General features: G+C 69.8%; 97 protein-coding genes and 1 pseudogene (1 of these 98 cut by a window edge). 55 read left to right on the top strand and 43 right to left on the bottom strand.

Going from position 1 to position 98,424, the window contains the following annotated elements:
- The first annotated feature begins 433 nt into the window (after positions 1-433).
- The 11 genes from ITJ59_RS09480 to ITJ59_RS09435 all read left to right on the top strand — a co-directional run bounded on the left by ITJ59_RS09480 (position 434) and on the right by ITJ59_RS09435 (position 11,062).
- Positions 434-1,387, top strand: a complete 954-nt coding sequence (locus tag ITJ59_RS09480) for a hypothetical protein (protein ID WP_194650849.1) — start codon at positions 434-436, stop codon at positions 1,385-1,387.
- A complete protein-coding gene (locus ITJ59_RS19605) occupies positions 1,378-2,268 on the top strand; it encodes a hypothetical protein (protein WP_323749467.1) in 891 nt (296 codons plus the stop codon). Before ITJ59_RS09480 ends, ITJ59_RS19605 begins: the two co-directional genes overlap by 10 nt.
- Positions 2,269-2,299: 31 nt before the next feature.
- A complete protein-coding gene (locus ITJ59_RS09475) occupies positions 2,300-3,271 on the top strand; it encodes an HAD-IIA family hydrolase (protein ID WP_323749466.1) in 972 nt (323 codons plus the stop codon).
- Between the two features lie 10 nt (positions 3,272-3,281).
- Positions 3,282-3,449 carry a hypothetical protein gene (locus tag ITJ59_RS09470; RefSeq protein WP_194650892.1) on the top strand — a complete coding sequence of 56 codons (168 nt, stop codon included), beginning with the start codon at positions 3,282-3,284 and terminating at the stop codon, positions 3,447-3,449.
- A gap of 13 nt (positions 3,450-3,462) precedes the next feature.
- Entirely contained in the window at positions 3,463-4,275 is an 813-nt protein-coding gene (locus ITJ59_RS09465) for a TlyA family RNA methyltransferase (RefSeq protein ID WP_323749465.1), read from the top strand.
- On the top strand, positions 4,272-5,198 hold the full coding sequence (locus ITJ59_RS09460; protein WP_194650846.1) for an NAD kinase: 927 nt from the start codon (positions 4,272-4,274) through the stop codon (positions 5,196-5,198). Before ITJ59_RS09465 ends, ITJ59_RS09460 begins: the two co-directional genes overlap by 4 nt.
- Positions 5,195-6,889, top strand: coding sequence for a DNA repair protein RecN (gene recN / locus ITJ59_RS09455; protein WP_194650845.1), 1,695 nt, complete (start codon positions 5,195-5,197; stop codon positions 6,887-6,889). The genes ITJ59_RS09460 and recN overlap by 4 nt, the downstream gene beginning before the upstream one ends.
- A 122-nt stretch (positions 6,890-7,011) precedes the next feature.
- Positions 7,012-8,727, top strand: a complete 1,716-nt coding sequence (locus ITJ59_RS09450) for a CTP synthase (protein WP_194650844.1) — start codon at positions 7,012-7,014, stop codon at positions 8,725-8,727.
- A gap of 169 nt (positions 8,728-8,896) precedes the next feature.
- A complete protein-coding gene (locus tag ITJ59_RS09445) occupies positions 8,897-9,472 on the top strand; it encodes an NUDIX domain-containing protein (protein ID WP_194650843.1) in 576 nt (191 codons plus the stop codon).
- Complete coding sequence (locus ITJ59_RS09440; protein ID WP_194650842.1) at positions 9,469-10,050, top strand: DUF1349 domain-containing protein; 582 nt, start codon at positions 9,469-9,471, stop codon at positions 10,048-10,050. Before ITJ59_RS09445 ends, ITJ59_RS09440 begins: the two co-directional genes overlap by 4 nt.
- A 19-nt stretch (positions 10,051-10,069) precedes the next feature.
- Positions 10,070-11,062, top strand: a complete 993-nt coding sequence (locus ITJ59_RS09435) for a site-specific tyrosine recombinase XerD (protein ID WP_194650841.1) — start codon at positions 10,070-10,072, stop codon at positions 11,060-11,062.
- 87 nt (positions 11,063-11,149) lie between these two features.
- On the opposite strand, the gene ITJ59_RS09430 is transcribed toward ITJ59_RS09435, so the two are convergent.
- Positions 11,150-11,596 (bottom strand): DUF2510 domain-containing protein, encoded by a 447-nt coding sequence (locus tag ITJ59_RS09430; protein WP_194650840.1) that lies wholly within the window; start codon positions 11,594-11,596, stop codon positions 11,150-11,152.
- A gap of 123 nt (positions 11,597-11,719) precedes the next feature.
- On the opposite strand from ITJ59_RS09430, the gene ITJ59_RS09425 reads away from it, so the two are divergent.
- Positions 11,720-12,202, top strand: a complete 483-nt coding sequence (locus ITJ59_RS09425; protein WP_323749464.1) for an ASCH domain-containing protein — start codon at positions 11,720-11,722, stop codon at positions 12,200-12,202.
- Between the two features lie 9 nt (positions 12,203-12,211).
- Here the strand turns inward: ITJ59_RS09425 and ITJ59_RS09420 are convergent, their stop codons facing one another.
- The gene (locus ITJ59_RS09420) at positions 12,212-13,249 is read right to left on the bottom strand and encodes an LLM class flavin-dependent oxidoreductase (RefSeq protein WP_194650838.1); all 1,038 of its coding nucleotides are present in this window, start codon (positions 13,247-13,249) and stop codon (positions 12,212-12,214) included.
- Between the two features lie 50 nt (positions 13,250-13,299).
- Here ITJ59_RS09420 and ITJ59_RS09415 point away from each other — a divergent pair, with 50 nt between their 5' ends.
- The 3 genes from ITJ59_RS09415 to ITJ59_RS09405 all read left to right on the top strand — a co-directional run bounded on the left by ITJ59_RS09415 (position 13,300) and on the right by ITJ59_RS09405 (position 15,290).
- Positions 13,300-13,569, top strand: a complete 270-nt coding sequence (locus tag ITJ59_RS09415; RefSeq protein ID WP_194650837.1) for a TraR/DksA family transcriptional regulator — start codon at positions 13,300-13,302, stop codon at positions 13,567-13,569.
- Between the two features lie 99 nt (positions 13,570-13,668).
- The gene (locus tag ITJ59_RS09410) at positions 13,669-14,715 is read left to right on the top strand and encodes a hypothetical protein (protein WP_194650836.1); all 1,047 of its coding nucleotides are present in this window, start codon (positions 13,669-13,671) and stop codon (positions 14,713-14,715) included.
- Between the two features lie 119 nt (positions 14,716-14,834).
- Entirely contained in the window at positions 14,835-15,290 is a 456-nt protein-coding gene (locus ITJ59_RS09405; RefSeq protein ID WP_228511265.1) for a TIGR02611 family protein, read from the top strand.
- 57 nt (positions 15,291-15,347) lie between these two features.
- Here ITJ59_RS09405 and ITJ59_RS09400 read toward each other — a convergent pair whose 3' ends face one another.
- Positions 15,348-16,601 (bottom strand): MFS transporter, encoded by a 1,254-nt coding sequence (locus tag ITJ59_RS09400; RefSeq protein ID WP_194650835.1) that lies wholly within the window; start codon positions 16,599-16,601, stop codon positions 15,348-15,350.
- A gap of 99 nt (positions 16,602-16,700) precedes the next feature.
- Between ITJ59_RS09400 and ITJ59_RS09395 the strand changes: the two genes are divergently transcribed.
- On the top strand, positions 16,701-17,066 hold the full coding sequence (locus ITJ59_RS09395; RefSeq protein ID WP_194650834.1) for an ArsR/SmtB family transcription factor: 366 nt from the start codon (positions 16,701-16,703) through the stop codon (positions 17,064-17,066).
- Positions 17,063-18,640, top strand: coding sequence for a methyltransferase (locus ITJ59_RS09390; protein ID WP_194650833.1), 1,578 nt, complete (start codon positions 17,063-17,065; stop codon positions 18,638-18,640). Before ITJ59_RS09395 ends, ITJ59_RS09390 begins: the two co-directional genes overlap by 4 nt.
- 192 nt (positions 18,641-18,832) lie before the next feature.
- Here ITJ59_RS09390 and ITJ59_RS09385 read toward each other — a convergent pair whose 3' ends face one another.
- On the bottom strand, positions 18,833-19,696 hold the full coding sequence (locus ITJ59_RS09385; protein WP_194650832.1) for an NAD-dependent epimerase/dehydratase family protein: 864 nt from the start codon (positions 19,694-19,696) through the stop codon (positions 18,833-18,835).
- Positions 19,697-19,932: 236 nt separating this feature from the next.
- Complete coding sequence (locus tag ITJ59_RS09380) at positions 19,933-20,523, bottom strand: TetR/AcrR family transcriptional regulator (protein WP_194650831.1); 591 nt, start codon at positions 20,521-20,523, stop codon at positions 19,933-19,935.
- A 131-nt stretch (positions 20,524-20,654) separates the two neighbouring features.
- On the opposite strand from ITJ59_RS09380, the gene ITJ59_RS09375 reads away from it, so the two are divergent.
- Complete coding sequence (locus tag ITJ59_RS09375) at positions 20,655-21,923, top strand: MFS transporter (RefSeq protein ID WP_323749463.1); 1,269 nt, start codon at positions 20,655-20,657, stop codon at positions 21,921-21,923.
- Positions 21,924-21,971: 48 nt separating this feature from the next.
- On the top strand, positions 21,972-24,431 hold the full coding sequence (locus tag ITJ59_RS09370; RefSeq protein WP_323749462.1) for a beta-glucosidase H: 2,460 nt from the start codon (positions 21,972-21,974) through the stop codon (positions 24,429-24,431).
- 447 nt (positions 24,432-24,878) lie between these two features.
- Here ITJ59_RS09370 and ITJ59_RS09365 read toward each other — a convergent pair whose 3' ends face one another.
- Positions 24,879-25,895 carry an LLM class flavin-dependent oxidoreductase gene (locus ITJ59_RS09365; protein ID WP_194650829.1) on the bottom strand — a complete coding sequence of 339 codons (1,017 nt, stop codon included), beginning with the start codon at positions 25,893-25,895 and terminating at the stop codon, positions 24,879-24,881.
- 87 nt (positions 25,896-25,982) lie between these two features.
- Between ITJ59_RS09365 and ITJ59_RS09360 the strand changes: the two genes are divergently transcribed.
- Positions 25,983-28,589: a DEAD/DEAH box helicase gene (locus tag ITJ59_RS09360; protein WP_194650828.1), complete on the top strand. Its 2,607-nt coding sequence runs from the start codon at positions 25,983-25,985 to the stop codon at positions 28,587-28,589.
- 29 nt (positions 28,590-28,618) lie between these two features.
- On the opposite strand, the gene ITJ59_RS09355 is transcribed toward ITJ59_RS09360, so the two are convergent.
- The 3 genes from ITJ59_RS09355 to ITJ59_RS09345 all read right to left on the bottom strand — a co-directional run bounded on the left by ITJ59_RS09355 (position 28,619) and on the right by ITJ59_RS09345 (position 31,174).
- Complete coding sequence (locus ITJ59_RS09355; protein WP_194650827.1) at positions 28,619-29,656, bottom strand: NAD-dependent epimerase/dehydratase family protein; 1,038 nt, start codon at positions 29,654-29,656, stop codon at positions 28,619-28,621.
- A gap of 86 nt (positions 29,657-29,742) precedes the next feature.
- Positions 29,743-30,264, bottom strand: a complete 522-nt coding sequence (locus ITJ59_RS09350) for a ribonuclease H family protein (RefSeq protein ID WP_123294960.1) — start codon at positions 30,262-30,264, stop codon at positions 29,743-29,745.
- A gap of 70 nt (positions 30,265-30,334) precedes the next feature.
- The gene (locus tag ITJ59_RS09345; RefSeq protein WP_194650826.1) at positions 30,335-31,174 is read right to left on the bottom strand and encodes a LysM peptidoglycan-binding domain-containing protein; all 840 of its coding nucleotides are present in this window, start codon (positions 31,172-31,174) and stop codon (positions 30,335-30,337) included.
- Between the two features lie 96 nt (positions 31,175-31,270).
- Here ITJ59_RS09345 and ITJ59_RS09340 point away from each other — a divergent pair, with 96 nt between their 5' ends.
- A complete protein-coding gene (locus tag ITJ59_RS09340; protein ID WP_194650825.1) occupies positions 31,271-31,522 on the top strand; it encodes a hypothetical protein in 252 nt (83 codons plus the stop codon).
- On the opposite strand, the gene ITJ59_RS09335 is transcribed toward ITJ59_RS09340, so the two are convergent.
- From ITJ59_RS09335 to ITJ59_RS09325, 3 genes are all read right to left on the bottom strand, one after another.
- Positions 31,519-32,091 carry a hypothetical protein gene (locus ITJ59_RS09335; protein ID WP_194650824.1) on the bottom strand — a complete coding sequence of 191 codons (573 nt, stop codon included), beginning with the start codon at positions 32,089-32,091 and terminating at the stop codon, positions 31,519-31,521. The genes ITJ59_RS09340 and ITJ59_RS09335 overlap by 4 nt on opposite strands.
- A gap of 56 nt (positions 32,092-32,147) precedes the next feature.
- A complete protein-coding gene (locus ITJ59_RS09330; RefSeq protein WP_194650823.1) occupies positions 32,148-32,966 on the bottom strand; it encodes an aldo/keto reductase in 819 nt (272 codons plus the stop codon).
- 201 nt (positions 32,967-33,167) lie between these two features.
- Positions 33,168-34,373, bottom strand: coding sequence for an MFS transporter (locus tag ITJ59_RS09325; RefSeq protein ID WP_194650822.1), 1,206 nt, complete (start codon positions 34,371-34,373; stop codon positions 33,168-33,170).
- A 333-nt stretch (positions 34,374-34,706) separates the two neighbouring features.
- Between ITJ59_RS09325 and nrdH the strand changes: the two genes are divergently transcribed.
- From nrdH to ITJ59_RS09290, 7 genes are all read left to right on the top strand, one after another.
- Complete coding sequence (gene nrdH, locus ITJ59_RS09320; RefSeq protein WP_017886897.1) at positions 34,707-34,940, top strand: glutaredoxin-like protein NrdH; 234 nt, start codon at positions 34,707-34,709, stop codon at positions 34,938-34,940.
- 111 nt (positions 34,941-35,051) lie between these two features.
- On the top strand, positions 35,052-35,468 hold the full coding sequence (nrdI, locus tag ITJ59_RS09315; protein ID WP_194650821.1) for a class Ib ribonucleoside-diphosphate reductase assembly flavoprotein NrdI: 417 nt from the start codon (positions 35,052-35,054) through the stop codon (positions 35,466-35,468).
- A 17-nt stretch (positions 35,469-35,485) separates the two neighbouring features.
- A complete protein-coding gene (nrdE, locus tag ITJ59_RS09310; protein WP_194650820.1) occupies positions 35,486-37,591 on the top strand; it encodes a class 1b ribonucleoside-diphosphate reductase subunit alpha in 2,106 nt (701 codons plus the stop codon).
- A gap of 94 nt (positions 37,592-37,685) precedes the next feature.
- Positions 37,686-38,687, top strand: coding sequence for a class 1b ribonucleoside-diphosphate reductase subunit beta (nrdF, locus tag ITJ59_RS09305; protein ID WP_110892181.1), 1,002 nt, complete (start codon positions 37,686-37,688; stop codon positions 38,685-38,687).
- Positions 38,688-39,195: 508 nt separating this feature from the next.
- The gene (locus ITJ59_RS09300; RefSeq protein WP_194650819.1) at positions 39,196-39,378 is read left to right on the top strand and encodes a hypothetical protein; all 183 of its coding nucleotides are present in this window, start codon (positions 39,196-39,198) and stop codon (positions 39,376-39,378) included.
- On the top strand, positions 39,375-39,812 hold the full coding sequence (locus ITJ59_RS09295) for a hypothetical protein (RefSeq protein ID WP_194650818.1): 438 nt from the start codon (positions 39,375-39,377) through the stop codon (positions 39,810-39,812). The genes ITJ59_RS09300 and ITJ59_RS09295 overlap by 4 nt, the downstream gene beginning before the upstream one ends.
- A gap of 88 nt (positions 39,813-39,900) precedes the next feature.
- Positions 39,901-40,509: a hypothetical protein gene (locus ITJ59_RS09290; RefSeq protein WP_194650817.1), complete on the top strand. Its 609-nt coding sequence runs from the start codon at positions 39,901-39,903 to the stop codon at positions 40,507-40,509.
- A gap of 84 nt (positions 40,510-40,593) precedes the next feature.
- Here the strand turns inward: ITJ59_RS09290 and ITJ59_RS09285 are convergent, their stop codons facing one another.
- Positions 40,594-41,016 carry a PRC-barrel domain-containing protein gene (locus ITJ59_RS09285; RefSeq protein WP_194650816.1) on the bottom strand — a complete coding sequence of 141 codons (423 nt, stop codon included), beginning with the start codon at positions 41,014-41,016 and terminating at the stop codon, positions 40,594-40,596.
- 221 nt (positions 41,017-41,237) lie between these two features.
- Here ITJ59_RS09285 and ITJ59_RS09280 point away from each other — a divergent pair, with 221 nt between their 5' ends.
- Both ITJ59_RS09280 and ITJ59_RS09275 read left to right on the top strand, forming a co-directional pair.
- The gene (locus ITJ59_RS09280; protein WP_194650815.1) at positions 41,238-41,561 is read left to right on the top strand and encodes a hypothetical protein; all 324 of its coding nucleotides are present in this window, start codon (positions 41,238-41,240) and stop codon (positions 41,559-41,561) included.
- Between the two features lie 194 nt (positions 41,562-41,755).
- Positions 41,756-42,193, top strand: a complete 438-nt coding sequence (locus tag ITJ59_RS09275) for a hypothetical protein (protein WP_194650814.1) — start codon at positions 41,756-41,758, stop codon at positions 42,191-42,193.
- Between the two features lie 190 nt (positions 42,194-42,383).
- On the opposite strand, the gene ITJ59_RS09270 is transcribed toward ITJ59_RS09275, so the two are convergent.
- The 4 genes from ITJ59_RS09270 to ITJ59_RS09255 all read right to left on the bottom strand — a co-directional run bounded on the left by ITJ59_RS09270 (position 42,384) and on the right by ITJ59_RS09255 (position 46,603).
- On the bottom strand, positions 42,384-43,373 hold the full coding sequence (locus ITJ59_RS09270) for a carboxypeptidase-like regulatory domain-containing protein (protein ID WP_194650813.1): 990 nt from the start codon (positions 43,371-43,373) through the stop codon (positions 42,384-42,386).
- A 118-nt stretch (positions 43,374-43,491) separates the two neighbouring features.
- Positions 43,492-44,727: an acyl-CoA dehydrogenase family protein gene (locus ITJ59_RS09265; protein WP_194650812.1), complete on the bottom strand. Its 1,236-nt coding sequence runs from the start codon at positions 44,725-44,727 to the stop codon at positions 43,492-43,494.
- A gap of 414 nt (positions 44,728-45,141) precedes the next feature.
- On the bottom strand, positions 45,142-45,567 hold the full coding sequence (locus tag ITJ59_RS09260; protein ID WP_194650811.1) for a hypothetical protein: 426 nt from the start codon (positions 45,565-45,567) through the stop codon (positions 45,142-45,144).
- A 124-nt stretch (positions 45,568-45,691) separates the two neighbouring features.
- Positions 45,692-46,603 (bottom strand): CPBP family intramembrane glutamic endopeptidase, encoded by a 912-nt coding sequence (locus ITJ59_RS09255; RefSeq protein ID WP_194650810.1) that lies wholly within the window; start codon positions 46,601-46,603, stop codon positions 45,692-45,694.
- A gap of 542 nt (positions 46,604-47,145) precedes the next feature.
- On the opposite strand from ITJ59_RS09255, the gene ITJ59_RS09250 reads away from it, so the two are divergent.
- From ITJ59_RS09250 to ITJ59_RS09235, 4 genes are all read left to right on the top strand, one after another.
- Complete coding sequence (locus ITJ59_RS09250) at positions 47,146-49,032, top strand: alpha/beta hydrolase (RefSeq protein ID WP_194650809.1); 1,887 nt, start codon at positions 47,146-47,148, stop codon at positions 49,030-49,032.
- Positions 49,033-49,177: 145 nt separating this feature from the next.
- Complete coding sequence (locus tag ITJ59_RS09245) at positions 49,178-49,576, top strand: hypothetical protein (protein WP_194650808.1); 399 nt, start codon at positions 49,178-49,180, stop codon at positions 49,574-49,576.
- Positions 49,577-49,803: 227 nt separating this feature from the next.
- Complete coding sequence (locus ITJ59_RS09240) at positions 49,804-50,694, top strand: serine hydrolase domain-containing protein (protein ID WP_323749461.1); 891 nt, start codon at positions 49,804-49,806, stop codon at positions 50,692-50,694.
- Complete coding sequence (locus ITJ59_RS09235; RefSeq protein WP_194650806.1) at positions 50,694-51,158, top strand: DUF1648 domain-containing protein; 465 nt, start codon at positions 50,694-50,696, stop codon at positions 51,156-51,158. Before ITJ59_RS09240 ends, ITJ59_RS09235 begins: the two co-directional genes overlap by 1 nt.
- A gap of 165 nt (positions 51,159-51,323) precedes the next feature.
- On the opposite strand, the gene ITJ59_RS09230 is transcribed toward ITJ59_RS09235, so the two are convergent.
- On the bottom strand, positions 51,324-52,373 hold the full coding sequence (locus ITJ59_RS09230) for a methionine synthase (protein WP_194650805.1): 1,050 nt from the start codon (positions 52,371-52,373) through the stop codon (positions 51,324-51,326).
- A 20-nt stretch (positions 52,374-52,393) separates the two neighbouring features.
- Positions 52,394-53,356 (bottom strand): putative oxygenase MesX, encoded by a 963-nt coding sequence (locus ITJ59_RS09225; RefSeq protein ID WP_194650804.1) that lies wholly within the window; start codon positions 53,354-53,356, stop codon positions 52,394-52,396.
- Between the two features lie 119 nt (positions 53,357-53,475).
- On the opposite strand from ITJ59_RS09225, the gene ITJ59_RS09220 reads away from it, so the two are divergent.
- The gene (locus ITJ59_RS09220; protein ID WP_194650803.1) at positions 53,476-54,417 is read left to right on the top strand and encodes a LysR family transcriptional regulator; all 942 of its coding nucleotides are present in this window, start codon (positions 53,476-53,478) and stop codon (positions 54,415-54,417) included.
- Between the two features lie 47 nt (positions 54,418-54,464).
- On the opposite strand, the gene ITJ59_RS09215 is transcribed toward ITJ59_RS09220, so the two are convergent.
- From ITJ59_RS09215 to ITJ59_RS09170, 10 genes and pseudogenes are all read right to left on the bottom strand, one after another.
- Positions 54,465-55,907, bottom strand: a complete 1,443-nt coding sequence (locus ITJ59_RS09215; RefSeq protein WP_194650802.1) for a family 20 glycosylhydrolase — start codon at positions 55,905-55,907, stop codon at positions 54,465-54,467.
- A 171-nt stretch (positions 55,908-56,078) separates the two neighbouring features.
- The gene (locus ITJ59_RS09210) at positions 56,079-56,333 is read right to left on the bottom strand and encodes a hypothetical protein (protein ID WP_194650801.1); all 255 of its coding nucleotides are present in this window, start codon (positions 56,331-56,333) and stop codon (positions 56,079-56,081) included.
- A complete protein-coding gene (locus ITJ59_RS09205) occupies positions 56,330-56,665 on the bottom strand; it encodes a hypothetical protein (RefSeq protein ID WP_194650800.1) in 336 nt (111 codons plus the stop codon). Before ITJ59_RS09205 ends, ITJ59_RS09210 begins: the two co-directional genes overlap by 4 nt.
- A gap of 237 nt (positions 56,666-56,902) precedes the next feature.
- A pseudogene (locus ITJ59_RS09200) lies at positions 56,903-57,271 on the bottom strand (alpha/beta fold hydrolase); the annotation flags it as partial.
- Between the two features lie 59 nt (positions 57,272-57,330).
- On the bottom strand, positions 57,331-57,579 hold the full coding sequence (locus ITJ59_RS09195; protein WP_194650799.1) for a hypothetical protein: 249 nt from the start codon (positions 57,577-57,579) through the stop codon (positions 57,331-57,333).
- Positions 57,580-57,833: 254 nt separating this feature from the next.
- Complete coding sequence (locus tag ITJ59_RS09190) at positions 57,834-59,795, bottom strand: alpha/beta hydrolase (protein ID WP_194650798.1); 1,962 nt, start codon at positions 59,793-59,795, stop codon at positions 57,834-57,836.
- Positions 59,796-59,941: 146 nt separating this feature from the next.
- The gene (locus ITJ59_RS09185) at positions 59,942-61,408 is read right to left on the bottom strand and encodes an SDR family NAD(P)-dependent oxidoreductase (protein ID WP_194650797.1); all 1,467 of its coding nucleotides are present in this window, start codon (positions 61,406-61,408) and stop codon (positions 59,942-59,944) included.
- A gap of 18 nt (positions 61,409-61,426) precedes the next feature.
- On the bottom strand, positions 61,427-62,500 hold the full coding sequence (locus tag ITJ59_RS09180) for a threonine aldolase family protein (RefSeq protein WP_194650796.1): 1,074 nt from the start codon (positions 62,498-62,500) through the stop codon (positions 61,427-61,429).
- 4 nt (positions 62,501-62,504) lie between these two features.
- Positions 62,505-63,176 (bottom strand): SDR family oxidoreductase, encoded by a 672-nt coding sequence (locus ITJ59_RS09175; RefSeq protein ID WP_323749460.1) that lies wholly within the window; start codon positions 63,174-63,176, stop codon positions 62,505-62,507.
- The gene (locus tag ITJ59_RS09170) at positions 63,173-64,654 is read right to left on the bottom strand and encodes a DUF6421 family protein (protein ID WP_194650795.1); all 1,482 of its coding nucleotides are present in this window, start codon (positions 64,652-64,654) and stop codon (positions 63,173-63,175) included. Before ITJ59_RS09170 ends, ITJ59_RS09175 begins: the two co-directional genes overlap by 4 nt.
- 453 nt (positions 64,655-65,107) lie before the next feature.
- On the opposite strand from ITJ59_RS09170, the gene pstC reads away from it, so the two are divergent.
- The 10 genes from pstC to ITJ59_RS09120 all read left to right on the top strand — a co-directional run bounded on the left by pstC (position 65,108) and on the right by ITJ59_RS09120 (position 77,737).
- Positions 65,108-66,091: a phosphate ABC transporter permease subunit PstC gene (pstC, locus tag ITJ59_RS09165; RefSeq protein ID WP_194650794.1), complete on the top strand. Its 984-nt coding sequence runs from the start codon at positions 65,108-65,110 to the stop codon at positions 66,089-66,091.
- Positions 66,092-66,093: 2 nt separating this feature from the next.
- Positions 66,094-67,386 carry a phosphate ABC transporter permease PstA gene (gene pstA / locus ITJ59_RS09160; protein WP_194650793.1) on the top strand — a complete coding sequence of 431 codons (1,293 nt, stop codon included), beginning with the start codon at positions 66,094-66,096 and terminating at the stop codon, positions 67,384-67,386.
- On the top strand, positions 67,383-69,110 hold the full coding sequence (pstS, locus tag ITJ59_RS09155; protein ID WP_323749459.1) for a phosphate ABC transporter substrate-binding protein PstS: 1,728 nt from the start codon (positions 67,383-67,385) through the stop codon (positions 69,108-69,110). The genes pstA and pstS overlap by 4 nt, the downstream gene beginning before the upstream one ends.
- Positions 69,107-71,710, top strand: coding sequence for a hypothetical protein (locus tag ITJ59_RS09150; RefSeq protein ID WP_194650792.1), 2,604 nt, complete (start codon positions 69,107-69,109; stop codon positions 71,708-71,710). Before pstS ends, ITJ59_RS09150 begins: the two co-directional genes overlap by 4 nt.
- A 64-nt stretch (positions 71,711-71,774) precedes the next feature.
- Positions 71,775-73,841, top strand: a complete 2,067-nt coding sequence (locus ITJ59_RS09145; RefSeq protein ID WP_194650791.1) for an Ig-like domain repeat protein — start codon at positions 71,775-71,777, stop codon at positions 73,839-73,841.
- A 77-nt stretch (positions 73,842-73,918) separates the two neighbouring features.
- Entirely contained in the window at positions 73,919-74,965 is a 1,047-nt protein-coding gene (locus ITJ59_RS09140; protein ID WP_194650790.1) for a sortase, read from the top strand.
- A 98-nt stretch (positions 74,966-75,063) separates the two neighbouring features.
- Positions 75,064-75,840 carry a phosphate ABC transporter ATP-binding protein gene (locus ITJ59_RS09135; RefSeq protein ID WP_228511341.1) on the top strand — a complete coding sequence of 259 codons (777 nt, stop codon included), beginning with the start codon at positions 75,064-75,066 and terminating at the stop codon, positions 75,838-75,840.
- Between the two features lie 546 nt (positions 75,841-76,386).
- Entirely contained in the window at positions 76,387-76,845 is a 459-nt protein-coding gene (locus ITJ59_RS09130; RefSeq protein ID WP_228511263.1) for a hypothetical protein, read from the top strand.
- 62 nt (positions 76,846-76,907) lie between these two features.
- The gene (locus ITJ59_RS09125; protein WP_194650785.1) at positions 76,908-77,483 is read left to right on the top strand and encodes a TetR family transcriptional regulator; all 576 of its coding nucleotides are present in this window, start codon (positions 76,908-76,910) and stop codon (positions 77,481-77,483) included.
- Positions 77,484-77,515: 32 nt separating this feature from the next.
- Positions 77,516-77,737, top strand: a complete 222-nt coding sequence (locus ITJ59_RS09120) for a hypothetical protein (RefSeq protein WP_194650784.1) — start codon at positions 77,516-77,518, stop codon at positions 77,735-77,737.
- 46 nt (positions 77,738-77,783) lie between these two features.
- On the opposite strand, the gene ITJ59_RS09115 is transcribed toward ITJ59_RS09120, so the two are convergent.
- Positions 77,784-78,428, bottom strand: a complete 645-nt coding sequence (locus ITJ59_RS09115) for a GntR family transcriptional regulator (RefSeq protein WP_194650783.1) — start codon at positions 78,426-78,428, stop codon at positions 77,784-77,786.
- 120 nt (positions 78,429-78,548) lie between these two features.
- Here ITJ59_RS09115 and ITJ59_RS09110 point away from each other — a divergent pair, with 120 nt between their 5' ends.
- The 4 genes from ITJ59_RS09110 to ITJ59_RS09095 all read left to right on the top strand — a co-directional run bounded on the left by ITJ59_RS09110 (position 78,549) and on the right by ITJ59_RS09095 (position 82,274).
- Positions 78,549-79,256, top strand: coding sequence for a DUF969 domain-containing protein (locus ITJ59_RS09110; RefSeq protein WP_194650781.1), 708 nt, complete (start codon positions 78,549-78,551; stop codon positions 79,254-79,256).
- A complete protein-coding gene (locus tag ITJ59_RS09105; RefSeq protein WP_194650780.1) occupies positions 79,253-80,323 on the top strand; it encodes a DUF979 domain-containing protein in 1,071 nt (356 codons plus the stop codon). The genes ITJ59_RS09110 and ITJ59_RS09105 overlap by 4 nt, the downstream gene beginning before the upstream one ends.
- Positions 80,310-81,365 (top strand): DUF2891 family protein, encoded by a 1,056-nt coding sequence (locus ITJ59_RS09100; RefSeq protein WP_194650778.1) that lies wholly within the window; start codon positions 80,310-80,312, stop codon positions 81,363-81,365. Before ITJ59_RS09105 ends, ITJ59_RS09100 begins: the two co-directional genes overlap by 14 nt.
- A 150-nt stretch (positions 81,366-81,515) precedes the next feature.
- The gene (locus tag ITJ59_RS09095) at positions 81,516-82,274 is read left to right on the top strand and encodes a glycoside hydrolase family 16 protein (protein WP_194650777.1); all 759 of its coding nucleotides are present in this window, start codon (positions 81,516-81,518) and stop codon (positions 82,272-82,274) included.
- Between the two features lie 11 nt (positions 82,275-82,285).
- Here the strand turns inward: ITJ59_RS09095 and ITJ59_RS09090 are convergent, their stop codons facing one another.
- The 4 genes from ITJ59_RS09090 to ITJ59_RS09075 form a co-directional block, all read right to left on the bottom strand.
- Positions 82,286-82,588, bottom strand: coding sequence for a putative quinol monooxygenase (locus ITJ59_RS09090; RefSeq protein WP_194650776.1), 303 nt, complete (start codon positions 82,586-82,588; stop codon positions 82,286-82,288).
- 80 nt (positions 82,589-82,668) lie between these two features.
- Positions 82,669-83,553 (bottom strand): biotin-dependent carboxyltransferase family protein, encoded by an 885-nt coding sequence (locus tag ITJ59_RS09085; protein ID WP_194650774.1) that lies wholly within the window; start codon positions 83,551-83,553, stop codon positions 82,669-82,671.
- Positions 83,550-84,182 carry a 5-oxoprolinase subunit B family protein gene (locus ITJ59_RS09080; RefSeq protein ID WP_194650772.1) on the bottom strand — a complete coding sequence of 211 codons (633 nt, stop codon included), beginning with the start codon at positions 84,180-84,182 and terminating at the stop codon, positions 83,550-83,552. The genes ITJ59_RS09085 and ITJ59_RS09080 overlap by 4 nt, the downstream gene beginning before the upstream one ends.
- Positions 84,179-84,940 (bottom strand): LamB/YcsF family protein, encoded by a 762-nt coding sequence (locus ITJ59_RS09075; RefSeq protein WP_194650771.1) that lies wholly within the window; start codon positions 84,938-84,940, stop codon positions 84,179-84,181. The genes ITJ59_RS09080 and ITJ59_RS09075 overlap by 4 nt, the downstream gene beginning before the upstream one ends.
- A 171-nt stretch (positions 84,941-85,111) precedes the next feature.
- Here ITJ59_RS09075 and ITJ59_RS09070 point away from each other — a divergent pair, with 171 nt between their 5' ends.
- A complete protein-coding gene (locus ITJ59_RS09070; protein ID WP_194650770.1) occupies positions 85,112-85,291 on the top strand; it encodes a hypothetical protein in 180 nt (59 codons plus the stop codon).
- An 82-nt stretch (positions 85,292-85,373) separates the two neighbouring features.
- Here ITJ59_RS09070 and ITJ59_RS09065 read toward each other — a convergent pair whose 3' ends face one another.
- The gene (locus ITJ59_RS09065; protein ID WP_194650769.1) at positions 85,374-85,958 is read right to left on the bottom strand and encodes a TetR/AcrR family transcriptional regulator; all 585 of its coding nucleotides are present in this window, start codon (positions 85,956-85,958) and stop codon (positions 85,374-85,376) included.
- A 132-nt stretch (positions 85,959-86,090) separates the two neighbouring features.
- Here ITJ59_RS09065 and ITJ59_RS09060 point away from each other — a divergent pair, with 132 nt between their 5' ends.
- From ITJ59_RS09060 to ITJ59_RS09050, 3 genes are all read left to right on the top strand, one after another.
- Positions 86,091-87,455 (top strand): MFS transporter, encoded by a 1,365-nt coding sequence (locus ITJ59_RS09060; protein WP_194650767.1) that lies wholly within the window; start codon positions 86,091-86,093, stop codon positions 87,453-87,455.
- Between the two features lie 99 nt (positions 87,456-87,554).
- Positions 87,555-88,376 carry a sugar phosphate isomerase/epimerase family protein gene (locus ITJ59_RS09055; RefSeq protein ID WP_194650765.1) on the top strand — a complete coding sequence of 274 codons (822 nt, stop codon included), beginning with the start codon at positions 87,555-87,557 and terminating at the stop codon, positions 88,374-88,376.
- The gene (locus tag ITJ59_RS09050; protein WP_194650763.1) at positions 88,373-89,524 is read left to right on the top strand and encodes a Gfo/Idh/MocA family protein; all 1,152 of its coding nucleotides are present in this window, start codon (positions 88,373-88,375) and stop codon (positions 89,522-89,524) included. Before ITJ59_RS09055 ends, ITJ59_RS09050 begins: the two co-directional genes overlap by 4 nt.
- Before the next feature lie 94 nt (positions 89,525-89,618).
- Here ITJ59_RS09050 and ITJ59_RS09045 read toward each other — a convergent pair whose 3' ends face one another.
- From ITJ59_RS09045 to ITJ59_RS09035, 3 genes are all read right to left on the bottom strand, one after another.
- Positions 89,619-90,959, bottom strand: coding sequence for a flavin monoamine oxidase family protein (locus tag ITJ59_RS09045; RefSeq protein ID WP_194650761.1), 1,341 nt, complete (start codon positions 90,957-90,959; stop codon positions 89,619-89,621).
- 29 nt (positions 90,960-90,988) lie between these two features.
- Positions 90,989-91,333 carry a hypothetical protein gene (locus tag ITJ59_RS09040; protein WP_194650760.1) on the bottom strand — a complete coding sequence of 115 codons (345 nt, stop codon included), beginning with the start codon at positions 91,331-91,333 and terminating at the stop codon, positions 90,989-90,991.
- A 146-nt stretch (positions 91,334-91,479) separates the two neighbouring features.
- Positions 91,480-92,292 carry an alpha/beta hydrolase gene (locus tag ITJ59_RS09035; protein ID WP_194650759.1) on the bottom strand — a complete coding sequence of 271 codons (813 nt, stop codon included), beginning with the start codon at positions 92,290-92,292 and terminating at the stop codon, positions 91,480-91,482.
- A 99-nt stretch (positions 92,293-92,391) separates the two neighbouring features.
- On the opposite strand from ITJ59_RS09035, the gene ITJ59_RS09030 reads away from it, so the two are divergent.
- On the top strand, positions 92,392-93,000 hold the full coding sequence (locus ITJ59_RS09030) for an LppP/LprE family lipoprotein (protein ID WP_194650758.1): 609 nt from the start codon (positions 92,392-92,394) through the stop codon (positions 92,998-93,000).
- 129 nt (positions 93,001-93,129) lie between these two features.
- Positions 93,130-94,161 (top strand): YeiH family protein, encoded by a 1,032-nt coding sequence (locus ITJ59_RS09025; RefSeq protein ID WP_194650757.1) that lies wholly within the window; start codon positions 93,130-93,132, stop codon positions 94,159-94,161.
- A 20-nt stretch (positions 94,162-94,181) separates the two neighbouring features.
- Here the strand turns inward: ITJ59_RS09025 and ITJ59_RS09020 are convergent, their stop codons facing one another.
- The 5 genes in view from ITJ59_RS09020 to ITJ59_RS09000 are tightly spaced (at most 46 nt apart) and all read right to left on the bottom strand, a layout consistent with a single transcriptional unit that may run on beyond the window.
- Entirely contained in the window at positions 94,182-95,066 is an 885-nt protein-coding gene (locus ITJ59_RS09020) for a GntR family transcriptional regulator (protein WP_194650756.1), read from the bottom strand.
- Complete coding sequence (locus tag ITJ59_RS09015) at positions 95,027-95,647, bottom strand: TetR/AcrR family transcriptional regulator (RefSeq protein WP_194650755.1); 621 nt, start codon at positions 95,645-95,647, stop codon at positions 95,027-95,029. Before ITJ59_RS09015 ends, ITJ59_RS09020 begins: the two co-directional genes overlap by 40 nt.
- The gene (locus ITJ59_RS09010; protein ID WP_194650754.1) at positions 95,644-96,267 is read right to left on the bottom strand and encodes an isochorismatase family protein; all 624 of its coding nucleotides are present in this window, start codon (positions 96,265-96,267) and stop codon (positions 95,644-95,646) included. Before ITJ59_RS09010 ends, ITJ59_RS09015 begins: the two co-directional genes overlap by 4 nt.
- A gap of 46 nt (positions 96,268-96,313) precedes the next feature.
- Positions 96,314-97,771, bottom strand: a complete 1,458-nt coding sequence (locus tag ITJ59_RS09005) for an MFS transporter (RefSeq protein WP_194650753.1) — start codon at positions 97,769-97,771, stop codon at positions 96,314-96,316.
- Positions 97,772-97,814: 43 nt separating this feature from the next.
- Positions 97,815-98,424: the final stretch of an amidase gene (locus tag ITJ59_RS09000; RefSeq protein ID WP_194650752.1), read on the bottom strand. 1,088 nt of this gene lie beyond the right edge of the window; the window shows 610 of its 1,698 coding nt (coding positions 1,089-1,698); its start codon lies off the right edge, out of view; the stop codon is at positions 97,815-97,817.

Raw genomic sequence — 98,424 nt, 5'->3', positions numbered from 1 at the left:
GAAGCTAAGCCTCTCAGCGCCGATGGTACTGCAAGGGGGACCTTGTGGGAGAGTAGGACGCCGCCGGACTTAACGTAAGAAAAGATGTGGCCATTGGCCCTCCATCGCGAACTCGTAGGGGAGACCCTCGTTCGCGGTGGTGGCCGGTGGCCATTTCTGTTTTGCCGTACGTCGCTCGACGTCGGCTCCCGTTCGTGATGGACTGGAGTTCGGACGTCGGCCCGACCGACGCGGCACCCAACACAACGACACAGCGGACGAACGCCCGGCCTCGGCTCGGGCACGCGATGAGGAGCAACGGTGGCGAACGACGACGAGCGACGGAACGACGGCGACCGGGGAGATCGACCCCGAGGGGACGATCGAGGCAACCGTCGCGACGGAGCTCCCCGAGGGGACAGCTCCAGTGGCGGCCGTTGGTCGTCGGGTCCGCGTGACTTCGAGCGCCGTGAAGGCGAGCGTCGAGATCGCCCGCAGCGTTCGGATCGGCCGTTCCGTGACGGCGCTCCGCGTCGGGACGACGGCCCACGTCGCGACAGCGCTCCGCGCCGTGATGGCGATCGGCCGTTCCGTTCCTCCGATCGTGATGACCGTCCTTCGTGGCGCAGCGACACCGGCCGTCCGCCTCGCGGCGATGGCCCTCGGGGCGCCGATCGTCCGTTCCGCTCGGACCGTCCGTCCCGCGATGGGGACCGACCTGCCTACCGGGGTGGCTCCGACCGTCCGCGTCGTGATGGCGACCGTCCCGCGTACCGCGGGGGTTCCGATCGTCCCGCGCGCGATGGCGACCGTCCTGCGTACCGCGGTGGTTCGGACCGTCCGGCGCGTGACGGTGACCGTCCGCGTCGTGACGGCGACCGTCCTGCGTACCGTGGTGGTTCGGACCGTCCGGCGCGTGACGGTGACCGTCCGCGTCGTGACGGCGACCGTCCCGCGTACCGCGGTGGCTCCGACCGTCCGGCGCGCGACGGTGACCGTCCGCGTCGTGACGGCGATCGTCCTGCGTACCGTGGTGGTTCGGACCGTCCGGCGCGTGACGGTGACCGCTCGCGTCGTGACGGCGATCGTCCTGCGTACCGCGGCGGCTCCGACCGTCCGGTCCGCGATGGCGAGCGCCCGCGTCGCGATGGCGACCGTCCCGCGTTCCGAGGTGGCTCGGACCGCGGTGGTTCGTCAGACCGCCCGCACCGTGACGGTGGCGACGACCGACGACGCTTCGGGGACGGCACACGTCACGCCGGCGCACGCTTCGGCGAGGCGGCCCGTGACGACTGGGAAGACCGCGACCCGTACGGCACGAAGTCGATCCGACCGCGGCACGACGACCCGGACATCCCCGACGAGATCGACGCGCGCGACCTCGACCCTGCTGCCCGCATGGAGCTGAAGACCCTCAGCAAGGACAACGCCGACTGGGTGGCACGCCACTTGGTCGCCGCAGCGCTGTTCGTGGACGAGGACCCTGAGCTCGCGAACGAGCACGCACTCAGTGCAGCTCGTCGCGCGGGCCGGGTCAGTGTGGTCCGGGAGACCGCCGCGATCACCGCGTACCGCCTGGGTGACTTCGCGACCGCGCTCCGCGAGCTCCGCACGTACCGTCGGATCTCCGGGCGCAACGACCAGCTGCCGATGATGGTGGACTGCGAACGCGGGCTCGGCCGTCCGGAGCGTGCGCTCGAACTGGGGCGGTCGGTGGAACGCTCCGCGCTCGACACCCCGGTGCAGGTCGAGCTCGCCATCGCGATGTCCGGCGCCCGGATCGACCTCGGGAATCCCACAGCCGCGCTCGGTGAGCTGGAGATTGCACAGCTCGACCCGTCGACGGCGTACACGTGGTCCCCGGCGCTCTACAGTGCTTACGCGGCCACGCTCGAGGAGCTCGGCCGTCAGGACGAGGCCGACGAGTGGTGGGCCCGTGTCGACCGCGCGGCAGAAGCCCTGGCCGAAGCCGCCGACGAGAACGCTTGGGAGACAGTTGATGTGGTCGAGGAAACGCTCGAAGTCGAAGAGCCCGGAGACGACACCGAGCCCGCAGACGACGAGCCCGCAGACGACGAGTCCGCAGACGACGAGTCCGCAGACGACGAGCCCGCGGACGACGGCGAACTCGACGACACCGCCCAGCTTGACGACGACGACGCCGACTCCGACGACGACGAGCCAGCCCTCGCCGAACCCGACGTCGTCGGCGAACCCGGAGAAGCCGATCAGCCCGGCGAGATCGACGACGACAACCCCCGCGACGTCGACGGGTCCGCAGCCGACTGACGTCCCGAAGCCGCCGACCGACGGCGTCGACGTGGTCCTCACGGACCTCGACGGCGTCGTCTACCGGGGGCGGAACGCGATCCCGCACGCGGTCGAGGCACTGACGCGTGCGTCGCTGACCGCCCGGGTTGGGTACATCACGAACAACGCGTCCCGCCGGCCGATCGACGTCGCCGAGCACCTCGAGCGCTACGGGCTCGAGGTGTCCGAGGACGACGTCGTCACGTCGTCACAGGCAGGCGTCCAGCTGCTCTCGACCCTGGTGCCGGCCGGTTCGACGGTGCTGGTGACCGGTGGACTCGGCCTGTCGAGCATCGTCGAGGCCGCCGGCTTCACGGTCACGACGAGCGCCGAAGACGCACCGGATGCGGTCATCCAGGGGTTCTCGCCGGACCTCGGGTGGAAGGAACTGGCCGAGGCGTCGTTCGCCCTGGCCGACCCGGCGATCCCGTGGGTCGCGACGAACATGGACTGGTCGATCCCGGTCGAGCGCGGCATCGCGCCCGGCAACGGCACGCTCGTGTCCGCCGTGCACCAGGCCGTCGGACGCATGCCCGTCGTCGCCGGCAAGCCGGAGCGCCCGATCTTCGACGCCGCGGTCGAGCGGTTCGGTCGCGGTCGGACGCTGTTCATCGGTGACCGCCTCGACACCGACATCAAGGGCGCGAACGACGTCGGGATCCCCAGTGTGCTGGTGCTCACGGGCATCGACCAGGCGAAGCAGGTGCTCGCGGCCGACCAGCGCTCGCGTCCGGTGTTCGTGCTCGAGGACCTGCGGGGGCTGTCGCAGCCGTACCCGGTGACCGTCCGGCGGCAGGACGAGGACGGCACCCGCTACGTCACCGTCGGCAGCGCCACCGTGGCGATGCGCGGACACGTCGTGCGGGTGCTCGATGCCGGCACCGACATCGACCGGCTCCGTGCCGGTGCTGCGCTGATCTGGGAGTCCGGACTGGCCATCTACGGCCTCGACGTGGACCCGCAGCTCTACGGCGGCGAGTAGCGTGTCGGACGTGCCGAACCCCGAGCAGCCGTCCGCCGACCTGGAACCGCAGGACGAGTTCGCTGTGCGCACTGCGGCGGCCGAGGCCCTGCCGCTCGTCGAGCGTGCGGACGCCTTCTCGGCGCTCCACGACGAGCTGCGCACGCGGCTCGAGAGCGGCGGCTCCGCGAGTGCCTGAACCGGACGGAGCCGTGCCCGACGCGACCCCGGTCCGCCTCGACGCACTCCTCGCGACCCGCGGCCTCGCGCGGTCTCGTACCGCTGCCACCAAGCTCATCCAGGACGGCCGGGTCACGGTCGACGGCCGTCCCGTCGTGAAGCCCTCGACCCCGACCACGCCGGCAGCCGACATCGTGGTCGACGCGGCCGACGAATGGGTCTCCCGTGCCGCCCAGAAGCTCGTCGGGGCCCTCGATGCCTTCGACGTCGACCCGTCGGACCGCGTGGTGCTCGACGTCGGAGCGAGCACGGGCGGCTTCACCCAGGTGCTGCTCACGCGTGGTGCCCGTCGGGTCATCGCGCTCGACGTGGGGCACGGGCAGCTGCACCCGACGATCGCCGTCGACGAGCGGGTCGCCGTGGTCGAGGGGACCAACGCCCGGAGCCTGACTCGACTCGACTACCTCGCGCTCGACGGCTCCGCTGCCGAGACGACCCTGGTGGTGGGCGACCTGTCCTTCATCTCGCTCCGGCTCGTGCTGCCCGCACTCGCCGCAGCCGTCCCCGCTGACGAGTACGTCCTGCTGGTGAAGCCGCAGTTCGAGGTCGGTCGGGGCGGCGTCCGCGAGGGCATCGTCCACGACGCCGCGCTCCGTGACGACGCCCTCATGAACGTGCTCTGGGCGGCGTGGGACCTGGGCTTCGGGACCGTGGGGCTGGCAGCGTCGCCGATCATCGGGACGCACGGGAACCACGAGTACCTCGCGCACTTCCAGCGTGGTGTCGGTGGCAATCCGACAGAATGGAGAGTCCGGGCAACCGAACTCACAGAGGGGACCGCATGAGCGACGACCGGCACATCCTGCTCGTCTCCCACACGGGTCGCCGTGACTCGATCGACGCCGCTGTCGAGGTCTGCGACCTCCTGCACGCCGCCGGTCTGACCCCGGTGATGCCGTTCGACGAGTACGCCGACATCCGCCGGGCTGAGGCCTCGGTCGGGCAGGTCGACATCCTCGGCGTGGACGTCCAGGCGGACCAGCTCGAGATCGTCATCGTGCTCGGCGGTGACGGCACGATCCTGCGCGCGGCCGAGCTCGTGCGCGAGACCCGTGCGCCGATCGTCGGGGTGAACCTCGGACACGTGGGCTTCCTGGCGGAGAGCGAGCGGGACGCCCTCGCCGAGACCGTTGAGCGTGTCCTGTCCGGTGAGTACCACGTCGAGGAACGCGTGACCCTGCAGGTCGACGTCGTCGTCGGCAACCAGATCGTCTACTCGAGCTGGGCGCTGAACGAGGCGACGATCGAGAAGGCCTCGCGCGAACGCATGCTCGAGGTCGTGACCGAGGTCGACGGCCGTCCGCTCTCGTCGTTCGGCTGCGACGGAGTCGTCGTGTCGACACCCACCGGTTCGACGGCGTACTCGTTCTCCGGCGGGGGCCCGATCGTCTGGCCGGACGTCGATGCCCTGCTGATGGTGCCGCTCAGTGCGCACGCCCTGTTCTCACGCCCGATCGTCGTCGGTCCGGACTGCACGCTCGCGATCGAGGTCCTCCGTCGCACCAGCGGCGTCGGGGTGCTGTGGTGCGACGGTCGCCGGACGCACGACCTGCCGCCTGGTGCTCGTGTCGAAGTGCGACGATCGCCGGACCCCGTCCGTGTCGCCCGTCTCAAGGACGCCCCCTTCACCGATCGGCTCGTCGCGAAGTTCCGACTCCCCGTCACCGGCTGGCGTGGGCCGCAGACCGACGACGAGGAGGACCGTTGATCGAGGAGATCGCGATCCGTGACCTCGGGGTCATCGGCGAGACCACGCTCGAGCTCGGCCCGGGGTTCACCGTCGTCACGGGCGAGACCGGCGCGGGCAAGACCATGATCGTCACCGCGCTCGGGCTGCTGCTCGGTGCTCGCGCCGACGCCGGCTCGGTGCGCCGTGGTGCCTCCAGCGCCGTGGTCGAGGGCCGCTGGAACGTCCCCGAGCACGCGGCCGTCGCCGAACGCGTCGAGGACGCCGGCGGAACGGTCGAGGACGGCGAGCTCATCCTCACGCGCACCGTCTCGGCCGAGGGGCGCAGCCGGGCGACGGTCGGGGGCCGCAGTGCTCCCGTCGCGGTGCTCGGTGAGCTCGCCGACCAACTCGTGACGGTGCACGGCCAGTCCGACCAGATCCGGCTCACCTCGTCGACAGCGCAGCGCGCGGCACTCGACGGTTTCGGCGCGGCTGCGGTCGAGAAGGCGCTCGGCCGGTACGTCGCCGCGTACGACGCCTGGCAACAGCACACGGGCGAGCTCGAGACGTTGACGCGTGATAGAGACGACCGCGTGGCCGAGGCCGACCGGATCCGTGCTGCTTCCGACGAGATCGAGGCGGCCGACCCGCAACCCGGTGAGGACGTCGAGCTCGCTGAGCGCGCCGACCGCCTCGGTAACCTCGAGGAACTCCGCCTGTCCGCGGCGCTGGCGCACGAGGCGCTGTCCAGTGAATCCCTCGACGGCGTCTCCGACGTCGTCGGCCTGGTCGAGTCCGCCCGCCGCGCAGTCGAGCGGGTCGCTGACTCCGACGCGGCGCTGCAGCCCGTGCTCGAGCAGCTCACGGAGCTCGGCATCCAGGCGGCCGAGGCGTCGGCGAGCATCTCGAGTTACCTCGGCTCGCTCGAGCCCGAGGCCGGTCACGACCTCGAGATCATCAACGAGCGGCGCGCCCTGCTCGCGGGACTCACCCGCAAGTACGGCGAGACCGTGGACGAGGTCATCGCCTACGGGCAGCGCGCGAGCGACCGGCTGCTGGAACTCGACGGTGACGACGACCGGATCGCGGCGTTGCAGCATGCGGTCGAACAGGACGAGCAGGCCCTCGGAGACGCATCAGCCGCACTGACCGCGGCTCGTGCCAAGGCGGCGAAGGACCTCGCGAAGCGCGTCACGACCGAGTTGAAGACCCTCGCGATGGCCGGCGCCACCCTGGTGGTCGAGGTGTCCGACGCCGGCGAGTACCGGCGGCACGGCCGCGACCAGGTGTCGATCCTGCTCCAGCCGCACTCCGGCACCGATCCGCGCCCGATCGGCAAGGGCGCGTCGGGTGGCGAGCTCTCGCGCGTGATGCTCGCGATCGAGGTCGTCATGGCCGGCAGCACGACGGTGCCCACGTTCGTCTTCGACGAGGTCGACGCCGGCGTCGGCGGGGCGGCGGCGATCGAGATCGGGCGTCGTCTGGCGAAGCTCGCCGAGCGCACCCAGGTCATCGTCGTCACCCACCTGGCGCAGGTCGCGGCGTTCGCGAACAACCACCTCAACGTGGTGAAGGACGCAAGTGGCGCCGTGACGTCGTCGAGTGTGCGACGACTCGAGGGCGAGGACCGGCTGCAGGAGATGGCGCGGCTGCTCTCCGGGCTCGGGGACAGCGCCAGCGGCGTGGAACACGCCCGCGAACTCCTCGACGTCGCCGGCCAGACGGCCTGACCCGCAACCAAGCAAGCAAGCAAGCGCGAGCGCGGCCCGAACACCCGGCCGCCCACCCCGCGCAACGCCCACGGCGAACCCGGGTCGCGCCTCCCGGCAGTTCTGACGTACGATGGAATCCCGTGGCGGACACTCTCAGCAGCGGTACCCAGGCAAGCACCCCGACCCCGAAGGTGACGAAGCAGATCTTCGTGACCGGCGGGGTCGTCTCGTCTCTCGGCAAGGGCCTGACGGCGGCCAGTCTCGGCAATCTCCTGACGGCTCGCGGCCTCAAGGTCGTCATGCAGAAGCTCGACCCGTACCTCAACGTGGACCCGGGCACCATGAACCCGTTCCAGCACGGCGAGGTCTTCGTGACCGACGACGGTGCGGAGACGGACCTCGACATCGGGCACTACGAACGGTTCCTCGACATCAACCTGGCGCAGTCGGCGAACGTCACGACCGGCCAGGTGTACTCGACGGTGATCGCCAAGGAGCGTCGCGGCGAGTACCTCGGCGACACCGTGCAGGTCATCCCGCACATCACCGACGAGATCAAGCGTCGGATGCGCGAGCAGGCGGAGAACGACCCGCAGCCCGACGTGATCATCACCGAGGTCGGCGGCACGGTCGGCGACATCGAGTCGCAGCCGTTCATCGAGTCGGCACGCCAGGTGCGCCACGAACTCGGCCGCAAAAACGTGTTCTTCGTGCACGTCTCGCTCGTGCCGTTCATGAACGCGTCGGGTGAGCAGAAGACGAAGCCGACGCAGCACTCGGTCGCTGCGCTCCGCTCGATCGGGATCCAGCCCGACGCACTCGTGCTGCGGTCGGACCGTCCGGTGTCGGAGTCGAACAAGAAGAAGATCGCGCTGATGTGCGACGTCGACGAGGACGCCGTGGTCAACGCCGTGGACGTCCCGTCGATCTACGACCTGCCGACACTGCTGAACAACCAGGGCCTCGACCAGGTCATCGTCGACGCCCTCAAGCTCGAGGCCGGCCCGGTCGACTGGACCGCGTGGACCCCGGTGCTCCGGGCCGTGCACGAGCCGAAGAAGGACGTCACGATCGCCCTGGTCGGCAAGTACATCGACCTGCCGGACGCGTACCTGTCGGTCACCGAGGCACTCCGTGCCGGCGGCTTCGCGCACGACGCGAAGGTCACGCTGAAGTGGGTCGTCTCCGACGACTGCACCACGCCCGAGGGCGCTGCGAAACAGCTCGGCGACGTCGACGGCATCTGCATCCCCGGCGGGTTCGGCGTGCGCGGCATCGAGGGCAAGCTCGGTGCGCTGAAGTTCGCCCGCGAGCAGGGCATCCCCACGCTCGGCCTGTGCCTCGGCCTGCAGTGCATGGTCATCGAGTACGCCCGCCACGAGGCCGGTCTCACCGACGCGTCGAGCACCGAGTTCGACCCGGAGACCTCGACGCCGGTCATCGCGACGATGGCGGAGCAGGTCGACATCATCGCCGGCGGCGACCTGGGCGGCACCATGCGCCTCGGCCTGTACCCGGCGTCGTTCACGTCCGGGTCGTTGGCCGAGTCGCTGTACGGTGCGCCGGAAGCGTCGGAGCGGCACCGTCACCGCTACGAGGTCAACAACACGTACAGGCAGCAGATCGCGGACGCCGGCCTGGTGTTCTCGGGCACGTCGCCCGACGGCAGCCTGGTCGAGTACGTCGAGCTGCCGCGCGACGTGCACCCGTTCTACATCGCGACGCAGGCCCACCCGGAGCTGCGCTCGCGTCCGACGAACGCGCACCCGCTGTTCGCGGGGCTCGTCGCGGCCGCGATCGAGCGCCACGAGGCGTCCAGCCTGTTCGATCCGCAGAACGAGGAGCAGGTCGCGTAAGCGCAGCTCAGCCACGATCGGACGGGAGGCGCGGTGCCAGCTGGCACCGCGCGTCCCGTCCGTCGTCTGGTCGTGACCACCGAACCTGGTTCCGGACACGGAACCACGGAACGACGCGGTGTTGTGTCCGGAACCTGGTTCCGCGAGGGGCGCGTGCTTGGATGGTTCCGTGACTGACGCACCCATCGCTGACGAAGCCGCCTCGTTCGAGGTCACCGAGTCCACCGTCGTGTACGAGGGTGCCGTCTGGGACGTGCGCCGTGACGCCATCGCGTACCACGACGAGACGATGGTGCGGGAGTACATCGACCACACCGGTGCCGTCGCGGTCTACGCCGAGGACGACGAGGGCCGTGTGCTCGTGATCCAGCAGTACCGGCACCCCGTGCGGGTGCGCGACTGGGAGCTGCCGGCCGGGCTGCTCGACGTCGAGGGCGAGGACCTCCAGGTCGCTGCCGCACGCGAACTCGCAGAAGAGGCCGACCTCGAAGCGGACACCTGGGAGCCGCTCGTCCGGTACAACACGTCGTCGGGTGGGAGCAACGAGTTCCTGCAGGTCTACCGCGCGCGGGGTGTGCGGGCCACGGCGACCGCCTTCGAGCGTGAGGCCGAGGAAGCCGACATCGTGAAGCGCTGGGTGCCGCGGGCCGAGCTGGTGGAGGCGATCCTCGACGGCCGGCTGCACAACTCCGGACTCGTCGTGGCCGTGCTCGCGGTCGATGCACTCGAGCGAGGCCGCGCGTGAGCCTGCGAGAACTGGTCGACGCAGCCACGTGGACGCACGAGCCCGAGGCCGTGGTGCACGACGGCGGGGTGCTGCGGGTCACGGCAGTCGAGGGCAGCGACGCCTGGCGGACCACGTCGTACGGGTTCGTCCACGACTCCGAGCACGCGCTGGTCCAGCCGCTCGACGGATCGTTCTCGGTCGAGGCCTCGTTCGTCCTCGACTACACGGAGCAGTTCGACCAGGCCGGCGTCTTCCTGCGCGTGGATGAGCGGAACTGGATCAAGGCCGGTGTCGAGGTCTCCGACGGGACGCCGCAGCTCGGCGCCGTGGTCACCCGGGGCTTCTCGGACTGGTCCGTGGCGCCCGTGCCGGAGTGGGTGGGACGCGTGGTGACGGTCCGGGCCAGCCGCGACGGCGATGCCGTGACCATCCGAGCCTGGGCTGACGACGAGGAGCCGCGCCTGGTGCGGGTCGCGTACCTCGATCCTGATGCCGCCGTGTCGGCCGGACTCCTGTGTGCGGCGCCCACGCGTGCCGGCTTGGTCGTGACGTTCACCGGGTACCGGGTCGGGGCCCCCGACGAGGCGCTGCACTGAGCGTGGGCCTGCTGTGGTGATGCCCCTCGACCGTGCCACGGAGACGTACCTGCGGCACGTCGCGATCGAGCGGGGACTGTCGCAGCACACGCTGTCGGCGTACCGGCGTGACCTGGCGGTGTTCACCTCGTGGCTGGCGACGGCTCCGGTGGTCGAGTCCGACGGCGCGGACCGCGCCGGTGGGGCGTCTGCGATCGACGACGTCGGGCGGCTCGCTCGGGCAGACGTGTCGGAGTTCGTGACCCACCTGGCGACGAAGCCGGACGGTCCGTTGGCACCGAGGTCGATCGCCAGGATGCTCAGCTCGGTGCGCTCGTTCACGGCCTTCGCGGCGGGGGAGGGCTGGCTGCCGCTCGACCCCGGCACCGCCGTCCGGCCGCCGAAGGCCCCGATGCGGTTGCCGAAGGCGATCTCGGTCGAGGACATGGAGCGGCTGCTCGGCGCGGTGTCCGTCGATGCCGACGACCCCGTGCAGCTCCGGGACAAGGCGTTGCTCGAGCTGCTCTACGCCACCGGCGCTCGGATCTCCGAGGCGGTGGGGTTGTCGGTGGACGACGTGACCACGCTGTCCGATGACTCGGCCCCCGATGCCGACGGCCTCGCCGTCGTGAAGGTCACCGGCAAGGGGAACAAGCAGCGGGTCGTGCCGCTCGGCAGCTTCGCGCGGGCGGCGATCGAGGCCTACCTGGTGCGTGCGCGGCCGGTGTTCGCGGCACGCGGGCCCTCGACGCCGGCGCTGTTCCTCGGCGCCCGGGGCGCTCGGCTCTCACGGCAGAGCGCGTGGCTCGTGATCCAGTCGGCGGCAGAGGCGGCGGGCCTCGAGGCGCACGTGTCGCCGCACACCTTCCGGCACTCGTTCGCCACACACCTGCTCGAGGGCGGGGCCGATGTGCGCGTGGTGCAGGAGCTGCTCGGGCACGCCAGCGTCGCGACGACCCAGATCTACACGATGGTCACGGCGGACATGCTGCGGGACGTGTACCAAACGGCGCACCCGCGGGCGCGGCGGTAGCGAGCGCGGATCCCGGTTCGGGCATCGAATGAGCAGAAGACGTCGAGTGAGCCGAGGGGACTCGTCGTCTTCTGTTCACTCGACGCGTCAGAAGAGGTGGAGCTGCGCTGACGCGGCTACAGCGCCGGTCGCGACGGACACGACGATGGCGCTCGCCGAAGCGCTCCTCGCGAGCAATCGCCACCCGCCGGTCGCACCGGGCCGGACGACACCGGCGAGACCGCACGCGAGAGCGAGTGCGCTGCAGGCACCCAACGGGTTGCATGCGATCGACGTCAGCGCCAGCAACACCGCGAGCGCCGTGAACACGCACATCCGTCGGTCGCGAGCACCACCGGAGGCCCATGCTCGGGTCCGGATCGAGGCCGTGTGCACCGAGAACGAGGGCCCGGCGGGGGCGATGGCGACCGGCAGGAGCGGCTCCGGACTGCTCGCGAGGAGCCGGGTTGCAGCTCCCCAGGCGTGACCGTCCCACCAGCGGAGACGGCTGGTGTCCTGCGGGTCCGGGAACCAGCCTGCGGCCGGCAGCGTCACGGGGACTCCTCGAGGTGCGGGGGATGGTGCGACTCGAGGCTACGAGACCCCATGCCCGCGCCACAGTCCCAAGCCGGGTGTCGGCACAAGTGCGGACACCCCGCCGTGCGCTACGTTCGGCTTGTGACCTCGACGCTCGACGACTTCTGGGACGAGCGGCGCGGAGAATCGCCCGAGCTGCCGGTCGAGGTGCCGGAATCGTGGCCGTTCGGTGCCACTGCGGAGCAGGCTGACGAGCTCCTCGGCCTCGTGCTCCGTGGGGTGAAGGACGGCACGGCGTCCTCGTTCTGGGACTACGAGGCGACGGGTGACCCGCTACCCGAGGCCGGCGAACTCAGCATCGTGACCGACGGCGCCGGTGTGCCCCGTGCCGTCATCGAGACGACGGACGTCACCATCGTCTCGTTCGACGCCGTCGGGGCCGATCACGCACGAGCCGAGGGCGAAGGGGACCGGACCCTCGAGCACTGGCGGACGGTGCACGAGGCCTACTGGCGCGCGCACTCCGAGAACCCGCGTGGCTTCGAACCAGACATGCCCGTCGTCTGCGAGCGGTTCCGGTTGATCTGGCCGACGCCGACGCCGACGTCACCCGCCAGCGACTGACCAAGCGGGTCAGGCGGGGACGGGTGCCGCGTCGACCTCACGCATCACGCCGGCGACAGCGGCCAGCAGCCGGGCGTTGAAGTCCACCCCGAGCTGGTTCGGCACGGTGACGAGCACGGTGTCGGCAGCGCGGACGGCCTGGTCGGCCGCGAGCTCCGCGACGAGGTCCTCGGGCGAGCCGATGTAGGACCGGCCGAAGCGGGCGAGCCCACCGTCGAGGTGCCCGACCTGGTCCTGCCCCTCGACCTGTGCGCGCACGCCGAAGTAGTGCCGCGACTCGTCGTCGATGATCGGGATAATGCTGCGGGACACCGACACCCGAGGGGTCCGCTCCCAGCCCGATTCCGCCCACACACGCCGGAAGCGTTCGATCTGCTCGGCCTGCAGCTCGTCGAACGGCACACCGGTGTCCTCGGTGAGCAGGGTCGACGACATCAGGTTCATGCCCTGTTCGGCGGTCCACTCGGCGGTGGCGCGGGTGCCGGCACCCCACCAGATCCGGTCGCCGAGCGAGTCGGAGAGCGGGGAGATCGGCAGTGATCCGACCGAGCCGGTCATCTGCGGGTTGGCGTTCGCCATCGGTTCGCCGGCGATGGCACGACGGAACACCGAGGTGTGGGCCCGTGCCATGTCGCCGCCGTTCTCGTCGGTCGCGTCCGGCACGTAGCCGAACTGCTGGTAACCGGCGAGGGCGGTCTCGGGTGAGCCACGGGACACGCCGAGCTGCAGTCGACCGCCGGAGATCAGGTCGGTCGCTGCTGCCTCTTCGGCCATGTAGAGCGGGTTCTCGTAGCGCATGTCGATCACGCCGGTGCCGATCTCGATGCGGTTCGTCTTCGCGGCGATCGCGGACAGCAGGGGGAACGGTGCCGCCTGCTGCGGTGCGAAGTGGTGCACGCGGAAGTAGGCGCCGTCGACGCCGGCCTCTTCGGCCGCGACCGCGAGGTCGATCGCCTGCACCAGGGACTCACGCCCGCTGCGCACCTTCGACCCCGGCACGTCGCGCCAGTGTCCGAACGACAGGAACCCGATCTTCGTCATGTCCATGCAAACGCATTCCGGGAAGCGAGCATTCCGTCGCGACTACGGTGTCCGGCATGGAGGACCCCCGCCCGGCGCTCGGCACCGAACGCGCCCGCAACGAACGGCTGCTCGCCGACGTCGAGCGGAGCATGCGCGACGTCAGTGACGCTCGCCAGGACGCCAACTCGGACGACGAGCACGACCCCGAGGGCGCCACCCTCGCGTGGGAACGCGGGTCGCTCGGCGCCGGCACCTACGGAACCTGCGCGGTCGGTGGGGAACCGATCCCAGCGGCCCGATTGGCTGCCGTCCCGTGGGCCGCGACGTGCGTCGCCCACGCATGACGAACGACTATTTACTCACAGGTGAGATTTCTTTAGTATTTCGCCGCAGACCGCGCGTCGCGCCAGCACGAGTCATCAGCTCCCCGCGATCATGGCGCCATGACGCAGACCATCTACCGCACCGAGCCGATGGCGACCCGTGCCCTCGGCGCTGAGATCCGACATGACCACGAGCGGTTTGTCCAGCTCCTCGAGCGCGTGAGTGGCAAGCAATTCGGGGCATTCGAGAAGGTCGAGTGCGAGGTGCCACACAAGGACGTTGAGACTGAGCGGGGGACAGTTCGTCTCGACGTGCAGCTGACCTTCGACAGCGGACTGGTCGGGATCGAGGCAAAGCTGGACCACGAGCTGACCACGCGTCAGGTCGCCGCGCAGTTGGAGGCCCTCGGCAAGACCGGCACGCTGTTCGTGTTGGTGCCACGCAAGGAGTCGCTCGCGAGTTCGGTCGCAGACGACGATCGTGTCAGCGTGATCGACTGGGACGAGGTGCTCGCCTGCTTCGACGCCCCGCGGCTCGTCAAGGACGACATCGAGGGCGAAGGGCGTCTGCTCAAGACGACCGTCGAGGCTCGCCTCCACGCGCTCGGGCTCCATGAGCGGATGCCCGATTGGGGCATCCGCGTGCAGCGCGGCGACGGTGGTATGCCATCCATTGTCTTCGAGCGTCGCCTGCACGACGGCGAGGACGCGAAGTGGATCCGCGGACAGATGCAGGTTCCAGGACGCGGAATGCCCTCGCATCTCGAGGACACGCAGTTCGAGGGCTTCGTCGGTATCTCCGTGGATCACATGTCCGACGCCGACTTCCCGAATCCGAATCTCACCGAAGAGGCGCCGTCGTGGATCTGGGCGCTTGAGGTGCTGGACGAACAGGTCCTCTCGAAGAACCCGGGCCGGATCGCGGTGAGCCGTGGGTCGGCGGGCAATGGTCGGAAGGGCCTCGGCAAGCACAAGCTGCCGCTCGCGAAGCGCCACCTGTCCGGGCGCACCCACCTGGCAAGGGGCTACGCCGACTGGTCGATCGGCCCGAAGACCGAGCCCGTCGGTCTCGACGACCTGGGCGCTCTCGTCGAGACGATGCTCACGTGGAGCAACGGCTGGTTCGCCGCCCTGCAGGCGGTCTCGCTCACGCGAGCGGACCAGTAGCGGTGACCACCTGACGGCCGGGAGGCGCGGGGCAGGGCCGCCCCGCGCCTCCCGGCCCACGCACCGCGCGTCCACCGCGTGCGCCGCGGATTCCCAGCCGCACGCCCTACGTTTTCGGCATGGACGGCGACCCGAGCGACGGACCCGACGAGCGTCGGGTCGACGGTGCGCCGCGTCAGCGCTTCCAGTGGTTCCACGAGATGCGGACCTGGATCCACGCCAGGCCGCACGTGCACCTGTTCTACAAGGTGCTCGTCGGCATCGTCGGCGGGCTGGTCGTCATCATCGGTCTCATCCTGGTGCCGCTGCCCGGGCCGGGGTGGCTCGTGGTGTTCATCGGGCTGACGGTCCTGGCGAGTGAGTTCCACTTCTTCCACAAGATCATCGTGTGGCTCAAGGCGCAGCTGCACCGCTTCTGGGACTGGGCCAAGCGGCACGGGCCGAAGCGCCTGCGCGATGCTGCCGACCGGGGCAAGGCCGACGTCGACGCCGCCCACACGGGTGCGGCGCGGACGGTCGGGATCCGTGGTCGCGGGCGGGCGCGCGGGGCGAACTCGGCGCACCCGGGGCACTAGCCCGGGCCGTCGCGGTCGGCACCGTGCGAGCGGGCCGACCGGGCGTGCCGGGCGCGACTACTCCGCCGCGACGCGGATCGAACCGGTGGCAGTGCGCTCGATGACCTCGGCGGCCTGCTCCTCGACGGCAGCCGCGTCCTTCGACGTCAGCTGCAGCACGAGGGCGACCACGGCGGCCAGGACGATGAACCCGCCGTACCCGGCGATCACGGGGACCAGGCCGATCGAGGGCTCCAGCAGTCCGCCGATGACCGCGGGGACCCCGAACGCCAGGTAGCTGACGACGTAGATCGTGGAGAGCAGTCCGGCGCGGTGAGTGGGGGCCGCTGTGGCGAGGAGCATCCGCAGGGGTGCCTGGAACCCGGCGCCGAAGCCGACGCCGGCGATCGCGCTGCCGACGACGAGGCCGGGCAGCGAGTGCGCCATCACGAACGCCACGGTCACGATCGGGCCGAGCACCAGCGCGACGAGTCCGAGGAGCACGGCGCGGCGGGCGTCCATCCGCTGCGTCGCGAGCCCGGTCAGTGCGCCGACGCCGGTGACGACGGCGATGAGCGCTCCGGCCGCGAAGTGGTTCGTGATGCCGAACACGGCGCCGAGGGCCGACGGGACGAGCGACAGGAACATGCCGCCGAGGGCCCAGCTGGCGACGAGCGAACCGACGACCCCGCGGAACAGGCGGCGTGACGACCGCGGCACGCTGATCGTCGGGCGCAGGGAGCGGAGGGCTCCCGGGCGCCGCTGGACCTGCTCGGGGACCACGAACAGCGCCAGCACGAGCAGGACGAGGAGTGCGCCGAACACCAGGTAGACGAGCTGCTCCGGTGCCGGCCCCCACTGCACGAGCGCACCGCTCGACATCGCGCCGGTGGCCAGGGCGATCGGCGGGATGACGCCGTTCAGCACACCGGCCAGTGTCGGGTGCCGCTCGAGCGAGTTGTCGATGAGAGCTGCTCCGAGCGCGCCGATGAGCAGTCCGACGGAGACGCCCTGCACGATGCGGTCGACGATGAGCGCGCCGACGCCGTCCGCGATCGCGAACAGTCCGAGCGACAGGGCGACGCCGAGACCACCGGCGACGAGGACGGGCTTCCGGCCGACGTGGTCGGACAGGCGGCCGGCGATCAGCAGGCTGGCGAGCAGGCCGGCGACGTAGATGGCGAAGACACCGGTGAGCATCAGCGGCGTGAGGTGCCACTCGGCCGCGTACACCGGGTAGATCGGCGAGGGGACCGCGGAGGACGCGACCGACACCAGGAGCATCGCCGCGAGGATCCAGAACCCGGCGACCGAGCGAGCTGACTGCTGCATGAGCATCCTTCCGATGGTCGTTGTACGACTGCATTCGTACCGCAGTCTGCAGTACGACGCAAGTCGTACTGTGAGCCGAACGGTGGTAGCGTCCGCTCCATGCCCGCGCACGTCGATGCCCCCGAACGGCTGCCGCAGCCGACCGTGGCCGAGATGGACCTCCCCGTCGTCCTGGACGCACTGAGCGACCCGATCCGGTTGGCGATCCTGCACCGCTACCTCGTCGACGCCGCCGGCGGTGAGCGGAGCTGCGGCTGGGTCGGTGTCGACCGCCCGAAGTCCACGCTCACCCACCACTTCCGGGTCCTGCGCGTGGCCGGACTGCTCGAGCAGCACCTCGAGGGCCTGACCCGCATCAGCCGGGTCCGGGTCGACGACGTGCAGCAGCGGTTCCCGGGGCTGCTCGACCTGGTGTTCGACTGGCAGGTGCCCGCGGCCCTGCTCCGCGACGGACTCGAGTCGTGAGCACGGTGCCAGACGCAGGCGCCGCCGTGCACACGCTCCCCGACATCGGAGCTGACCCGGTCGTGACGACGGCGCTCGCCGCGGACCTCGACGCCGCAGGCTTCACCGTCGAGCGGGTCGACGCACTCTGGGGCACCGAGGCTGCGGCGTCGCTGCACCGGGGGTCGCGGGTGGCGGCGCTCCGTGCCCTGGCCGCCCGCGAGACGTCCCCGCTCGGCACCCTCGCCACCCTGTTCGTGCTCGGCCTGCCGTCGTCTCGAGCGGACGCCGTGGCCGCGTTCCCGTCCGCGGGGCTCGACGCCGTGATCACGGCGGGGCTGCTGCGGGTCTGCGACACCGACGCCGCGGTCGTGGAGCCGACGGTCGACCTGCGCCCCTACGCCTTCGTCGACGACCTCGGCGCCGGTAGCTGGTGGATCGTCTCGGACCTCGGTGAACTCGCCCTCGGCCACGCGATCAGCGAGGAGCACGTCCTCGGCATCGGCGGCGCGACCACCACCCTGAGCGGCCTGCAGGTACCCGTGCCGGTCCGCACGGTGCTGGACCTCGGCACCGGCTGCGGGATCCAGGCCATGCACGCCCGACGCTTCGCCGAGCACGTGGTCGCCACGGACATCTCGCGCCGCGCCCTCGACATCGCCCGCTTCAACGCGCAGCTCAACGGCATCGACGGCATCGACTTCCGGTACGGCTCGCTGTTCGAACCCGTCGCCGGTGAGCGGTTCGACCGGATCGTCTCGAACCCGCCGTTCGTCATCACACCCCGCCGGCCGGGCGTCCCCTCGTACGAGTACCGCGACGGGGGCATGGTCGGTGACGCGCTGGTCGAGACCGTGCTCCGTGGTCTGTCCGAGCACCTCGAGCCCGGCGGGACGGCGCAGCTGCTCGGCAACTGGGAGTACCACTGGGGCGTCGACGGGCTCGACCGCGTGCGCAGCTGGTTCGCGGACACCGACCTCGACGCCTGGGTCATCGAGCGTGAACGCCAGGACCCGACGTCCTACGCCGAGACCTGGATCCGCGACGGCGGCACGAAGCCCGGAACGCCGGTGTTCGACACCCTGATGGGCGCCTGGCTCGACGACTTCGCGGACCGCCGCGTCACCGGCGTCGGCTTCGGCTACGTCGTGGTGCGTCGCGCCCGGTCGGGAGGCCCGGCCAGCCTCCGCCGGTTCGAGCGCATCCCCGAGGCACTCGGCTCCAACCCCGCCGGGCTCGGCGCGACGGTCGCTCGCGTCCTCGACGCGGCCGCCTGGCTCGCCGCCCACGACGACGTCGCACTCGCCGCCGCACACTTGGCGGTGGCGGGCGACGTCACCGAGGAGCGCTACTACTGGCCCGGCAATGACGACCCGACCGTGATGACGCTCGTGCAGGGCGGCGGGCTCGGACGCCGGGTGGACGCGGACACGGCGCTCGCCGCGTTCGTCGGAGCTTGCGACGGAGACCTGTCCGTCGCGGCGATCGTCGGTGCGCTCGCGCAGATCACCGGTGTCGACGAGCAGGCGCTCGCCGCCGACCTGTTGCCGGCGGCGCGCGACCTGGTGCTCGACGGGCTGCTGCTGCCCGCCTGACGCCCCGTTCGCGCGGTCACGCCGGTGTGTTGCTGCGCCGGAGTGCTGTCGAGACGCCGGTGTGTTGCCGAGACGCCGCCAGACCGCCGAGACGCCGCAGGATTCGGCGGCGTCTGGCCGATGTCGGGGCGTCGAGCGTAGACGACGGCGTGATGCTGCCAGGGACGCCCGGTCGTGCTGCCTCCGTGACGCTCAGGCGCGGTGGTCGCGCCAGCTGTGCTCGGGGGAGTAGCCGAGCAGCTCGCGGGCCTTCTCCGACGACAGCAGCGAGCTGACGCCGTCGATGTCCGCGCGGCGCTCGATGTCGGGCACGTAGCGCTCGACGAGCTCGATCGTCGGGGTGTCCATAACGGTGTCGGGACTCGCGATGACGAACGCCTCGAACCCGGTGAACTCGGCCTCGACGGACTTCCGGACCGCCTGGGCGCCGTCACGCGAGTCGATGTACGACCACAGGTTGAAGGTCTTCGCCTCGGGGGTGGCGTCCCACGGGAACGCCGGGTAGTCGGTCTCGTCCATCACGTTCGAGAACCGCAGACCGACCATCTTCAGCTCCGGGTCCCAGCGGGTGAAGTGGCGGGCCATCTCCTCTTCCACGGCCTTGCCGAGCGAGTACGACGACTGCGGCCGGACCGCGAACTCCTCGTCGACGGGCAGGTAGGGCGGGTGGTGCTCGCCCATCGGGATGCCGAGCAGGGTCTCGCTCGACGCCCACACCAGGTTCTTGATCTTCGCGGCGCGAGCGGCGTGGAAGACGTTGATCGACGCCGTGACGTTGTTCGTGATGAGCGCCACGTCCGGCACCTGCCCGGGTGCGGGGACGGCCGCGAGGTGCACGACGGCGTCCACGTGGTCGTACCGGTCGTCGATGCCGAGCAGGGCGTTCAGGACCTGGCCGTAGTCGGTCAGGTCGATGCGGACGAACTGCACGCCCTCGGGCTGGTCGGGAGACGGCACGCGGTCGAGCAACACCACGTCGTACCCGTGCGCATCGAGGTCGCGCACCACCGCTCGTCCAAGCTTGCCGCTGCCGCCGGTCACCACTACACGCGTCATCGCGTCACTCCACATCCTTGTCGGGTCGCCCTGACGGGCACGGCCCATCCTGCCCGGTGTCGCCTGACCCGGCCAGGCCCTGTCCGTACCCCGCTCGGCCGCGCGACACCAGGTTCCGGACACGGCACCACGGAATCGCGCGGTGCTGTGTCCGGAACCTGGTTCCGGCAGGGAGCGTCCGGCAGGGGAGCGACGGGGGAGCGCCCGGCGAGGAGCGCCCGGCGGGGCGCGCAGCGTCAGGGAGTGGGGGCGACCTGGGCGATCGCGAGCCGGGCGACCAGCTCGACATGCTGCGCCATGTCCCGCGACGGGTCGAACAGCCACTGGATCTGCATGCCGTCGGACACCGCGAGCAGCACGCTCGTCAGCTCCTCGGCGTCGAGGTCGGCGCGGAGCCGTCCGTCCTGCTGCATGGTGCGGAAGTCGGCGGACAGGTCACGACGGCTGCGTTCGTAGCGTTCCTGGAAGTACGCGTGCGCCGGGTGCTCGGGGTCGGTCGCAGCGGCGGCGGACAGGTTCACGAACATCTGCACGAGCCCGGGGACCTCGGCGTTGTGCCGGACGATGGCGGCGAGCAACGCGGCCGGGTCCGGCGCCTGCCAGTCGTGCTGCAGGTCCATCTCGTCGCGTCGTCGCAGGATCTCGACCCAGAGCTCGTCCTTGGAGTCGAAGTAGTGCAGCAGTCCGGCCTGGGTCAGTCCGACGGCGTCGGCGATGTCCTTGATGCTGGTGCGGCGGAACCCCTGCGAGGCGACGAGGTCGAGCGCGACCGTGAGGATCTCCTCGCGCTTCGCGATGCCCTTCGCGTACGAACCCCGTCGTGCCATGGCAGGACTGTACCGCTCGGAGTGCACCCAGAAAACCAAGCGTCACTTGGTTTTGGTGTTACCGTGGGCGGAGCCGCCGACGAAGGCGTGCGAGTCACCGATGCAGGTGGCGTACCCGAGAAGAGGTTGCAGTGGCCAACGACGCCCTGACCGTCACCGAAACCCCGACCGGCGTGGCACCCACGCGCGGTCGCGGTGCCCCGCTCATGTACACGCTCGGCATGCCGATCGCGATGCTCGGCCTGTACATCGCCCTGCTGCCACCGGTGCTGGTCGCCATGGCGCTCAAGGTCGCCGAGATCGCGCCGGACAACCAAGCGGGCGTGCTCGGCCTGGCACTCGGTGTCGGCGCGTTCGCGGCGATGGTCGCCAACCCCCTGGCTGGTCGCTTCAGCGATCGGACGGCCGGGAGGCTCGGCATGCGTCGTCCGTGGATCATCGGTGGCACCGTGGTCGGCTTCGCGGGCCTCGTGGTCGTCGCGACGACCACCTCCACCGTCGTGCTGGTCATCGCGTGGGGCGTCACGCAGATCGCCTACAACGCCACGATCGCGGCCTTGACGGCCGTCCTGCCGGACCACGTCACGCGGTCACAGCGTGGTCGGGTCGCGGCGCTGCTCGGGCTCGCGCAGAACCTCGCGCTCGTCGGCGGCACGTTCCTCGTGCAGCTCTTCTCGACCTCGGCGACGCAGATGATCATCCCCGGTGCCATCGGGTCGGCCGTCGTCGTGCTCTACGCGCTCGTGTTCCGCGATCGGGTGCTCGCCGCCCGGCCGACGTCGAGGCTCGGCATCGGGCAGGTCTTCGGTTCGTTCGTCTTCAACCCGGTGAAGCACCCGGACCTCGGCTGGGCCTGGCTGACCCGCTTCCTGATGGTCGCCGCGCAGTACACCGCGGTGAGCTACCTGACGTACTTCCTGCGCGACGACATCGGGGTGGACTCGGAGCACGTCGCGAACGCGGTGTTCCAGGGCACGCTCTGGAACGTCGTGGGCATCGTGCTCACCTCGCTCGTCGCCGGGTGGCTGTCGGACAAGCTCGGCCGCCGCAAGCTGTTCGTCGCGATCGCCGGCATCGTCGGCGTGGTCGGGCTCGTGATCATCGCGCTCGCACCGTCGCTCGGCATGGTGCTCGTCGGCGAGTTCGTGATGGGTGCCGGCATGGGCGTCTTCTACGCCGTCGACCTGGCGCTGATCACCGACGTGCTGCCGTCCGACGAGGACAACGCGAAGGACCTCGGCGTCGTCAACATCGCGCAGGCCCTGCCCCAGTCGATCGTGCCCGCGGCCGCTCCGGGCGTCATCGCCCTGACCGGCGGGTACAGCGGCTTCTTCATCACCGGCGCCGTCGTCGGACTGCTCGGCATCGTCTCGGTGTCCCGCATCCGCGGCGTGCGCTGACCACGCTTCCCCAGGCTCTGAACGAGAGGACCGACCACCGTGACTACCGTGAACGACGTGACCACTGCCTCCAGTACGGCCGAGCGCATCGACGCGCTCGTCGACCAGCTGACCACCGACGAGAAGGTGCAGCTCCTGACCGGGCGTGACTTCTGGACCACCTGGCCGATCGAGAAGATCGGGCTGCGCCGGATCCTGATGTCGGACGGCCCCTCCGGGGTCCGTGGCGAGGTGTGGGATGAACGCGACCCGTCGCTGAACCTGCCCTCGGCGACCGCCCTGTCGGCGTCGTGGGACCGCGCGATCGCGAAGCGCTACGGCGCCGCAGCCGCCGTCGAGGCGCGTCGCAAGGGCGTCGACGTCGTGCTCGGCCCGACCATCAACCTGCACCGCTCGCCGCTCGGCGGCCGCCACTTCGAGGCGTTCAGCGAGGACCCGGTGCTCACCGGTGACCTGGCGGCGTCGTACGTCGACGGCGTGCAGGAGAACGGTGTCGCCGCGACACCGAAGCACTACATCGCGAACGACTACGAGACCGATCGCTTCACCGCGTCGACCGAGGTCTCCGACCGGGCCCTGCGGGAGCTGTACTTGCTCGCGTTCGAGAAGGCCGTGACCGAGGCGCACGCCTGGGCGATCATGTCGTCGTACAACTCGGTCAACGGCGTCACCGCGTCCGAGCACGACCTGCTCGAGACGCCGCTGAGCTCCGAGTGGGGCTTCGACGGCATCGTCGTGTCCGACTGGACCGGTGTGCGCTCGGTCGACTCGGCGAAGGCGTCGCAGGACGTCGCGATGCCCGGGCCGAACCAGTGGTGGAGCGAGGGCCCGCTGCTCGCCGCCGTACGGTCCGGTGACGTGCCGATCGAGGCCATCGACCGCAAGGTCCGCCGCATCCTGACCCTGGCCGCCCGCGTCGGCGCCCTCGAGGGCTTCGAGCCCGTCGCCGCGCAGCCGGTGCACGTCGAGGACGGCATCGCGTTCGTCCGCGAGGCCGAGGCCGAGGGCACCGTCCTCGTCCGCAACACCGGCGTCCTGCCGCTCGACGCGCCTGCTGTCTCCCGCATCGCCGTCATCGGCCACAACGCCGACCAGGCGCGCACCCAGGGCGGTGGCTCGGCGACCGTCGTGCCGTCGAAGGTGGTCTCGCCGCTGGACGGCATCCGTGCGGCGTTCCCGGGCGCCACCGTCGACTACACGATCGGCGCCGTCGTGCAGGAGGGCATCGCGGAGTTCCCGCTGTCGACCATCACGAACCCCGGCACCGGCGAGCCCGGTGCCCGCGTCGCCTTCGTCAAGGACGGCGAGGAGCTGTACGTCGAGGACCGCCGGGCCACCGCGCTGTTCTGGTTCGGCGGCGACGCCCCCACGCGTGAGGCGGACCGGCTCGACATCACCACGACCTACACGGCACCTTCTGACGGCACCGTGCGGATCGGCATCGGTGCGGCCGGCCGGTCGCGCCTGTGGATCGACGGCGAGCTCGTGCTCGACGAGGACGTGCCGTTCGAGGGTGACCAGCTCGGTGCGGCGTTCCTCAACCCACCGGCACGATCGGTGCCCGTGTCGGTGACCTCCGGTCAGCAGGTCGCGATCCGCATCGAGTACGACGTCATCCAGGATGAGACGCTCGGCGGGGTGCTGGCGTACCAGTTCGGCACGGAGCCGTCCGACGACGACCCCGCGGTGCTGATCGAGGCGGCCGTCGAGGCTGCCCGCGGCGCGGACGTCGCCGTCGTCGTGGTCGGCACGAACTCGAAGGTCGAGTCCGAGGGCTACGACCGTTCGTCGCTCGCACTGCCCGGTCACCAGGACGACCTGGTCCGTGCGGTCGCCGCCGTCAACCCGAACACGATCGTCGTCGTGAACGCCGGTTCGCCGGTGGAGATGCCGTGGCGGAACGACGTCGCCGCGGTCCTGCTCACCTGGTTCGGCGGGCAGGAGTACGGCAACGCCCTGGCCGACGTGCTCACCGGCGCGCAGGAGCCCGGCGGCCGCCTGCCCACCACCTGGCCGGTCGCGATGGCGGACGTGCCCGTGCTGGACGTCACGCCCGTCGACGGCAAGGTGTCGTACGACGAGGGCGTCCACATCGGGTACCGCGCCTGGCTCCGTGCGGGCACCACGCCTGCGTACCCGTTCGGCCACGGTCTCGGCTACACGACCTGGACGATCGACGGCGTCGCGGCGGGACCCACGGTGTCCGAGGGTGACGCGGTCATCGTCACCGCGACGGTCGCCAACACCGGGTCGCGCGACGGCAAGCACGTCGTGCAGGTGTACGCCTCGCGGGAGTCGTCGGCGGTGGACCGTCCGGTCCGGTGGCTCGTCGGGTTCGCCCCGGTGCGCCTCGGTGCGGGGGAGTCGACCGAGGTGTCCATCGAGGTGCCGGCCCGGGCGTTCGCGCACTGGGACGGGGCCTGGGCGTACGAACCCGGCACCTTCGCGCTGCACGTCGGCGCCTCGGCGACCGACGAAGCTGGAACCGCGTCCCTCGAACTGGTCTGACCAGTTCGTCCGGTTTCCGCGCATCCGCGACGACTGTTGAGTAGCATCGTCGTGCGCCAGTCGGCTGGTTACCGTCGGCGCACGCACCGACTACGGGGTCGCTGGTTGTGCGACTCGGCCTCCTGATCCGGCTGACGATGCCCCAGCTTCCCCGGTGCGTCCAGAATGCGTCCCCGCGTCCGCGCGGGGGCGCATTCGTTCATCCCGACTGCTTCCGGCCCGGAAGGGCTTCGACCAACCGGTTGACGGACTTCCTGCGATCCGGGCAAAACGAATGAAGGATGATCAACTTTCTGGTGCGAACGGGCCGATCGGGTGTGACAAACCGCTCAGTAGGTGGAACGATGGACCCACCATCTCGTGCGGATCAGGGACGAGATGGTCATCCGGCAGGGCTCTCGAGACTCACCGACTCGATCGCAGCCCCGCCGGATGTCCTGTTCTCGGCTACGCGCGGAGTGCCGGGGCGATCTCTTCAGCCACGATGCGCAGGATCCGCTCGTGGGCTGCCGCGTCGCCGTTCGCCGGCAGGGTGATCACGAGTTCGTCGGTCGCGGTGACGGCGGGGTCGGCGAGCAGCGCGTCCACGATGGCCGCTGGTTCGCCGGACACGACTTTGCTGAACCGGAACGGCGGACCGGAGAGGGGCCGGCCCTCGTCGTCCATGCCGGCGGCGTACCCGGTCAGGAACTCGTCGTGCACCGCTCGGTCGTGGTCGTCGAGCAACGGGACGACGATGCGGCCGACGGCGACCTTGGAGGTGCGACCGGACGCACCGTGGAGCTCGGTGAACCGCTCGCGGTAGGCCGTGATCTGGTCGGCCTGCGCCTGGGCGAACGGGGCGCCGGTGTCCTCGGTGTTCAGGGTCGAGCAGTGCAGCAACAGGCCCTTCTCGGCCGTACGGACCGCGGTGCCCATGCTGCCGCCGCCCCACCAGACACGGTCGCGCAGGCCGGGGCTCAGGGGCTGCAGGGTCAGGTCCGCGCCAGCCGGGATGCTCTCGTAGCCCTTGCCGGCACTGCCGAGGGGCTCGCCCTGCAGTACCTCGAGCAGGCGGGAGGCGCGGGCCTCGGCCTCGTCGCGGAACGAGCGGTCGACGGCGCCGAACACCGGGTCGAGGATCGGGCCGTACCCGGCGATGCCCGTGCTGATGCCGAGCTGCACACGCCCGCCGCTGAGCAGGTCGACGGTGCTGGCGTCCTCGGCGAGGCGCACCGGGTCCTCGTAGCGCATGCCGAGCACGGCGGTGCCGAACGCGATGGTGCTGGTGCGCTGCGCGGCGGCTGCGAAGAACGTCATCGGGCTCGTCAGGAACGGCTCGAAGTGGCGGCCCCGGACCCAGCCCGTGCCGTAGCCGAGGGTCTCGGCCGCCTGGAACAGTCGGAGGCCGTCCTCGAGGGCGCTCGCTGCACCCTCCGTGCCGCCGTGGTTCGGGACGAAGGTGAGGAAGCCGAGTTCGCGCATGACGCGAGTCTATGCGCGTGTATGGAGCCGGGCCTCCCGGTCGACGCAGCCGACCATCTCGTCACCGCAGCCTGGGAGGATGGGGCCATGACCGACGTCACCGCCCTGCCCCCGCTCGTCGCCGCGATCCCGGCGGCGGTGGACGGCGCGGTCGACCCGGACGCCGTCTACGAAGCGTTCGCCGACTGGGCGGCCGAGGGCGGCCGACCGCTGTACCCGGCGCAGGACGAAGCGGTCATCGAGCTCGTCTCCGGCGCGAACGTCGTGCTGAGCACCCCGACGGGCACCGGTAAGTCGCTCGTCGCGGCCGGCGCCCACTTCGCGGCGCTCGCCGAGGGCAAGCGGAGCTACTACACGGCACCCATCAAGGCGCTCGTCTCTGAGAAGTTCTTCCAGCTGGTCGAGCTGTTCGGCGCGCAGAACGTCGGCATGGTCACCGGTGACTCGAGCGTCAACGGCGACGCCCCCATCGTCTGCTGCACCGCCGAGATCCTGGCGAACCTCGCGCTGCGCGAAGGCCCCGACGCCGACGTCGACGTCGTCGTGATGGACGAGTTCCACTTCTACGGCGACCCGGACCGCGGCTGGGCGTGGCAGGTGCCGCTGCTCGTGCTCGAGCGCGCGCAGTTCCTGCTGATGTCGGCCACCCTCGGCGACGTCACCACCATCGCCGACGACCTGTCGCGCCGGACCGGCCGGCCCACCGCCCGCGTGACCGGGGTCAGCCGACCGGTGCCGCTCGAGTACGAGTACGTGATGACGCCCGTGCAGGAGACCGTCGAGCGGCTGCTGGAGGAGGGCAAGGCGCCGATCTACATCGTGCACTTCGCCCAGGCGGCTGCGCTCGAACGGGCGCAGTCGCTGATGTCGGCGAAGGTCGCCTCACGTGAACGCCGGGACGAGATCGCCTCGGCGATCGCGGGCTTCCGCTTCAGCGCCGGCTTCGGACAGACCCTGTCCCGCCTGATCCGCGCCGGCATCGGCGTGCACCACGCCGGCATGCTGCCGAAGTACCGACGGCTCGTGGAGCAGCTCGCACAGCGCGGACTGCTGCCGGTCATCTGCGGCACCGACACCCTGGGCGTCGGCATCAACGTGCCGATCCGGTCCGTGCTGTTCACCGGGCTGACCAAGTTCGACGGCACCAAGATGCGGCAGCTGTCCGCGCGCGAGTTCCACCAGATCGCCGGCCGTGCCGGACGCGCCGGGTACGACACCGAGGGTGACGTCGTCGCCGAGGCCCCCGAGCACGACATCGAGAACGCCCGCGCGGTCGCGAAGGCCGGGGACGACCAGAAGAAGAAGAGCAAGATCAAGCGGAAGAAGGCACCGGAGGGGTTCGTGTCCTGGGGGCAGGCGTCGTTCGACCGGCTCATCGGCGCCGAACCGGAGCCGATGGTGTCGCGGATGCGGATCACGCACGCGATGGTGCTGTCGGTGGTGGCTCGCGGGGGTTCCGCGTTCGACGAGGTCCGGTCGCTGGTGTTCGACAACCACGAACCCCGTGCGCGGCAGCTCGCGATGGCCCGGCGCGCGCTCGTCATCGCCCGCACGCTCATCAACGCGCAGGTCATCGAGCGGGTGCCGGGGCCTCCGGTCACGTACCGGCTCACCGTCGACCTGCAGTCGAACTTCGCCCTCAACCAGCCGTTGTCGCCGTTCGCGCTCGCCGCGTTCGAGCTGCTCGACCCTTCCTCTCCCACCTATGCGCTGGACATGGTCTCGATCGTCGAGGCGACACTGGACGACCCGCGGGCGATCCTGTCGCAGCAGCAGTTCAAGGAGCGCGGCGAAGAGGTCGCCCGCATGAAGCGCGAGGGCATCGAGTACGAGGAGCGGATGGAGCTGCTCGAGGAGGTCACCTGGCCCAAGCCCCTCGACGAGCTGCTGACCGCGGCGTACGAGGCGTACGCGGCTGAACAGCCCTGGGTCCTCGACTTCCAGCTGTCCCCGAAGGCCGTCGTCCGCGACATGTACGAACGCGCGATGACCTTCGGCGACTTCGTGCGGTTCTACCAGCTCACCCGCTCCGAGGGGCTCGTGCTGCGGTACCTGTCCGACGCCTACCGCACCATGCGGCAGACCATCACCGAGGAACAGCGGAACCAGGAGCTCGACGACCTGATCGAGTGGCTCGGCGAGGTCGTCCGGCAGACCGACTCCTCGCTCGTCGACGAATGGGAAGCGCTGCTCAACGGCGATGTGCTGCTGGCCCTCGCCGAAGAGCAGGAGATCGCGCCGCCGCAGCCCGCACGGCTCACCGGCAACGTGCGGGCCTTCACCGTGCTCGTGCGGAACGCGCTCTTCCAGCGGGTGCTGCTCGCCGCACGGGACGACGTCGACGGCCTCGGCGCGCTCGACGCAGCAGCCGGGTTCGACGGCGACGCGTGGGACGCGGTGCTCGAGGAGTACTACGACGAGCACGACACCATCGGCACCGATGCCGAGGCACGGTCGATGTCGTACCTGGTGCTCGACCAGGCGGGGGCGACAGGGGCCGGTGCTGGTGCCGGTTCGTCGGGCCCGGCTCGTGTGTGGCGTGCACGGCAGATCTTCGCGGACCCGTCGGGCGACAAGGACTTCGGGTTCTCGGCAACGATCGACCTCGATGCCTCGGACGAAGCTGGCGAGGCCGTGGTCCGGGTCACCGAGATCGGTCGGTTCGACGGGTGGGCCGACGTGGACGTGGACTGATGCCGGCGGGGCGGGTCTGACCCTCGTGGTCAGGGGCGGACGAGGCCCTTCGCCACCAGGCTCCGGGCCGCCGCCACGATCGCCTGGTGCGGATCACGAGGCGCCCAGCCGAGCACGGTGCGGGCTCGCTCGTTCGAGGTGCGCTTGGCGTAGCCGAGGTCGGGCACCATCGCGCGGAACTGCGGCTGTGTCTCGGCCGTGGTCCGCACGACGTCGTCGGGCAGCGTCTGCGTCGGGACCGCCCGGGCGTCGTCACCGAGGTGTTCGCGCAGGGTCGCGGCGATCTCTGACATCTCGAGCGCCGGGCCGTTCGACAGCAGGAACCGCTTGCCCGCTGCATCCGGGGCGGTCGTCGCGGTGACGTGGGCGGCCGCGACGTCACGCACGTCGACGATGGGGATGAACAGCCGCGGCGTCGCGGGCATCGCCCCGGAGAGCATGGACTGCAGGATGTGGTTCGCACCGGACACCGCGTGCCCCATCGCCGGACCCATCACCGCGACCGGCAGCGTCGTGACGAGCTCCGGCGCACCGGGCTCGGACGCGACGAAGTCCCACGCAGCCCGCTCGGCAAGGGTCTTGCTCGTGCCGTAGGCATCGACCCCGGGCCCGTCGAGCACTGTCCAGTCGGCCTCGGTGAACACGTGGTCGGAGTGCGGGTGGCCCCAGCTGACCGCGTGGAAGGCCGAGGTCAGCACGACGCGATCGACTCCGGCCGTGTGTGCGGCGCGCAGCACCCGCAGCGTCCCCTCCACCGCCGGACGGATCACGGTGTCCTCGTCCTCGACGTGGCCGGGCATCACCGGCGAGGCGACGTGGTGCACGACGTCGATGTCCGCGACCGCCTGAGCCCATCCGTCATCGGACGTCAGGTCAGCGGCGACGAACTCGAGCCGGTCGTCGGCGGTCAGGCCGGCTTCGGCGAGGACCGCACGGACCGCGGGTTCCCGGTCGAGGGACCGGATCGTGGTGCGGACGCGGTGCCCGGCGTCGAGCAGCTGCAGGATCAGGTGGCCGGCGATGAAGCCGGAGCCGCCGGTGACCAGGACGTGTTCGGTGTTCTCCATGCGCCCAGCATCGTCTCGGGGTCGGATGCGGACCAGTGCCTCGGTGTTCCTGGGTCTCCGAGACCCAGGCTGACCGAGCTCGTCGGTCAGAAGAGCGTGGCCGGCGGGGTCGCCTCGGGCAGTGCGGACGGCTCGGTGACCTCGACGCCGGGCCAGCCCGGACCGTGCGGCACGTCGGTGTGGTTCTGGTAGGCGGTGGCCGCACCACGGGCGCGGACGTCTGCTGCCTCGTTCATCTCGTGGCCGACGTGCCCGCGGACCCACTCGAACGTCACCTTGCGGCCCTGCAGCTCGGCGTCGAGCTCCTTGATGATCTCGACGTTCATGACCGGCTTGCCGTCGGCCTTGCGCCAGTTCTTCCGCTTCCACCCGGCGAGCCACTCGGTGCAGGCCTTGATGGCGTACTGGCTGTCGCAGAGGATGTGCAGCGGTTCGCCGGAGTCCTTCGTGGCACGGAGGAGCTGCAGGACGGCGGTCAGCTCGCCGATGTTGTTCGTCGCTCGGGGCCATCCACCGGCTGCCCAACGGTCGTCGTCGACGTACCAGGCCCAGCCGGCGGGGCCGGGGTTGCCGAGGGCTGAGCCGTCTGCTGCGGCGACGATCGTCACGAGGGGACCTCCTGGTCGGGGCTGGTGCCCGTCGAGCGTAACGGACGGTCGAGCGGCGTCCGCACCGACGTCAGCGGCGAGCGGGATCGAGGTTCAGCGTGCTGCCCTCGAGCAACCAGTCGTCGGCGCGCGTCTCCATGTACGGGTTGAGCCACTGCACCTCGGCTGGCGTGATGCCGAACCGCTGCGCGACCGTGGTCAGCTCGTCGCCGTGCGCCACCAGGTAGTCCGCCGGACGACCGTCAGCGTCCGTGACGATGCCGTACGCCCCCGGCCGGTCCTTGCCCACGGTGATGCGCATGTCCGGGTACGGGTTCGGGATCTTCCAGTCCAGAGCACCGACGGCCAGCACCGATCCGACCCACGGGCGTTTCGACGGGTCTTCGTCCTCGACCGAGGCGGGGACGAGCACGACACTGCGCAAGTAGTCGGGGAGCGGGCCTGACTGGCCCATCGTGAACGAGGTCGGTGGGCCGGCGCCGGCATCCCACTCGACCGTGTCGCGCACCGAGCTGTCGTCGCCGTCGAGCGGGCTGGCGGTCCGGTGCCGGAACTGCAGGCTCATCGGCTGCGGGTTGGTCGTGCGGTAGCCGGACAACTGTGCGTCGAAGGTCCCCTGGTCGTTCGCGACGATCCGGACGTGGATGCTCGTGTCACCGCTCGGAGAAGTGACGTCGGTCTCCGCCGCGACCGTGCCGGTGGGCAGGACCTGCTCGACCTCGTCCGCGTCGCCGCCGATCTGTTCGGTCGTGAGCGTCGGGTCGGGAAGGGGCTCGTCGTTCCGTTCGGCCGCCTGCCTGGTCGGCTTCGGCAGTGGGTCGTCCCCGCCGAACGCCGTGCACCCCGTCAGCAACAGCGCCACCAGCGCCGTGCCGATGGCCGCGCTCGCCGCGGTTCGCCTCCGTGTCATCGTTCCCCCACGGCAGCGAGCGTATCGCCGGGGTCGGGCACGATCGACCGTCGTGACCGAACTGGTACTCGGGGCACACGGACTACCGTCCGGGGCATGAGCGACACCATTCCGGAGACCCCGGATCCCGACTCGACCGACACCGCCTACAGCCCCTCGAGTGAGCGGGAGACCGAGGCGTCGCAGGCGAACCAGCGCAGCGACGCCGAGCTCGAGGCGGACGGCATCGATCCTTCGAAGGTGATCGCGGCTCCGGGCACGGGTGGCGCGGACGACGCCGGCGACGTCGAACCCGCGCCGGGAGACCTGCACCTGCCGTGGCAGTCGGAAGAGGACCGCCGGGGTTAGCTCGCCACCCGGTCGAGTTCGCGCACGAGTTCCTCGCCGTCGGTGACGTCCCAGAAGGCGAACACCTGCGGACCGAACAGCCCGTCGAGTCCGGTGTTCGCGTAGATCCTGGCGGTCGCTCCGCCGGCGAAGAACGCCGCCGTTCCACTCGGGTCGCCGGTGTTCCACTCCACTGTGCAGTGTCGCCTGCCGCCGCTCCAGGTGACGGTGCGATCGGCGCGTCCGACGGGGACCTCTCGAGAGCCTCGGGGCGTGATGATCAGCGCGCGACGGGACGTCACGGCGTACACCGTCGTCCGCTTCCGGTGCCGCTTGACGATGAACCGGCCGAACACGAGGTGCAGTCCCATCAGCACGAACACCGACCCGAACAGCGGGAAGAAGAACGGCGCTCCGCCCCGAGTCGCCGTGATCGTCCAGAACACGGCGAAGCCGCACCAGAGGATGCTGAACGGGACGAGGAACCCGTCGCGAGCAGTGAACAGCTTCGCCGGGTCGCTCGTTCCGGCCCAGTACAGGTGCTCGTCGGGTCGGAGCTGTTCGCGGGCGGTCTGCTGAGGATCGATCACCCCTCGACAGTACGGTCCGACGCTCGCCGTGGCTGAAGAGTGCGTACCCCGCCCGGCTACGACACCGAGTCGGGGTGCGAGCCCGTCCGCTGCCCGGACTCGAGCGTCGCGATCGCCGCGAGCTCGTCGTCGCTGAGCACGAAGCCGTCGACGTCGAGGTTCGACCGGATCCGCGACGGCGTCACCGACTTCGGCAGCACCACGACCCCCTGCTGCACGTTCCACCGGACGAGCACCTGCGCCACACTCACCCCGTGGGCGTCTGCGATGCCCGTGAGGACCGGTTCCTCGATCAGCCGACCGCGCCCGAGCGGCGACCACGCTCCGGTGACGATGTCGTGCTGCTGGTGGAACGCCATGAGCTCGTGCTGGGGGAGCCACGGGTGTCGTTCGACCTGGTTCAGCGCCGGGACCTCGCCCGTCTCGTCGATGAGTCGCTGCAGGTGTGGCACCTGGAAGTTCGAGACCCCGATGCTCCGTGCCCGCCCGGAGTCGCGCAGTTCGACGAGCGCGCGCCACGTGTCGACGTAGCGGTCGTTCGCCGCTGCCGGCCAGTGGATCAGGTACAGGTCGACCGCGTCGAGCCCCAGTCGCTCGAGGCTGCCGTCGAACGCCCGCAGGGTCGCGTCGCGCCCCTGGTGGTCGTTCCACACCTTGGTCGTCACGAAGACGTCGTCACGGTCCAGCCTGGAGGCCCGGATCGCCTTGCCGACGCCGGTCTCGTTGCCGTACATCTCGGCGGTGTCGACGTGCCGGTAGCCGGCGTCGAGCGCGAGGCCGACCGCCGTCTCGGCCTCGGTGTCGTCGACCTTGTAGACGCCGAACCCGATCGCGGGGATTGCGGCGCCGTCACGGAGGGGAACTGAACTGACCATGCACCCATCCTGCCGGTGCGTGGCGGGCACGCGCCGGGCCTCCCGGCCATCTGTGGAGAACGCGAGCCGTCTGCCGGAGGCACCTTCCTTCCCATGCCGGCCGCGATCGCAAACGCAAACGGGCGTACCTGGTCAGAACTTCCGACCAGGTACGCCCGATTCGACCAGGTACGCCGAAAGCGCGCCGCTCGCGCCGTCCGGTCAGGTCGGCAGGACCACCGGCTCGGTGTCGGGGATGGGGCTGGCGTCACGGCCGCGCAGGTCGGGCAGCCAGCGCTTGGCTCCGAGTGCGACGACGACGCCCACCCCGGCCATGACCGCGCCGACCGTGAAGCCGCCGACGGGTCCGCTGCTGTCGATCAGGAAGCCGGCGACGGCGGAACCGCCGGCAGCACCGATGAGCTGGCCGGTGCCCATCCAGCCGTAGGCCTCGGCGGTGTCGGAGAACTTGACGGTGGCGGAGACCGAGCCGAACATCACCGCGAGGGCCGGCGCGATGCCGATGCCCGCGATGACGAGGGCGATGCAGAGCCACCAGAAGTTCGTGCCGCCCAGCGCGAGCGCGAGACCGACGAAGACGATCGCCATGCGCGTCCACAGGGTGTTGGGGGAGATCGGGCGGTGGCCGAAGGCCAGGCCGCCGAACAGGGACCCGACCGCGAAGACGGCCAGGACGATGCCGGCGTTCGGGCTGCCCTCGCCGAAGACGCTGGTGACGCTGGCCTCGACCGCGGCGCACGCCCCGATGAGCAGCAGCCCGGTCAGGGTGGCGACGACGACCGACGGCCGCTTCAGCACCACACCGAACGCGCGCTTCGAGCGGGGGATCCGGACGCGGCCGAGCTCGGGGGAGGCGATGAACCACGTGCCGCCGACCACCAGGAACACCATCGCGACGACGATCGCCTCGACCGTGCCGACCTGGGTGGCGACGAAGGTGGTGATGACCGGGCCGGCGACCCAGATCAGTTCTTGGGCGCTGGCGTCGAGCGAGAACAGGGGGGTGAGCTGCGACGAGGTCACCATCTTCGGGTAGATGGTGCGCACCGCGGGCTGCACGGGCGGGACCGCGAGGCCGCCGAGGAACCCGACCACCACGTAGCCCCAGAGCGGCATGGTGAAGAACGCGATGACCGCCATGCTGACGAGCGCGACGATGCTCGTCAGGATGAGGACGGGGCGCATGCCCCAGCTGCCCATCCAGCGGCTGGTGAGCGGGCCCGCCAGCGCCTGCCCGACACTCGTCGTCGCGAGGACCAGGCCCGCGGCGCCGTACGAGTCGAAGACGTGCTCGACGTGCAGCAGGTAGGCCAGCGACAGCATGCCGAACGGGAAGCGCGCGGTGAGCTGTGCGGCGATGACACGACCCACGCCGGGGGTCTTCAGGAGGGGGCCGTACGTGCTCACGAGACGAGTGTACGGACCGGACGGATCGGGGTGTCACCCGTCCGGGGGAGGTGTGGAGGAGGTCCTCGTCGACACCGTTCTCAGACACGCCGACGGGAGGTGTCGAGAACTTCCGTCCACAGCTTGTGGAGAGTGTCGGTGGTGGGTGCGAGAGTGGCGGAAAACCGGGCCTCCGGGAATCCACAGTCTGTGGATCGGGTTGTGGAAACTACAGGCGTGTAACACTTTCTCTTGTGGTCGACGGGTCCGCCGGGCACAACATGTAGTAGCGTCGTCCTCAGCACCGCACACGAACTTCGGACCTGGAATCAGGCCCAGAAACCAGGGGAGAACATGGCCGTCACCGTCTACACCAAGCCGTCCTGCGTCCAGTGCACCGCGACGTACCGGGCCCTCGACAACAAGGGCATCGAGTACGAAGTGCACGACGTCTCGACCGACGAGGCAGCCCTCGAGCACGTCAAGAGCCTGGGCTACATGCAGGCCCCCGTCGTCGTCACGGACGACGACCACTGGTCGGGCTTCCGCCCCGACAAGATCGCGACGCTCAGCGCCGAACTGGCGTAGTCGTCTCCCGTCCTGTGGACGGTCACCCCGGACCCGCTCAGGAGGCCCGGATCACCGCCCACAGGACACCCCCGGTCCGCCTGTTCCGCACCTTCACCACAGGAGCGCACCATGAGCCGATTGGTCTACTTCTCGAGCGTGTCCGGGTACACCGCGCGCTTCGTCGAGAAGCTCGGCCGCGACGCGGACCGGATCCCGCTCTACCCGAGCGAACCGTTCCTGCACGTCGACGAGCCCTACGTCCTGGTCCTGCCCACCTACGGTGGCGGCAACGGCGACGGGGCAGTCCCCAAGCAGGTCATCAGGTTCCTCAACGACGCCCACAACCGTTCGCTCATCCGCGGCGTGGTGGTGGGTGGCAACACGAACTTCGGCGAGGCGTACGGCCTCGCAGGGGACGTCATCGCGCGGAAGTGCAACGTCCCCCTTCTGTACAGGTTTGAACTCTTCGGGACCCCTGACGACGTGTCGGCGGTCAACACAGGATTGGATGCATTTTGGACGCAGCAGTTGCAGACGTCGATCTGACGTCGCCGCAGACGGGGATGGACTACCACTCCCTCAACGCGATGCTCAACCTCTACGACGCGGACGGGAACATCCAGTTCGACAAGGATCGTGAGGCCGCCAAGCAGTTCTTCCTGCAGCACGTCAACCAGAACACCGTCTTCTTCCACAACCTGAAGGAGCGGCTCGACTACCTGGTCGAGAACGAGTACTACGAACAAGCCACGATCGACATGTACTCGCTGGACTTCATCCAGCAGCTGAACGACCTGGCGTACTCGAAGAAGTTCCGGTTCCAGACGTTCCTCGGCGCGTTCAAGTACTACACGAGCTACACGCTCAAGACCTTCGACGGCAAGCGCTACCTCGAGCGCTTCGAGGACCGCGTCGTCATGACCGCCCTCGGCCTGGCACAGGGCAACGAGCAGCTCGCGATCGACCTCGTCGAGGAGATCGTCGCCGGCCGCTTCCAGCCCGCCACCCCGACGTTCCTCAACACGGCGAAGGCCCAGCGCGGCGAACTCGTCTCCTGCTTCCTGCTGCGCATCGAAGACAACATGGAGTCGATCTCGCGCGGGATCAACTCGTCGCTGCAGCTCTCGAAGCGCGGCGGCGGCGTGGCCCTGCTGCTCTCCAACATCCGCGAGGCCGGCGCCCCGATCAAGCAGATCGAGAACCAGTCCTCGGGCATCATCCCCGTGATGAAGCTGCTGGAAGACTCCTTCTCGTACGCGAACCAGCTCGGTGCGCGTCAGGGTGCCGGCGCGGTCTACCTCAGCGCCCACCACCCGGACATCATGAAGTTCCTCGACACCAAGCGCGAGAACGCCGACGAGAAGATCCGCATCAAGACGCTGTCCCTCGGCGTCGTAGTACCGGACATCACGTTCGAACTCGCGAAGAACAACGAGGACATGTACCTGTTCTCGCCGTACGACGTCGAGAAGGTCTACGGCGTCCCCTTCGGCGACGTCCCGATCTCCGAGAACTACCGCGCGATGGTCGACGACTCGCGCATCAAGAAGACGAAGATCAAGGCGCGTGACTTCTTCACGACCATCGCCGAGATCCAGTTCGAGTCGGGTTACCCGTACATCGTGTTCGAGGACACGGTGAACAAGGCCAACCCGATCAAGGGTCGGATCAACATGTCCAACCTGTGCTCGGAGATCCTGCAGGTCAACACCCCGACGACCTTCAACGAGGACCTGTCCTACAAGGAGATCGGCAAGGACATCTCCTGCAACCTCGGCTCGCTGAACATCGCGCTGACGATGGACTCGCCGGACTTCGGCAAGACCATCGAGACCGCCATCCGTGGCCTGACGTCCGTGTCGCAGATGTCGCACATCGCCTCGGTGCGTTCCGTCGAGGACGGCAACGACAAGTCGCACGCCATCGGCCTCGGCCAGATGAACCTGCACGGTTACCTGGCTCGTGAGCGCGTCTACTACGGCTCCGAAGAGGGCATCGACTTCACGAACATCTACTTCTACACGGTGCTGTTCCACGCCCTGCGCGCCTCGAACAACATCGCCATCGAGACCGGCGAGACCTTCGACGGGTTCCGCGACTCGAAGTACGCGTCGGGTGAGTTCTTCGACAAGTACACCGACCAGGCGTGGACCCCCGCGACCGCTCGTGTCGCCTCGCTCTTCGACAACGCGAACATCACGATCCCGACCCAGGACGACTGGAAGGCGCTGAAGGCGTCCGTTCAGGAGCACGGCATCTACAACCAGAACCTGCAGGCCGTCCCGCCGACCGGTTCGATCTCGTACATCAACCACTCGACGTCGTCGATCCACCCGATCGCGTCGAAGATCGAGATCCGCAAGGAAGGCAAGCTCGGCCGCGTCTACTACCCGGCGCCGTTCATGACGAACGACAACCTGGACTACTACCAGGACGCGTACGAGATCGGTGCCGAGAAGATCATCGACACGTACGCCGCGGCGACGCAGCACGTGGACCAGGGCCTGTCCCTGACGCTGTTCTTCAAGGACACCGCCACCACGCGTGACATCAACAAGGCCCAGATCTACGCATGGCGCAAGGGCATCAAGACGATCTACTACATCCGTCTGCGCCAGCTCGCCCTCGAGGGCACCGAGGTCGAGGGCTGCGTCAGCTGCATGCTGTAGAGCTGCTGCTCTCTTCCTGGAGGCGCGGGGCGGGCCCCGCCCCGCGCCTCCAGCCCGTCATCAGATCACCATCTCGAATCCGGAAGACAATCCCATGACCCTCACCGACCCGGTCCACGCCACGGGCAAGTCCATCCCGCTGATCAGTGCGGTCAGTGCCATCAACTGGAACCGCATTCAGGACGACAAGGACGTCGAGGTCTGGAACCGGCTGGTCAACAACTTCTGGCTGCCCGAGAAGGTGCCGCTGTCGAACGACGTGCAGTCGTGGAACACGCTGACGCCGGCGGAACAGCAGCTCACCATGCGGGTCTTCACCGGCCTGACGCTGCTCGACACCATCCAGGGAACCGTCGGCGCGATCAGCCTGATCCCCGACGCGATCACCCCGCACGAAGAAGCCGTCTACACGAACATCGCGTTCATGGAATCGGTGCACGCGAAGAGCTACTCGTCGATCTTCTCGACGCTGGCCTCGACGCCCGAGATCGACGACGCCTTCCGCTGGTCCACCGAGAACGTGAACCTGCAGAAGAAGGCCCAAATCGTCCTTGACTACTACACCGGTGACGACCCCCTGAAGCGCAAGGTCGCCTCGACGCTGCTCGAGTCGTTCCTGTTCTACTCCGGCTTCTACCTGCCGATGTACTGGTCCTCGCGCGCGAAGCTCACCAACACCGCCGACCTGATCCGCCTGATCATCCGCGACGAAGCCGTCCACGGGTACTACATCGGGTACAAGTTCCAGAAGGGCCTCGAGGGCGCTTCCGAAGAGCGCAAGCAGGAGATCAAGGACTACACGTTCAACCTGCTGTTCGAGCTCTACGAGAACGAGGTGCAGTACACGCAGGACCTCTACGACCAGGTCGGGCTGACCGAGGACGTCAAGAAGTTCCTGCACTACAACGCCAACAAGGCGCTGATGAACCTGGGCTACGAGCCGATGTTCCCCAAGGAGACGACGGACGTGAACCCGGCGATCCTGTCGGCCCTGTCGCCCAACGCGGACGAGAACCACGACTTCTTCTCGGGGTCAGGGTCGTCGTATGTCATCGGCAAGGCGGAGAAGACCGAGGACGAGGACTGGGACTTCTGATCCTGGTCTGACTCGTGGGGACGCCCCGCTGGCTTCTGCCGGCGGGGCGTCGTCGTTCGCCGGACCGCACTGACGTGTCCGGTCAGCGGGTGGCGGTGGTCGGCGCGGACTCGACGAGGGCGGCGACCTCCTTGGGCCGTGTGTTCTGGTCGTCCATCGAATGCACCCTCGGTCGAGTCCGAGTTCCCCTCGGGGCGATTGGACGGCGCTGCCATCCGGGGCCCGCCCGCAGGCGACGTTGACTGCGCCCGCAGATCTGATGCGCCTGGGCGGAGGACTTCTACGCCGGGACCGTCCTGACGAGTGGGCAGGGTGAGATGCTCTTCGGGTGGGCGACGGGCACGTCACCTCGGACGTTGCTCTACGGATCGGACAGCAAGATGACGCAGGTCGTGAGGAACGAGCTGCCGGGTGACCAGCGCAGGGACATCCTCGACGATCTGAAGGACACGGGCGTCGCGACCGGGTACGGCTACCAGGCGGGACGTACGACGTTGACGCGAAGGTCGTGTCGAAGGGCGACGACGGAACCACCGTGGTCGAGTACACGGCGACGAACGAGACCACGCTCGGCTCCGCCCTGCGGATTCCCGGGCTCGACTACGACGCGTTGAACCGAGCCGCTGGAGACCACGGTCCGTTCTCGCGGGTGACGGAGCGGTTCACGTGGACGGAGAAGGTGAAGTTGTGACTAGACACCTGGCGGGCGTCGCGACCTCGATCGCGGTGCTGGCGATGTTGTTGACCGGTTGCGCCGTCACGGCACAGCCCGAGCCGCAGGACTACGCCGGCACTTGGGTGCTCGAGGGTGCGGACGGCGACGGAGCGGCGGAGTTCACCGTGTCGGCGGATCGAACGTACACGGCGCGCAACATCTCGATCGACCTCGCGTGCCGGACCCGGAACGCTGCGACGAGCCCTCCGGGCTGCGCGGGCGGCGGGGACTCGGCGAGCTTCTCCGGACGCTGGAAGGTGGCCGACGGGGACTCGACCGGCATTCGGTTCTACTTCGATGACCGCTTCGTGCGCCAGGGTTACTCGACCAACGGCGGACTCGGTTTCTACGTCGGATCACTCGATGTGCCGCGTCCCGACTACCTCTTCGTCCGTTCGTCATCGGACTGACCGGAAGCCTCTCACGCAGCCCGTCCGGTCACTGTCCCGAAGCACTCGACTCGCTCGCGCAGATCGTCGCAGACGGGAAAATGGGGCCATGACCGTCCTGACCCGCACACGTCCGTGCGGCGCCGTCGTGACCATGCTCGCGGCCGTGGAGCTCGCGACGACCGGATGCGCCTCGGGCGGCGCCGGCAGAGGAGACGACGTGACCGGAGAGGACACACGAGACGCGGCCGGCAAGACGCAGGCACAGGTCGCGAATCTGTCGTTGAAGGACGAGTTTGACTCGGCCGGCGAGCGGTACGAGCACGGGCAGGCGGTCCTCGCCGCCGCGCAGCAGCAGATCTCGGACGGCGCCTGGTACTGGAACGGTGGAGACGTCCGCCCGCTGCCGGCCGGCGACGCCGCGTTCGGCGAGGCACCGGACGGCGCGACCAAGGAGAACTCCTACTCCTTCCGAGGCGTCCGCATCATCGGACCCGACGGCGCGACCGGCGCGGAGCAGAACCTCAAACCGAGGCAGCGCTACTTCGATGAAGAAGGATGGCGGTCGCGCAGCGCGAAGGTCGGGACGGACCACGAGGTCCGGGCCGGGGTGACCTGGATCGTCCGGCCGAACGGGCAGTACTCGCTCGGCGTGTACAGCGAGGCCTTCTGGGCGCGTGATGCTCCGGCGCGGAGCGATCCCGTCCGGGAGCGTTGACCACATTGCCAGGGCGGGTCTTGGGGGTCAACCGCCGCCGTGCCTCCAGCGAGACGACGTCGAGCGACGGCTGCTCAGCTCAGCTCACGCAGGCGGCGTCGTGCCTGCGCCCTCGGTGTCGTCCGCGCCCGACGGACCGGTACCGGCCTGGTCGAGGTTCTCGTGCGGGTCGCCCATGTCGCCGGTGGCCTTGCCGGCAGGGGACAGCCCGAAGTGCCCGCGGACGGCGTTCGCCTCGGTGACGGACAGGGTGTTCCCGACTCCTGCGGACGGTGCGCCTTTGATCGCACTCTTGGCGTACCCGACGTGCAGGTCCTTGCCGTCGAACGTGGCGTCCTCGACGGGGACGAGCGCGGTGTGACCCCCGAAGAGTCCTGTCGCGACGCTGACGAACGCAGCGCTGCCGTCCTCGGCGGGGAACACCTGCGCGACCTTGCCGACCGAGGCGCCGTCGCGGTCTCGGACGGTCGCGTTCTCGACCTCGTGGATCATGCTCTTGGTGATCATGGGCGTAGTCAACGCTCCTGGCCTGACCCGCTTGTGTCAGCGACCGCGAAGCGAGCCCGAGCGCTTCACGGGAAGATCGTGGAGAGGTTGCTGACGCGCAGTGATATGGAAGGACCTCCCGCATGAAGCCCACTCGGCGGAAGGCTGCGATCGTTCTCCGGGCTGCGGGGGCAGCGCTGCTCGCTGTCGCCGTTTTCACTGGTTGCAGCGAAGGGTCCGGGATGAACACCGCAGAAGCAAGGCAGTCAGTCGTCACGTTCGTCGAGGGGTCGACCGACGCGGTGGGTGACGGCTGGGAAGCCAGTGACGGTCCGCTGCTCGGGAAGTGCAGTCGCAGCCTGGGTGGGGGAGGCATCTCGTACGTCGACGCCATGGTTCGCTCTGCGAGCGCCGATCCGAAGGCTGACGTCGCAGCAGTGGAACGTCACTGGAAGAAGCTCGGGGTCACGACCGAGCGGTACCAGACCGGTGGAGAGGATCCGATCCCCGGGGGTACACGATCGACAGCAGTTCGAAGTGCGTTCCGGACAACCTCGACGAGATGAGCCGCGACAGCCTGAACTGAGGAGTTCTGCCTCGCGCACGTGATGGCTGGGGAGTCAACGTTGGGCGAGGGCGGGCGTGATCCTCCGACGAACCCGCGTGTGCCACGCTCAGAGGGGCGCGCATGACGATCGCCTCGGTCGCCGACGAGCACGTGGAGTAGCCCGCCTTGATCATCATGAAGTCCAACGGGTCAGTGAGCAGTGTGCTGAACAACACGTTCCGCCCGCTCCCGGACCAGGTACGACGCAGCCTCGGCCTCCTCGACAACGACGACCACTTCGCCTGGCTCGTCTTCTCCGCGCCGATCGACGATCAGACCTGGCGCGCCGGCCCGCAGGCGGTCATCGACGAGTACGGCAACTCGTACCTGCAGGCCGGCGGCACCGCGGAGAAGATGAGCGTCGAGCTGCGCCGCCGCGAGGACGACGGCGAGTACCGCTTCTCCATCGTCGGCCGTGACCACGACCTGTCGAAACCGCTCACCGAGACCATCGACGTGCAGGCTGCGCACGAGCCCCGGCACCCGGCCGAGCTGTTCACAGCCGACCAGGCGGCGCCGGTGTTCATGCACTACGTCGAACACCAGACGGTCCCGGACGGCGACACGCTCCGTCTCATCGCCGACGTGTAGAAGGTGGCGACGCCACCGTCGCGTGTCCGCGACCGTGTTCCGGACAGGAGGCCCGGTGTCAGCTGGCACCGCGCCTCCCGTCCGTCGCTGCTCACGCGAGCGCGTGTGGTCACGCAGCCAACTGCGTCCGGTCAGTCCGTTGCTGGGGATGGTGCCGGGGCCGAACCGCCCGAGGGCGGCGCCCGACCACTCAGCGCGACACCGTCTCCGGCACCGCGCCACCCCAACCGTTGAACCCGCCGAACACGACCTGCACCGGGACGGCCTGCGCCCGGTCGGCCACGTACCGGTACGTGCCGCCCGGACGTCCGAGCCACAGCACCTGCGCGGTCGTTGTGGTCGTCGCGACGGTCCGGAGCTCCACCACGTACCGCCCGGAGGGGATCTGGAACTGCGCCGTCTGCTCGCTGTCGAGCAACGTCGAGAACCTGGTCGAGAACGACGCCCCGGTCGTCGCGTTCGTCACCGTGATGGTCGCGCCGCTCAGCTGCGCCGACGGGGTGCGGGACGCCGAAGCGGCGTAGACGACCAGGTCGTAGTCGCTGTGTGCGTAGTGCCGTGACAACGTGACTCGGGAAGCCGGGAGCGTTCCTCGCTGCTGGTACACCCGCGTCTTCCAGACGGCGGGCGACGCCGTTCCGCTGGCGTAGGCCTCGATGCGGTACTTCCCGGTGCTCAACCCGACGAACCGGTACTGGCCCGTGCTGTCCGAGGTCGTCCGGAACACCTGCGAGGTGTCCTCGTTCCAGGCGTACATCATGCGCCCAGCGGCGGGTCCCGTGGGGCCGACCACACCGCCCTGCACCGTCGCACCGATCACGAGCGGCACGGTGACCGCGACCGTCGAACCGCCGCGGACGGCGATGCCCGAGCGGAGTCCGGGGGCGTAGGTCTCCGTTCCGTGCGGCGGGAGTTGCCGCGTCGTCACCGTGACGGTGTCCGGTGCGGGTATGCCGGTGAACGTCGCGGTGCCGTCATCGTCGGTGGTGGCGTTCCCGACGACGACGTCGGTGCCGATCGCCGCGAGTTCGACGTCCGCCAGCCGGATCGCGGTGCCGTCCGGCGTTGCGAGCTGCACGGTGATCGTCCCGGATCCGGCCGCGGTCGCTGGCGGCGCCAGGCCGATCAGCGCACCTGCTGCCAGTGCAACGACCAGCGTCGTCCCCGTGAGCAGTCGCATCGCGTTCTCCGATCGTCGGCCAGCCGGGCGTTGCCAGGGACTGTACGCGCACGGCGGGCGGTGGGGCAGGCGCATCGCAGCAGCGGTCAGGCGGGCGCCGTCACGGCTTCGACAGGCGTCACGAGGTGCGGGTCGCACCGATCGCCCAGACGCGGGGCGGTTCGGTGCCGTTGACGGCATGGTCACCGATGATCCGCGCCTTGAACACCCACGGGTTGTGGCTGCCCGCGGTGCGGGCGTTCCGCCAGTGCCGGTCGAGGTTCTTCGTCGTGCTCACCCCGGACGCCGCGAGCGCGTCGAACAGGTGCGAGGTCGCCGTCGTCGCCAGCGTGGTCAGCGCCACCTGCGCCTGCGCGGTCGCGAGTTCGGCGCGGTCGTTGCGGCGCTCGTCCTCTGCGGTGTCGAGCCCGGCTCCCTCGTACGCACGCTGCAGGGCTGCGGCGGCCCGGTCGACGATCGCAGTGGCGGCGAACCCGGCCGCAGAAACCTCGCCGACGACCTGGAGGATCTGCGGGTCGGCGGCGAACGTATCGGCGTTGCCGTGTGAGAAGACGCGGGTGCGGTTCCGGACCTCGAACGCGATCTCCCGTTCGGCGGCGAGGACGGACCCGGCGAGGACGCTCAACAGGACCCCCTGGTAGAACGCCGTCTGGTACTTGAACCGCTCGTCGAAGGGGATCACCGCGTCGGCCTGCACGACGGCGTCGTCGAAGGTGCTGGTGCCGGAGCCGGTGGTGCGCTGCCCGAACCCGTCCCAGTCGTCGGTGTGCGTGACCCCGGGCTGGTGCGCGTCGACGATCGCGATGACCCGCTCGCCGGTGTCCGTGCGCTCGGCGTAGGTGTCGATCCAGTCGGCGAAGATGCTGCCCGTCGAGTAGTACTTCTGTCCGATGATCCGGAACCTGCCGTCCGGCTGCGGAGTCACCTTCGTGCGCACGTCGCCGACCTGCACCGACCCGACCTCGGTCCACGAGTTGCCGGCGATCTCACCTCGGCCGAAGCGGTCCAACCACCCCTCGCGTTCCCCGGTCCGGGCGACCAGCCGATCCTCCACGAGTGCGAAGTGGCCGCGGAGCGCCTGCGGGATGTTGCTGTCAGCGGCGGCGAGTTCGGTCAGCAGGCGGAACAGCTGGGGCAGGGTCGCCCCGGCTCCGCCGTGGGCGACGGGGACGCGGACGGCGCCGAATCCCGCGGCGGCGAGTTCGCGGATCTCGTCGAACGGGAGGCGGTGGTCGCGTTCGCGCTCGGAGGCACCGGCAGCGATGCGGTCGAAGATCGGACGGAAGCGGGCGAGGAGCTCGCCGTCGGCGGGCTCGTCGATCGTGCGGCCGGCGGTCTGGTTGCTGATCGTCATGAGGGCTCCTTCGTGGTCTGGGGTGCTGCCTGTCGTGTGGTGGTGTCGTGTGGTGTCGATTCGTCCGGTGTGGGCGGACAGCCCGACCAGATGTGCGCCATCGCGAGACTGTGACATCGCCGAATGCCCGCGAGAAGGGTTGTGTCGATGTGTGTCGGAGGGTGACTTCCCATGACACGTGACCACGCTGCGGCCCCGTGGGCGTTCGCAGCAGAAGTTTCGCGGTGCTGCGCGTGTGCGATGGCTGCGGAGCCGGTCGGACGAAGACGGGAATGCTCCTCCGAGAGACCCGCGTCGGCCACGCTCAGAGGAGCGCGCATCAACGAGGGAGCACGCACCAGCCAGAGGACCGGCCACTGCCTGGCTGGGCGTGGGCGAAAGCCTCGGTTTCGGCGTCGTTCACTCCGGTGACGTTCAGGCCGGCGGGGTCGTCCCTGCGCCCTCGGTGTCGTCTGCGCCGGCAAGACCTGTTCCGGCCTGGTCGAGGTTCTCGTGTGGGTCGCCCATGTCCCCGGTTGCAGCGCCGGTGCGGGACAGCCCGAAGTGTTTGCGGACGGCGTTCGCCTCGGCGGGGGACAAGGTGCGTCCGGCTCCGAGGGACGGCGCGCCCTTGATCGCGTCCTTCGTGTACCCGACGTGCACGTCCGTACCGTCGAACGTGGCGTCGTCGGCGGGGACGAGCGCCTGGTGTCGCCCGAGCAGTCCCGTCGCGACACAGACGTAGGCCGCGCTGCCGTCCTCGTCGGAGGGGAACACCTGCACGACCTTGCCGACTGATACGCCGTTGCGATCCCGGACAGTCGCACTCTCGACCTGGTGGATGACGCCCTTGGTGATCATGAACGTAGTCAACGCCCTCGAGTCTGACGCTTCGCAGACGCCGTCCTCCAGGCCGGGGTGAGGACCTGTCCTTCGGGGTCCGAGGCCGCGGTGGTCCGGTCAGGTCCCTTGGGCGTTCGGCCGGCTACTGGGAAAGCTCGGTGTTGCGGACCTCGGGGCTGCCCAGTTGCGACCCGCGTCGCTGGCGAAGTCGAGTTGCCCGCAACACGCACGCCGCGATCAAGAGCGCCATGACGACCCATCCGGTGATGGCGAGCGGCCCGACAAGGCGATCGTCGAAAGGCGGGAAGAGGACGGACTGGTACGAGGCGAAGCTGTTGAGTGCCGCATGGGCGAGCACGCAGGGCAGAAGCGATCCACTCGCAAGCCGGAGCCAGCCGATCAGCACGCCCGCGCCGACACAGCCGATCATCATCATGATGATCCCGAGGGCATTGCGTTCCTCGTAGTTCAGGCCGAGCAGGATCGCGGGAGCGTGCCAGAGACCCCAGATCGCGCCGCTCACGCACAGCGCCCATCCAGTGCCGAGCGGCAGCAGTTTCGGGAGGAGCCAGCTGCGCCAACCGACTTCTTCGCCGGTCGCAGCGATCGCGGTGATGGCAATCCCGATCGGGAGGTTCAGCAGTTGCAGCAGCGCCAGGAGCGCCATCGGCATCGGCGGTTGCTCGCCCGTGACTCGAACGATGAGTTCTTTCGCCACGGAGTGTTCGGGGTCGAGCTGCACCCACCCGAACAGCATCCCGAGGCCCCAGCTGCCGGAGATCAGCACAGCAGCACCGGCGATGCCTGCGAGAGCGAAGCGCCAGCCTCGACGCGTGAAGAATCCTGTCAGCCCAAGCTCAACCAGAATCGCTTTTCCACGGCGACGTTGGAGCGTGACCGCGACCAGCAGCGCTGCCAGGCCTGGTGTGAACATCATGGCCACGGTTGCGATGTACGCACCGGGGTTCCCGGCTGGGTCTGAGAGGTCCGCGCTCAACTGGATGGCTGGCCAGAGCAGCACCCACGGAGCACCGTACGCCAGCAGGACGAACATGCCGACCGTGCTCCAGTGGACACCCCGCGGGCTCCTCAACACTTTCTCCCTCCGGTTCGCTCGAGTGCGCCGTGCATCATGGCGACCCGCTCCCTTGTGGGGCCGGGGAACTCTGCGCGCGTGCGGATCAACCTACAGAAGCAGTCTTCTGGAAGGCAACATATCAAGCGTCGGATGCTCCTGGGAGTGGTGCTGAGACGCGGTGTTGTGATCCGTCGCCCGGCGTCAACGCGACCTGTCGGCGAACCGCGGTAGGCCTCGAGGCGGGGTCGAGGACCGCGCACACGGAGGACGCAACACAGGACCGGGGGCTCTCCTCCATTCGGGAGAGAGCCGCCGTGGTGTGCCGCAGTGGTCAATGGGTCGACGGGAACGACGTGCCGACGAGTTCAGCTCGCGCGATGTCTGCTTCCGCGGACGGCTCGGGTGTACCTGGCAGCGCACCGATACCCTCGAAGTCTCGCTGTTGTGTAAAATACAAGGTTCGGCGCTGCTTCGGGTAGAGTCAGCGTTCGGACCGGGGTGGGCCTGAGGGGGACGTCATGGGGAAGATCGAGTTCGACGCGGCGGCGGCAGACGCCGTCGTCAGAGCGGCCACGTCGGCGAAGGACGAGCTCCGGGCTCAGTCTGGGGCTCGTCGGTCCGCCGTCGAGGAAGCAGCGGCTGACTTTTCCGGAGCCTACGCGGACCGGTTCACCGAGTCCGCCTCGACGGAGTCGACCGACCGGGGCAAGTTAGCGTCCGTCCTGGATGACCTCGTCGGTCAGGTGCGCGACGCCAAGTCCTCTGCGCAGGCTGAGGAGGAACGGCTGAACGCACTCGACGCTTGGAACGAAGCCGAACACGAACGCCAGCATGCCGCGGCGACGTCCCTGCTCACGACGACCACCCTGCCCCCAATCGCAATCCGTGCACCAAAACCGTCGGAGGTCGCGATCCGACCACCGTCGATCCATGCGGCGTTCACGCCCCGGGATCGCAGGCGGTCCGGAGAGGGCACAGGACACGGTCGAAGCTCGGCAGACCCGGCAAGGCTGCGCGACTACAGCACCGTCAGCCGGGCGAACGACGAGACTGCGGAGGCGAAGGCCACAATGCTCGCCAGCGCATGGACGGCGTTCACCGCTTCGTGTTCCTGGGTGCTGATCGAGGGGTGCACCTTCGTGACTGGGTTCGATCGCTTCCTCGAGGAGAACCGAGCCGATGCCGCATGGATCGACCGCATCGCGGACGCGTTCGAGCAAGCCGGGAGCGGCGGATCGCTGGCGAACGCCAGGATCGACACGGCGACCGACGACGAGCTCGTCCGCGATGTTCAGCGGCTCTTCGCCGACGACTTGACCCCGACCCAGGTCGCGGCGATGTGGGCGGATCTCGGTCTGACGAGGGCGGACGCTGCGGACCTCGCACTCCTCCCGACCTCGGTGCTGACCGCTCTGGGGAATCTCGAAGGGGCGCCGTACTGGGCGCGCGGAGCTGCGAACGTCGCTGTACTCGACCGCCGGATCGCCTCCGCGAAGAAGTTCCTGGACGACCTTGGCCGCCCGGACCGCATCTACAGCGCGGAGGCGCGCAAGAACGCCGAAGACCTTTCCGCACTCGAATCGATCAAGGCGTCACTCAACCCCAACGGCCGCAAGGGCCAGCGAAACCTCACGGTACTCAGCGCAGACCATCCGCCCCTGGCTGCGGTGTCCATCGGAGATCTCGACGAAGCCACGAACGTCACCTGGGCGGTGCCGGGGATGGGATCGAGCACGGGCAGCATGACCGATTGGGCGGATGCCGCTCAGAACGTCTACAGCGAGCAGGCAAAGGCCGCTCCCGCAGGACGCGGCACCACGAATGCCGTCGTCGCGTGGATGGGGTACGAAGCACCGCCCGTCCCGCCGGCGAGTACCGCCGTGTTCGGCAGCGACTACGCGAAGGCCGGCGGCGAGAAGCTGGCCGCGTCGATCAAGGGCCTCGACGCGACGAGAGCCGGTACCATGCCGACGGTCAACGTCCTCGGACACTCCTACGGCACCACGACCGCGTCCTACGCGCTCACGACCGAGGGCGTGCACGTGGATTCGTTCACCACCATCGCTTCGGCCGGGATCCCGGACAGCATCCGCGAAGCAGACGAAATCCACGCCGATGCGGTGTACGCCGGACAAGCAGAAGTGGTGAAGCCGATCATCGAACATTGGAGTGGCGACGAATGGGCGGCGGTCGGGCGTGACTTCAGCTCGGACCATCATCAGGATCCGACTGCTCCGGAGTTCGGCGCGACGAGCTTCGGCGCTGACGGGGCGCCCGGCCTCAAGCCCGTCCGCGACCACGGCGTGCACACCTGGTACGGCGGCGGTTACCTCGATGAAGACACGCAGTCGTTGCAGAACGTCGCGTACGCCACGACCGGCCAGCCCGAACGATTGACGAACTGATCATGCCGATTTCGCCGAAACAAAGTGATCTGGAAGGAACTCCCAGATGAAACCACGACGGGCGAAAGCCGTCTCCGTCCTCCGGGCGACAGGAGCCGTACTGCTCGCTGTCGCCGTTCTCACTGGTTGCAGCGAAGGGTCTGGCATGAACACGAAAGAAGCGAAGCAGTCCATCGTCACGTTCGTCGAGGGTTCGACCGACGTGGTCGGTGACGGCTGGGAGGTCAGCGACGGTCCGGGGCTCGGGAAGTGCGGCCGGGGTCTTGGGCAAGGGGGCGTCCAGTACGTCTACGCCATGGTCCGCTCCGCGAGCGCTGACCCGAAGGCCGACGTCGAGGCGGTGGAACAGCACTGGAAGGAGCTCGGGGTCACGACCGAGCGCTACCAGACTGGCGGCGACGACCCCATCCTCGGCGTCCGCGGCAGGGGTGGCCCGGTGAGCTCGTCCGACTTCCGCGCGGATCCCCGCGGGTACACGATCGACGGTAGCTCGCAGTGCGTCGCGGGGGACTTCGAGAAGATGAGCCTCAACAGCCAAGAATGACGAAACCGGGCTGACCGACGCCGTGCTGACGTCGGTGTTCTTCCCCGCGCTCGTCTTCTTCCGCGTGGGGAGGCCTGTGGCTGTCACGGCCGTGCTCACATTCCACCTGGCGATTGCCTTGCTCATGGGTCTGACGTCGTTCGCCCTCGTGATGGCCGCGTACGACCTCCTATTCGTGGATGCCCACGTCGTGAGTCTTCACCGCCGAGCTCGGTCGTTGTGGAACGGTGCATTGGCCCGCATCTCGACCCGCTTTCAAGGAGAGACACGTGGTGCGGAATCCGCTTGAGAGCTCCGGGCTCTGGCGTGCGAGTCTTCGCACAGCTGACGGCTGGCGGACCGTCCGCGAGCCCCGTGGGCCCTACGCCACTGCTTCGATGCTGGAGTGGGGGAGCATCACGAAGGGACTCGTCGGCACGACGGCCTGGCTCACGCTCGAGGTCGAGCGGCCGGTCGTGCACTACCTCCCCGGTGTGCCCGACGCTGACATGACCGTTGCTGACCTCGTGCACCACACCTCGGGTTTGCCACGGCTTCCGGCCACGATGCGCGACCGACTGTTCGGCGACCCGTACCGAGGTGCCGTCGGCGTCCCCCTCGGTCACGCAGTCGCGGTACCGGTGGCGCCCCGAGGCCAGTTCGTGTACTCGAACCTGGGATACGCGCTTCTCGGCGCAGTGCTCGACGGGGTGCACGGCGACTGGTTCGCCGCTGTGCGCCAGCACGTCCTCGAGCCAGCGGGGATCAGCTCTGCCACGCTCGTGCCAGCTCCAGCAGACCGGGTGGTGCCGAAGCTCTTCGGTCGCGCGATCAAGCCGTGGGCGCTCGGGGAGTCGTCGTTCGCGGCGGCAGGCGGCGTCTGGTCGACGTTCGACGATCTCTGTCGCTACGCCGACTGGGCGCTCGAGCCCGGCGCTGGGCACTCCCGCACGGTGAGCTGGCAGCGGGAAGGAGCATCGACCTGGATCAACGGGGAAGTGCGAGCGGCAGGGGCGGTCATCGCCAACGCGGCAGGGATCACCGCGGTGGTGCACACGCTCGCGAAGGCCCCACGCGCAGCCGACACGATCGCCACGGCGCTCATCGAGCGGGAAGTGCGGGAGACATGCAACGGCTGATGATCGCACCGACGGACAGCGCCCACGGTCGGCGCACGCGCGAGGGGCTTTTCGCAGCCATCGCTGCTGCGTTCCCCGTCGTCGTCGAGGTTGCGCTCACCAGCGCCTGGTGGGATCGGTTACCCGAACGGATCGCGACGTCGTTCGGTCCGGACGGGAGCCCGAGCGGGTATGGAACACCGTTGGGAACCGCGATCCTGCTCGGGGCGGTACAGGCGCTGTTCCTCGTGGCGGCTGTTGGGTCCGCCTTCGCTCGAGACCGGCGCAGAGGTCGCATCTCGTGTGCGGTCACCGCAGGGTTCGTCGCGGCTCTTGCGATGAGCTGGCTGATCATCGTGGGATTGGCGTCCTCGAAGTTGAGCGCGACGGCTTGGTGGCTTCTCGCGGCGGCGCCCGCGTGGGCCTTCGTGCCGTACTGGCTGCTTCCCCCGCGAGGGACTGAAAGCGGATCGCTGAGGCAGTGACCGGGGTCGAGGGGCAGTCGAGGGCGCGGGCGTTGCCAACGGAACCTGTCAGCCGGACGGAAGCCGCGCCTCCAGACCGGATCGAGAGCTGCGCACGCGGCGGACGCAACACCAACGGCGGCTCTGCTCCTTCCGGAAGAGAGCCGCCGTGGTGTCTCGCAGTGGTCAGCGCGCCGCCGGAACGGCCGCGCCGACGAGCTCAGCCCGCACGATGTCCGCTCCAGCGGACAGCGCACCGAGCTTGTCCAGCGCAGCACCGCGCTCAAGGGGAGCCATCCCGCAGTTGGAACTCGGGATGAGCTTGTCCGCATCGACGAACTCGAGCGCCCGACGCAGCACCTCCGCGACCTCTTCCGGGGTCTCCACGGTCTCGGTCGCGACGTCGATCGCCCCGAGCATGACCTTCTTCCCGCGAATGAGCTCGACGAGCTCGAGCGGCACGTGCGAGTGGATGCACTCCAGCGACACGATGTCGATCGACGACTGCTGCAGCAGCGGGAACGACTGCTCGTACTGGCGCCACTCGGCCCCGAGCGTCTCCTTCCACTTGTTGTTGGCCTCGATGCCGTAGCCGTAACAGATGTGCACGGCGGTCTCAGCGCGCAGGCCCTCGGTCGCGCGTTCGAGTGCGGCCACGCCCCAGTCCTGCACCTCGTCGTGGAAGACGGTGAAGGCGGGTTCGTCGAACTGGATGATGTCGACGCCGGCGTCCTGCAGTTCGCGGGCCTCTTGGTTGAGGATCGTGGCGAACTCCCACGCCAGCTTCTCGCGGCTCTTGTAGTGCTGGTCGGAGAGGGTGTCGATCATGGTCATCGGGCCGGGGAGCGCCCACTTGATCGGCCGGTCGGTTTGAGCCCTCAAGAACGCAGCGTCCTCGACGAAGACCGGCGCCCGGCGGCTCACGGCACCGACGACGGTCGGGACGGCCGCGTCGTACCGGTCGCGGATCCGGACGGTCTCCTTGCGCTCGAGGTCGACGCCGTCCAGGTGCTCGATGAACGTCGTGACGAAGTGCTGGCGGGTCTGCTCGCCGTCGCTGACGATGTCGATGCCGCGGCGCTCCTGCTCGTGGACGGCGGAGCGGAGTGCGTCCTGTTTGCCCTCGGTGAGCGCTGCGCCCTTCAGGTTCCAGGGGGACCAGAGCTGTTCGGGCTCGGCGAGCCAGGACGGTTTCGGCAGGCTGCCGACGATCGAGGTGGGGAGGAGAGAGCTCATGCGGTTGCGAGTCCTAACGATCAGCGAGAAGGAACGGCGGCTTCGGCAGCGAAACGCGACAGCAGCGCGTGGTGCGGCGTCACGAGGTGCTCCTCGGTCCACCGGCCCTGGGTGATCCCGAGGCGGCTGCGCTCCTCACGGTCGTAGGTGACCGGGGTGGGCGTGAAGTCGGTGTGGTCGAGGGTGGGGCGGTAGGTGCTGCCAGCCGGGGTGTTCGCGGCGTAGATCTCCGGGCGGTAGATCTTCTGGAACGTCTCCATGGTGGCGATCGTGCCGATGAGCTGGAGGTCCGTGTAGTCCCCGGTCAGGTCGCCGCGCGTGTAGAACGCGAGCGGGGCCGACGCTCCGGCGGGCTGGAAGTACCGGACGCGCATGCCCATCCGGCCGAAGTAGTCGTCGGTGAGCGAGGAGTGCTCGTGCTCGTACTCGGCGCCGAGGACGGGGTGGACGTACCCGGTCCGGCGGTAGGTCTGGCTCGTCGAGACGCTGATGCAGACGACGGGCTCCGCGGCGAACGCGTCGTGGAACGCCGACGACGAAAGGAACCGCTGGAAGAGCGCCCCGTGGAGCTGCCCGAAGTCTGACGGCAGCGACGGCAGTGACGGCAGCAGCACCGAGAAGTCGTAGTCCCGCAGGTAGGACGAGAAGTTGTTGCCGAGGATGCCGTGGTGGCGCTCGCCGGTGTGCTGGTCGACGATCGTGACGTCGAGCATCTCGAGCAGCGGGAACTCGGCGTCCGCTCCATCGTCGAAGAACTGCAGCGAGGCCGAGACGATGTCGAGCTCCAGGCGGTAGCGGTCGCCGGCAACCAAGAGGTCGTTCGCGCGCCCGTCGATCATCGCCAGCGCCGCACGGAGGTTCTGCTGCCGGTGCTCGCCGCGCGCCAGGTTGGCGAAGTTCGTGGTCAGCCGGGAGCTGTCCGCGGGGGAGTAGTCCTCGTCGAAGCGGGTCCGGGTGATGCTGAAGGTGAGGTCGTTCGCCATGGTCGGCAATCTGTTCGTCGAGCGCCCGCAGGCACTGGGGAAGGGGTACGTCGATCATGTCCGGAATGCCAGGCCATCAGGTAATACCGAGACGCTATGCGGCGGTATAGCCTCGGCCTATGGCTCGGGTTCCGAACGACATCACCCTGCAGCAGCTCCGGTACTTCATCGAGGTCGCGACCGAGGGCTCGATCAGTGCCGCGGCCGATCTGCTCTACGTGTCGCAGCCGACCATGTCCGCGGCGATGAAGGACCTCGAGACGCGGATCGGACGCCCGCTCTTCACGCGTTCGGCACGAGGTGTCGTGCTCACCCTCGACGGCGTCGAGTTCCTCGGCTACGCCCGACAGGTCGTCGAGCAGGTCTCCCTGCTCGAGCAGCGGTACGTCGGTGGCCAGCGGTCGCGTCGGCTGCTCGGGGTGTCCGCCCAGCACTACTCGTTCGCGGTGGAGGCCTTCGTCCGGATGGTCGAAGCAGCGGCCGCCGACGAGTACGAGTTCTCCCTCCGCGAGACTCGCACCTGGGACATCATCGAGGACGTCCGCACCCTGCGCAGCGAGGTGGGCATCCTCTACCGCAACGACTTCAACAAGCAGGTACTCGGCAAGCTGCTGCGGGACGCCGGGGTCGTGTTCACGCCGCTGTTCGTCGCGCAGCCGCACATCTTCGTGGCCCGGCGGAACCCCATCGCGTCACGGGAGCGCGCGACGCTCGAGGACCTCGCCGACCTGCCGCGGCTGACGTTCGACCAGGGCGCGAACAACTCCTTCTACCTGGCAGAGGAGATCCTGTCGACGATGTCGAGCAAGCGGGAGATCCGGGTGTCGGACCGGGCGACGATCTTCAACCTGATGATCGGGCTCGGCGGCTACACGATCTCCACCGGGCTCATCAGCGACGACCTCGACCCCGAGATCGTCGCCATCCCCCTGGACGTCGACGAGCGCATCGAGATCGGCTGGATCGCGCACGCTTCGGTTCCCCTCACCGTGCAGGCGAAGGCCTACCTGGACGAGTTGCGAGCGGTGGTCGCCAGTTACGGGGTGGAACCGCTCGGGTAGGCAGGCGGCGGTTCCGGCGGTCGGCCTGGAGGCGCGACATGCGTCCGTCAGGAGCCTGCGGTCTCGATCATCGCCTTCACATGCGGCGCGCTCCACCGCAGGAGCGCGTCAGTGGGTGGACCCTCCAGGTCCTCGCCCCAGATCGCGACGGCCGCGCCCGACATCGGCGCAGCGAGACGCGCTCCGGAGTCGCCGTCCCACGTCCGGAGCGACCAGTGCTCGCGGAGGTCGGCGACGGTGTAATCGCTGTCGGCCGGGTCGAGGTCGGTCGGCACCTCGTACAGGTAGTACGAGTTGTAGTTGAGCAGGTCGATCCCGGCCTGCTGCAGGTCGACCGCACTCGCCCGTCGCGCTCGGCGTTCACGGCGCTCGGCTGCGTCCTCGGTGTCACCGTCGAAGCTCCAGTAGGTGACGTGGATGCGCGGGTCCAGGCGCCCGACGGCAGCCCGGTCGATCCCGTCGTTCCACGCCCACACCTCGCGGGTGCCCAGCGCAGCAGCCATCGCGTTCATCCACGCGACGCGTTCAGTGGCGGTGACGTCGTCGCCCCACTCGTCCCCGCCGATGTGCACGGTGCGGCTGGACGGGAAGGTCCGCTGCACCTCGGCGTACAGCTTGGTTGCCAGCGTGAGACTGCCGGGCGCCGACGGATCGAGCTCGCTCTCGCCCGAACGGATGCGATCGACCCACTTCGTGCCGTGCTTCGTCTCGAGCAGGGCGAAGGCTGCGGCCATGTGGCCGGGGGTGTCGACCTCCGGCACGATCGCGATCCGACGCTTCGCCGCGTAGTCGGCGATCGCGCGTGCCTGTGCGGCGCTGAGGAACGGACGACCGGTCACGCGGCTCGTGTACACGCCGTGGTCGAGCTCGGCATCCGCGAGGGTCTGGCCGAGGACCGCGCTCTCGATCCCGACGTTCTGGTCGTCGGTGAGGTGCAGGTGCAGGAAGCGGCCGCCGTTGCCGGCGAGCAGGTCGATGTGCCGCTTGATCAGCGCCACGGGGTAGTAGGCGCGGGCGACGTCGAGCATCACACCGGTCTCGGGATGTGCGCGATTCGAGGGCTTGGTGGTGACGGTCGCCGTCGACGTGCGGCAGTGTTGCGCGGAGTACGCACCCGAGCAGGCGAGGACCGAGTACTTCCCGGCCGTGGCGCGGGAAGGCGTCGTGCGGACTGCGGTGACGGTCGTGCTCGAACCCGGGCCGAGTGCCTCCACCGCGACCCGGCCGAGCGTGTACTTCTTCGTGCCGGCGGACAGATACAGCCAAGCTGAGGTAGCGGGCTTCCGCACCGAGGTGGCGTTCTTGACCTTCAGGGTGGTGCGCACGGCGCTGCCGGTCGAGGTCGCGGTGACCTTGGTGATCGTCACGGTCGACGCCGCGGTGTCCGCTGATCCCGCGACCGCACCGATGCCGACCAGCGCTGCTGCCGACACGGCGATCGCCAGACCGACCGCGATGGTCCGTTGGATGTGGATCCGCTTCTGACGCACCACAACGTTCTCCCCTCTGCCACACACATCGTTCGCCTGCGACGGCGCCCCCTTCTCGTCGCAGATGGATCAACAAGGTGCGCCCGATCGTATCGGGCAGCTTTCGCGTCCTGACCGCTCGTGAGGAGACCGGCGGGGACCCGCCACGCGCGCCGACGGGTCCCCGTGGATTCACGGACGAGCGACAGCTGCCGCAGCCTCGCTGATCGTCGTACCCGGGTGGTCCTGCCGGTAGCGGCGAACCTCTCGTGGGTCGATCTTGCCCGACGGAACGGCTGCAGACCCGACGATGCTCGGGCCGAACGCCGCGAAACACAGCGTGGCGAGCACGACGATCCCAGCAGGCGCTGCGCCGAACAACGCAAAGGCGACCAGCGACGCCGTCACCCCTCCGGACGTGACGAGCCCGCGCTCTCGCCGGGTCACGAGAAGCACTTCTGCTTGACTGCTGCGATGCCGAGGAGTTCAGCACCGAGGGCCGCGGCCGCACCGCCGATCGCCTGGATCTTCTCCCATTTGAACGACGCTCCCCGGAACAGCCGCACGGCCTTGGTGACACCGCCGAGACTGTCGATCAGCCGCTTGATCTTCAGGATCTTCGCGGCCACCCACTGTCCGAGCGCGTCGTCTCCGGCGAGGAGCACTGCCTCGGGAATCTCCTCGATGAGCTCGAGGCCGCGCTGAAGTTCAGTGGACTGCAACCCGAGGCCCTCGGCTGCAACCGCCGACTCGAGAGCCGCGGTGATGAACGACTTCACTGTTGTGCCCTTCTCCTTCAGCGCCCGTCGCTGAAGTAGATGGAATCCTGCCGGTAAAACGTGAAATGTGCAACAGTTCGATTCCAGGTCGCGTTCTGCCAGGAGGCCATCGCCTTCGGCCGGCCAACAGGCTGACGCGCGACGGGCAACAGACTGGAGGCGCGGTGCGGGTGAGTCGATCGACTCACCCGCACCGCGCCTCCAGTCCGGGTCGCTGCGAGCGCAGCGTCTGCGACGTCAGCCGCGGATGAACGCGAGGATGTCGGGGTTGAGGACGTCCGCGTGGGTCGTCAGCATGCCGTGCGGGTAGCCCTCGTAGATCTTGAGGGTCGAGTCGCTCAGGAGTTCGGCCTGCTTCAGGGAGGCAGCCTGGTAGGGCACGACCTGGTCGTCATCACCCTGCAGGACGAGGACCGGCACGGTGATCGCGCGCAGGTCCTCGGTCTGGTCCGTCTCCGAGAACGCCTTGATGCCCTCGTGGTGCGCGACCGCACTGCCCGTCATGCCCTGACGCCACCAGTTGGCGATGACCGGCTCCGAGGGCGTCACGCCGTCACGGTTGAAGCCGTAGAACGGGCCCGAGGCCACCGCCTGGAAGAACTCGGCGGCTGCGACTCGTGCCGATCCGGCGCCCCTTCGTCTGGGCAGCGGCTTCCGGGCGTCGATCAGTTTTCCGACCGGAGCTTGTCGGGCACACCATCGGAGCATGCGGAGGTAGCAGCGATCTGGTAATTGCCGGGGTAGGCGTTGAAGCTTGCCGAGGTCACTGGACCACCTCGACCACGGACGCCGGGTACTGGATTCGCGCCTCCGCTCTGGTACTCCTCGACCTGGATGCCGAGGTCCTGCCAGTGCTTGCTCACCGACTGGACGTCGGTCTTCGCGTCGGCGCCCGTGGTGTCCGCTCGCTTCATGACGTACACGAACGTCGTCCCCGTCGCACCACTCGGCTGCTCGCACTCCCGAACTCCCGGACCGCTCAGGTGCTCCCAGCTCCCTCCGGCTGCTGACGATGACTGTTCCACGAAGTCGACAACGGACTGCTTCGCTTCTGACGGTTGCACTGTGGGTTCTCCTGGATCGTTGCTGCAGCCGGACAGGAGGAGGGCGGAGCATCCAAGGACCACCGCGGTCGCGATCGACCTGTTGAGCGGGGAGCGCTTCGTCGTCACGGTTGCCCCTGCATCTGATCGATCACGGTCTTCTCGTACCACGTCATTCCTTTGGGCTCGTGCTCCGTCATCGCCTCAGGGTGTCCCGTTGTGGCCTGCCCGATGTTGTACAGCGATTCTGTGTCGGCGTCGAGGTAGCCGCGGTGGTCATCCGTCAGAACGTTGTGATCGTCGACGGAATGCTTCTCGCCGTCTCCGGGAACGCCGTCGGTGCCGAACGCGGTCGCACCGAACGCAGGAGCGGTGGGATCCTGACCGTGCGTCGGGCTCAGCCTTCCCGTCTGCGCCCAGCGATCCCCGCGCCCGGGTTCGAGGACCCAGATGTTCTGGGCCTGACCCGCGTACACGTGCTCCGCGTGCAGGGAGTTGACGTTCTTGACGGAGTCGGGGATGCCTGCGGACCCGATCGTCGTGAACGTGTCCACGCGCACCCCGGTCTTCGTGAGCGCGTATGCGGCGGTCGTCGAGCCGTAGGAATGTGCGACAACGTTGTTCGAGAAGGAGCCGTCCTCGCGCGCTGCGTCCAACCCCCGGAGGGCAGCAGCCAGCTTCTCGCTGCCGTCCTTCGCGTACTTCGAACCGAGGACTCCGAAGTCCAGTTGCCCTTGGATCACCGGCTGGGGCGGCGTGGTGTAACCGATCCAGGAGACGACGGCGCGCTCGGTGGGGCCGGTGAGACCCTGCTGGGTGTAGAGGTTCTGTGCCGCGTCAGACCAACCGGTCATGCCGGTGGTGTCGGTAGCCATCCCCGGAATGGCCCAGGTGACGTTCTTCGCGGTGTCCAGATCACCGATCGAGATCGCCGCCAACGGTGGAACGACGTCATCGTGGAGCGAGATCAGGAATCGCTCGCCCTCGTTGGTCGCGTCGTTGCTCGCAGTTCGGATTTTCTCGAGCGCGGTCAGGTTCTCGAACTCGGTCGCGAAGGTCGACCCGCCCGGGTCGTAGGTTGCCGAGTGACCAAGGTCTTTCAAGCGCTGTTCCGCCTGGTCGATCAACTCGTCGAGGACCACCCGGTTCGCTGCGTCGCGAGCCCAGTACGCCACGCCTTCAAGGTTGCCGAGCTGGCGAAGCACGGCAATTGGAAGAGCTTCGAGCTCATGTCGGTCTGCTTGGGCGAGACCGACCTTCGCCCACAGGGCGGCGACCTGGGTGGCCGTGAGATCTGGGTCGAACAGCGCCGCCATGCTTTGGGGCAGCTCGGCCGCAGCGCAGATATCCAGGGTTGCGTTGGACAACGTCCCCTGAGCTCCCGCGCGGTCGAAAGCGTCGGCGATGCGGTCGAGCCAGGCGGCGTCCTCCCCGTTCTCGTCAAGGAGGCGATCAAAACCGCTCAGGAATGACGCGCTGCCGACGCGTACCCAGCTACACGTCGATGTGAAGTTCGTCCAAGCACTCCGGAGTGCAGTGCGCTCGGATCCCGCGGCGAGATCGAGTCCGCGGGCGTCCGACGCGAATCCTCGGAGCGCCGCGGGGTCGGCTGCGGTCCGACCGGCCCCGGTCCCGCCGCCGGTGCGGGTTCTGGCCCTCGGAGCGAACGAGGCAGAGACTTCGGGCCGCGCTACCGGTTGCTCGGACGGCTTCAGGTCGAGCTGCTGACTGCCGGGGATGCCGAACACGCCGAGAGGTGATGATGCGGCGGCCTCGTCACGTGCCGCCTGACGATGCTGCCAGGCCGCAAGATCAGCCTGTCGCAGACTTTCCCGTTCGGCGGCTGCAGTTGCCTGCTCGACCTGGTCGCTGAGTTGGTCCAGGACATGGACGAGTCTCGGACGATCTTCAGCCTCGATCTGCGCTGACTCGTCGAACCGCTTGGCGTACACGCCTTCGAAGTCTTCCCGGGCTGACTCCGCAGCCGCGCGTCGTGCAGCCGCCTGGCCGCGTAGCCGCTGCGCCGCCGCCGTCGCCGCTCGTGAGAGTCGACCGGCTGCTTCATCGTCGTAGTGGATGGTCCCCATGAGCCCCCCCTGCTCGTTCTGGAATCTACACGAGCCTCGAGCGGCTTGAAACATCAATGGTGTGGGGCAGAGGTGGTCGGCCACGCGTCCGGCTGGTCTCGAACGTCGGGCCGGTCGGGCGACGCACTGTCACGGCAGCACCGACCTCACCAGGAGCTCGGCTCGTAGTCCTTCAAGAACACGCCGAACACGTCCTCGCCCGCCTCGCCCCGCACGATGGGGTCGTACACGCGGGCAGCCCCGTCGACGAGGTCGAGCGGCGCGTGGAAGCCCTCCTCCGCCAGCCGGACCTTCGTCGGGTGCGGCCGCTCGTCGGTGATCCACCCGGTGTCGACGCTCGTCATCAGGATGCGATCGGTCTCGAACATCTCCTGCGCACTCGTGCGGGTCAGCATGTTCACGGCGGCCTTCGCCATGTTCGTGTGCGGGTGCCCCGGACCCTTGTAGGCCCGGCCGAACACACCCTCCATCGCGCTGACGTTCACCACGTAGGTGCGGTGCGCCTCGCTCGCCGCCATCGCGGGGCGGAGCTTCGAGATCAGGATGAACGGTGCGGTGGTGTTCGCGAGCTGCACCTCGAGCATCTCGAGCGGGTCGACCTCGTCGACGGCCTGCGTCCACGAGTTCACATCGTGCAGGTCAGGGACAAGGCCGCCGGCGTCGATCGCGGTGCCCATGGCCAGGCGTTCGAGCGAGCTCGACCCCGGAGCCATCGCCTGCTCGGTCAGCTCGTCGGCCCGGGCTGCGGCGGCCGCGAGGATCGGGTGCGCCGTCACCGAGCGGGCGAGCGCCTGCGGGTGCTGGTCGTTCGTGTGCCCGAAGGTCACGAGCTCGGGCAGCGGGCCGTCCGGCAGCGGCGCGAGTTCGGCGTCGACGAGAGGCTGGTACGCACCGGTCGATCGGCGGACGGTCTGCGTCGCGTTGTTGATGAGGATGTCGAGGGGACCGGCCGCGGCGACGTCCTCGGCGAGACCGATGACCTGGGCCGGGTCGCGCAGGTCGATGCCGACGACCTTGAGGCGCGAGATCCAGTCCCCGGAGTCGGGCAGGCTCGTGAACCGGCGGACGGCGTCGCGGGGGAACCGCGTCGTGATGGTCGTGTGGGCGCCGTCGCGCAGCAGGCGGAGCGCGATGTACATGCCGATCTTCGCGCGACCGCCGGTCAGCAGGGCCCGCTTGCCGGTCAGGTCCGTGCGGGCATCGCGCTTGGCGTGGCTCATCGCCGCGCACGAGGGGCACAGCTGGTGGTAGAACGCGTCGACGACCGTGTACTGCTGCTTGCACATGTAGCAGGGGCGGGACTTCAACAGGGTGCCGGCGGTGGACGCCGTGGTCGAGGTGCTGATCGGGACCCCGCGGGTCTCGTCGTCGATCCGGTCGGCAGCTCCGGTCGCGGTGGCGGCGATCACGCGGCGGTCGGCCTCGGCGATGACCGCGCGCTTCTCGAGTCGGTGCGCCCGCTTGACGGCCTTGAACATCTTCGCCGTGGCCTGACGCACCCGCACGAAGTCGGGGTGCGTCTCGTCGATGTCGCTCATCTGCTCGAGCACCCGGAGTGTGGCGTCGAGGTCCTCGGGGAGGATGCCGCTGGGTTCGGGGTGCTCGGAGATCACACGGGATTCTACGTTGGATCAGGCCGCGTCGAGCTCCCGCGTCAACGCCGCCACGAAGTCGTCGATGTCCTGCTCCGACGTGTCGTACGCGCACATCCACCGCACCTCGTTGCGGCTGGCGTCCCAGTCGTAGAACCGGAAGTGCTTGCGCAGCCGCTCGGCGACCCCCGCGGGCAGCGTCGCGAAGACGCCGTTCGCCTGGGTCTCCTGGCTGAACCCGACACCCTGGATGCTGCCGTCGGCGATCCGCGCTTCGAGTGCACCGCGGAGTCGGGCGGCCATGGCGTTGGCGTGCCCGGCGGAGCGCCGGTACAGGTCGTCGGACAGCAGCGCGATGAGCTGCGCCGAGACGAACCGCATCTTCGACGACAGCTGCATGTTCATCTTGCGCAGGTAGTGCAGCCCCTCGGAGGCGTCGGGGTTGAGCACGACGATCGCCTCGCCGTAGAGCATGCCGTTCTTCGTGCCGCCGAAGCTCAGCACGTCCACGCCGGCGTCGGTGGTGAAGTCGCGCAGGGGGAGCCCGAGGGTCGCGGCGGCGTTGGAGATGCGTGCGCCGTCCATGTGCAGCGTCATACCGAGCGGGTGGACGTGGTCCGCGATCGCCCGGATCTCGTCGACCGTGTAGGCGGTGCCGAGCTCGGTGGTCTGTGTGATCGACACCACGAGCGGCTGGGCGCGGTGCTCGTCGCCCCAGCCCCAGGCCTCCTTGTCGATGAGGTCGGGGGTGAGCTTGCCGTCGGGGGTCTCGACCGGCAGCAGCTTGATCCCGCCGACGCGCTCGGGAGCACCCGCTTCGTCGGTGTGGATGTGTGCGGTCGTCGTGCACACGACTGCACCCCAGCGCGGCAGCATCGACTGCAGCCCGACGACGTTCGCGCCGGTGCCGTTGAACACCGGGAACGCCTGCGCCTGCGAACCGAAGTGGTCGGCGATCACCTCGTTGAGACGGGCCGTGTAGACGTCCTCGCCGTAGGCGATCTGGTGGCCGTCGTTGGCCGCGGCGATCGCGTCGAGGATCTCGGGGTGGACGCCGGCGTAGTTGTCCGAGGCGAAGCCCCGCAGGTCCAGGTCGTGGAGTCGAAGGGTCACTGGTTCATCCTAAGGAGAGCGGGAGTGGGAGACGGGCGCCGTTCACGTCGGCCGGCGGTGCCGACCAGAGCCGTACGACCTCGTCGCCGAGGCGCTCCTCGAGACCGGCCAGCGCGCCGACGACGAACACGGTGGCTGCCGCCGAGTCCGGGGCGTCCTTCCGGAAGCCCTGGGCGACGGCACGGACCCACGTGTCAGAAGCGGCCTTGGCGGCGGCGTAGTTCGCGGCACCGGCGGTGGGGGAGTCGACGGCGGTGGACGAGACGAACGCGAGCCGTCCGGCCGGGGACGCCACCAGGTCGTCGTAGAAGACGCGCGTGGTGTTCCGCAGGGTGCGGAACGCCCGGTCGAAGAAGTCCCAGTCATCGTCCGGCTGGCCGGCGATCCCGCGGCCTCCGCGCCACCCACCGACCAGGTGGACGAGCCCGTCGATCGGACCCGACGTGCTGCGGACCGCAGCCGCGAGCGCGGTGACCGCACCGAGGTCTGCGAGGTCGCACGCGTGGGTCGTGACGCCCGGGACGGAGGCGCGCAGGGCCTCCAGTGCGTCCGGTCTGGTGCCGACCGCGACGACGGCCGCCCCGGCGGAGGTGAGTGCGCGCGCGACCGCCGCGCCGCTGGTGCTGGTCGCGCCCGCGACCAGCACCGTGCGACCGGACAGGGATCCAGCGCTCACGCGGCGACGCCGTCGAGCGAGGAAGGACCCGCGGCGGAATCCGACGACGAACCGGTGATGCCGGCCGTCGAAGCGATGACCGCAGCCATCTTCTTGTTCAGCGCTTCGTAGAACATCGACAGCGGGAATTCATCGTCCAGCACGGCGTCCGTGTAGCCCTTCGGCATTCCGGCGAGCGTTTCCTCCGGCAATCCGCGTGCCCATCTCGACGCCGGGTGCGGTGTGAGCGTCTTGGTCAGCATCTCGTACGCGGCGAGCCAGTGCGCCGCTTTCGGCCGGTCGATCGACCGCCGGTACAGATCGTTGATCTGATCGCTCAGCGCGATGATCACGTCGGGGACGGCATCCCAGTCGATGGTGAGCTGCGTGTCCGTCCAGTGCAGGACATCGTGCTGGTGCATCCACGCGAACAACAGTTGCCCGCCGAGCCCGTCGTAGTTCCGGACACGGCTGCCGGTGATCGCGAACCGGAAGATACGGTCGAACACGACGGCGTACTGCACCAGTCGGGCGTGGTCGCGGATCGCGCGGTGCGCTTCGTCGAGGTTCGCGTCCGGCACCGCGGTGAGCGCGCGTTCGAGCCGGACTGATTCTCGGAACGCCGTCAGGTCGCAGCGCAGTTCCTCGAGCGAGTAGAGGAAGAACGGCATCCGCTGCTTGATCATGAACGGATCGAACGGCAGATCGCCGCGCATGTGCGAACGGTCGTGGATGATGTCCCACATCACGAAGACCTGCTCCGTCAGCTCCTGGTCGTCGAGCATTGCTGCGGCGTCGTCCGGCAGTTCCAGTTTGGTGATCTCCGCGGCCGCACGGACGACTCGGCGGTAGCGAGCGGCCTCACGGTCTTGGAAGATCGCACCCCACGTGAACGTCGGGAGCTCGCGCATCGCGACCGTCTCGGGGAACAGCACCGCGGAATTCGTGTCGTACCCGGGCGTGAAGTCGACGAACCGCAACGCGACGAAGAGCTCGTTGCCGTAATCGCCGGCTTCGAGTTCCGCGATGAACTCCGGCCAGATGACCTCGACCAGGACGGCCTCGACGAACCGCGAGGAACTGCCGTTCTGCGTGACCATCGGGAAGACGACCAGGTGGCCGAGTCCGTCGGTGCGGTGCTGTTGCGGCTGGAATTCGTTCAGTGCGTCGAGGAAGTCAGGAACGCCGAAACCGTCGTGTTCCCAGCGCGCGAAATCGCGCTGCAGCGCAGCGAGGTACGACGCATCGTGCGGAAAGTGCGGGGCCAGTTCGGCAATGGCCGGGAGGATCGTGGCCAGGTGTCCAGAAGCGGTCGCGTGGTCCGCCGGGTCGGGTATCGAGCCGTCGGTCGTCTGCAGTGCACGGAACGCCACGACGGTGGCTCGCAGCCGCGTCCACGCGGGGAGCGCAGCGACCTCGCGGACCGTCAGACGGTCCTCGACGACCTCGGGTTCTCCGACGATGGCGCCCTGCGTGAACTCCTGGACGAACTGTGACATGTCGAACCTCCCGTCATTGGGCCGGCCGCGGATCTGCGGCGTGGTGGTGCGCTTGTGATGAGCCTAGGGAGGATCGCGGGACGCATTCTTGCCCATTTCCGGAGGAATCCTGCGCGTCCGCATTCCGTGCGCGCGGAATCGACCGGCACACGCACGGTTTCGTCGATCGAGCGCCTTCGCAAAGCGCCCGAGCTTCCGATCCGAGGTGGCCGGGCGGGGTTTGTGCCCCGACCGCTGTACCCCGGACAGATCCGTCGGCCCCCGAACGGAGGGCCTTTGCAGCAGATCGACCTTGTGATCGGCCTGGGGACACCGTCTGTTCACTTCCGAGCCGTTCGCTGGACGCCGGCTGAGGGGCATTCGTTGGCCAGCCGACTGCCAATGTGATGCCCGCCGGATGGAGCGTGCAGCATCCTCCGGCGCACCCGATGTGCTGCTCAGGATTCCCGAAGGATGCCGTTGTCCACAGATTCGCCTCGTCTGCTGAAGGTCGTCCGCGACCCGTCGGACGTCAGGTTCCGGAACATCGCCCGTGCCGGCGGTGTCACCGTCCTCGCGATCATGTTGCTCGTCGGCCTGTTCCTGGCCGTCCGCGCGTCCGAAGCCCTGCGGGTGGCGGGGTTCGGCTTCCTCACCACGCAGGCCTGGGACCCGGACGCGCACCGTTTCGGCATCGCCGCCGTGCTCGTCGGCACGATCCTGATCGCCTGCGTCGCGATCGCGCTCGCGTTGCCGCTCTCGCTCGGGACGGCGCTGTACATCACCGAGTACGCCCCCATCCGGATCCGCAAGGCGTTCATCGGCCTGGTCGACCTGATGGCCGCGATCCCGAGCGTCGTGTACGGGCTCTGGGGCTTCTTCTTCCTGCAGTCGCAGATCACTCCCGTGTCGCGGTGGATCTCGCAGTGGTTCGGCTGGATCCCGCTCTTCTCGGTGTCGGGCGCCGACCTGGACGATCCGCTCGCGTCGCCGACGGCCTACACGGCCTCGACGTTCATCGCCGGGATCGTCGTCGGCCTGATGATCACGCCGATCGTGACCTCGATCATGCGCGAGGTGTTCTCGCAGGCGCCGCTGGGCGAACGCGAGGGAGCGCTCGCGTTGGGCTCGACCCGGTGGGGGATGATCCGGTCCGTCGTGTTGCCGTTCGGCCGTGGCGGCATCATCGGCGGGACGATGCTCGGTCTCGGCCGTGCGCTCGGCGAGACCATCGCGGTCTACATGATCATCTCGCCGGTGTTCGTGATCCAGCCGCACATCCTGCAGGCCGGTGCCAGCTCGGTCTCGTCCCTGATCGCCCTGCGGTACGGCGACGCGACGCCCTTCGGCATGTCCGCGCTCATGGCGGCGGGACTGACCCTCTTCCTGATGACGCTGTGCATCAACTTCGCCGCGTCCGCAGTGGTCGCCCGATCGCGTTCGGGAGCGAGCAGCTAGCCATGACCGACACCACCCAGGCGCCAGCGGGCGCCACGTCGCCCCTGCCCACCGTCCTGCCGCGGCTCGAGCGCGAGGCCGGAGGGCCCAGCGGACCCGAGGAGCGCCGGTTCGGCGGCACCCGGATCAGCGATGTGCTCTGCGTCCTCGGCGCGGCCGTCGCCTCGGTCTCCGTCGCGTCGATCGTGTTCACCGAGCTCGCACCGGTCTCCGGGCCGATCGCGTTCGCGGCGGTCGCGTACGTGATGTTCCTGGTCTTCTACGCGCTCCTCGTCGCCACCAACGAGAGCGCGGCGGTGGTGCGTGACCGCGTCGTGTCCGCCGCGGTGCACTCGCTCGCGTTCGTCGTCGTCGCGACCCTCGTGTTCGTCGTCTCGTTCAGCGTGATCCGGGCGACGAAGGCCCTGCCGCACTGGAACTTCTACACGCAGGACATGGCGCTCACCGGGCCGCTCGACCCGATGACCTCGGGTGGCGTCCTGCACGCGATCGCCGGATCGCTCATCCAGATCTCGATCGCGCTCGTGATCACGGTGCCCCTCGGGGTGACCACGGCGCTGTTCCTGACCGAGGTGCCCGGGCCGTTCGCCCGCTTCGTCAGGACCATCGTCGAAGCGATGACGGCGCTGCCCTCGATCGTCGCCGGACTCTTCATCTACGCGAGCGTCATCGTCGGACTCGGGTTCGACAAGTCGGGCTTCGCCGCGTCGCTGGCGATCAGCGTGATGATGCTGCCGATCATGATCCGGTCGGCCGACGTCGTGCTGCGTCTGGTGCCGTCGACCCTGAAGGAGGCGTCGATCGGCCTCGGCGCCGGGCAGTGGCAGACGGTGTGGCGGGTCGTGCTGCCGACGTCCCGCTCCGGCCTCGTCACCGCGATCATCCTGGCCACCGCGCGGGGCATCGGCGAGACGAGCCCGGTGCTCTTGACCGCGGGGTTCGCGCCCGACCTGAACCTCGACCCGACCAGCGGCCCGATGATCTCGCTGCCGCTGGCGATCTTCGAGTTCGTCAAGTCGCCCGAACCGAACATGATCGCGCGCGGCTTCGGCGCCGCAGCGGTCCTGATGTTCCTCGTGCTGGTGCTCTTCGTGATCGCCCGCGTGATCGGCTCGCAGACCGTCGCGACCCGTGAGCGCCGCAACGACCGCTTCCGTGCGGTCGGCCGCCTCGTGCTGCGTGGTGTCGCCGCCGCCGAACCCGTCTGGCGCCCGGTCGACCGTTTCATCCGCCGGCACGCCCCCCGTTACGTCCACCCGTTCCCCGCTGATTCCTCGCAGAAGGACCCCTCGTGACCACCCGCAGAACACGCCTGATGGGCGCGGTCCTGGCCGCTGCCGCGCTGGCCCTGTCGATCCTCCCCGCCACCGCGGCCACCGCGGGCGAGTCCTACGTCCCCATCTCGGGTGCGGGCTCGTCGTGGAGCTCCGTCGCGATCCAACAGTGGGCCGTGAACGTGCAGCAGTACGGCATGAAGGTCCGGTACGCCAGCACCGGGTCCTCCGACGGCCGCAACCAGTTCAAGGCGGGCACGGTCGACTTCGCCGTCTCCGAGATCCCGTACGGCATCAAGGACGGCGGGGTCACCGACGTCCCGCCGACCGTCGGGTACGCGTACATGCCGATCGTGGCCGGTGGCACGTCGTTCATGTACAACCTCAGCTCCGGTGGCAAGCAGATCACCAACCTGCGGCTGTCGGGTCCCGTGCTCGCGGGCATCTTCACCGGCACGATCACGAGCTGGGACGACCCGAAGATCAAGGCGGACAACCCCGGGCTCGAGCTGCCGAAACGTCGGGTCGTGCCGGTGGTCCGGTCCGACGGCTCCGGGTCGACCGCGCAGTTCACCACGTGGATGAGCAAGAAGTACCCGTCCCAGTGGAACGCCTACTGCAAGCAGGCGGGTCGGCCGCTGCCCTGCGGGATCACGTCGAACTACCCGACGGTCGCGGGCAAGGGCTTCATCGCCCAGCCGAACTCGCAGGGCGTTTCCGGGTACGTGGCGCAGAAGGCGAACGTCGGCACGATCACGTACGTCGAGTACTCCTACGCGTTGAAGACCGGCTACCCGGTGGCGAAGGTGCTCAACAAGGCGGGCTACTACGTCGAACCGACCGCATCGAACGTCGCCGTGGGCCTGCTCGGCGCCAAGATCAACCAGGACAAGAAGTCGTCCTCGTACCTGACGCAGATCCTCGACGGCGTCTACGACAACCCCGACGCCCGCACCTACCCGCTGTCGTCCTACTCGTACATGGTCGTCCCGACGACGACCGATGCGAGCCTCACCCCGGCGAAGGGCAAGACCCTCGGGGCGTTCGACTACTACTTCCTGTGCGAGGGGCAGCAGCAGGCCGAGGTGCTCGGGTACTCGCCGTTGCCGATCAACCTGGTGCAGGCGGGGCTCGACCAGGTGCGTCGGATCCCCGGTGTCGAGGCGAAGAACATCGACATCCGGAAGTGCAACAACCCGACGTTCTCCGCCGACGGCAAGAACACCCTCGCGGTGAAGGCGCCGCAGCCACCCGCGTGCGACAAACTGGGCGCGACCCAGTGCAACACCGGCACCGGTGGGGCCAAGGGCACCACGACGCCCACCCAGAGCGGCGGCTCGAACGGCTCCGGCGGGAGCGGTTCCGGCACGACCGGCGGTTCCGACGCCGGGTCCACGGGCGGCTCGAGCGCCGGTGGGAAGCGCGGGGGCTCCGGGGGCTCCGGATCCGGCGGGTCCGGTTCCGGGTCGGGAGCCGGCTCGACGGAGCGCCTCTCCGGCGGCGGATCCGACGGCAACGGGAGCGGCAACGCAGTCCCGGCCCTGAACAACGGCTCTCCGGTCCAGTGCGACGCGGACAGCGGTGTCTGCCAGAACGTGGCGGCCCTGCCCGTCGAGGTGGACGCGTCCGATGCCTGGACGCCGACCCGCACCCTGATGCTCTGCGCCGTGGCCGCCCTGCTGGCCGTGGTCCTGCTGCCGCCGCTCATCGGCGTGCTCGTGTCTCGCCGGAGGGCCCAGAAGTGAAGAACCAGCACCTCATCCGTCTCGGCTCGGTGGCGCTCGTGTTCGGCGCGGTGACGTCGACCATCGCCGGTTCGTTGCTCGTCGCGACCATCCCGGCGTCGGCCAGCGCGCCGTCGGCCACCCCGTCGTCGTCGCTGACGAAGTCGTGGGTCGATGCCCACGCCGCGCTCGGCACCGGGGGAGCGACCCCGGCGCCCGACCCCGACGCCGCCGACTTCTCGAAGATGTCCTTCACGGTCAGCCAGACCCAGGAGCTCACCGACCAGGGCATCACCGTCAGCTGGACCGGCGGGAAGCCGACGTCGCCCAGCGAGTACGCGACCGACTACGTCCAGCTCATGCAGTGCTGGGGTGACGAAGCCAGCGGCCCGTCGCCGGAGCAGTGCCAGTGGGGCGCCCCCTCGTCGACCATCGCGGCGCTGACCGGCGTCGGTGCCGCCAAGCGCGACCTGGTGAACGGCGACGACCCGCAGCAGGACCCGACCCTCACCGGGGCGGACGCGAACCCGGACCTGCTGCTCGACCCGCCCGTCGAGAACCCGTTCCTGCGTGCCTACCGCGTGCCCTTCCGGTCCGTCGACGGCACCCTGTCGAAGAGCACGACCGCGCTGTCGAAGCAGTTCGACGCGACGACCACGAACGAGGTCACCGCGGCCCGGACCGCGAGCGACGGGACCGGCCAGGTCACCTTCGAGATCCAGTCGGGGCTCGAGGCGCCGCAACTCGGCTGCGGACAGGACCGGGTGGCCGCCGGCACCACGACCCCACGCGCCTGCTGGCTGGTCGTCGTGCCACGCGGCAGCCACAACCTCGACGGAGCCACCGCGTCGTCGACAGCGGCCGGTCGCGTGACCGGTTCGCCGCTCTCCGCATCGGCCTGGAACAACCGGGTCGTGTTCCCGCTCGGGTTCCAGTCCGTCGCGCAGTCCTGCCCGATCGGCAACAAGGAGCAGCGCCTGGTCGGGTCGGAGCCCGCGACCGAAGCGATCACCGCCTGGCAGCCGGCCCTCTGCGGGCTCGGCACGACCTACGGCTACTCGCAGATCGGCGACGAAGAGGCCCAGCACCAGATCGTCTCGACGACGGCCGGGGCGTCGCGGCTCGCGCTCGTCAACACGCCGCTCGACCCCGCGACTGCTCCGGACACGACCATCCGGTACGCCCCCGTGGCGCAGTCGGCGATCGTCATCGGCTTCTCGATCGACTACCGCCTGTACCCGGACGCCCCGGCGAAGGTGCGCAACGGTCTGCAGGCGCAGGAGCTCACCCTCGACGCGCGGCTCGTCGCGAAGCTGCTCACGCAGTCGTACCAGGCGGACGTCCCCGGTCGGGGCAAGGGCGACGCCACCGTGACGGCGAACCCGTCGAGCATCGTGACCGACCCCGAGTTCCTCGCGCTCAACCCCACCTTCGTCGGATCGAAGAGCGACACGTCGCCCGCGGGCCTGATGGTCGCGCTCGGGGACACGAACGCGAACGCCCGCGTCTGGGCGTGGCTCCGGGCCGACCCGGTCGCCGCGGCGTTCCTCGAAGGGCGTCCGGACGAGTGGGGCATGCGGATCAACCCCGCCTACCTGCCGCTGGCCCTGGGGACCGACACGACGATCGACAGCTTCCCGAAGGCCGACCTGACCCTCGCGAAGGGCGGCGACCCGGACGAGACCGGCTACGGCACCCTCGACATGCGGCCGTACATGAACGACATGCACGAGGGGGCCTACCGCACCCTCAAGGCGGACCCCAACGAGAAGGACGCCTGGAACCCGTTCGGGCAGCCCAAGGGGTACACGTCCCTCGGGGCGCAGGTGCCCGGCAGCCGGTTCCTGCTGTCGATCACCGACACCGCGTCGGCGGCCCGGTACGCGCTCCCGACGGCGAAGCTCGTGAACGCTGCGGGCGAGGCCGTCGCGCCGACTGCAGAGTCGATCACGAAGGGCATCGCGACGATGCGGCAGTCGAGCGCCCCCGGTGTCGTCGTGGCCGACCCGACGAACCGCGACGCGGGAGCGTACCCGCTCGCGATGCTCAGCTACGCGGCGGTGAACGTCTGCGCGTCGAGTCCCTCGGAGCGTTCGGCGTACGCCACCTTGATCCGCTACGCGAGCGGCGCCGGTCAGGTGCAGGGGGAGAAGCAGGGCGAGCTCCCCGCCGGGTACGTCCCGTTGTCGAGCACCATGCGTGCAGCGGCAGGGCAGGTCGCCGCCGGCCTGACCGATGCCACGACGGTCGCCGGTGAGTGCCCGAGCGCGCCCGCGGCGTCGGCGCCGACGCGACCGGCGGCGACCGGCGGCGACGGTGCCGTGCCGCCGCCCACCGACACGACGGAGACCGACACCGGCTCCGTCGGCGACGGGGGGACGTCGACCGACACCGCGCCGGACGCGAGCCTCGACCCGGCAGCCGACGCCGCGCCTCCCGTCTCGACGAACGACGTCGACGAGGCGTCCGGCCCCACCCAACGCACCCACGACCAGCCGCTCGCCGCGACCCGCATGGGTCTCGCCGCGGCGCTCGGAGCCGGCCTGCCGGCGCTCGGCGTGGGTCCGTTCCTGATCCGCCGTGGTCGGAGGCTGGCGATGCTGGCCGCCGCCCACGTGTGACCGAGTTCCACCCACGACCGCTGCCACCTGGGCAGCGTCGAACCCACGAAAGGAAACACCAGCCATGAAGGTCAACACCTTCTGCAAGACGGCAGTCACGTTCGGTGCAGCCGCGCTGATCGTCGGTGCTCTCTCCGTGCCGGCGGCCCAGGCCGACCCGGCCGGGAGCGCGTTCGGCAAGCTCGTCGGTCTCGGCTCGGACACGACGCAGGACGTCATGAACGGCGTCGCGGCAGCCGTCGGGGGCAACCAGATCGCGTCGTACGACGCGACGAACGCCGGTGCCACCGTCGTCACCCGTTCCGGCGGAGCAGCCATCCCGCGCGTCTCCGGCTCCGGTGCCGGACGTGACGAGCTGCTCGTCTCCATCGGAGCGGTCGCCAGCAAGTCGGGCGTCGCCCTGGCCGACGGCACGAGCACGACCATCGACGAATCCGTCGTCGGACAGCTCGACTTCGCCCGGTCGTCCGGTGGCCCCGCCGCCAAGGACCAGTCGGCCGACGGCGTCCTGGCCTACGTGCCGTTCGCCCGCGACGCGGTCGACGTCGCCTACGCGCCGGGCAGCCCGCTGTCGAAGGTGCCCTTCTTCATCGGCGACGGCTCGCAGGCCAAGACCGCCCCGACGCTGTGGAACGTGTACCGCGGTGACGTGTCGTACGCCTACTTCAACGCCGACGGCACGTACAACTCGGTCGGCGGCGCCGCCACCGGTCCGGACGGCACCAAGGCCTACAAGATCCAGCCGCTCCTGCCCAAGTTCGGGTCGGGCACCCGCAGCTACTTCCTCGGCCAGCTCGGTCTGACCGACGCCTCGGGCTTCACGAGCACGAACAGCTTCGTGTCGGACACGTCCGCCGGCAAGCCGATCGAGGAGCACGACGGCACCGCAGTCGTCGCCGCGAACACGGGCTCGACGCTCGCGATCGCCCCGTTCTCCGTCAGCCAGTGGGTGGCGCAGGCCAACGGTGTCGGCTCGGTGACCGACCGTCGGCACGGTGTCACGCTCGCCGACCTCGGCAAGGTGGACGGCACCCAGACCCCCGCGACCACCGGGAGCGGCAAGTCCTACGCGACCAACCCGGCGTTCGCCGGCTTCGTCCGTGACGTCTACAACATCGTCCCGTCGCGTCTGGCGGACGACCCGTCCAGCGCCGTCGCGAAGACGTTCGTCGGCAAGGACTCGCTCGTCTGCAAGCAGAGCGCGACCATCGCGGCCTACGGGTTCCTGCCGGAGCCCGCGACGAACGCTGCCACCACCTGCGGGTACGCCCAGCTGCGCGCCTTCCCCGCGTCGCTGAGCACCACCGCGCTGTCGATCCCCGCCAAGGCCGTCGCAGGCAAGCCCGTCAACGCCACCGTCTCGGTCGACTCGTTCGGCACCGGCGGCGGCACGGTCCGCTTCCTGAACGGCTCGACGGTCGTCGGCACCGGCACCATCGCCAAGGGCGCGAAGAGCGTCACCGCACCGGTGACCCTGCCCAGCGGCACGGCCTCGGTGAACGCGCTGTTCATCCCGGCACTCGCCGGCGTCGCGTCCAGCACCTCGCCGGCGTCCACGGTCACGGTCTCCGCGGCCACCGGCGTCACCCTGACGGTGCCCCGCCTGACGGTCGGCAAGACCGCCAAGGTGACCGCCACGATCGCGGGCGGGGACGCCGCGGGCGGCACCGTCACCCTCAAGAACGGCACGGAGACCGTCGGCACCGCCAAGGTCGCCGCCGGGGCCAGCACCGCGTCGGTCTCGTTCGTCCCGAAGCGCGCGTCGTACAGCCTCGTCGCGACCTACACCCCGGCCACGGCCGGCGGCGACGTCACCACGAGCGCGGCGTCGTCGGTGAAGGTCACCAAGGGTGCACCGACCGTCAAGGCCAGCAAGGTCAAGTCGGTCTCCGCGAAGTCGCACGCCAAGGTCACCGTCGCCGTGAGCGGCACCGCGGTGGTCCCGACCGGCAAGGTCACCATCAAGGAGGGCAGCAAGACGCTCGCCTCGGTCTCCCTGTCCAGCACCGGCCGCGGCACCGTCTCGCTGCCGCGCCTGAAGGCCGGCTCGCACAAGCTGACCGTCGTCTACAGCGGTGACTCCCTCTGGAACACCGCCCGGACCTCGGCCTCGGTCAAGATCACCCGCTAGTCCCCGCGCCCGGCCGGTCCGACAGGGCCGGCCGGGTCCCCCGTGTACGCCACTACGAACACCCCTCGGACGGATCGATGACGAGCTTCACCTCCTGGTTGCCGGGCCGGCGACCCACCGGCGAGCAGGACGCGACCGGTCGCCGCCGGGCCACCCGGCCGTGGCGAGGGATCGGTGCACTGCGTCCGTCCCGCACCCGGCGGCCGTCCCGACCCGTCACGGGCTGGTCGCACGAGGCCGCCGGTCCCGCCGCACGTGCGATCCCCGTCCTCGGCGCCCCCGACCGCTGGCGCTTCAGCGGCTCCGCGATCGTCGTCGTCGGTCTGCTGCTCGTCGGCTTCGCGCTCCAGTTCACCGCCGTGTCGCAGGTGACCGCTTCGCGTGACCAGCAGCTGGCGCGCGACGAGTTCCGCTACCAACTCGCGAACGCCACCGCCCCGGTCGGTCAGACCGGCACCGACGGCCACCTGGTCCCAGAGGGCACACCCGTCGCGATCGTGCGGGTCCCCGCTCTCGGGCTCGACACCGTCGTGCTGCAGGGCACCACGTCGGAGACCACGCGGTCCGGCCCCGGGCACCGTCGAGACACCCCGCTGCCCGGTCAGGTCGGAGCGAGTGTCGTCTACGGACGGCAGACCGCCTACGGTGGCCCGTTCGGGCACATCGACCAGCTCGAGAAGGGTGCGGTCATCACCGCGACCACCGGGCAGGGCACCGCGAAGTACCGCGTCGTCGACGTCCGCCGGACCGGCGACCACGTCCCCGCACCACTCGCCGCCGGCGACGGGCGACTGACCCTGGTCTCCGCAGCCGGGTTGCCGTTCCTGCCCGACTCGGTCGTCCGGGTCGACGCGGAACTCGTCTCGAAGGCCGCTCCCACGCCGACGCCCTCGTTCGGTTACGCCGCGCTCGCCCCCGCCGAACTCACCATGGCGGGCGACGGGTCCGTCTGGCCGTTCCTCGTGCTCGGACTCATCGTGCTCGCCGCGATGGTCGCCCTGTTCGCGGTGGGGATGCGCTTCTGGGGGCGCCGACAGACGCTCGTCGTCGCCGTCCCCGTGGTGCTCGCCGTCGGACTCTCGGCGGCGTCCCAGCTCACCGTCCTCCTGCCCAACCTCATGTGACCGAAGAGACCACGATGCCCGGAACAGAAACCGAAACCCTCCTCGCCGAGTTCGACAGCTGGTTCGACCGCGTCCCGCCGGCGCCGGACCCGTCGACCCTGCCCGCGACACTCGACGCCCGATCGGTCTCCGCCTGGTTCGGCGACCACAAGGTGCTCGACCGCGTCTCGTTGACCATGCCCGCGGGCCAGGTGACGGCCCTGATCGGACCGTCCGGCTGCGGCAAGAGCACGTTCCTCCGCACGCTCAACCGCATGCACGAGCTCGTCCCGACCGCTTCGCTCGCCGGCGAGGTGCTGCTCGACGAGGTCGACATCTACGACGCCTCCCGCCGCATCACCGAAGCCCGTCGGCAGATCGGCATGGTCTTCCAGAAGCCGAACCCGTTCCCCGCGATGAGCATCCAGGACAACGTGCTCGCCGGACTCGCCCTGACCGGGGTGCGGCTCGACAAGGCCGGGAAGGCAGAGCTCGTCGAGGAGACCCTCACGAAGGCCGGCCTGTGGAACGAGGTCAAGGACCGCCTGCGGCAGCCCGGCGGCGGCCTGTCCGGTGGGCAGCAGCAGCGCCTCTGCATCGCGCGGTCGCTCGCCGTGCGTCCGCGGGTGCTCTTGATGGACGAGCCGTGCTCGGCACTCGACCCGACATCCACCCGCCGCATCGAGCAGACGATCACCGAGCTGGCCACGGACGTGACCATCGTGATCGTCACGCACAACATGCAGCAGGCGCAGCGCGTCTCCGACCGGTGTGCGTTCTTCCTCGCCGAGGCGGGAACCCCGGGTGCGATCGTCGAGCACGGTCCGACCGACGCGATGTTCGAGACACCGCAGGATCCGCGCACGTCGGACTACGTGAACGGGCGCTTCGGCTGAGCGGACGGGAGGCGCGGTGCGGGTCCGCATCGCGCCACCGGTCCGGTGGTGGTCACCGTCACCGCTCGGCCCGCCGAGCGCGGTGATCGCTCACGCTCGTACCTGGTGGAGAACGAGGGCGAGTCCGATGGCAGCAATGCAGATCAAGAACGCAGCCGGGGCTGACTTGCTCTCCGGTTCCACGGTCCCAGCGAAGCCGGCGGCGCTCAGCCCCGCGGCTCCGGCTGCGACCGAGAGGGGCCACCCGTTGGCCACGAGCGCGACACACGCTGCCCCGAGCAGGACTGCGCTCACTGCCAGTCCAGTGCTCACCGCGCGACGTGGACGAGAACGTCTGCCGGTGACGGCCCCTTCTTCCTCCGGCTTCGTCGAGGTGGTTCGCTCCATCAGCGGTAGATCGCCATGCACGTCCGACCACGCACGTCGCCGTTGTTCCTGAAGTCGACGCACATGCTCCCCAGTGGCGCCTTGAATTCACGCGACAACGTCATCTCCCCGAATCGACGCCGACCGGTACCGGCGTTCCTGCATGAGTGATGTTGCAGCATGATGGCCATGGAGCACAAGATGTATCCGCAACATTTCCCGCAAGGGAGCAGGGCCTGGTGTCGGGAGCGCTGGTTGCTCGTGATCGCCGCCGCGAGTATCGCTCTCGGTGCGTCCATGGCGACCGCTCAAGCTGCAACCTGGTGGGGCGTGGGGTCCCTCCTGATCATCGGCGGCGCGGTTGCGTGCTTCGCTTTCCTCGACGGCTCGGCTGGCTTCGCGGCGTTCTTCCCCGTCCCGCTCGTGGCGATCGACACCGTCGTCAGTCGTCGCGGCGGACGAGCGCAGGACCGGTCGATCGTGCTCGGTCTGACCGCTGCCCTGACCGCCGTGATCCTCTTCGGGAACTCCGACGTGCGCCAGGGCTTCTCCGACCTCGTCCAGGGATCGGTGGTCGCCGGGGTCGTGCTTGCGGTGGGGCTGGTCGTGAGGGGTGCCGTCCAGCGGCAGCGCGCATGACCCCCCGCGGCATCGCGACCATCCGGCTCCGCGGTGCCGACTCGATCGATACGGTTGTCTGCATGGCCCGCTTCACACCCCCTGCCGCCGACGCCATGCGCGCACGACTCCTGCTCGCAGCGCGCGACGAGTTCGCCGCGGCTGGGCTCGTCGGCGCCAAGATCGAGCGCATCGGGGCGGCGGCGTCGAGCAACAAGGCGCAGGTCTTCCACTACTTCGGCAGCAAGGAGGGGTTGTTCGACGCGCTCCTCGCCCAGACCGTCGCCGAGACCTTCGACGAGGTCCCGGTGGACACCGACGACCTCGCCGAGTGGGCTGCGCGCTTGCACGACTCGTACGTCCGGCGCCCGTGGGCCGAACGGCTGGCGACGTGGCACCGCCTGGAGCGGGGGAGCGACGGCGCGCTCGAAGCGGTCATCGCGAGCAACGCCGAGGCCATCGCCGCAGTGGAGCACGCCCAACGCGCCGGGGTCCTGCCGCGCAGCTACCGTCCGGCGGTGCTCCTCGGTCTGGTGATGCACCTCGCGGCGTTCTGGAGCTCGGCCTCGCCCGAGTACGGCTCGTTGGTGGCGGCGGTCGCACCTGCTCGGCGTCGGCAGATCGTCGTCGACGCCGTGAAGGCGCTCGTCGGGGGCTGACGTCTCGCACGCTCGGGCGTAGGGTTCGGCCCATGAGCAGTGACAACCGGTTCCTCCGTACGGCCTTCGGACGGCCGCTCGTCTGGGTCGGCGTGGTGTGGATCGCGGTCGGGGTGCTCTGGGGAGTCATGGCCGTCATCGGACCGGACGTCTTCCGCACGATCATGGCCGTCGTGTGGCTCGTCCTCGGCGGCAGCATGCTCGCCGTCGCGCTCCGCGACAAGAAGCGCGGCCTCGGCCGGTACCAGCGCTAGTCCAGGCGGGCCGAGCGCGTCGGCGTGACCCGCACCGGGCCTCCCGTCAGCGTGCCGCGCCCGCGGCGACCCGCAGTGTCCGCTCCGCATCGTCGAGGTAGTCCGCCAGCAGTGCCGAGGCCGCCGCCTGGTCGCCGGCGCGCAGCGCCACGACGATCGCCTCGTTCCGCTCCACGAACTCGGCGTGGAACGACGCCGGGTCGTCGGTCGTCAGGAACGCCAACCGCATCTCGGCGAGCAGTCCGTCCATCAGGCCGTGGATCCGCGCGCTCGGCACCGCTCGGACGAGCTCGGAGTGGAAGCGGATGTCAGCGGTCCCGACGGCACTCCAGTCGCCGACGGCTGCTGCGTCCCGCGCGGAGGTCACGGCTGCGGCTGCTGCGTCGAGTGCAGGCGACGTCGGCGAGCACGCGCGGACCGCGGCTTCCTCGAGCACCCGTCGAGCGGCGTAGAGGTCGGCGACGTCCTCGGCGGACAGCCGTCGAACGAACACCCCGCGGTTGAACACGTGCTCGACGAGTCGGTCCCGCGCGAGCAGTCGGAAGGCCTCGCGCAACGTGTTCCGGGACACCCCGAGCTGGTCGCTCAACCGCTCCTCGGAGAGCTGCGCCCCGGGGGAGAACCCACCCGCCGCGATCATGGTGCGCAGCCGCTCGGCCGTCGAGTCGGCACCGCTGACGGTTCGGGTCATGCCCCGATCCTGACACGGCCTCGGACATCGCAGGTGTGAACCTCGCACCGTGTGACCGTCGTGTTACAGATCAGAACGCCCCCTTGCGATTGTTGAACAATGCGGTCCAGACTGTCCCGCATGTTCGTCCTCATCGGCGTCGCCGTCGTCATCATCGGGTTCGCGTTGCGCATCAACGCGCTGCTCGTCGTGACCGTCGCGGGTATCGTCACCGCGGCCATCGGCGGGATCGGTCCCGTCGGCATCCTCACGGCGTTCGGCGACGGCTTCGCGTCGAGCCGGTCCGTCACGACCTTCGCGCTCGTCCTGCCGGTCATCGGCCTGATCGAGCGCTACGGGCTGCAGGACCAGGCCAAGCGACTGATCGCGAAGCTCGACAAGCTCACCACGGGCCGCCTGCTGGCCGGGTACCTCGCGATCCGGCAGATCACGGCCGCGGTCGGCCTGACCAGCATCGGCGGGCCGGCGCAGACCGTGCGGCCCCTCGTGCACCCGATGGCAGAGGGCGCCGCGATCAAGAAGTACGGCCGGATCGACGAACGGATGCGCGAGAAGATCAAGGGCTACTCGGCGTCGTCCGACACGGTCGGGGTGTTCTTCGGCGAGGACGTCTTCGTCGCGGTCGGCTCGATCCTGCTCATCACGACCTTCGTCGACGCCGCCTACGGCCTGTCCCTCGAACCGATCGACCTGGCGCTCTGGGCGATCCCGACGGGCATCGCCGCCCTGCTGATCCACGGCACACGGCTGCTGCTGCTCGACCGCACGCTCGACAAGATGGCGGCCGACGCACGCGTCGACGCCCCGACGCAGGGAGCCGCAGCGTGATCACCAGCGAATGGCTCTACTGGCTCATCGGCGCGTTCTTCATCGCCGTGGCCGTCCTCATCGTCACGGACACCTCGCACGCGAAGCGTCTGGGCAACGCGGCGTTCTGGGGCATCCTCGGGGTCTCGTTCTTCTACGGCACCTTCGTCGCGGCGAAGACCGCGCCGTCCTGGGTCCTCGGCATCGCCGTCCTGGTGATGGTCGTGCTCGCCGGACTCGGGTTCACGGGGACCACCAGTCGCACGCGGATCGCCAGCGTCCCCGGCGCCGGCACGGGTGCGGAGACCGGCCCGGCCGAACCGACGGGCGCAGCCACGAAGCCGTCCGCCAGCACGAGCGTCCTCGCCACGACCAGCCCGGACGAGCGTGCGGCGTTCGCCGACCGTTTCGGCAACAAGCTCTTCATCCCGGCGCTCGTCGTCCCGGTGGTCGCGGTGCTCGTCGCCACGCTCGGACCGCTCGTCTCGATCGGCGGCGAGCCCCTGCTCGCCGAGGGCAGCGCCACCCTGACCGGCCTGGGCATCGGCTCGGTGCTCGCGGTGGTCGTCGCCGTGTTCGTCCTGCGCCCGCCGAAGATCGCGACACCCATCCGCGAGGGCGGCCGTCTGCTGCAGGCCATCGGCTGGGCGGCACTGCTGCCGCAGATGCTCTCCACCCTCGGGATCGTCTTCACGCAGGCCGGGGTCGGCGATGCCGTCGGCACGATCATCAAGTCGATCCTGCCCGGCGGCTCCCTGCTCGCCGCGGTCGTCGTCTACTGCCTCGGCATGGCCCTGTTCACGATCATCATGGGCAACGCGTTCGCCGCGTTCCCGATCATGACGGCCGCGATCGGCTGGCCCGTCCTGGTGCAGGGCTTCGACGGCAACCCCGCCGCGATCTTCGCCATCGGCATGCTCGCCGGCTTCTGCGGCACGTTGGTCACGCCGATGGCCGCGAACTTCAACCTGGTGCCCGCTGCCCTGCTCGAGATGCGGGACAAGTACGGCCCGATCAAGGCGCAGATCCCGACCGCCGCCATCCTGCTCGTCGTCAACATGGGAGTCATGTACCTTGTCGCTTTCTGAAGCCACCCCGATCGACCTGACCCGCGCTGCGTGGGCCGACCGGTTCGCTGCCGTCGCGGCCGAGAACACCACTCGCGAGTACCCCTACGCGGCACACCACACGACGTCCGGCCCGGACGACCGGGCACTGCCCGTCGAGCTCCACCCCGCCTTCGCGACGTCCTACGACTGGCACTCGTCCGTGCACATGCACTGGCTCGCAGCGCGTCTGGTCGCGCACGGCCTGTCGGCCGACCTGGAGGCCCGGCTCACCGTGGTCCTGCAGGCCCACCTGAGCGCGGATCACCTGGTGACGGAGGCGGCCTACTTCCACACGACACCGCACTACGAGCGCCCCTACGGCTGGGCCTGGCTCGCGAAGCTCGCCGCCGAGGTCTCCGCGTCGGACGTCCCGGCGATCCGGCAGCTCGCGCCCGGGTTCGCACCCGTGATCGACGTGCTCGAGGACCTCGTCACCCGCTGGGTCGACGGCGCCGCCCACCCGGTGCGCCACGGGGTGCACTCCAACTCGGCCTTCGGCCTGCTGCTCGTGCTCGAGGCGGCACGGTCGCTCGGTCGCGACGAGCTCGCCGCGACGGTGGAACGTACCGCGCGCGAGTGGTTCGGCGCGGACGCCGGCTGGCCGTTCGCCTGGGAGCGGAGTGGCCACGACTTCCTGTCCGCCGGGTTGGCCGAGGCCGACCTGATGCGGGCGGTGCTGCCCGCAGCCGAGTTCGCGACGTGGGCGGACGGCTTCTTCGCCCAGGTGCAGTCCGGTGATGCGATCCTGCAGCCGACGGTGGTCCGCGACGAGAACGACCCGCAGCAGGTGCACCTGTTCGGGCTCGACCTGTCGCGGGCGGGATCGGCCCGACGGATCGCGGACGCCCTGCGTGCCGGCGAGCTGGACGACGACGGGCTCGCGGGCCTGCTCGACGAGGCGGCCGACCGGCTGCTCGCGTCCGGTCTCGCGGCCAGTGTCGGCGAGGAGTACTACTCCACGCACTGGCTCGCGAGCTTCGCCTGGGACGCGATGGAAGCGCGGGAGCACGCCGCGCGCTGACCCTGAACAGGGCGGATGGTCGCTTCTGCTCCGACCCGGTGTCAACCCCCTGCTTTCGTTGCGGAATGCACCTACCTTCGACGCGCAGCCGAGATCCGGCTGGGCGTCCGACAGGGCGGACGCCACGAGTCACATCAGGGAGTGACGACCATGCAGCACCGCAGGATCAGGAGAACAGCACTCATCGCCGCACTCATCGGGGCCGCCGTCGTGGCAGCACCGCTGGGTTCGGCAACCGTTGCCTACGCGGGGGTCACCGCCCCGGTCGGCAACGTCGGGAAGTTCAAGCAGACCTTCGTCGAGAACTTCGGCACGCCGGCGTCGGCGAACGGCCAGTTCGCGAAGACCTACGCGAACTCGTGGCAGCCGTACCCCGACGGGACGGGCGGCATGTACTACTCGGGCTCGCAGGTCAGCGCTCGGAGCGGCTACATGGACGTGCAGCTCGACGGCACGCACGGCGCCGCGGGGACCTTCGGGACCCCCAGCGGCGCCTGGTCGCACGTGGGCGGCAAGTTCAGCGTCCGCGCCAAGGCCACCGGTGGCGACGGCAACGGCGCGGCGTTCATGCTGTGGCCGTCGTCGGACGTGTGGTCGGACGGTGAGATCGACTACCCGGAGGCGAACTTCGAGGGCTCGCCGATGCTCCACCACCACTCGATGATCGCCGGGCAGGAAGCCAACTCGACGAGCATGAGCACCGGGGTGACCTGGCGTAGCTGGCACGTCTACTCGGTGGAGTGGATCCCCGGCAAGTCGGTGCAGTACCTGCTCGACGGCAAGGTGATCAAGACGGTCACGTCGAACGTGCCCAAGACGGCGCACCGGTACATGTTCCAGGTCGGGAACTGGGGCGCCGCCGGGCACCTCGACATCGACTGGGTCAGCACGTACGAGTACACCGGCTGACCCGCGCTGGTTCAGCCGAGGGTGATCGTCCGTTCGAACGTCCGCGCGACGGGCGGCCCGGCGACGATCGGCCCGATGGCTGCGGCACCGTCCGGGGTCGCCCGCCACGCCTCGTAGGCGTCGTGGGCGGCCCCGCTCGTCCAGGACTCGACGACGACCATGCGCGTCGGATCGGCGTCGTCGACCAGGACCTCGAGGGACTCGCAGCCGTCGAAGGCACGGGTCTGCGCGAGGGTCTCGCGGATCGCCGCCTCGACGGTGTCGGTGGGGACGTCGCTCTGGAACTGGACCTCGAGCAGGACGGTGATCGACATGTGGTGCACCTTTCGTGAGCAGTGTCCGAGTCAACCCGCGGGGCGGTCAGCCTGTTCCGAACTGGCCGACAGGACGAACCTCACCGGGGGATCCGGAACCTGATGGGGTCGCCGGGCCGCAGCTGGGCAGCACGGTCGACCGACGCCGGGGTGAGGACCGCCACGACGGGGTAGCCGCCGGTCACCGGGTGGTCGGCGAGGAACAGCACCGGGAACCCTTCTGGGGGGACCTGCAGCGACCCGGTCTCGACGCCCTCACTCGGCAGTTCGTGCGTCACTGCCCGGACGAACGGCCGTGCGGCGGTCGTGCGGACTCCCACGCGGTCACTGTCCGACCCGACGGCGAAGTCCTGGCCGGTCAGGGTGTCGCGCCACTCCGGAGTGAACCAGTCGGCGCGGGGCCCGGGTTCGACGTCGAGGACCACGGGGGCGTCCGACCAGCGTTCGTCGGGCTGCGGAACGGCGTCGACGATCGGCCACGACGCACGCGCCTCGCCGACGGGCAGCGCGTCGCCGACCGAGACCGGCGGCGGCCCGAGGCGTGCGAGTGAGTCCCACGAGCGGCTGCCGAGCACCGGCTCGACGGCGAACCCGCCGAGCACGGCGACGTAGGAGCGCAGCCCGACCGTCGCGGTCCCGATCCGGAGGACGTCACCCGGGGCGAGCAGCAGGACCTCGTGCGAGGCCGCACCGCGGATCCGGCCGTCCGCCCGCTCGATCTCGACCGGGCAGGCGGCCCCGGCCGCGGCGGCGACCACGTACGTGTCGGCTCGGAGCGTGACGGAGCCGAGCAGGGCCTCCAGGACGGCTGCATCCGGACGGTTGCCGACCAGCCGGTTGGCCAGTGCTGCGGACCCGCGGTCGGCGGCGCCGGCGGCACCGAGGCCCATGTCGCTGAAGCCGGGTCGTCCGAGGTCTTGCGTGGCCGCGCCGTAGCCGACTCGCAGGACGGTGAGCGCGCTCATGCCGCACCCGCGTCGACGAAGCGGACCGGCGTACCGGCGGGCGCGAGTGCCGGCGGGTCGCGGTCGAGCGACCACATCGGCACGTCGGTCCGGCCGATGAGCTGCCAACCGCCGGGGGAGACGCGGGGGTAGACGGCACTGAACTCGCCCGCCAGTGCGACGGCCCCGCTCGGGACGGCCGTGCGGGACGTGCTGCGGCGTGGCAGGTCGAGGGACGGCGCGGTGCCGGTGAGGTAGCTGAAGCCCGGGGCGAACCCGCAGAACGCGCTCGTCCAGAGCTGCCCGGTGTGCCAGGCGATCACCCGGTCGCGGCGCATGCCGGTGAGGGCGGCGACCTGGTCGAGGTCCTCGCCGTCGTAGACCACCGGGATGACGAGCGGGTCTGCGGCGCTCGCCGCATCGGCGGCGGAGGACGGCATGACCAGCGCGAGTGCGCCGCGCAGTCGGGCCGCGTCCGTCGTCGACGGGTCGAACCGGAGCAGCAGGGTACGCGCACCGGAGACGACCTCGGTCAGGCCGGGCAGTGCAGCGGTGGCCAGGCCGGAGCGGAAGGCGACCACGTCGTGGAGGGAATCGAAGGTGGCGAGCAGGGCGGTGCGCCCAGCGGGCCGGAGGTCGAGGTCGGTCACGGCGCGAACGGCGCGATGGACACGTCGTGCTCGGTCAGCAGGGCCCGGATCGCGCGGGCCATCGCGACGGCGCCGGGGGAGTCGCCGTGGACGCAGACGGACTCGGCGCCGACGCGGAGTTCGGAGCCGTCGACGGCGGTCGTGACGCCTTCGGTGACCATGCGGAGCACGCGGGCGGCGACCTCGTCGGGGTCGTGCAGCACCGAGTCCGGCGTGCTGCGCGAGACCAGTGAGCCGTCGGGTTCGTACGCACGATCGGCGAAGGACTCGGCGACCGCACGGAGTCCGCGGCGTTCGGCGGCGAGCAGGAGTTCGGAACCCGGCAGTGCCAGCACCGCGAGGGAACCGTCGACGTCGGCGATCGCTCGGACGACGGCCTCGGCCTGCACGGGATCGGCGCAGGCCGTGTTGTACAGGGCGCCGTGGGGCTTGACGTAGGTGACCGTCGTGCCCGCGACGCGTGCGGTGGCAGCCATCGCGCCGAGCTGGTGCACGACGTCGGCGTGGAGCTCGTCCGGGGTGACGTGCACCGGACGGCGGCCGAAGCCGGCGAGGTCGCGGTAGGCGACGTGCGCACCGACGGCGACGCCGCGGTCCGCTGCGGCGCGGGCGGTGGCGAGCATGATCGTCGGGTCGCCGGCGTGGAAACCGCACGCGATGTTGGCGCTCGAGACGACGTCGAGCATCGCGGCGTCGTCTCCCATGGTCCAGGCGCCGAAGCCCTCGCCGAGGTCGCTGTTCAGGTCGATCGTCGTCACGGGGACTCCCTGTCGTCGCGGGTTGTTGAACAATCTACCGAGCAGGGACTCCGCTGTCGACCGGCCGGGGCACGCGCTGGTGGGTGGATTCCGAGCCGGGGCACGTAGCGTCCGAGGTCAGCACCTGCCGGAGGTACCACCCCCGGTTCGACCACTGCACTGGAGCAGATCATGACCGACAGCAGCAGCACCCACGACGACGACGTGAAGCCCCCCGTGAACGATGCCGAGGGCACCGAGAAGCCGGGCGGCCTCGGCGACGACAACACGATCCCGAACGCCCCCGACGGCCTGGCCGCTGGGCACACCGGCGACGACTCGCACTTCAACCCGGAAGAGGACGGGGAGTAGTAGGGGTAGTTCGTCGACCCGGAACGACGTCCTCGTTGTCGTGCGACGACGAGGATGTCGTTCCGAGTCGGTTCCCCCCCCCCTACAACACCCGCTCCAACAACCGCAGCGTCCCCGCGATGTCCACGCTCCGGTCGAGCAGCCACTGCACCTGCAGACCGTCGAACGCTGCGATGACGAGCGACGCCACCTGTTCCAGCTCGACGTCGGAGTGCCGCCCCGACGCAGCGAGCTCGTCCCGCAGCTCCCCGGCGAGCCGCGCCCTGGCCTCGTCGAACCGTGTCGCGAAGAACGCTCGTGCCGTCTCGTTGCCGGGCTCCACCGACGCCCCGAGCAGGGTCGTGTAGAGCGTCACCAGTGCCGGTTCGCGCACGTTCCGGTCGGCGACGGCGGCGGCGCGGTCGAACGCGCCGGGCATCGCTCCGAGTGACCGTGTGGAGGCGGCGTCGCGTTCCCGCAGGACCTCGATCAGCAGGTCCTCCCGTGACGAGAAGTAGTGCCGCAGGGCTGCGTGCGAGACCCCGATCGCCTCGCCGATCGCGCGCATCGAGGTGCCGTCGATCCCGCGGGTGGCGACGACGTCGAGCGTCTGGTCGAGGATCTCCTGTCGGCGCTGGACGCCCTTGGCGTACGGGCCCCGGCTGCCGATTCCATCGTTGGAGGTCACGCACACCAACCTACCGGCGCAACAATCGCGACAAAAACTTCCAGTCGGAGGTTTCCAGTGCTACAGTCCCGATCACCTAGCAGCACTAGGTATTCGAGGGCCCCGAAGCCCCCTATGACTCGAGGAGGAGTCATGTCGACACCGACGTCGAAGGAAGAACCCACCCGCGGCATCGCCGGGACCGCATCGCCTGCGGTCACCGCAGCCGCCGGTGCCACCGCCTCGGAAGCCGCGGCGCCCCGAGCGTTCTCGGTCGAGGGGATCACGCAGTCCGTCAGCACCATGCGCGTGGGCCGCGGCTACCTCTGGGGCCTCAGCTTCGCCCAGTTCGGCCTGTTCGTCGCCCTGCTCACGCCGGTCTTCGTGAGCATGTCGATCAAGGCGACCGAGCTGAACCCGACGAGCCCCGAGACCGTGGTGGGCTCGGTCCTGCCGTTCGGTGCCCTCGGCGCACTGTTCGCCAACCCGCTGTTCGGCGCGATCTCGGACCGCACCCGCACCCGCTGGGGCCGTCGTCGTCCGTGGATGGTCGGCGGCGTCATCGTCTTCGTCGGCGCACTGGCCTGGCTCGCGTTCTCGCCGAACGTCCTGCAGCTCACCCTCGCGTGGGTCCTCGCGCAGGTCACGGCCAACGCGGTGCTCGCGACCCTGACCGCGAGCTTCGCCGACAACGTGCCGGAGTTCCAGCGCGGCAAGGCCTCGAGCGTCATCGCCCTCGCGCAGAACATCGCGATCCTCGCCGGCCTGTACCTGGCGGTCTACCTGGTCGGCAACCTGCCGGTCCTCTTCATCGCCCCGGGCATCCTGGCGATCATCGCGATCCTCATCTACTCGTTCGTCGCCCGCGACGACCTGCCGACGACGCCGATCAAGCCGTTCAGCTGGATCAACCTCATCAGCTCGTTCTGGACCAACCCGATCAAGCACCCGGACTTCGGCCTGGCCTGGTGGGGCCGCTTCCTCATCACCTTCGGCACGTTCATGTTCACGACCTACCGCGTCCTGTACATGGAGGACCGCATCGGTCTCTCGACGAAGGAGGCCGTCCCCGCGGTCGCGTTCGGTGTGCTCCTCTACACGATCGCACTCCTCGTCAGCGCCGCCGTCTCCGGCTGGGTGTCGGACCGTGTCCAGCGCCGCAAGGTCTTCGTCTGGGGCTCCACCGCGATGACCGCGGTCGGCCTGGTGATCCTCGCCCACGTCGACACGGTCGGCGGGTTCTACTTCGCCGAGATCGTCCTCGGCTTCGCCTTCGGCATCTACGCCGCCATCGACACCGCGCTCATCGTCGACGTGCTGCCCGACCCGGAGCGCCCCGGCAAGGACCTCGGCGTCATCAACGTCGCGAACGCCCTGCCGCAGTCGCTGGCACCGGCGGTCGGCCTGTTCCTGCTCGGCATCGGCGGTGGACAGAACTACACGCTCATGCTCTGGGGTGCGGGCGTCGCCGTCCTCCTCGGCGCCCTCGTGATCCTGCCGATCAAGTCGGTCCGGTAGGCAACGCACCGGATCGACCGCCGGGAGGCGCGACCCGCGTCCGCAACGCGGGTCGCGCCTCCCGGTCATCACCTTCACCGACCACCGAAAGGACCCGACATGGCTCCCGCCATCTCCCTGCAGCTCTACACGGTGAACGCCGCGCTGGAGCCCGACCTCGACGGCGGCGTCCGCCGCCTGGCCGAGATCGGCTTCGACACCGTCGAGGCGTTCGCGTTCGTGGACCGAGCAGCGCAGCTCAAGTCCGCCTTCGACGCCCACGGCATCACCGCGACGACCGGCCACGCGTTCCTGGTCGAGGAGACCATCCCGCTGCCCGACGGCACCGTGATGACCGCTCCGTCCCACGCCGACACCTTCGCCGCGGCGAAGGAACTCGGCCTCGAGATCGTCATCGACCCGTTCGTCGGGCCCGATGCGTGGACGACCCGCGAGGGCGTCGAGCGTGTCGCCGCACGACTGAACGCCGCCGCTGCCGAGGCCGCCGAGCACGGCCTGCGCGTCGGTTACCACAACCACGACCACGAACTCCGGCCGCAGATCGACGGCCAGCCGGCGCTGCAGGTGCTCGCGTCGTTGCTCGACCCGGGTGTGGTGCTCGAGCTCGACCTGTACTGGGCGTCCGCCGCGGGTGTCGACCTCGTGCCGTTCATCCAGGAGCTCGGCGACCGCATCGTCGCCGTGCACGTCAAGGACGGTCCGATGCGCGACGACATCTCCACCGCGACGATCCCCACCGACCAGACTCCGGCCGGCCAGGGTGACGTCCGGCTGGCCGCAGCGCTCGCCGCCGCACCGGCCCTGGAGTACGCCGTCATCGAGTTCGACGGCTTCGACGGAGACATCTTCGACGGCGTGCAGCAGTCGTACGAGTGGCTCGCCGCGCAGCTCGCGCCCGCCGGTTCGGCGGTGTCCGCATGACCCGCACCGGACGCGTCGGCATCGGCTTCATCGGCGCCGGCATGATCAGCGAGCAGTACCTGGCGAACCTGACGACCTTCCCCGACGTCGAGGTCGTCCGCATCGGCGACATCGACACGGAGCGTGCCGCAGCCTCGGCCGCGAAGTGGGGCGTCCCCGCATCCGGTGACGGCGCATCGGTGCTCGCCGACCCGGACGTCGAGATCGTCATCAACCTGACGCTGCCGGCGACCCACGTGTCGGTGTCCACGGACGCGCTCCGTGCGGGCAAGCACGTGTGGTCCGAGAAGCCGATCGGCGTGGACCGCGCCTCGGCCGCATCGCTCGTCGAACTCGCCGACTCCCTCGGCCTGAAGCTCGGCATCGCCCCCGACACCGTGCTCGGCACCGGGTGGCAGACCGCCAAGCGTGCCATCGAGGCCGGTGCGATCGGCACTCCGCTCACCGCGGTCACGAGCATGCAGTGGCAGGGGCCGGACGTGTTCCACCCGAACGCGTCGTTCCTCTACGCCAAGGGCGCCGGCCCGCTGTTCGACATCGGCCCGTACTACTTCACGGCGCTGGTGCACCTGCTCGGACCGATCGACTCCGTCGTCGCGACGGGTTCGAAATCCCGAGAGACGAGGCAGTTGGTCGTCGGGCCGAACGCGGGGGAGTCGTTCCCCGTCGAGGTCCCGACCCACGTGTCCGTCCTGACCGCGTTCGAGCAGGGCGGCAACGCACAGTCGCTGCTGTCGTTCGACACCCCGCTGTTCCGCCACGGCGTGTTCGAGGTCAACGGGACCGAGGGCACCATCGTCCTGCCCGACCCGAACACCTTCGGCGGCGGGCACCCGATCCGGATCGCGCGACCGCTGACCGCCGACGCGACGTTCCCCTTCTCGCAGGAGTTCGAGGTGCTGCTCGACGAGGAGCCCACGGTCGGCCGTGGGCTCGGCGTGCTCGACATGGCGCGGGCCATCCGTGGCGGCGGCTCGCACATCGCCACCGGCGAGGTCGGCTACCACGTGCTCGACGCCATGGTCGCAGTCGAGGAGTCGATCGCCGCCCGCTCGTTCATCGAGGTCGAGTCGACCGTCGCGCCGATCGCGTCGCTGCCCGAGGACTTCGACCCGATCGCGGCCACGCTGGAGGGCGCGCGGGTCTGAGGGGCGGATCGACCCGGAACGACATCCCCGCTGTCGCACGACGACGGGGATGTCGTTCTGCGTCAGTGTTCTTCAGCGTCAGTGTCGTTCCACGTCAGCCGTGTTGCCCGTCCCGCGCCCACAGACGTTCGATCGGGACCGGGTGGCCGAGGACCGCCTCGGCGGCACGGTGGCCGGAGTACAGCGCCGCCGACACCGTCGCCGGATCGTCCGTCCAGGTCGCCTCTCCCGCCAGGTGCAGTCGCCCGCCGACCGGCACCGCGAGGTCGTCGTGGTCGCTCGTCGTCGACCCCGGGAGCATGTGCGCGTAGGACCCCCGCGCCCACGGGTCGTCCTGCCAGACCGTCACCTGCACGGACGTCGGCGTTCCGACCGCGTCGCCGTACAGCCGGCGCAGCTGCTCGAGCACCGAGTCGGTGACCTGCGCGTCGCTCCACCCACGGATCGCCCGTGCTGCCGGTCCCGCCGCGAACGTGAGCAGGGTCGGGACCCCGTCGAGCCGGGTGAGGTCGTACCAGGAGTGCCACCACCGACCGGCCGGCCCGAGCTGGCGGATCGCGTAGACGTCCGGGTCCCAGAACTGCGCGGGGAACCGGAGCACGACCTTCTCGAACGCGTTCATCCGGAGTCGTCCGAGTGCCTGACGGTGGCGTTCGGGGAGTGCCGGCTCGATCACGAGGTCGCCGGACTGCAGTACCCCGACCGGCACGGTGACCACGACGGCGTCGGCGTGGAAGGCCCCGCGTTCGCTCGTCACGGTGACGCCCTCGCCACCGTGCCGGACGTGCTCGACGACGTGCTCCAACCGGACGTCGAGGCCAGCGGCCAGGTGCGCGGGCAGTGCGTCGTACCCGTCGGGGAAGACCACCTCGTCGCCCGCGATGGTGTCGTCGTCGAGGCCGTGCGCGGCGAGCAGGTCGGCCGACACCCCGTACTGCTCCTCGCTCCGGTGCTCGAGGTGCTCGCTGACGCGTTCGGCGCGCTCGCCGTCCCAACCCGGTGCGGCGACGGCTCGGGCGACCACGTCACGGTAGGTGTCGAGCGGTGCCGACCGCTCGACCACGTCGGCCAGGGCTCGGTCGACGGTGTGCACGTCGTCGGCGAACCGGGCAGCTTCGTCCGCGGTGAGGCGACGGCCGTCCGGCCCGTGGTACGCGATCGGGCGGCTGTCGACCTGGTACCCGCCGACCGTGAACTCGACGGTGCGGATCCCGACGGCGGCGGCGGCGTCCGCGACGGCGTTGTCCTCGACGCCGTGGATCCACGAGGCGCCGAGGTCGGTGACGTGCCCGTCACGTCGGTCGGTGTGCACGCGCCCGCCGATCCGGTCCCGCGCCTCGAGCACGACCACGCGGCGGCCGTCGTCGGCGAGGAACCGGGCGGTGGTGAGCCCGGCGACTCCGGCACCGATCACGACGACGTCGACGTCCTCCATGTGGACTTCCTCTCCTCGGACGAGCGGCGTCAGCGCTGTGGGAGCCGGCGTCCGAAGACGGCGTCGAGGAACCGCGCGAAGCGGGACTCCGTCGGCGGCGCGGTCTGGACCACCCGTGTCGGCGACCGGAACGCCAGGTCGTGCAGCATGTTCCGCTTCGAGCCGTCCCAGTTCGCGAACAGGTACGTGCCGCCGATGAAGGACATGCTCCGGACGGGCGTTCGCTTCCAGGAGTCGGCAGCCACGTAGTAGCCGGTGTGGCCGGAGCGGATGTGCTGGATCACGGTGTCGACGTCGATGACGCTGGTGGTCGTCACGACGGCGGTGATGCCCGTGCGGTCACGGGCGACGTACTCGATCAAGTGTTCGGTCACAAGGGGACTCTTCGTCGCAGAGGCGGGACGCCACGACGGTGAACGTGGCGAAGGGAGTTCGGAACCGCCGTTGCTTCCGACAGCAGAATACGTCCGGTTCGTCGTGGCGTCACCGGAATGTCCGACGGTCGCACGCCCCCGGACGCTCAGTCGGGTCGTCGGACCACCCACGACGCGATCAGGTCCACGGCCGCCGCGAAGTCGCTGCTGCCCGGACGGTTGAGGAACGCGTGCCGGCTCTCGGGCAGGACGTGGCGCTCAACTGCGACGCCCGCTGCACCGAGTTGCCGCGCGAACCGGTCCCCGGACGAGCGCATCGTGTCCAGTTCGGCGTCGATCATCAGCGTGCGCGGGAACGCTCCGAGGTCCTCGGGCGCCGGGAACGCGCCGTCACCGAGCGGACCCGCGTACGTGCGGTTCGCGGCGTCGAGCAACAGTGGAGCGTGCGTGAGCCGCCGATGCCCGCGGACGAGCCGCTGCACGCCCGGGTCGTGGGGCAGCCGTCCGTGGAAGAACCCGTAGGCGAACACGGCACCGACCACGGGAGGAGCGTCGCGCACGGCCGTCGCGGCGAGACACGCTCCGGCGCTCGCTCCGCCCAGGACCAGGCCGGCCGGGGTCGCGTCGGCGAGGTGGTGCAGCACCGCGGCGACCTCGTCCCGGGCGTGCGGTGCGCGTCGACGTGCTCGCGGGCCCGTCCGCCCGATCCAGGGCATGCCGGGCAGCGGGCCGAGCCGGTAGTCGACGGCGACCACCGGCACGCCGCGAGCAGCGAGTGCGCGGGCAACGGCGTCGGACTCCGCCTGGTCGAGGCTGCCCCGGAAGAACCCGCCCCCGTGCAACCAGACGAGGGTCGGGACGCCGTCGTCGTCGGCCAGCCGGTAGTGACGGATCGGTACTGGCCCGTCCGGGCCCTCGACTCGGCCTCCGGTGATCGTCACCGACGGTGTTCCCCTCATCGGAGCAGTGTGGCAGACCGCGCCCGAGGGGCGATCGCGATCGGCCACGGCCGGGTAACGATCGGGGCGGATCCGACCCCAGCGGTCCACCGTGGAGGCGTGCGCACCACGAGAATGTCCCTGATCCTCATCGGCACGGCTCTCATTGCCCTCGTGTCCGGCTGCTCGGGCAGCGGCGACGCGAGTCCCACCGTGACGAAGACCGTGACGGCGTCCCCGTCCGAGGTCGCGAGCACCCCGACCGCAACGAGCACCCCGACGCCGACGACCCCGAACTCCACACCGACGCCGACGTGCGGCCCCGCGAGCGGTGCCGCTGCTGCTGCCTCCGGCATCGCCGCGCTGCCGTCGCCCGCCGGCCTCGAGGACACCAAGTGGGACGCCGCGAACGCCGACTACTCCGGCTACGACGCCTGCGCGGCGCTGTCCTGGTCCGTCGTCGCGCCCCAGTTCGGCACGGCCGGCTCGCCCTACGCGATCCTCCTGTTCCACCAGGGCCGGTACCTCGGCACCGCGACGGCCGAGCAGTACGCGTTCCAGCCGGCCGTCGAGCGGTCATCCGACGCCTCGATCACCGTGACCTACTCCTACGCGAAGGCCGGCGAACCCAACGCAGCGCCGTCCGGTCGCACCACCGCGACGTACATCTGGAACGACGGCACCGAGCGCGTCGACATGACCGGTGAGGTCCCGCCCGCTCAGGGCTGATCGGCGGCAGCGTCCCGAGGGCCGAGCTCGCGGTGCAGTTCGCGGAGCACCCCGTTCGCCCGCGTACTCCACCGTCCCATCCTGCCCGGAGCGGCCACGCGACGGCCACGGGCAGGACATGCTGGTCCCATGCAGTCCGTCCGCACCCTCGCCCCCGGTGTCGCCGTCGCCGTCGCGATCGGCCTCGTCGCGACCCTGATCGGCACGGCCGTCCCCGTCGTGGGCGGACCCGTCCCCGCCGTCCTGATCGGCGCGGTGCTCGGTTGGCTCGTCCGCCGTCGGACCGGCGGCGACCTGACTGCGCTCGCCCCCGGCGTGAAGTTCTCGTCGAGCCGCGTCCTGCAGTTCGCGGTCGTGCTGCTCGGCGCGCAGCTGTCCATCGGCGAGGTCCTGCGCATCGGCGGCGAGACCCTGCCGGTCATGCTCACGACGCTCGTCGTGTGTCTCGGCGCAGCGTGGGGGATCGGCCGGCTGCTCCAGGTGTCGAGTGCGCTCCGCACGCTCATCGGTGTCGGGACGGGCATCTGCGGTGCGTCCGCGATCGCGGCCGTCACGCCGGTCATCGGTGCGGTCAGCGCGGACGTCGCCTACGCGATGTCCACGATCTTCCTGTGCAACATCGCCGCGGTGTTCGCCTTCCCGCTGCTCGGGCACGCCCTCGGGCTCAGCCAGCACGCCTTCGGCGTCTTCGCGGGCACCGCCGTGAACGACACGTCGTCCGTCGTCGCCACCGCGACGATCTACGGTCGCCAGGCGACCGACACGGCGGTCGTCGTGAAGCTGGTGCGCACCCTGATGATCATCCCGATCGTCATCGGGCTGGCCGGACTGGAGGCCCGACGCGCCTCGCGCGAGCAGCTCACGCCCGACTCGGGGTCGCGCAGTGGATTCGGCGTGTTCCGGTTGGTCCCGTGGTTCCTGATCGGGTTCCTCGTGGTGGTGCTGCTCCGGACGGTCGGGGCCCTGCCGGCTGCTGCTGCCCCGGGGTTCTCGACTGCGGCCTCGTTCCTCATCACGGTCGCCCTGGCCGCGATCGGGTGCTCGACCGACTTCGTGGCGCTGCGCCGGGCCGGCTTCCGCCCGATGCTGCTCGGCATCGCGCTCTGGGTGCTGGTGGCGGGCACGAGCCTCGGGGCGCAGGCGGTGTTCGGCCTGCTGTAGGACGCGGGGCCGCGCCGGGGTCACATGATGCGCGAGTCGATCACCGCCCGGTCACCGCGGTAGCGCGAGAAGCCGTACTCGACGGGGGTGCCGTCCGCCAGGCACATCAGCCGTTCGATGTGGAAGATCGCCTGTCCGGGGTCGATGTCGAGCAGATCGGCCGTCCACTGGTCGGCGTTCACGGTGCTCAGCAGCAAGCGTCGAGCCTCCGGACGTGCTCCGGCCTTCCGCACCAGCACGTCCGGCACGTACTCGGTGAGCGGTTCGGCGACCAGGTCGGGGAAGCGCTCGTGTGGCACCCAGCTCGTCCGGACCCGGCTCGGTTCGCCGTCGAACGAGATGAGGCTCTCGACGAAGAACGCGCTGGTGCCGGTCATCTGCAGGTTGCGCCGGACGGTCTCCGGCGCGGTCACCTGCTGCACGCACAGGTGCACGATGCTGAGCCGCGGCGACTCGAACACGCTGCCACCGGCGGTCTCGCCGTAGATCGTGACCTCGTCGGAGGTGCGGGCGAGACTCACCGACGCGACCGGGCGCACGCCGAACGTGCCGGACCGCGGCGCGCGGGTGAGCAGCCGCTGTTCCTTGAGCAGCGTGAGGGCGGCGCGCAGCACGTTCCGCGTCGTGCCGTACAGGTCGAGCAGCTCCCATTCGTAGGGCAACGGGCCGGTGAACCGACCGGCGACGATGTCCGCACGGATCAGGTCGGACACCTGGCGTGCCGCGTCGGACCGCCGGTTGAACCCGATCCAGTGCCCCGGGGTCGAGGGGGTCGTGCCCGCGCCCATGTCGGTCCACGCCGCGGTCGGGGCGAAGCCCGCCGGAGCGAACTCGTCGGCGGCGAACTCCTCCGGCACGATCCCGGTCACGAGGTCGCCCCCACCGTCGAGACGTCCCCGGTCCACCCGGCCCACCGCAGGAACTCCCGGGCCAGACGCACCGGGTAGTCGGGCGACTGGATGTCGAGCGAGACGAACACGCGTCGGTAGAACGTCGGGCCGCCGAGCAGGTCCACGGCGATGCCGAGGTCGACGTCCGGCCGCAGGTCCCCGGCGTCCATCGCCCGCTGCAGCATCGCGTTCACCCGCAGCCGTCGGTCCAGGTGCCACTCGGTGACGGCGTCGGCGACCCGCGGCTCGTGCGACGCGGTCTCGACGATCAGGGGGAGCGCCCGGCCGACCGGCGTCGCGACGAGGGCGTGCACCCACCCGCGGGTCAGCCCGAGGACCCCGTCGGCGATCGGGGCGTCCTGGACCGTCGGGATGTGCTCCTCCATCAGGCGGATGACGGTCTCCGTGAGCAGCACCTCCTTGCTCGACCACCGCCGGTAGATCGTCGCCGCGCCGACTCCGGCCGCGTCGGCGACGGCCCGGATCGTGAACGCGCGCGGGTCGCCCTCGACCAGGATCTCGACGCACGCCGTGTAGACGGCCTCGCCGACGGCAGCGCTCCGGGGCCGCCCACGGACCGGGGCCTCGGTGCTCATGCCGCGGTCCAGTGCTCGAGGACGCGGTCCATGGCCCACACCTCGCCGATCTTGGCGGCGATGTCGAACAGGTTCGCTTCGTGCACGCTCGGCAGTCGGTCGCCCACGGCCTCGCGGACGACGATCGGCACGAACCCGTGCTGCATCGCGTCCGTGGCGGTCGCACGGATGCACCCGCTCGTCGACAGCCCCGCGATGAAGAGGGTGTCCACGCCGCGGGCGACGAGGTCGGCGGCCAGCGAGGTACCGAAGAACGCACTGGGGTACTGCTTGGGCACCAGGGTGTCCCCGTCGAGCGGTTCGAGGCCGTCGACGAACGCGCCCGTGGACGCCCCCGGCAGGTACGCGGCGAGCGCGGGCACCTTGCGGAAGAACACTCCGGCGTTCGAGCCGTCGGCGGACAGCGCCATCGTGGTGATCGCGACGTGCACCCCGGCGGCGCGGGCGGCGGTCGTGAGTTCCCGCATCCGCTCGACGGGCTCCTCGACGCCGGCGTAGAGCCCGCAGTCGGGGTCGACGTAGGCGCGGACCGGGTCGACGACGACGAGCGCAGCGCGTCGTCCCGGTTGCAGCGCGCCGGTGAACCCGGCCGCCGCGTAGTCCTGGTGGTCGTCGGTCATGGGGTCCTGCTTCCGTCGTGGGTGGTCGTTGCCAGGGTGGGGCGGGTCACGTGGACGCCCCCGGCTCGGGGACCGGACCCGGCCTGTCGGGCCGGAGTGGTGCCTCCCGGTCGGGTGGCCCGAACGGACCGAAGGCGACGATGAGTGCGCCGAGGGCCGCGCAGCCGGCGAACGTCAGAGCTGCTGCGCGGACGCCGTCGACGAACACCTGGACGTCGCCGGCCGGCAGGCCGAGCAGGCTGCCGTCGTAGGCGGCCGCGGCCTGGGCCGCTGACAGGCCACCGGTCGCGATCGCGAGGCCGAGCGCCGTCGAGAACAGGAACCCGGCGTTCTGCAGGGCGGAGCGGATGGCGTTCGCGATGCCGCGACGGTGTTCCGGCACGCGGGTCATGAGAGCCGATGTGCTCGGTGTCATGAAGACCCCGGTGCCGACGCCCACCGCCCCGAGGCCGACGGCGGTGACGACGTAGGCGCTGCCGTCGGCGAGCGAGACCGCGAGGACCGACGCGCCGAACGCGATGAGGAGCATGCCGATGGTCGACAGGGTCCTGGCGGCGACCCGGCGGGCGAGGAACCCCGCGGTCACGGCGGCGACGGTCGTGCCGATCGGGGTCGGGAGCACTCGGAGGGCGGCCTCGACGGCGTCCTTGCCGTCGACGGCCTGGAACGACAGGGACGCCAGCAGCACCAGTGCGTAGCTGGACAGTGCGCAGAGCCCGGCGGCCGAGAACAGGGTGATGGTGGCACGGTCACGGAAGATCGCCGGGTCGACCAGGGGGTGAGCGACCCGGCGCTGGATCCACACGAAGACGGCGCCGAGGACCACGGCCCCCGACGCCATCACCACGACGGGCACGGCCGACCAGCCGATGGTGCCGCCGGTCGAGACGGCCCCGACGAGCAGCCCGACGGCCGCGACGGACAGGATCGACCCCGGCACGTCGAGGCGCTCGCCGGAGCGCGGACGGATGCTGTGCGGGATCAGCCGGAGCGACCAGACGAGGCCGGCGAGCGAGATCGGCACACCGGCGAGGAAGATCCAGCGCCACCCGAAGGACTCGGCGACCAGTCCGCCCACGACCGGGCCGATGACCTGCCCGACGGCTGCGACCGTGGCGTTCAGCCCGAGGCCGAGGGACAGGATCGACTCCGGGAAGACGTCGGTGAGCAGTGCCGTCGTGTTCGTGACGATCGCGGCAGCGCCCACGCCCTGCACGAGCCGGGCGCCGAGCAGGACGGCGGCGTCCGGCGCGAAGCCGCACGCGAGCGAGGCGAGCAGGAAGACGAGGATCCCGGCGATGTACAGACGGCGTCGACCGACCAGGTCGGCGATCCGGCCGAACACCAGGATGAGCGTCGTCGTCGTGAGCATGTAGCTGAGGAGCACCCAGCTGGACTGCACCGCACTGGCGTCGAGGTCACGGCTGACGTCGGGGAGCGCGACGAGGAGCGCGCTCGAGGAGATGAAGACGAGGACGACGCTCAGGCTCGACGCGCAGAGCACCTGCCAGGCGCGCCGTCGGGCGGCGCCCTCGTCGATGGTGCGGCTACTGATCGGTCGGCCCTCGCACGGCAGACGACGGCGGCACCAGGCGGTGGTGGTCCGTGACCTGCTGGAAGGCTGCCGCTGCGGACAGCACCAGGCGGTCGTCCCACGGCCGCGCGACGAGTTGCACGCCGACGGGCAGGCCGTCGGGCGCGGTGCCGGCGGGCATCATCAGTGCCGGGAACCCCACGTAGTCGAACAGGCGGGTGTTCCGGGGGATGACGTCGTGCAGGTTGAACCGCTCGCCGTCGACGGACATCGTCAGGTCGTCGAGTCGCGGAGCGGTGGCCCCGATGCCGGGGGTGAGCACCACGTCCACGCCGGCCTCGTCCATCCGGGCGACCATGGCGGCCTGCACGAGCGGTCGGCGGCGGAGCGCCCGGAGGTAGTCCGCCGCGGTCGGCAGGAACGACACGTCGAACCGGGCGCGGGTGCCGGCGTCGAACAGGTCGGCCGTGGCGGCGTTGGCCTCCTGGTTCGCGGCGAGCTCGCCGTAGAAGACGGTCCAGCACTCGGAGTCGATCGCCTCGAGGTCGTCGAACTCGATCGGCACGAGGGTCGCACCGAGTTCGCGGAACCGTTCGGCCGCGGCGGTGTGGGCGTCGAGCACC

Origin of the sequence: Curtobacterium sp. VKM Ac-1393, from assembly GCF_015350995.1 — a bacterium.
GTDB lineage: Bacteria > Actinomycetota > Actinomycetes > Actinomycetales > Microbacteriaceae > Curtobacterium.
Note: the sequence above shows the minus strand (reverse complement) of the source record. Positions and strands in the feature narration are given on the sequence as shown.

Bases quoted from the DNA above. Each gene is read 5' to 3' on its own strand.
- ITJ59_RS19605 (WP_323749467.1), top strand. From the start codon at position 1,378: ATGGAGCTGAAGACCCTCAGCAAGGACAACGCCGACTGGGTGGCACGC.
- ITJ59_RS09460 (WP_194650846.1), top strand. From the start codon at position 4,272: ATGAGCGACGACCGGCACATCCTGCTCGTCTCCCACACGGGTCGCCGT.
- ITJ59_RS09435 (WP_194650841.1), top strand. From the start codon at position 10,070: ATGCCCCTCGACCGTGCCACGGAGACGTACCTGCGGCACGTCGCGATC.
- ITJ59_RS09420 (WP_194650838.1), bottom strand. From the start codon at position 13,249: ATGGACATGACGAAGATCGGGTTCCTGTCGTTCGGACACTGGCGCGAC.
- ITJ59_RS09415 (WP_194650837.1), top strand. From the start codon at position 13,300: ATGGAGGACCCCCGCCCGGCGCTCGGCACCGAACGCGCCCGCAACGAA.
- ITJ59_RS09410 (WP_194650836.1), top strand. From the start codon at position 13,669: ATGACGCAGACCATCTACCGCACCGAGCCGATGGCGACCCGTGCCCTC.
- ITJ59_RS09405 (WP_228511265.1), top strand. From the start codon at position 14,835: ATGGACGGCGACCCGAGCGACGGACCCGACGAGCGTCGGGTCGACGGT.
- ITJ59_RS09400 (WP_194650835.1), bottom strand. From the start codon at position 16,601: ATGCAGCAGTCAGCTCGCTCGGTCGCCGGGTTCTGGATCCTCGCGGCG.
- ITJ59_RS09395 (WP_194650834.1), top strand. From the start codon at position 16,701: ATGCCCGCGCACGTCGATGCCCCCGAACGGCTGCCGCAGCCGACCGTG.
- ITJ59_RS09385 (WP_194650832.1), bottom strand. From the start codon at position 19,696: ATGACGCGTGTAGTGGTGACCGGCGGCAGCGGCAAGCTTGGACGAGCG.
- ITJ59_RS09380 (WP_194650831.1), bottom strand. From the start codon at position 20,523: ATGGCACGACGGGGTTCGTACGCGAAGGGCATCGCGAAGCGCGAGGAG.
- ITJ59_RS09365 (WP_194650829.1), bottom strand. From the start codon at position 25,895: ATGCGCGAACTCGGCTTCCTCACCTTCGTCCCGAACCACGGCGGCACG.
- ITJ59_RS09360 (WP_194650828.1), top strand. From the start codon at position 25,983: ATGACCGACGTCACCGCCCTGCCCCCGCTCGTCGCCGCGATCCCGGCG.
- ITJ59_RS09355 (WP_194650827.1), bottom strand. From the start codon at position 29,656: ATGGAGAACACCGAACACGTCCTGGTCACCGGCGGCTCCGGCTTCATC.
- ITJ59_RS09345 (WP_194650826.1), bottom strand. From the start codon at position 31,174: ATGACACGGAGGCGAACCGCGGCGAGCGCGGCCATCGGCACGGCGCTG.
- ITJ59_RS09340 (WP_194650825.1), top strand. From the start codon at position 31,271: ATGAGCGACACCATTCCGGAGACCCCGGATCCCGACTCGACCGACACC.
- ITJ59_RS09330 (WP_194650823.1), bottom strand. From the start codon at position 32,966: ATGGTCAGTTCAGTTCCCCTCCGTGACGGCGCCGCAATCCCCGCGATC.
- nrdH (WP_017886897.1), top strand. From the start codon at position 34,707: ATGGCCGTCACCGTCTACACCAAGCCGTCCTGCGTCCAGTGCACCGCG.
- nrdI (WP_194650821.1), top strand. From the start codon at position 35,052: ATGAGCCGATTGGTCTACTTCTCGAGCGTGTCCGGGTACACCGCGCGC.
- nrdE (WP_194650820.1), top strand. From the start codon at position 35,486: ATGGACTACCACTCCCTCAACGCGATGCTCAACCTCTACGACGCGGAC.
- nrdF (WP_110892181.1), top strand. From the start codon at position 37,686: ATGACCCTCACCGACCCGGTCCACGCCACGGGCAAGTCCATCCCGCTG.
- ITJ59_RS09290 (WP_194650817.1), top strand. From the start codon at position 39,901: ATGACCGTCCTGACCCGCACACGTCCGTGCGGCGCCGTCGTGACCATG.
- ITJ59_RS09285 (WP_194650816.1), bottom strand. From the start codon at position 41,016: ATGATCACCAAGAGCATGATCCACGAGGTCGAGAACGCGACCGTCCGA.
- ITJ59_RS09280 (WP_194650815.1), top strand. From the start codon at position 41,238: ATGAACACCGCAGAAGCAAGGCAGTCAGTCGTCACGTTCGTCGAGGGG.
- ITJ59_RS09270 (WP_194650813.1), bottom strand. From the start codon at position 43,373: ATGCGACTGCTCACGGGGACGACGCTGGTCGTTGCACTGGCAGCAGGT.
- ITJ59_RS09265 (WP_194650812.1), bottom strand. From the start codon at position 44,727: ATGACGATCAGCAACCAGACCGCCGGCCGCACGATCGACGAGCCCGCC.
- ITJ59_RS09260 (WP_194650811.1), bottom strand. From the start codon at position 45,567: ATGATCACCAAGGGCGTCATCCACCAGGTCGAGAGTGCGACTGTCCGG.
- ITJ59_RS09255 (WP_194650810.1), bottom strand. From the start codon at position 46,603: ATGTTCGTCCTGCTGGCGTACGGTGCTCCGTGGGTGCTGCTCTGGCCA.
- ITJ59_RS09250 (WP_194650809.1), top strand. From the start codon at position 47,146: ATGGGGAAGATCGAGTTCGACGCGGCGGCGGCAGACGCCGTCGTCAGA.
- ITJ59_RS09245 (WP_194650808.1), top strand. From the start codon at position 49,178: ATGAACACGAAAGAAGCGAAGCAGTCCATCGTCACGTTCGTCGAGGGT.
- ITJ59_RS09235 (WP_194650806.1), top strand. From the start codon at position 50,694: ATGATCGCACCGACGGACAGCGCCCACGGTCGGCGCACGCGCGAGGGG.
- ITJ59_RS09230 (WP_194650805.1), bottom strand. From the start codon at position 52,373: ATGAGCTCTCTCCTCCCCACCTCGATCGTCGGCAGCCTGCCGAAACCG.
- ITJ59_RS09225 (WP_194650804.1), bottom strand. From the start codon at position 53,356: ATGGCGAACGACCTCACCTTCAGCATCACCCGGACCCGCTTCGACGAG.
- ITJ59_RS09220 (WP_194650803.1), top strand. From the start codon at position 53,476: ATGGCTCGGGTTCCGAACGACATCACCCTGCAGCAGCTCCGGTACTTC.
- ITJ59_RS09195 (WP_194650799.1), bottom strand. From the start codon at position 57,579: ATGAAGCGAGCGGACACCACGGGCGCCGACGCGAAGACCGACGTCCAG.
- ITJ59_RS09190 (WP_194650798.1), bottom strand. From the start codon at position 59,795: ATGGGGACCATCCACTACGACGATGAAGCAGCCGGTCGACTCTCACGA.
- ITJ59_RS09170 (WP_194650795.1), bottom strand. From the start codon at position 64,654: ATGTCACAGTTCGTCCAGGAGTTCACGCAGGGCGCCATCGTCGGAGAA.
- pstC (WP_194650794.1), top strand. From the start codon at position 65,108: ATGCCGTTGTCCACAGATTCGCCTCGTCTGCTGAAGGTCGTCCGCGAC.
- pstA (WP_194650793.1), top strand. From the start codon at position 66,094: ATGACCGACACCACCCAGGCGCCAGCGGGCGCCACGTCGCCCCTGCCC.
- ITJ59_RS09145 (WP_194650791.1), top strand. From the start codon at position 71,775: ATGAAGGTCAACACCTTCTGCAAGACGGCAGTCACGTTCGGTGCAGCC.
- ITJ59_RS09140 (WP_194650790.1), top strand. From the start codon at position 73,919: ATGACGAGCTTCACCTCCTGGTTGCCGGGCCGGCGACCCACCGGCGAG.
- ITJ59_RS09130 (WP_228511263.1), top strand. From the start codon at position 76,387: ATGATGGCCATGGAGCACAAGATGTATCCGCAACATTTCCCGCAAGGG.
- ITJ59_RS09125 (WP_194650785.1), top strand. From the start codon at position 76,908: ATGGCCCGCTTCACACCCCCTGCCGCCGACGCCATGCGCGCACGACTC.
- ITJ59_RS09120 (WP_194650784.1), top strand. From the start codon at position 77,516: ATGAGCAGTGACAACCGGTTCCTCCGTACGGCCTTCGGACGGCCGCTC.
- ITJ59_RS09115 (WP_194650783.1), bottom strand. From the start codon at position 78,428: ATGACCCGAACCGTCAGCGGTGCCGACTCGACGGCCGAGCGGCTGCGC.
- ITJ59_RS09110 (WP_194650781.1), top strand. From the start codon at position 78,549: ATGTTCGTCCTCATCGGCGTCGCCGTCGTCATCATCGGGTTCGCGTTG.
- ITJ59_RS09095 (WP_194650777.1), top strand. From the start codon at position 81,516: ATGCAGCACCGCAGGATCAGGAGAACAGCACTCATCGCCGCACTCATC.
- ITJ59_RS09090 (WP_194650776.1), bottom strand. From the start codon at position 82,588: ATGTCGATCACCGTCCTGCTCGAGGTCCAGTTCCAGAGCGACGTCCCC.
- ITJ59_RS09085 (WP_194650774.1), bottom strand. From the start codon at position 83,553: ATGAGCGCGCTCACCGTCCTGCGAGTCGGCTACGGCGCGGCCACGCAA.
- ITJ59_RS09070 (WP_194650770.1), top strand. From the start codon at position 85,112: ATGACCGACAGCAGCAGCACCCACGACGACGACGTGAAGCCCCCCGTG.
- ITJ59_RS09060 (WP_194650767.1), top strand. From the start codon at position 86,091: ATGTCGACACCGACGTCGAAGGAAGAACCCACCCGCGGCATCGCCGGG.
- ITJ59_RS09055 (WP_194650765.1), top strand. From the start codon at position 87,555: ATGGCTCCCGCCATCTCCCTGCAGCTCTACACGGTGAACGCCGCGCTG.
- ITJ59_RS09050 (WP_194650763.1), top strand. From the start codon at position 88,373: ATGACCCGCACCGGACGCGTCGGCATCGGCTTCATCGGCGCCGGCATG.
- ITJ59_RS09045 (WP_194650761.1), bottom strand. From the start codon at position 90,959: ATGGAGGACGTCGACGTCGTCGTGATCGGTGCCGGAGTCGCCGGGCTC.
- ITJ59_RS09035 (WP_194650759.1), bottom strand. From the start codon at position 92,292: ATGAGGGGAACACCGTCGGTGACGATCACCGGAGGCCGAGTCGAGGGC.
- ITJ59_RS09025 (WP_194650757.1), top strand. From the start codon at position 93,130: ATGCAGTCCGTCCGCACCCTCGCCCCCGGTGTCGCCGTCGCCGTCGCG.
- ITJ59_RS09015 (WP_194650755.1), bottom strand. From the start codon at position 95,647: ATGAGCACCGAGGCCCCGGTCCGTGGGCGGCCCCGGAGCGCTGCCGTC.
- ITJ59_RS09010 (WP_194650754.1), bottom strand. From the start codon at position 96,267: ATGACCGACGACCACCAGGACTACGCGGCGGCCGGGTTCACCGGCGCG.